The sequence below is a fragment of the Dongia deserti genome (genome assembly GCF_003574735.1).
Taxonomy (GTDB): Bacteria; Pseudomonadota; Alphaproteobacteria; order Dongiales; family Dongiaceae; genus Dongia_A; species Dongia_A deserti.
The window spans coordinates 55,624-139,988 of record NZ_QORW01000015.1; the positions used below are offsets into that span (position 1 = coordinate 55,624).

At 63.7% G+C, this 84,365-nt stretch carries 79 protein-coding genes and 1 pseudogene; 44 read left to right on the forward strand and 36 right to left on the reverse strand.

Translation table 11 applies throughout. The annotated features are described in order from the left end of the window. Positions 1-186: 186 nt before the first annotated feature. From DTX69_RS21615 to DTX69_RS31080, 3 genes are all read right to left on the reverse strand, one after another. On the reverse strand, positions 187-372 hold the full coding sequence (locus DTX69_RS21615) for a hypothetical protein (RefSeq protein WP_119303664.1): 186 nt from the start codon (positions 370-372) through the stop codon (positions 187-189). Between the two features lie 16 nt (positions 373-388). Next, positions 389-655 (reverse strand): hypothetical protein, encoded by a 267-nt coding sequence (locus DTX69_RS21620; RefSeq protein ID WP_284735974.1) that lies wholly within the window; start codon positions 653-655, stop codon positions 389-391. 343 nt (positions 656-998) lie between these two features. Beyond that, entirely contained in the window at positions 999-1,517 is a 519-nt protein-coding gene (locus DTX69_RS31080; protein ID WP_119303666.1) for a discoidin domain-containing protein, read from the reverse strand. Between the two features lie 391 nt (positions 1,518-1,908). Between DTX69_RS31080 and ppk2 the strand changes: the two genes are divergently transcribed. Continuing rightward, entirely contained in the window at positions 1,909-2,829 is a 921-nt protein-coding gene (ppk2, locus tag DTX69_RS21630) for a polyphosphate kinase 2 (protein ID WP_119303667.1), read from the forward strand. A 323-nt stretch (positions 2,830-3,152) separates the two neighbouring features. On the opposite strand, the gene DTX69_RS21635 is transcribed toward ppk2, so the two are convergent. The 6 genes from DTX69_RS21635 to DTX69_RS21655 form a co-directional block, all read right to left on the reverse strand. Beyond that, positions 3,153-3,473: a hypothetical protein gene (locus tag DTX69_RS21635; RefSeq protein WP_119303668.1), complete on the reverse strand. Its 321-nt coding sequence runs from the start codon at positions 3,471-3,473 to the stop codon at positions 3,153-3,155. Positions 3,474-3,920: 447 nt separating this feature from the next. Further along, entirely contained in the window at positions 3,921-4,529 is a 609-nt protein-coding gene (locus tag DTX69_RS21645; RefSeq protein WP_284735975.1) for a class I SAM-dependent methyltransferase, read from the reverse strand. Positions 4,530-4,590: 61 nt separating this feature from the next. Continuing rightward, entirely contained in the window at positions 4,591-4,722 is a 132-nt protein-coding gene (locus DTX69_RS30805) for an SHOCT domain-containing protein (RefSeq protein ID WP_284735976.1), read from the reverse strand. A gap of 64 nt (positions 4,723-4,786) precedes the next feature. Further along, positions 4,787-4,930: a hypothetical protein gene (locus DTX69_RS30310; RefSeq protein WP_162917435.1), complete on the reverse strand. Its 144-nt coding sequence runs from the start codon at positions 4,928-4,930 to the stop codon at positions 4,787-4,789. Positions 4,931-5,053: 123 nt separating this feature from the next. Continuing rightward, positions 5,054-5,695 (reverse strand): NrsF family protein, encoded by a 642-nt coding sequence (locus DTX69_RS21650; RefSeq protein ID WP_162917436.1) that lies wholly within the window; start codon positions 5,693-5,695, stop codon positions 5,054-5,056. Next, positions 5,692-6,255, reverse strand: a complete 564-nt coding sequence (locus tag DTX69_RS21655) for a sigma-70 family RNA polymerase sigma factor (RefSeq protein ID WP_119303670.1) — start codon at positions 6,253-6,255, stop codon at positions 5,692-5,694. The genes DTX69_RS21650 and DTX69_RS21655 overlap by 4 nt, the downstream gene beginning before the upstream one ends. Positions 6,256-6,987: 732 nt before the next feature. Between DTX69_RS21655 and DTX69_RS21665 the strand changes: the two genes are divergently transcribed. From DTX69_RS21665 to DTX69_RS21675, 3 genes are all read left to right on the forward strand, one after another. Next, complete coding sequence (locus DTX69_RS21665; protein WP_119303672.1) at positions 6,988-8,472, forward strand: multicopper oxidase family protein; 1,485 nt, start codon at positions 6,988-6,990, stop codon at positions 8,470-8,472. A gap of 162 nt (positions 8,473-8,634) precedes the next feature. Then, positions 8,635-9,354 (forward strand): SCO family protein, encoded by a 720-nt coding sequence (locus tag DTX69_RS21670; protein ID WP_284735977.1) that lies wholly within the window; start codon positions 8,635-8,637, stop codon positions 9,352-9,354. A gap of 51 nt (positions 9,355-9,405) precedes the next feature. Beyond that, on the forward strand, positions 9,406-9,951 hold the full coding sequence (locus DTX69_RS21675) for an SRPBCC family protein (RefSeq protein ID WP_119303673.1): 546 nt from the start codon (positions 9,406-9,408) through the stop codon (positions 9,949-9,951). A 121-nt stretch (positions 9,952-10,072) separates the two neighbouring features. On the opposite strand, the gene DTX69_RS31085 is transcribed toward DTX69_RS21675, so the two are convergent. The 3 genes from DTX69_RS31085 to DTX69_RS30315 all read right to left on the reverse strand — a co-directional run bounded on the left by DTX69_RS31085 (position 10,073) and on the right by DTX69_RS30315 (position 12,702). Next, positions 10,073-10,390, reverse strand: a complete 318-nt coding sequence (locus DTX69_RS31085; protein ID WP_119303674.1) for a PilZ domain-containing protein — start codon at positions 10,388-10,390, stop codon at positions 10,073-10,075. A 309-nt stretch (positions 10,391-10,699) separates the two neighbouring features. Beyond that, on the reverse strand, positions 10,700-11,962 hold the full coding sequence (locus DTX69_RS21685; protein ID WP_119303675.1) for a cation:proton antiporter: 1,263 nt from the start codon (positions 11,960-11,962) through the stop codon (positions 10,700-10,702). A 581-nt stretch (positions 11,963-12,543) separates the two neighbouring features. Then, complete coding sequence (locus tag DTX69_RS30315) at positions 12,544-12,702, reverse strand: hypothetical protein (RefSeq protein ID WP_162917438.1); 159 nt, start codon at positions 12,700-12,702, stop codon at positions 12,544-12,546. Between the two features lie 138 nt (positions 12,703-12,840). Between DTX69_RS30315 and DTX69_RS30320 the strand changes: the two genes are divergently transcribed. The 4 genes from DTX69_RS30320 to DTX69_RS21705 all read left to right on the forward strand — a co-directional run bounded on the left by DTX69_RS30320 (position 12,841) and on the right by DTX69_RS21705 (position 16,622). After that, entirely contained in the window at positions 12,841-13,272 is a 432-nt protein-coding gene (locus tag DTX69_RS30320; protein ID WP_162917439.1) for a hypothetical protein, read from the forward strand. Between the two features lie 151 nt (positions 13,273-13,423). Continuing rightward, positions 13,424-14,452 carry a glycosyltransferase family 2 protein gene (locus DTX69_RS21695; RefSeq protein ID WP_119303677.1) on the forward strand — a complete coding sequence of 343 codons (1,029 nt, stop codon included), beginning with the start codon at positions 13,424-13,426 and terminating at the stop codon, positions 14,450-14,452. Positions 14,453-14,592: 140 nt separating this feature from the next. Beyond that, a complete protein-coding gene (locus DTX69_RS21700) occupies positions 14,593-15,447 on the forward strand; it encodes a hypothetical protein (protein WP_162917440.1) in 855 nt (284 codons plus the stop codon). A gap of 209 nt (positions 15,448-15,656) precedes the next feature. After that, positions 15,657-16,622, forward strand: coding sequence for a methionyl-tRNA formyltransferase (locus tag DTX69_RS21705; RefSeq protein ID WP_119303679.1), 966 nt, complete (start codon positions 15,657-15,659; stop codon positions 16,620-16,622). Positions 16,623-16,671: 49 nt separating this feature from the next. Here DTX69_RS21705 and DTX69_RS21710 read toward each other — a convergent pair whose 3' ends face one another. Beyond that, positions 16,672-17,142 (reverse strand): VOC family protein, encoded by a 471-nt coding sequence (locus DTX69_RS21710; protein ID WP_119303680.1) that lies wholly within the window; start codon positions 17,140-17,142, stop codon positions 16,672-16,674. 336 nt (positions 17,143-17,478) lie between these two features. Between DTX69_RS21710 and DTX69_RS21715 the strand changes: the two are divergent. The 6 genes and pseudogenes from DTX69_RS21715 to DTX69_RS21745 all read left to right on the forward strand — a co-directional run. Further along, positions 17,479-17,793, forward strand: a pseudogene (locus DTX69_RS21715) (YciI family protein); the annotation flags it as partial. Between the two features lie 212 nt (positions 17,794-18,005). After that, positions 18,006-18,716: a hypothetical protein gene (locus tag DTX69_RS21720; RefSeq protein ID WP_162917441.1), complete on the forward strand. Its 711-nt coding sequence runs from the start codon at positions 18,006-18,008 to the stop codon at positions 18,714-18,716. Between the two features lie 16 nt (positions 18,717-18,732). Next, positions 18,733-19,812 carry a polysaccharide pyruvyl transferase family protein gene (locus DTX69_RS21725; RefSeq protein WP_284735979.1) on the forward strand — a complete coding sequence of 360 codons (1,080 nt, stop codon included), beginning with the start codon at positions 18,733-18,735 and terminating at the stop codon, positions 19,810-19,812. 695 nt (positions 19,813-20,507) lie between these two features. Next, positions 20,508-21,746, forward strand: a complete 1,239-nt coding sequence (locus DTX69_RS21735) for a PqqD family protein (protein WP_119303683.1) — start codon at positions 20,508-20,510, stop codon at positions 21,744-21,746. Positions 21,747-21,877: 131 nt separating this feature from the next. Continuing rightward, positions 21,878-22,600 carry a DUF1194 domain-containing protein gene (locus DTX69_RS21740; RefSeq protein ID WP_162917443.1) on the forward strand — a complete coding sequence of 241 codons (723 nt, stop codon included), beginning with the start codon at positions 21,878-21,880 and terminating at the stop codon, positions 22,598-22,600. A gap of 54 nt (positions 22,601-22,654) precedes the next feature. After that, positions 22,655-22,876 (forward strand): hypothetical protein, encoded by a 222-nt coding sequence (locus DTX69_RS21745; protein ID WP_119303685.1) that lies wholly within the window; start codon positions 22,655-22,657, stop codon positions 22,874-22,876. A 125-nt stretch (positions 22,877-23,001) separates the two neighbouring features. On the opposite strand, the gene DTX69_RS21750 is transcribed toward DTX69_RS21745, so the two are convergent. Further along, complete coding sequence (locus tag DTX69_RS21750) at positions 23,002-24,051, reverse strand: ketopantoate reductase family protein (RefSeq protein ID WP_119303686.1); 1,050 nt, start codon at positions 24,049-24,051, stop codon at positions 23,002-23,004. A 211-nt stretch (positions 24,052-24,262) separates the two neighbouring features. Continuing rightward, complete coding sequence (locus tag DTX69_RS21755) at positions 24,263-24,829, reverse strand: GNAT family N-acetyltransferase (RefSeq protein ID WP_119303687.1); 567 nt, start codon at positions 24,827-24,829, stop codon at positions 24,263-24,265. Positions 24,830-25,720: 891 nt separating this feature from the next. Between DTX69_RS21755 and DTX69_RS21760 the strand changes: the two genes are divergently transcribed. The 5 genes from DTX69_RS21760 (at position 25,721) to DTX69_RS21780 (ending at position 32,559) form a co-directional block, all read left to right on the forward strand. Further along, positions 25,721-29,188, forward strand: coding sequence for a chemotaxis protein CheB (locus DTX69_RS21760; protein WP_162917444.1), 3,468 nt, complete (start codon positions 25,721-25,723; stop codon positions 29,186-29,188). A gap of 11 nt (positions 29,189-29,199) precedes the next feature. After that, positions 29,200-29,568: a response regulator gene (locus DTX69_RS21765; protein WP_119303689.1), complete on the forward strand. Its 369-nt coding sequence runs from the start codon at positions 29,200-29,202 to the stop codon at positions 29,566-29,568. Between the two features lie 385 nt (positions 29,569-29,953). Then, positions 29,954-30,883 (forward strand): Kelch repeat-containing protein, encoded by a 930-nt coding sequence (locus tag DTX69_RS21770; protein WP_119303690.1) that lies wholly within the window; start codon positions 29,954-29,956, stop codon positions 30,881-30,883. A gap of 99 nt (positions 30,884-30,982) precedes the next feature. Beyond that, positions 30,983-31,735 carry an SDR family NAD(P)-dependent oxidoreductase gene (locus DTX69_RS21775; protein ID WP_119303691.1) on the forward strand — a complete coding sequence of 251 codons (753 nt, stop codon included), beginning with the start codon at positions 30,983-30,985 and terminating at the stop codon, positions 31,733-31,735. A gap of 89 nt (positions 31,736-31,824) precedes the next feature. After that, complete coding sequence (locus DTX69_RS21780; protein ID WP_119303692.1) at positions 31,825-32,559, forward strand: DUF899 family protein; 735 nt, start codon at positions 31,825-31,827, stop codon at positions 32,557-32,559. 57 nt (positions 32,560-32,616) lie between these two features. On the opposite strand, the gene DTX69_RS21785 is transcribed toward DTX69_RS21780, so the two are convergent. Genes DTX69_RS21785 through DTX69_RS21795 form a run of 3 tightly spaced genes read right to left on the reverse strand, consistent with a single transcriptional unit; the run spans position 32,617 to position 37,357 of the window. Beyond that, positions 32,617-35,718, reverse strand: a complete 3,102-nt coding sequence (locus DTX69_RS21785) for an efflux RND transporter permease subunit (protein WP_119303693.1) — start codon at positions 35,716-35,718, stop codon at positions 32,617-32,619. Then, positions 35,715-36,872 (reverse strand): efflux RND transporter periplasmic adaptor subunit, encoded by a 1,158-nt coding sequence (locus DTX69_RS21790; RefSeq protein WP_322090908.1) that lies wholly within the window; start codon positions 36,870-36,872, stop codon positions 35,715-35,717. The genes DTX69_RS21785 and DTX69_RS21790 overlap by 4 nt, the downstream gene beginning before the upstream one ends. Before the next feature lie 47 nt (positions 36,873-36,919). Further along, positions 36,920-37,357, reverse strand: a complete 438-nt coding sequence (locus tag DTX69_RS21795; protein ID WP_119303695.1) for a MarR family winged helix-turn-helix transcriptional regulator — start codon at positions 37,355-37,357, stop codon at positions 36,920-36,922. A gap of 132 nt (positions 37,358-37,489) precedes the next feature. Between DTX69_RS21795 and DTX69_RS21800 the strand changes: the two genes are divergently transcribed. After that, on the forward strand, positions 37,490-37,684 hold the full coding sequence (locus DTX69_RS21800) for a hypothetical protein (protein ID WP_284735980.1): 195 nt from the start codon (positions 37,490-37,492) through the stop codon (positions 37,682-37,684). Between the two features lie 219 nt (positions 37,685-37,903). Here the strand turns inward: DTX69_RS21800 and DTX69_RS21805 are convergent, their stop codons facing one another. Together DTX69_RS21805 and DTX69_RS21810 are read right to left on the reverse strand one after the other, a co-directional pair. Continuing rightward, the gene (locus DTX69_RS21805) at positions 37,904-39,616 is read right to left on the reverse strand and encodes a bifunctional sulfate adenylyltransferase/adenylylsulfate kinase (RefSeq protein ID WP_119303696.1); all 1,713 of its coding nucleotides are present in this window, start codon (positions 39,614-39,616) and stop codon (positions 37,904-37,906) included. A 242-nt stretch (positions 39,617-39,858) separates the two neighbouring features. Next, on the reverse strand, positions 39,859-40,749 hold the full coding sequence (locus tag DTX69_RS21810) for a DUF3108 domain-containing protein (RefSeq protein WP_119303697.1): 891 nt from the start codon (positions 40,747-40,749) through the stop codon (positions 39,859-39,861). Positions 40,750-41,093: 344 nt separating this feature from the next. On the opposite strand from DTX69_RS21810, the gene DTX69_RS21815 reads away from it, so the two are divergent. Continuing rightward, a complete protein-coding gene (locus DTX69_RS21815; protein WP_284735981.1) occupies positions 41,094-42,047 on the forward strand; it encodes a serine hydrolase domain-containing protein in 954 nt (317 codons plus the stop codon). 72 nt (positions 42,048-42,119) lie between these two features. Here DTX69_RS21815 and DTX69_RS21820 read toward each other — a convergent pair whose 3' ends face one another. Next, positions 42,120-42,923, reverse strand: a complete 804-nt coding sequence (locus tag DTX69_RS21820) for an aldo/keto reductase family protein (protein ID WP_119303699.1) — start codon at positions 42,921-42,923, stop codon at positions 42,120-42,122. 512 nt (positions 42,924-43,435) lie between these two features. Here DTX69_RS21820 and DTX69_RS21825 point away from each other — a divergent pair. Both DTX69_RS21825 and DTX69_RS21830 read left to right on the forward strand, forming a co-directional pair. After that, a complete protein-coding gene (locus DTX69_RS21825; RefSeq protein ID WP_284735986.1) occupies positions 43,436-44,113 on the forward strand; it encodes an alpha/beta fold hydrolase in 678 nt (225 codons plus the stop codon). 85 nt (positions 44,114-44,198) lie between these two features. After that, complete coding sequence (locus tag DTX69_RS21830; protein WP_119303700.1) at positions 44,199-44,996, forward strand: DUF1194 domain-containing protein; 798 nt, start codon at positions 44,199-44,201, stop codon at positions 44,994-44,996. A gap of 21 nt (positions 44,997-45,017) precedes the next feature. Here the strand turns inward: DTX69_RS21830 and DTX69_RS21835 are convergent, their stop codons facing one another. The 5 genes from DTX69_RS21835 to xseA all read right to left on the reverse strand — a co-directional run bounded on the left by DTX69_RS21835 (position 45,018) and on the right by xseA (position 50,364). Beyond that, positions 45,018-45,416 (reverse strand): hypothetical protein, encoded by a 399-nt coding sequence (locus DTX69_RS21835; RefSeq protein WP_162917445.1) that lies wholly within the window; start codon positions 45,414-45,416, stop codon positions 45,018-45,020. A gap of 237 nt (positions 45,417-45,653) precedes the next feature. Beyond that, entirely contained in the window at positions 45,654-46,574 is a 921-nt protein-coding gene (locus DTX69_RS21840) for a cyclase family protein (protein WP_119303702.1), read from the reverse strand. Further along, positions 46,571-47,659, reverse strand: a complete 1,089-nt coding sequence (locus DTX69_RS21845; protein ID WP_119303703.1) for a LysE family transporter — start codon at positions 47,657-47,659, stop codon at positions 46,571-46,573. The genes DTX69_RS21840 and DTX69_RS21845 overlap by 4 nt, the downstream gene beginning before the upstream one ends. A 171-nt stretch (positions 47,660-47,830) precedes the next feature. Next, positions 47,831-48,643 carry a M23 family metallopeptidase gene (locus tag DTX69_RS21850; protein WP_284735982.1) on the reverse strand — a complete coding sequence of 271 codons (813 nt, stop codon included), beginning with the start codon at positions 48,641-48,643 and terminating at the stop codon, positions 47,831-47,833. A 233-nt stretch (positions 48,644-48,876) separates the two neighbouring features. Next, on the reverse strand, positions 48,877-50,364 hold the full coding sequence (gene xseA, locus DTX69_RS21855; protein ID WP_119303705.1) for an exodeoxyribonuclease VII large subunit: 1,488 nt from the start codon (positions 50,362-50,364) through the stop codon (positions 48,877-48,879). Positions 50,365-50,424: 60 nt separating this feature from the next. On the opposite strand from xseA, the gene purD reads away from it, so the two are divergent. Together purD and DTX69_RS21865 are read left to right on the forward strand one after the other, a co-directional pair. Then, positions 50,425-51,702: a phosphoribosylamine--glycine ligase gene (gene purD, locus DTX69_RS21860; RefSeq protein WP_119303706.1), complete on the forward strand. Its 1,278-nt coding sequence runs from the start codon at positions 50,425-50,427 to the stop codon at positions 51,700-51,702. A gap of 187 nt (positions 51,703-51,889) precedes the next feature. Then, a complete protein-coding gene (locus tag DTX69_RS21865; protein WP_119303707.1) occupies positions 51,890-53,191 on the forward strand; it encodes an NAD(P)/FAD-dependent oxidoreductase in 1,302 nt (433 codons plus the stop codon). A 159-nt stretch (positions 53,192-53,350) separates the two neighbouring features. Here DTX69_RS21865 and DTX69_RS21870 read toward each other — a convergent pair whose 3' ends face one another. Further along, positions 53,351-53,824 carry a nucleoside deaminase gene (locus tag DTX69_RS21870; RefSeq protein WP_284735983.1) on the reverse strand — a complete coding sequence of 158 codons (474 nt, stop codon included), beginning with the start codon at positions 53,822-53,824 and terminating at the stop codon, positions 53,351-53,353. Positions 53,825-53,925: 101 nt separating this feature from the next. Between DTX69_RS21870 and DTX69_RS21875 the strand changes: the two genes are divergently transcribed. The 4 genes from DTX69_RS21875 (at position 53,926) to DTX69_RS21890 (ending at position 56,844) form a co-directional block, all read left to right on the forward strand. Beyond that, positions 53,926-54,633: a gamma-glutamyl-gamma-aminobutyrate hydrolase family protein gene (locus tag DTX69_RS21875; RefSeq protein WP_119303708.1), complete on the forward strand. Its 708-nt coding sequence runs from the start codon at positions 53,926-53,928 to the stop codon at positions 54,631-54,633. Beyond that, complete coding sequence (locus DTX69_RS21880; protein ID WP_119303709.1) at positions 54,630-55,481, forward strand: pseudouridine synthase; 852 nt, start codon at positions 54,630-54,632, stop codon at positions 55,479-55,481. Before DTX69_RS21875 ends, DTX69_RS21880 begins: the two co-directional genes overlap by 4 nt. A gap of 75 nt (positions 55,482-55,556) precedes the next feature. Then, positions 55,557-56,126 carry a 16S rRNA (guanine(966)-N(2))-methyltransferase RsmD gene (gene rsmD / locus DTX69_RS21885; protein WP_119303710.1) on the forward strand — a complete coding sequence of 190 codons (570 nt, stop codon included), beginning with the start codon at positions 55,557-55,559 and terminating at the stop codon, positions 56,124-56,126. A gap of 34 nt (positions 56,127-56,160) precedes the next feature. Continuing rightward, on the forward strand, positions 56,161-56,844 hold the full coding sequence (locus DTX69_RS21890) for an isochorismatase family protein (protein ID WP_119303711.1): 684 nt from the start codon (positions 56,161-56,163) through the stop codon (positions 56,842-56,844). On the opposite strand, the gene DTX69_RS21895 is transcribed toward DTX69_RS21890, so the two are convergent. From DTX69_RS21895 to DTX69_RS21905, 3 genes are all read right to left on the reverse strand, one after another. Next, on the reverse strand, positions 56,829-57,761 hold the full coding sequence (locus tag DTX69_RS21895; RefSeq protein ID WP_119303712.1) for a glycine/sarcosine/betaine reductase selenoprotein B family protein: 933 nt from the start codon (positions 57,759-57,761) through the stop codon (positions 56,829-56,831). The two genes, DTX69_RS21890 and DTX69_RS21895, sit on opposite strands and share 16 nt — an antisense overlap. Positions 57,762-58,195: 434 nt before the next feature. Then, positions 58,196-58,933 carry a DUF1194 domain-containing protein gene (locus tag DTX69_RS21900; RefSeq protein ID WP_119303713.1) on the reverse strand — a complete coding sequence of 246 codons (738 nt, stop codon included), beginning with the start codon at positions 58,931-58,933 and terminating at the stop codon, positions 58,196-58,198. 353 nt (positions 58,934-59,286) lie between these two features. After that, on the reverse strand, positions 59,287-60,717 hold the full coding sequence (locus DTX69_RS21905) for an amidase (protein ID WP_119303714.1): 1,431 nt from the start codon (positions 60,715-60,717) through the stop codon (positions 59,287-59,289). Between the two features lie 347 nt (positions 60,718-61,064). Here DTX69_RS21905 and DTX69_RS21910 point away from each other — a divergent pair, with 347 nt between their 5' ends. The 3 genes from DTX69_RS21910 (at position 61,065) to DTX69_RS21920 (ending at position 63,297) form a co-directional block, all read left to right on the forward strand. After that, positions 61,065-62,264 carry an MFS transporter gene (locus tag DTX69_RS21910; protein ID WP_119303715.1) on the forward strand — a complete coding sequence of 400 codons (1,200 nt, stop codon included), beginning with the start codon at positions 61,065-61,067 and terminating at the stop codon, positions 62,262-62,264. Between the two features lie 53 nt (positions 62,265-62,317). Continuing rightward, complete coding sequence (locus DTX69_RS21915; RefSeq protein WP_119303716.1) at positions 62,318-62,785, forward strand: Hpt domain-containing protein; 468 nt, start codon at positions 62,318-62,320, stop codon at positions 62,783-62,785. An 83-nt stretch (positions 62,786-62,868) separates the two neighbouring features. Beyond that, positions 62,869-63,297 carry a hypothetical protein gene (locus DTX69_RS21920; protein WP_119303717.1) on the forward strand — a complete coding sequence of 143 codons (429 nt, stop codon included), beginning with the start codon at positions 62,869-62,871 and terminating at the stop codon, positions 63,295-63,297. A gap of 58 nt (positions 63,298-63,355) precedes the next feature. Here DTX69_RS21920 and DTX69_RS21925 read toward each other — a convergent pair whose 3' ends face one another. Further along, positions 63,356-64,321, reverse strand: coding sequence for a glutathione S-transferase family protein (locus DTX69_RS21925; protein WP_119303718.1), 966 nt, complete (start codon positions 64,319-64,321; stop codon positions 63,356-63,358). Between the two features lie 749 nt (positions 64,322-65,070). Here DTX69_RS21925 and DTX69_RS21930 point away from each other — a divergent pair. Together DTX69_RS21930 and DTX69_RS21935 are read left to right on the forward strand one after the other, a co-directional pair. Continuing rightward, positions 65,071-66,102, forward strand: coding sequence for a hypothetical protein (locus DTX69_RS21930; RefSeq protein WP_162917446.1), 1,032 nt, complete (start codon positions 65,071-65,073; stop codon positions 66,100-66,102). Between the two features lie 452 nt (positions 66,103-66,554). Further along, positions 66,555-67,931, forward strand: coding sequence for a hypothetical protein (locus DTX69_RS21935; RefSeq protein ID WP_119303720.1), 1,377 nt, complete (start codon positions 66,555-66,557; stop codon positions 67,929-67,931). A gap of 33 nt (positions 67,932-67,964) precedes the next feature. Here the strand turns inward: DTX69_RS21935 and DTX69_RS21940 are convergent, their stop codons facing one another. From DTX69_RS21940 to DTX69_RS21950, 3 genes are all read right to left on the reverse strand, one after another. Continuing rightward, positions 67,965-68,849: an SMP-30/gluconolactonase/LRE family protein gene (locus DTX69_RS21940; RefSeq protein WP_119303721.1), complete on the reverse strand. Its 885-nt coding sequence runs from the start codon at positions 68,847-68,849 to the stop codon at positions 67,965-67,967. 292 nt (positions 68,850-69,141) lie between these two features. Then, positions 69,142-70,752 carry a PAS domain-containing sensor histidine kinase gene (locus tag DTX69_RS21945; RefSeq protein ID WP_119303722.1) on the reverse strand — a complete coding sequence of 537 codons (1,611 nt, stop codon included), beginning with the start codon at positions 70,750-70,752 and terminating at the stop codon, positions 69,142-69,144. Positions 70,753-70,890: 138 nt separating this feature from the next. Next, positions 70,891-71,808: a LysR family transcriptional regulator gene (locus tag DTX69_RS21950; protein WP_119303723.1), complete on the reverse strand. Its 918-nt coding sequence runs from the start codon at positions 71,806-71,808 to the stop codon at positions 70,891-70,893. A 158-nt stretch (positions 71,809-71,966) separates the two neighbouring features. Between DTX69_RS21950 and DTX69_RS21955 the strand changes: the two genes are divergently transcribed. Next, positions 71,967-72,797, forward strand: coding sequence for a 3-hydroxybutyrate dehydrogenase (locus DTX69_RS21955; RefSeq protein ID WP_119303724.1), 831 nt, complete (start codon positions 71,967-71,969; stop codon positions 72,795-72,797). An 11-nt stretch (positions 72,798-72,808) separates the two neighbouring features. Beyond that, positions 72,809-73,885, forward strand: coding sequence for a patatin-like phospholipase family protein (locus DTX69_RS21960; protein WP_119303725.1), 1,077 nt, complete (start codon positions 72,809-72,811; stop codon positions 73,883-73,885). 104 nt (positions 73,886-73,989) lie between these two features. On the opposite strand, the gene DTX69_RS21965 is transcribed toward DTX69_RS21960, so the two are convergent. Continuing rightward, complete coding sequence (locus DTX69_RS21965; protein WP_162917447.1) at positions 73,990-74,901, reverse strand: LysR family transcriptional regulator; 912 nt, start codon at positions 74,899-74,901, stop codon at positions 73,990-73,992. Positions 74,902-75,115: 214 nt separating this feature from the next. Between DTX69_RS21965 and DTX69_RS21970 the strand changes: the two genes are divergently transcribed. From DTX69_RS21970 to DTX69_RS22005, 8 genes are all read left to right on the forward strand, one after another. Continuing rightward, positions 75,116-76,564, forward strand: a complete 1,449-nt coding sequence (locus DTX69_RS21970) for a calcium-binding protein (RefSeq protein WP_162917448.1) — start codon at positions 75,116-75,118, stop codon at positions 76,562-76,564. Between the two features lie 299 nt (positions 76,565-76,863). Continuing rightward, positions 76,864-77,853: an SPOR domain-containing protein gene (locus DTX69_RS21975; protein WP_119303728.1), complete on the forward strand. Its 990-nt coding sequence runs from the start codon at positions 76,864-76,866 to the stop codon at positions 77,851-77,853. Between the two features lie 123 nt (positions 77,854-77,976). After that, entirely contained in the window at positions 77,977-78,231 is a 255-nt protein-coding gene (locus DTX69_RS21980; RefSeq protein ID WP_119303741.1) for a BufA1 family periplasmic bufferin-type metallophore, read from the forward strand. A gap of 458 nt (positions 78,232-78,689) precedes the next feature. Next, positions 78,690-78,941 (forward strand): BufA1 family periplasmic bufferin-type metallophore, encoded by a 252-nt coding sequence (locus DTX69_RS21985; RefSeq protein WP_119303729.1) that lies wholly within the window; start codon positions 78,690-78,692, stop codon positions 78,939-78,941. A 77-nt stretch (positions 78,942-79,018) separates the two neighbouring features. After that, a complete protein-coding gene (locus DTX69_RS21990) occupies positions 79,019-79,804 on the forward strand; it encodes a hypothetical protein (RefSeq protein ID WP_162917449.1) in 786 nt (261 codons plus the stop codon). Further along, the gene (locus DTX69_RS21995) at positions 79,801-80,268 is read left to right on the forward strand and encodes a DoxX family protein (protein WP_119303731.1); all 468 of its coding nucleotides are present in this window, start codon (positions 79,801-79,803) and stop codon (positions 80,266-80,268) included. Before DTX69_RS21990 ends, DTX69_RS21995 begins: the two co-directional genes overlap by 4 nt. An 83-nt stretch (positions 80,269-80,351) precedes the next feature. Beyond that, the gene (locus DTX69_RS22000; RefSeq protein ID WP_119303742.1) at positions 80,352-81,626 is read left to right on the forward strand and encodes an NAD(P)/FAD-dependent oxidoreductase; all 1,275 of its coding nucleotides are present in this window, start codon (positions 80,352-80,354) and stop codon (positions 81,624-81,626) included. A 170-nt stretch (positions 81,627-81,796) separates the two neighbouring features. Beyond that, on the forward strand, positions 81,797-82,768 hold the full coding sequence (locus DTX69_RS22005; protein ID WP_119303732.1) for an OmpA family protein: 972 nt from the start codon (positions 81,797-81,799) through the stop codon (positions 82,766-82,768). Between the two features lie 160 nt (positions 82,769-82,928). Here DTX69_RS22005 and DTX69_RS22010 read toward each other — a convergent pair. Then, on the reverse strand, positions 82,929-84,365 hold a 1,437-nt coding region (locus DTX69_RS22010), incomplete at its 5' end, for a calcium-binding protein (protein ID WP_119303733.1).

Consider the following 84,365-nt stretch of genomic DNA (forward strand, 5'->3'; position numbering starts at 1 on the left):
GGAGAATAACCGGGCACTCGGGGCTTGCCTAACGCGGGGTCGCGCACATCCTGCATGCTGCGCGTCCGCATGGGATGGCGACGCCAGCTGGTGTGGGTGATCCTAGGACTGATGTGCAGGTTCAATGCCTCCGCGGCGCGCCCGCTCGCGGCGGCAAAGCCCAATCGGGGACGTGATGGCCCCATCTTACGCGAACGAGCGGACGACGTGGATGATCGCCGCCATGATGAGTGCCAACAGGGGCACCACGACCGGTCGGACAAACCAAACCGTCATGTTCTGCTCGTCGGGAAAAGACCATCCATTGCATGCGCCATGCTCACCGGTCAGCGCTACGGCGTTGAGGCGCGCGGCACCTTCCGCGTCCGCCATGCAGCGCACTCATTTCTTATACCTCGCTGTGAGCGGCATCCATGGCTAGAGCCGCCTCAAGCTGCTGCGGATCAATGACTGCGACCTGCAACGCGCCACAATTATCCCAGGCGCCGGCCTTCATCTGCATCATCGTTGCCATCCGGCGATAGGCCGGAAAGGAGCCTTCCGGCAGCTCTTCATCGGTTTCGACAGAATAGGTCCCGGCCGGCTGCTCACCATCAAATCCGCTGAGGCTGAAGGGCCGCTTGAATGTGACCGTTCTCTTGGTGCGTGTCGTCACGGCGCCTCCGGAAAAGAGGGAAAACCTTCCCCATGTACTGTCGCTCATAATTGCTTGGTTGGCTCACTTCGGGCGCAAGGTTGCCGGACCGAGCCGCCGGCTCGGCGGGCGCACCCATATTGGCAATATTGGCGGATGTTCATCAGATAATCCTCAAACGCTTTACTTACAACATTTACATTGAAAAGCGTCTGAATAAATAATTCTGCGATATAAATGGCGCAGTTCTCATACTCGCTTGCGCAGCCTTGCGGTCGAAGGTGGGAGTCACCCGGCATTCACCGGTCGCGCGGATGCGCTCTCAAGCGGGCGGGCCGCCATTCGGTCCCATCCACCGGGCCGCTTAAGCGAAGAGACGGAGCGAAGTGAGCGTTGCGGTGCCGGAACCGTTCTTGTTTGGAACAATCGTAAGACGGAGGTGGCTAACCTGGTGAAGGTTCAGCCGCTGTTGTTCGCGCTGGTAGGTGGCTCCCCGAGGGCTGAAGGTGTACTCCTGAACCAGGAGCTGGCGGTATGTTCGGCCTCCATCCTCGGAGACTTCTACGCGCACCTCTTGGGTGCGTTCGCGTATTGCCTCTTCGACCTCGTACACGAGCCGCGAGATAGTCTGAGGTTGATCAAACTCCACCAAGATTTGCTCCGTGACGTCAGGCCGTGCACTCGTCCAACGCGTCGCTCCAGGCCCTGATTGTCCGTCCAGCAAGTGTTCGATCGGATGCGCCCGATCCTCTGAGGAATAGGCGATCGTCGCGCAGCTGGGGATATCGACCTCGTCTGCGGCACGATCGCGCATTGGCCCATCGGATCCTAGCTGTCGCTTACGAAAGTTGGATGGGTTCGGGTCGCTCATTGTCGCCTGCATTGGATCCGTTTCGCACTCACAGTACGTGGGTGCTCCTCAACGATATTCCAGCCCCCAACGCGCGACATGTCCTAAACCAGACCACAAGTCGTTCTTGATAGGCGCCAGTGGAACAGAGGAGGCGAAAGCTCATGAGGATGTCGAGACGCCGGCGATCCAACCTGCGGCCGGTCCGTCCTCGTAGGCGTCGCCAACCCGCCGGGCCCCGCGCGGAACTATAGCACGATCAGCCTAGCCAAGCCGGTGGCCGCCTGGGTCATAGGAATGCTTGTACTTCCGCCATGTTAAACATGTGCGCCGCCACGACAAGACTGGCAGTGGTTGATGGATAAACCACGAGGGCGCTCATGTTTTCTTGCTTACCAGAGAGACTTGCGCTCGGGAGAAAGCCATGAAGCAGAGCAAAAGACCGAGTGATCTCGCCCGTTTAATAGACGCCGAGATTGCCGACAGCTTTGACGAAGAACTGGAGATGGAGGTTGACGATCAGCGGCTGGGGATGCTGCTGGAAGGCTTGGCCGAGAAGGCCGAGCCCGAGGGTCTCGACCGGCATTTCTATTTTAAGGAATTGTTCCGGCTGCAGCGGGAACTGGTGAAACTGCAAGACTGGGTGGTGGACCAGAAGCTCAAGATCGTTGTCGTTTTCGAAGGGCGTGATGCTGCCGGCAAGGGCGGGGTCATCAAGCGGATCACGCAGCGGCTCAATCCACGCGTCTGTCGCGTGGTGGCACTACCCGCGCCCACTGAGCGCGAGCGCACACAATGGTACTTCCAGCGCTATGTGCCCCACCTCCCCGCTGCCGGCGAGATCGTTCTCTTCGATCGGAGCTGGTACAACCGCGCTGGTGTCGAGCGCGTGATGGGATTTTGTACGGCGGAAGAGGTCGAGGAGTTCTTTAGCACTGCGCCCGATTGGGAGCGGATGCTCGTTCGCTCTGGAATCGTGCTGATCAAATACTGGCTCTCGATCACAGACGAGGTGCAACACTTGCGGTTCCAGATGCGCATCCACGATCCCATCAAGCAGTGGAAACTGAGCCCCATGGATCTTGAGTCGAGGAGCCGATGGGAGGAATACACCAAGGCAAAAGAAGCGATGCTCGAGCGAACTCACATTCCCGAAGCGCCATGGTGGATCGTCGATGCCGACGACAAGAAAAAGGCTCGGCTAAACTGCATCCATCACCTCCTGAGTCAAATCCCTTATAAGGAGGTTAAGCGTTCACCGGTCGTGTTGCCTCGCCGCATCCGGCACGCCGACTATATACGCGGCCCCGTTCCGCCAGAGATGTACGTTCCGGATGTCTATTGACGCATTAGGAGCCCAAATAACTTGCGCATCCGGCGATCGATTTGCACCTGCCGCGGGCCGACACGTTCGGGTGACCGGTGCGCCATTGACGGCGGCGTCGCAAAAGTTCGCCGCACGAGGGCGCCGGCAGGAGAGGTCAGCTATATCGCGGGACTGCGGGTAAGTTCCGACGAACCACGACGGTGGTTGCCTGGATCGCCAGCAACGCATGTCCACCTCTGGCAGTGATTGAGACAAACCAAATTGCTGATGTAGGCCACCGACATGGCAGCTACTTCGAGACAGAGAACTCCCTGCGACTCTCACGCGAGATCTGTATGAATTCATTTTTGTTTTCCGGCGTACCATCGGGTTCCGCCCGCAGATTCCGCGGAGCTCGGGGGCAGCTTCAACTGCAGCGCGGTCGCGACTCTCGTCACCACCTGGTCTTGAAGCTCAAAAACGTCGGCCCACTTGCCGTCAAACCGCTCGACCCAGACATGGCCGCTTGTCGTGCTGTCGATGAGCTGGGCATTGATGCGGATGTCATCGCCAACGCGCCGGATGTTTCCCTCGAGGATGTGACGGACGTTGAGTTCCTTGGCGACCTCCGCGGGCTTCACCGCCTTGCCCTTGTAGGTGAAGGCGGCATTGCGCGAGATCACCAGCCCGCTGATTTTTGCCTTAGGGACAATGAGAATGCCCGCAAGCGCCGCGCTGGACGCAATCGGCGCCTAGTCGACGCGTGCGAGCAGCGCTTTGCCTGTGCTCGCCTCGATGATAAAGGTTCGAGTGGTGACCTTGCGGGAGCTTCATCCAGGCGGGCCTGGTCATGGCCGGAGGCATTTCTGCCGCGATTGTGGCGCCGGCCTCTTCTACACCAATGACGACGTATTGCCTGGGATCATTGACATCCAAGGCGCAACCTATGATGACCCCGATGCAGTTCCGGCTGGATTTCATGTTCAGGTCGCCGAGCGTGTTGGATGGATGGAACATGCGCACGAATTGCCGACGTTTGAGCGCTATCCGCCAGAATAATTGGCTGACCGTTTCGTCCCACATGGCATGCGAGCGCCGGCGTCGTGGAGCCGGCACCTCCGTCGGGGCCTTCAACCCGGCCCAGCGCTGCCTTGATAGAGAAATGCCATCGGCTTTGGCCCTGGCATGTAGCCCGTTTCGAGCCGCGTCAGCCTGAAGCCGTTCTGCTCGATCAGGGATCGAATTGGCCGGTTCAAATGGCAGCCGCCGCCGATCCGCTTCCATGCCGGGGTCAACCAATCCTGCCATTTCCGAACGCCGGCATCCGGCGCCAGGCCGTGCTCGACGAACAGGAGCTGCCCGCCTGGCTTGAGGACGCGACGCATCTCGGCGAGCGCCTGGGCCACCGCCGGTATCGTGCAGAGCGTCCAGGTCGTGACAACAGTGTCGATGCTGCCGCTTTCGATCGGAATCGCCTCCGCCGAGCCTTCGACGAGCGCGACCGGCACGCGGCGCGATTGCTTCCCGGCCATCGAGAGCAATCGCGACGCAGGCTCCAGCCCGATGACCTCACTCACGCCGCCGGAATAGAACGGCAGGTTCAATCCAGAGCCGATGCCGATCTCAAGAACCCTGCCGTCAGCGGCCGAGATGGTGCGTTCCCGATATGGCAGGAGGCGCTTGTTGCGCATTGCCAGATGCACAAGGTGGGGAACGATGCAAGTGCCGTAGAAGCTCACGCTTTCCTCGCTCCGGTATGATGGTAACAGCGCACAACACAAGGTGCGCGCTTGATCAGCGTCATTTCGGGCCTGACCGCAGGTACTTGATCAGCGCGGCGGCGGCGAGAACGAGCACGATGATCACCAGCAACCAGATCAGCCACATCCCGCCGGCCATCATCCAGCCCATATCGCCCATCATCTGATTCATGCTTCTGCTCTTTCGGTTTGCGGCGGCGAGCGCTGTGAAAGCGCTCGCCGCGACTTCACGCTCTTCAAGCGGCTGCCGAGGGGCGGTCGCCGAGGAAGAGGTACTTGACCAGGGCGGCGCCCGACAGCGCCAACAGCGCCAGTAACGCGATACCGCCCGCAATCATCGGCCAGCCGTTCGCAGCGCATTCAAAAGCGGTGTTCGTCATCAACCACTCCATTCCATCAAAGTTTCACCATCTACGCAGAGGCGCTCAGCGACCTCTATGGGATGAATTCGCAGGAGGGAGGCTGCCGGTTACACTCAAAACCAGGCTTACCACGGGGCAAGGCTACCATCGCAGAAGGTGCGGACCGAGGACTGCGCCCAGCAGAGTCCAGAGCAGGATGGGGAGTCCGTACCAGATCGCGATGAACGGAATGGAATCGCCAGGGCAATGAAGCGCATAAGCAGTCGCGCCCAGCGCCCCTGCGACCAGGCCGGCGATCGCGCCAGTACGCCTCAGGTCCGTCGGTGCCGCCATGCGCAGCGCCCAGATCAGCGCTGCAAACGGAGCGATCGCAAAGAGCGGTATGCACATGAGACAAGTCAACCACTCCGGACCGAAGATCATGTCCTGGCGCGTCATCGGCGTGGCGAGCAGGATGGCGCCCAAGCCGAGGGAAGCGATTGCCAGGAAGGGCAGAAGGAGAAAAGCCAATCGCCTCCGCACGTTTCGACCGGGGTAACTCGCCGCAATCAGGAACAACGTGCCGAGAGCCACCAAGCTTAGCGTAAAGAGCAGCTTGACGAGCAGGAGCATCGAACCTGCGCCTTGGAACACGTCCGGCCGAAGGCCAACCGTGATCAGCATCAGGATGACAGCAGCCACGCCGCCGATCACCAGCGCCACGGCGAGCGCTTTGCCGACGATCCCACGCCTAACGGGCTGGACATCCGAACTCAGAAGGTCGATGAACTGGCTGGTCTTCACGACGGCCGCCCTTTGCTGATCAGGAGGGCCAATGCCTTCATGCCGCGATGCACGGACACCTTGATGGCGGATTCGGACATGCCCGATCGCGCAGCAGCCTCGCTCACGCTCAATCCGTCCAGCTTCACGTACTGAATGGCTTGCCGCATCTTTGGCGCGATGCGGGCCAGGAGCATCTGCAAGTCGTACGCGCTCTCGGCGTCCGACAGGTCGTCATGAGCAAGCAGATCGTCCGCCTCTTCAATCGGCAGGTCCTTGATCGAGACCCTCGTGCGCCGCAGATGATCCAAGAGCTTGTAGCGCGCGATGGCATAGGCCCAGGGCGTGAACGGCTGGGAGGGATCATAGGTATGACGGCGCGTGTGAATTCCGATCAACGCTTCCTGCACCAGATCCTCTGCTTCCACGGCACCTCGACCTAGTCGGGCGAGCCGACCCTTGAAGTAGGCCCGCAAGTGCCCGGTCAGCTTGGACAGCAACGCCTTGTAAGCGGCCGCGTCCCCCCGCAGGCCCTCGGTCATGAGGGCCTGGAGTTCGCGCTCGGCAGACTTCACGTTCATTAGTTCGCAGGACCCGCGGCATCGGTTACAGGCGGGAGGGTAAAGTAGCCCCTGGAATGCCCATGACAAAGGTGGTCTGGGTGGCATGAGGCCTCGATTGTCCGGTGGCACAGATGATTGACACATTGGAAGCTTGGTAAAGGGGGAAGGCTGCTGACCATTCCGGTGCGGCCAACCATCACATCCGCGAGATGCATGCTTGTTCAAGGCCGGCTTTGAAGCCAGACTGTCGGCAATGAGACGCGAACGGTTCAGACTGGTCTATGTTCTGGTGCTCGGCCTTCTGGCGGTCCTGGGCTTGGGCGTCTCTTCTGTGCAAGCGAGCAAGATGGCCGCGGGCATGTCCATGTCAGGGCAACACATGTCCGCGAGTGGCGGCAGCGATTGCGGCTTGTGCAAGGAGACTCCGAGCGGCGCCGAGATCATGGTTTGTGACGCCACATGCACGGCGCCCGTGAGCGCCGCGGTGCCGCAGCTCTTTGTTCTGCTCATCCAGCGCCCGGTTGATCGCCCACTGTCCGAGTCCCCGATTCCGTCCGGCTGGATAACATCGCCCAATCCTCACCCTCCGAAACGCATCGTCCTAATCTGACGCCCTGTCGGTCTGCGGGCTGACAGGAGGCGCCTGGGCGCGCTCGCGCGAGTACGGGCAGGGGCGTTGTACGGCGCAATCGACGCGATTTCATCAATACGCGACGCCGCCCATCATGAGTAACGGGTTCGAGGTTTAGGATGATGACAGAGTACACTTCATCGATGTCGCGCCGCAGCGTCCTGTTGGCCGGTGCCGGCGTCGCGCTCGCTGCGGCGACGCCTTGGAGAGCGCCGGCAGATGGCGTGCGAGAGATCAGGCTTGCGGCGGCGCCGGGTCGAGCCTTGCTGGTCGGCAGCGATCCCCAGACTGACGTGCTGGGGTATGATGGAAAGGTACCTGGCCCGACGCTGCGGCTCAAGCAGGGTCAGCCCGTGCGCATCATCGTCGAGAACAAGCTTGACCAGGACACCACGGTCCATTGGCATGGCATTCGACTGCCCAATGCCATGGACGGCGTGCCGGGCCTGACGCAGCCGCCGATCAGGCCTGGCGAAAGCTTCACCTACGAATTCACGCCGCCGGATGCGGGCACCTTCTGGTACCACCCCCATGCCAACAGCCTCCAGCAGCTTGGTCGGGGCCTCGCTGGCGCGCTGATCGTGGAAGCGCAGGAGGCGTACCCGGCTGATCGCGAAATCCTTTGGGTGATCAGTGATTGGCGGCTGAGGCCAGATGCGCAGATTGCAAGCGGGTTCGGCAATCCCATGGAAGCAGGGATGTCCGGCCGCGTCGGCAACGCGGTAACGATCAATGGCGCGTTGCCGACGGTCGAGTCAGTCCAGGCCGGAGAGCGTATCCGCCTGCGCCTCGTCAATAGCGCGCTGGCGCGCATCATGGCGCTGCGCTTCGAAGATCACCGACCGGTGATCGTTGCGATCGACGGGCAGCCTTGCGATCCGCACGAACCTGAAGGTGATCATCTTCTTCTCGGTCCTGCCATGCGCATCGATGTCGTGCTCGACATGGTTGGCGAGCCGGGTCGGCGATACCGCGTCGTTGACGATTTCTACGATGATCTTGCCTATACGCTCGTCCAGCTCGCCTACGATGAGAAGCCATTGGAGCGCAGAACTCCGCTTGGCGCCGTCGCCCGTTTATCCGAGAATCCTATTCCCGAGCCGGACCTCGCCTCCTCCGAACGCCACGAGCTTGCTCTCCAGGGCGGAATGATGAGTGGCATGGGCCGCATGATGGGCGACGGAATGATGGATAGGATGATGGATGGCATGATGGGCGGCGGAATGATGGACGGAATGATGGACGGAATGATGGGCGGCATGGGCGGCGCGGCCTGGTCCATCAACGGCACTTCGATGAGCGGCGACGGACACGCGGGCATGAAGCCGCTCCTCACGCTGAAGCGGGACCGCACGCACATTCTCGCGCTCCGCAACGAGACCGCTTGGTGGCATCCCATGCATTTGCACGGCCACAGCTTCCTTGTCCTGAGCCGGAACGGCACGCGCAATCCCAGACGCGAGTGGAGCGATACGGTGCTTATCCCGCCGAGGAAGTTTGTGGACGTCGCGTTCGTGGCCGACAATCCCGGCGACTGGATGCTGCATTGCCACGTCACGGATCACCAGATGTCCGGCCTCATGACCGTTCTGCGGGTTGCTTAAGGCTCGTCTCACGGAGGAGGTTCACATGAAGCGTACGATCAAGATCGCCGCCCTGCTGACCGTGGTCGCCTTGCCATGGCGCGCCCTGGCCGATACCGATCCAGGCCACGCTTTACAAGAATCCGCAGTGCGGCTGCTGCGATGATGAGGACGCCTTACCTCATGAACACGACCAAGCGTGGCCCGGTTAACACGATGCGCCTGATTGCACGATGTCTGCTGGCGCTGGCGATGATGATGACACCCTGGTCAACCGCCTTTGCCCATTCCATCGATGAGACCGCGGCGATGCTCGGCGGAAAGGAGAAGTATTTCCAGCCGATCGACAAGGTAGCGCCGAACTTCACGCTGCGAGACGCAGACGACCGCATCTTTCGGCTGGCCGACTTCCGCAACAAGGTCATCGTCTTGCATTTCGTCTACACCCACTGTCCGGATGTCTGCCCGCTGCATGCCGAGCGCATCGCCCAAATCCAGACCATGATCAAGCAAGGGCACATGCAGGATCGGGTGCAGTTCATCACGATCACCACCGATCCCAGCCGGGATACGCAGCAGGTGTTGCGCGACTACGGCAAGGTGCATGGGCTTAAGTCTGCGAACTGGCTGTTCCTGACAACCACGGCCGATCAGCCGGAAGACGAGACGCGTCGCCTGGCCGAGTCCTTTGGGCACAAGTTCACGAAGGAGAAGGACGGGTACCAGATGCACGGAATCGTCACCCACGTGGTTGATCGTGAAGGGCGGTGGCGGGCGAACTTCCATGGCCTGGAATTTGACCCGACGAACATGGTTGTCTTCGTCAACGCGCTGATCAATGACGTGCACCCCGAGCCCGCGGAGCAAGGCGGCTTTTGGGGCTGGTTGAAATCGCTGTTCTGACGAGCGAAGACCCTGCACAATCGAACCTCCGCCCCCGAAGGAGATGACCAAATGGCCGAATTCGCGACCCCGGATCCCTATGGAGTGCTGACCGAGGCTGACACCTTAGAGATCCGGCGCCTGCTGCCCGGCCCCATCGAGCGCGTCTGGACGTATCTTACGGAGAGCGAACTGCGCCGCCAGTGGCTCGCAGCGGGCCACATGGAACTCAAGGTCGGCGCGCCCGTCGCGTTCGTTTGGCGAAACGACGAGCTGACCGATCCGCCCGGCCAGCGGCCCGCCGGCTTCGGCGACGAGCACCGGATGCAGAGCCGGATCACCGAGCTCGATCCGCCTCGCAAGCTCGCCATCGTCTGGGAAGGCAGCGGCGACGTTTCCTTCGAGCTGGAACCAAAGGGTGATAAGGTGCTGCTCACCGTGATCCACCGCCGTCTGCCCAACCGCGTGAGCCTGTTGAATCACGGCGCCGGCTGGCACATGCATCTCGACCTGCTGGTGGCGCGCGTGTCAGGCGTGGAGCCGGCGCCATTCTGGGACGGCTTCAGCCGCCTGCTGCAGGAATACGACCGGCGACTGCCGGCCGATGGTCGTGCATGATGCCGCACTGATCCTGGCCGCGGTTGCCGAGGACAGCTGGATCCGGAGCTAGAGACAAATAGGCGTCCCTGCCCGGGCTTTGTCCGCCAAACGTTTCTTGATGTCGCCGAGCCGTCGGGTTTTATGCGCCGCGGAACTTCACGCCGACAGCTCCATTCCGCGCCCACCGCAACTCGCAGGGAATGAGGCGCCCATCCAGCATCTGAAGCTGAAAATCATGGGGCAATATGATTGGATCGCGAAGGAGCAGCTTTGCGCCGCCCTCGGAGAGATCGCGGACCGAGCAGTCGATGACGCTTTGGCCATTGTTGAAGACGACCTTGCCGCCCTTGATCACCCGGCGCCGACGTTGGATTCGGCGCTCGGGCGCCGCGTCTACCGCGCAGGCGATGCTCGTCGTTGATGCTAGCGAGTCCAAGCAGCGACATCCTTCAGTCATTTTGCCGAAAGCTCAGCGGTAAGCCATGCCGCTCGCGTCGCACGCCGTTGCTTGCCCTACGGTCGGTCCAGCGCGCTACGCTGGGACGCGAGCTGCACGACCCAATGCTTTAGCTTGCGGGCCGCTCCAAGGGTATGGCTGCAAAAGGCTGTATGTCATCTGGAGTAGGATTGCGGGTCCTGAAGGGCGTTCGACGCCAATGGCGGACTCGCCAGGATGCGGGGACCTTGCCTGATATGAATGGCCAGCCGCCTATGGCCGATCCAGATGGTTCGATTGAGTCTGACCCAAGGCGGGTCCTGGCGCGGCTCAGGCCTCGGCTTCCACCCTGCGGGTGACGCGTCGCGCCACTGACCCGACCGTGCCGCCCTGCACGATCACCGAGAACACGACGATGATGTAGGTCGCGGTCAGGATGACGTCGCGCATCGGGCTCGCCGGCAGTGACAGGGCCAGCGCGATCGAGATGCCACCGCGCAAGCCGCCCCACAGCAGGATGGGAAAGCTGCCGCGCAGCCGCGCCGAGAAGATGTTGATGACGGCCAGCGGCGGCCAGACCGAGCCGGCGCGGGCGAGCAGCACCAGCGGAATGGCCATGAGACCGATCGCGATCGCGGACCAGTGGGTGCTGATCGCCACGACCTCGAGCCCGATCAGCAGGAACAGCGCCGAGTTCAGGATCTCGTCGAGCAGGGACCAGAATTTCTGCATGTGATCGCGGGTCCGCTCGCTGACCGCGTGCTTCATGCCGTGATTGCCGATGAGAAGGCCGGCGACGGCCATGGCGATCGGGCCGCTGACATGGATGTGATGCGCAATCGCATAGCCGCCCATCACCATGGCGAGGCTGATCAGGACTTCGAGGTTGTGTTCGTCGATCGAGCGCATCGCGATGAAGCCGAGATAGCCGACGCAAAGGCCGAGCAGCGCGCCGCCGAACGCCTCGACGATGAAGAGTTCCGCGCCGTGCGCAAAAGAGATCGGCTGGTCGGTGACGGCGGCGCCGACCAGGATCAGGAAAACGACCAGGCCGACGCCGTCATTGAAGAGGGATTCACCGGCGACCGTGGATTCCAGCGATTTGGAGACCTTGGCGTTCTTGAGAATGCCCATGACGGCGACGGGATCGGTCGGGCTGATGAGCGCGCCGAAGACGAGGCACCAGGCAAACGGGAGATCGACGCCGAAGAGTGCGGCCAGCAGCCTGAAGCCGGCGCCGACGATCAAGGTCGAGAGCAGGACGCCGATGGTGCTGAGCGTCGCCACCGCCCACTTGTTGCGCCTCAGCTCCGAGAGATCGACGTGCAGCGCGCCGGCGAACAGCAGGAACGACAGCATGCCGTCGATCAAGGCTTCGTGGAAGTCGATCTGGGCGAGATAGGCCGTCAGCGTCGCGACGAGATGAAAATAGGGGACGACGAAATCGATCAGGATGACCAGCAGCGAGGCTGCGGCACCCATGACGGTGAGGCCGATCGCCTGAGGCAGGCCAAGAAGCCGGTGATTGAGATAGCCAAGAAAGGCCGCGAGCACGATGAGGGCCGCGGCGGCATCGAGTGGGGTCAGCGTCATGGTTTTTCTGAAAAGACTCGCATCGATGGATGTGCACTATATCCGGAAGTGTGGACGGTACTGAGCCCAGCGTGCCGACCGGCGGCAGCGCCTGCGCACCGCCGAACCGATCGATCACATTGATCGCAACCCCTCGGCCCATCGGTGGATAACTCAGGCACGTGGGATAGCGTGCGAGCATCTGCTTCGGGGTCACGCTGAGAGGTCTGCCGCCGAGCCCAAGCGGCCGCTTTGATTTTGTCGTTTCGGTCGGGAACAAAGTCACTCCCCGGCGCATTCGGCCTAGGCCTTTGTTCGCACGATTATAACCCTGCAGATTGCATTTTTGTGGCGTACGTCGCCGTCTAGCGCGGGATAGGCATTCCGGTTGCCGTGGTCGCGGCTCGATATTTTAAGATTTTGAGAGGGGCAATTTCTTGAATACTGTCACTTTTTTCATCACGACTGCGCGGTCTGGCACCCAGTGGATTTCTGGCACGCTGCGGCGGCTATATCCCGACTTGCTCTCGGTCGAGCATGAACCGATCAGATATTCCTACGCACCTAGGCGTTGCATCCGCAATCACGACGAGCTTACAGTCCTACGCACGCTCCCCGCAATAGAGCGCCATCTCGATGGCATCCGCGAGACGCTGAACGGCAAGTCCTACGTCGAAGTGGGTTTCCCGGCATTTGCGGCGGCGCCCCTCTTGCTGCAGGAGTTTGGCGAGCGTCTTCGTCTCGTTCAGCTCGTGCGGCATCCGGCCCGCGTCGCAGCGTCAATCGTCACGCATCGATGGTACGAGGCAGGCGCTCGGCCCGACATTGCGGCAGACGTCGCTCTCACGCCAAGCGATCCAGGCGTACGCTTGCGGCACTACTCCGACCAGTGGTCAGGCATGAGCCAGTTCGAGAAGGCGCTTTTTTTCTGGGCAGAGGTGCACCTCTACGGCTTGGAGGTGCAGGCGGCGCTTCCGACCGTTCCCTTCCTCCGAATCTCCTTTGAGGATATCCTTGCGAGCCATGATGCTCGTGTCTCGTTCGCGCAATTTCTCGATCTCCCCTATAGGTCGGCGTTCGACGGCGCTCCGAACCAGAACGTCGATCAGTACCGAAAACAGACTGTCGCGACTATCGAACCGAGCAGAATCAACAAATATGCGGAGATCGCGAGTCTCGCCGCGCAATTCGGTTATCACACGGGTTTCGAAGAGAGCCGCGCGTTCCATTCGCGCTATCGCACGCCCTGGTCCACAAGGGCCAAGCGTCGCTTGAGAGCGACCCTGCACGCATGTCAGGCAAACCTGCAAATTCGGGAGAAGCAGTCTTGAGTCGTGGAGACGCGGAGTGGCAGCTATCAGACGCGATCTAACCGATAGTAACGAGCTGGCGCCGTCGATCGGCGCGGGACGGTCGACGGCACAATGGGTTCGTCGGCGAACGGCCCTTCGCGAGTAGCGACGCCGGGGGCATCATCTCAGCATGGCCAAGATCTTTGCAGTCATTGTGACGTTCAACCGGGCGGAGTTGCTGCGGCGCTGCCTCAGCTGTGTCTTTGCACAGTCCCGCCACTGCGATCGGGTCATTGTGATCGACAATTGCAGTTCCGACGGAACGTCGGAGATGCTTCGCCGGGAATGGGCCGATCGCGTTGAAGTCCACACGTTGCCTGACAATCTTGGAGCCGCGGGCGGGTTCAACGCCGGAATCCGGATCGCCTATCAGCGAGGCGCGGACTTCGTCTGGGTGATGGATGACGATGTCTTGCCGAGTCAAGACGCGCTGGCGAAGCTGATCGAGGCCGATCAATTCCTTGCCAACAGTGGAATCGCCCCCGCTTTCGTTCTGTCAGCCGCTTGGGCGGAGGACGGCAGCCCGATCAACGTACCGAAGATCAATACCCGCCCAGGGGCAAGCGGGTACGAGAGCTGGCCGCGCTTTCTCGACCGCAAGATCGTGCCTGTGACCCGCGCCACGTTTGTATCAATCCTTCTTCCTCGTGCAGTGATTCAAGAGTACGGCCTGCCGCTGGCGCAGATGTTCATCTGGGGCGAGGATTCCGAGTATACGCTTCGCATCACGGATCAACGGCCTGGATTCCTGGTAGCGGAAAGCAGGGTCCTTCACCTGAGGCAGTTAAGCGGTGCCGTCAACATCATGACGGAATCGAACGGCACGCGGCTCAAATACCACCGCCACCTGATCCGGAACCACATGTACGTCGCTCGGAGATACACGCCCAGACTGGAATATTATCGGCATGCGATCCGGCAGGCTCAATTGGTGCTGCGGCTGATGAAGGCCCGTGAGTTCGGGAGGGCTGGCATTGTATTGACCGGCATATTCGAGAGCTTTTGGTTCAATCCGTCGATTGAAAGGGCAGACGCGCTGCCATCTCGAACGGACGCAACCATCCTGTCCAGCCGCCCCGTCATCGAAGATGCTGAAAATGGTGATCCGAAGCCGCAGCGCCTCGCGGGATCGCGCACGCCCGAGGGGCGCGCCACATGAGCACGGAAAGGCATATGGAAGGCGTTGCTCTCAGCAGCGACAGAGCGCGCCCGGCAAGTCCGGCAAGATACCTGTTCGCGGTCATCGGCGGGGCGATCCTGGCCCTCGCCATGTTGTCCACCCTATACGCTACTCTCTACGTGACGGCCTATCTGCCGCCGCCACCGCTCACCAACAACGTGTGCGCAGACGAGAAACTGGTCTTCCTGCGCCACAACCCGCCGGTTCATCCGAACTTTCTGGTCGCCGGCTCGTCCATCGCCTGGCGCAACATCGACAGCGCGGTGATCGCCGGCAGCCTACCTGGCGCGCGGCCCCTGAATGGGGGCTTTTGCGGGATGCAGATCAACCAGTCCGCCTTCATCACGGACTGGATGATCGATCGGTTGCCCTCCATCGGTCGGGTGCTGCTGGTCGTGTCGCCGATGGACCTCGTCAGCTGCAAGGGTTCTGGCCAGGTGTTCGATCCGGAGGATGCCAGGAAACTGGTGTTCGAGGGCCAGCCCATGTGGAGCTTCTACCTGCGATATTTCGATCCGATATCGCTCAGGCGGAACATAGACCGGCAAATACAGATCCGCGAGCAGGCCCGCATTCTGAAGGTCGATCGCAGCTTCACGAAGTACGGTGACGCCCCGCTGGATACGGACGAGAACCGGGGGCTGTTCTACGGCCCGATGCCCGAACCAGACCCGAGCTGCTTTTCTGCTCTCCGCGCACTGGCGAGCGAACTGGCCGAGCGGAACCGCAGCATGACCGTCGTGATAGCACCGATGCATCCCCGCTGGAAATCGCAATACGACCCAGATGGCACGTTTCGAGAGCGGTTCTCCCTGCAGTTGAAGCGAGCGCTGCAAGGAACCGGCGCGCAGTTCTGGAATGCGGACGGGGCAAAGATCCTGGATGCTTCGGCCTTCACTGATGCGATCCACATCCGTTGGTCCTCTGCGAGGACTCTGACGAAAGAGATCGTGGAGAGACTAGCCGTTGAGTAGGCACCGATGGGATCCGCTCCGCTCGACCGGAGTGGACAGCTGCCGGAGGTGAAGCCGACATATGGCAGGTCCGTCCAGGACGCTTCAGCCTGACCCCGCGTTGGTCGAAAACCAAGCACACTTCGACGCGGAAAGACCAGAACCTCGCGATACCGGCGCAAGACTGTCGCTGTCCACAGACAGGTGTTGCCGGGAATCGAGGAGCCATCATGCGCGTAGCAATCATCGGCCAGCAGGCATTCGGCAAGGACGTGCTGGAAGCATTCCTGGCGCGCGGCCACGAGGTCGCTGGCGTGTTCTGCGCGCCGGAAAAGCTAGGAGCGCGCCCGGATCCGCTGCGCGTTGCCGCTGAAGAGCAAGGGCTCAAGGTGTTCCAGCTGCCGAACCTGACCAGCCCAGCGGCGCAAGAGGCGCTGCGCGCGCTCGACGCCGACCTGGCCGTCATGGCCTATGTACTGCAGTTCGCCTCCCAGTCCTTCGTCAGCATCCCGAGGCACGGCACGATCCAGTACCACCCCTCTTTGCTGCCGAAATACCGGGGGCCGAGCTCGATCAACTGGCCGATCATCAAGGGCGATACCGAGACGGGGCTCACCATCTTCCGGCCGACGGACGGGCTCGACGAAGGGCCGGTCATCCTCCAGAAGAAAGTCGCGATCGGGCCCGACGATACGCTGGGCAGCGTCTATTTCGACCGCCTCTTCCCGCTCGGGGTCGCGGCCATGCTGGAAGCGGCGGACCTCGTCGTGTCGGGCCGTCATACGGAAACGGTCCAGGACGAGACACTCGCTTCCTACGAGGGCTGGTGCCGCGATGCGGAATCGCGGATCAACTGGAACAGCCACATCGACCTGATCCACAACCTGATCCGTGGCTGCGACCCGGCGCCTGGCGCGTGGACCCTGGTGCACGGCCATAAGGTACGGCTGTTCGAGGCCAGGAAGCATCCCGTGCGCCGCTTCGGGGACGTCATCGGCAAGCCTGGCGAGATCGTCTCCGTCGGCGAACAGAGCATCCAGATCGCTGTCCAGGGTGGCCTGATCGAGATCGCGAAGGTTCGCGCCAGTGCCGGCCAGAAGCTGTCGGCCGCAGCATTCGCGAAGTCGCACGGCCTGTCGGCCGGAGACCGGCTGGAGTCTGCGGCGCCGCTGAGCCCGGCGCTGGCAGCGGACTAGCTGCGCCGTGATCTCCTCCCCACGATAGCCCCGCCTTGAGCAGCCGCGGCTAGCCCCTGGCGGCGGCCTGCAGCGCAGCGATGTCGAGCTTCACCATTTTGAGCATGGCTTCGGTCACCCGCTTGGCCTTCGCGCGGTCCGGGTCCTTCATCAGCGCACCGAGCCCTTTGGGACAAATCTGCCAGGAGAGTCCCCAGCGATCACGCAGCCAGCCGCATTGCTCCGTGGCGCCGCCGTCCTTCAGGGCATCCCAAAGCCGATCGATCTCCGCCTGCGTGTCGCATTCGACCATGATGGAGAAGCTGTGATTGAAGGGGTCGAGGGGGCCGGCCTCGATCGCCATGTAGCGTTGGTCGCCGAGGGTGAAGGACGCGATCTTGACGCTTCCCGCCGGGCCGCTGGGAGTCTCGGCGGGTATCGTTGTGGTCCATTCAATCGCCGAGCCGGGAATCAAGGACGTGTAGAAGCCGACCGCCGCCTCCATGTCCTTTTCGAACCACAGATGTTGACTGACTTTCATGGTCTTGCTCCTTTCAGACAGCGCGCACGCCCGCACGGGCCGCCTCGGATCCCTCCGAACAGCCGATGCCCGCCTGATGCACGCCTCCATAGGACGTTTAAAAGGACCGGCGCCCGACAGGACGGTGGCGATTTTTTTGCGTCGGGGTGGGCTATGGCTGCAGAGAGGCAGCTTGACCCTGACCGGATGAAAATGCCTCCTTCTACATGATCTGCGCGGTATGAAGCCGATCAGCGGAATCGGCGGATGCACAAGGAGGAACAGTTCGTGCTCTATGCAATCTTGGCTTATCACGCGGAGGGCGTGGTCGAATCGTGAACCAAGGAGGAGGATGCGGCGCTCATGGCCGACCTGCTCCAGGTCAATGATCGCCTGATCCGGGAGAAGTGCTTAGGCCCCGCCGCACGGCTTGGCCCGACACGGCGCGCCGTGACCTTGCGGGGAAAGGGCGACGGCATGATCACGGACGGCCCGTTCGCCGAGACCAAGGAGCAGTTGCTCGGCTTCTACGTCGTGGATTGTCCGGCGCTCGAGGCGGCCATTGCGGCGGCGCGCGACCTGCGGCGCGCCAATCCGACCGCGGTCTATGAAATACGACCGATCGCGCTCTATCGCCCTGGTGCGCCGCTGGAAGGCCGAGACGAGAGCTGAAGCTATCGCAACTGGAACCAGCTGCGGCTGCAGCTGACGCGGGGCGGATGCAACGTATCTAGCCTCAGCGCGTCGAGCTCAGCGCAGCGGTGACTCTTGGTCCTCATCCAAGTTTAATCCGCCTCCCCGCCTCTCCTCATCGTCACGCGCCTATCATGAAAGGGCAATGAGTCAGCCCGCGACGGCTGCGCACAGCGATGGGTTGGGCAATCATGGATAGCACCGTTCACGCTGGCGCGATCTCGGGCTGGCTCTTTGACCGGTGGAGCAAGTACCCGCTCACGACGATCCTATGTGTGGCCACCGGCGACGTCGCGCTGATCGCACTCTACGCTGTCGGGCTTCGCGCGCCGGTTTTCGGCGAGGATCGCGCTGTCGAAGTTGCGACAGCACTCTTGTTTCTTGCGGCGTTCGTGGTCGGGGCCTTCTTGCGGCGACCGGGACCGCGCGATTACCGCATCCTCCTGCCCGTTGCCGCCGGCCTGGGCATCCTTGGCTTCCTCGACGAGATCAGCTTCGGCGCACGACTCTTCGGCTGGTCCATGCCGGAGATGACGGGGGGTGGCGAGTTCGATGGCGCGCATGACCTTTTCATCCTGACATACCGCCTCTCATCGCACGTCGATCCCATGCTGATGGTGACGATCGTCGGCGGTGCAAGTGTCATTGGCCTTGTCTTCATGATCCTCTGGTGTCGTGAGCTGTTCGGCCTGGCCCGCCGCATCGTCGCTGATCGGACGTACTCAGCGATGGCGCTTTTCATTGCAGCAATAGCTTTCTCCGCCCTCCTCGATCTCGATATTGGGGTACTGGATCGCCTCGGCCCCCTGGAAGAAATCGCTGAGCTCAACGCCGCGCTAGCCTTACTCGTAGTGAGCATGGGCGCGAACCGCCGACGGGTGCACGATGCGACCGCCGACTGAGAGTGCGCGATCGGCAATGGCTCGGCCGCCTGCGTCTGCGTTCCAGGGTGCGAGCGGATCTCAACGAAGGGGAGCTGGCGAACAGGGAATCCCAACACAGCGATCGATCGAAGCTGAAGCCCTCATCGAGCTGCTTCAGGGAGCCATCCATGACGTCCTGCGGCAGGTCCTTCCGCCGGGACCGCTGTGCCTGGTCGATTACCCGAGTCACCCCAACGTCGGAGATTCCGCGATCTGGGTGGGTGAGGTCGAGTATCTTTCCCGAGTGCGGGGCGTGCGGCCAGCCTACTGCTGCGCCGCAACCGACTATTCTGCGGCGGAGCTGAGGGAAAGCGCTCCTGAAGGCGCGATCCTGATCCACGGCGGCGGCAACTTCGGGACGCTATGGCCTGAGCATCAGGACTTCCGCCGCGAGTTGATGGAGCGGTTCCCTGGCCGCCCGATCATTCAGCTGCCGCAATCGATCCACTTTTCCGATGAGTCGTCGATCGCCGACACCGCGCGGGCGATCCGCAACCATGGCGCATTCACCCTGCTCGTCCGTGATCGCGCGTCGTTCGCGTTCGCGCGTTCCCATTTCGATTGCCCAGTTCACCTTTGTCCCGACATGGCCTTCTACATGCGCCGGGAGCACCGCCGCCCTTCGCGTGCGGATCTGTTGTGCCTGCTGCGCACCGACAAGGAACGAAAGGCTACGTTGGATGATTCGCTTGTGCCCGAAGGCGCGATTGTCACCGACTGGCTGACGGAGACTCGCGGTGAGCGGCGCGGCGCCAGGTTTCGGGCCACCATCCGCGCCGCCCTGACCGGCGCCGCTGCTCGCAGGCAGGCTCGCTACGACGCATTCGCCTGGAGCCGGTGCCGCCGCGGCGTGCGAATCCTTTCGCAGGGAAAAGTGGTGATCAGCGACCGGCTGCACGCACATATCATATCCACCATGTTGGGCATTCCGCACGTCGTGCTCGACAACTCATACGGGAAGCTGAGCAGCTTTCTGGCGGTTTGGACCAGCGAGCTCGAGTCCATGAGGCGTGCCGAGACGATGGAAGAAGCACTTGCGCAGGCACGCGATCTTCTTGCCTGCCAGAAATATTAGAAACTTTTAATGTTATGCTTTCTCGAACTTAATCTGAAGCACGCGCGATTTCTCACCTGTCCCTGGCATCTTGGGCAACTGCGAGGACGCACTTTGTCGAGCGTTCCGCCCGCTTCGCAAGCAGATACGGCCGAACCGTGTCACCACGCAAGCGATCGGAGATCCCATCAGAGACATGGAGAGAGACTCATGCTTACGCGCATCAACCGAAGCGCCTCCGCTGACAATGCACCGAACCCGGATCGGCGGAAGATGCTGAAGCGGCTCGGGCTTGGCATCGCCATCGCCTACGCAACACCCACGATGCTTCAACTCAGTCAGGCCCAGGCCGCGAGCAAGGGCAGCGGCGGCAGCGGCGGCCGTGGGAGTGGTGGCCGTGGGAGTGGTGGCCGCGGCAGCGGCGGCCGTGGGAGTGGTGGTCGCGGCAGTGGCGGTCGCGGCAGTGGCGGTCGGAGCAGTGGCGGTCGGAGCAGCGGCAGTCGCGGGCGCAAGAGCGGACCCAGCGGGTCTCTTCGGTACCGGGGCAACTCCCGTCCATCGTAATCGGCGCGTTCGAGCCCTGACAGCCTCAAGGTCGCCAGGGCGCTCGGACTCCAGCAGCGGATCACGATCCCAACAGCCAACTCACTCCGGTTTCCGACCCAAGCACGGCGCTTGGGTCGGGAAACGAGCCGAAGGGAAGGAAGCACTCTGCCATGTTGATGGCGTTCGAAGGGATTGCACGACCAATCGAGCTCGACGGGTGCGAGGAACTGCGCGGTCGCTTTGGAACCGTGTTCCGCGGTTGGCGAATGAGGAAACTGGCCTCGTCGGCGGATGACCCAGTCATCGCCTTGCGCAAGAAGAACAACAGCTATCGCCTGGAGACGCCATCACTCGGTCCGGCGATCCATCAGCCCACCGACATCAGCGCCGTTTGTGCCTTCATCGCCGATCTCGTCGAGATCTACGTGGCCGACGAACCATCACTGCTCTGCCTGCACAGTGGCGCCGCGGCCTTTCCCGACGGGCTCGTGATGTTTCCCAACCAGTTCCGCGCTGGAAAGAGCACGCTGCTCGCGCGCCTTGCCGCTTCCAGCGTTCCGGTTTTTGCGGACGACGTGCTGCCGATATGCAGATCGTCGCGTCAGGGCGTCGCTCTGGGAATTGCTCCGAGGCTGCGCCTTCCCCTTCCGAAGAACGCCGGTGTCGATTTTCGCCGCTTCGTCCGGGCTCACAGCGGACCAAGTGACAATCGTTACCTCTACCTTGACCTGCCGCCGGAGGTCTTGATCCGCCACGGGCGCAGAATGCCGGTGGCGGCCTGCGTCCTCCTCGATCGCCGGCCACGGGGCAAGGCGCAGCTCGTGCCGACGTCGAAGAGCCTCGGGCTCCAACGGGCAATCCGGCAGAACTTCGCGCGATCGGTCTCCGCAGCCGACATTGCCGATTGCCTCCACGACCTGTTGCGCGGGATGCCCTGCTACACGCTGCGCTATTCCAGCCTGGACGATGCGGCAAGCCTGCTGCTGGATGTATTCCAGGGCCGAACAGCGCCGAATCAGGAAGTAAAAGCCGCACCGGCGCCTCAGAGCATGGCATCCAATGCCATGCTCTCGGACGCCCGCCATCCGAAGGCGCGGTGCGACGGCTTGCGCAACACCGGCCGATACCGGCGCAATCCGGCGATCATCCTTCGCGCCGTTGAGAATGATGCGTTCCTGGTCGACCCGCGGGGTCAGTCGATCTACCACCTGAACCCGGTCGCAGCGGGACTGTGGCGCCTTCTGCACAAGCCAACGAGCGTCTCCGATGCCGCAGCAGCAATTTCCAACGCCTTTCCCGCAGTCGATGCTGCGACAATCAAAGGCGATGTGCAGGCGCTGATCGCAGACCTGCACGCCAATAAGCTGATCGAGCGGTGCCATTCGCGCATGCGCCGAGCGAGGCACTGATGATCCATGAGGCATCAGGCCGTTGCTCGGCGTTGCATGGCGCACGATTGGCGCGTTGCATACCGTCTCTCGCTTTCCTGCTGGCCGCCACGCTCCTCGTCTGCGCTCGCGCTCAGGCGTCGGACGTGTCCTTGCAGGACACGCGCACGGACGCCAACGTCATCACTGCAATCGACGTGTCGGACTCCATCGGCCGGCATGAGGAATGGCTTCAGCAGGCAGGGCTCGCGCGGGCGCTGCTCGATCCGAGCTTCCTTGATGCCGCGACGGCCGGTCCCCATCGACGGATCGGGTTCGCAGTATTCACCTGGTCGAGCGATGGTCGGTTCGACGTGCTGGTGCCGTGGACAATCATCGGCTCCGCCGAACAGGCGGCGCACGTGTCCGCGGTCGTTGGTTCGGTCGAACTCGTCGACCGTTCCGATTATGGAGGCGGGGATGTCGAGGACGCGCGCGATCGGGGCAGCGTTGTCAGCCCTGAACGGCGAACTGATATCTCAGCGGCGATCGATCACGCGTCGCTGCTTCTGGCATCGGCTCCCTTTGAAACCAGTCGATCGGTGATGAACATCTGCGCAAATGGTGTCGACAACGCGGCGACGGATGGCGATGACGGCGTAAGCGAGGCGAGAGGCCGGGCTGTCTCAAAGGGCTTGATTGTCAATGGAGTGGCGATGGGTGATCGCCAAGGTCTCGTGCAGTATTTCCGATCCCATGTGATCGGGGGGCACGGCTCCTTCGTCATGAAGCTATCCAGCCCGAATGACGCTGGCCAAATCATGGCTGAGAAATTCAGGCGCGACCTGCTGGCAGAGGCGGCGCTCGCTGAGCCTCCGAACCCGCGACAGGATTGATGATGGTATCTGCGCGCGTTCGCACCACTGGATGACATTTGAGGGTCGAGAGACATGGCAGACAAGACACAGGCATTTGAGCACATCCGGCTTATGCAGCAGCGCATAACGGAGCAGATCGAGAAGATCGAGCAATTGGAACGGTCGGGGAAAGACGCAATGGAAGGCAGGCACCGTCTCCAATTGCTTGAGCGCGCGCTGGAGGAAATGCGCATCCAGATCGGGCATCTTTCGCCAACACGCATGGACGAAAAGCGGGACAGGATGAAGGGATGATACTCCCGCCGATGGAAAATCTGGCCTGATCTCAAGTGCGCGGGTCTACTGCATCGGCAGCTGGTCTGCTCTGGCAGTTCACTGATGAGACGCCCCGCGAACGGCCAAAATGGCAGCGCGCCGGGTCAGCCCGGTACGATCCGATCGTTCAGTTTGTGATCTACGATGTCGACCGTGCGGTCGATTTCGGCATTGGGCACGCCGAGCTGATGCGAGATCAACTTCACCAGCAGGTCGACCCGCTCGATGAACGGCGCTCCAGCGGCGACAGCCCGGGCCGCCGAGGAAGGTTTGAGAAGGCTTTCCGCCGCCTTGGCGTACTTCTCGAACGGCACCTGATCCTTGGGGTCGGCCCCCAGACGCCGCGCGACGGCATCGACATGGTCATAGATCGACTTCGAGAGCTTCAGGTCCTCGTGCACCGCATCGCGGATCGACCGCGGCTCATGCAGCGTGATGCAGCGGTAGTTGCCGGTCAACAGCATCGACCATTTGGCGAGAGGGACGAAGAGCGAGTCGAACACCTTGAGCTTCACCGGAACGTCGTGACCATCCAGCCTCACCGCGCCGATGTCTGCTTCCAGCTCCCGAAGCAGACGGTTATGCGCCTCATCCGCAAATGTCGCTGCCTTGAAGTTTGTCGCCAGGCCGACATGCAGGACATTCGCCGCCTCCTCCGGCGGGCGGAATGCCTGCGGATCGGGCGAGCAGAGTGACACCAGCCCCGGCTCGAAGCGTTCCCACACCTGGGCATTGGTATAGGCTTCCTCCAACTCCATATCCGCCAGCGCCGGGATCCGTTTGAGATAGGGCAAGGGCGGCATGTTCATGATCGAGAGACAAGGCAGCCTCGCCTCCGCGATCTTGATCATCAGCACCCGGATCGTGTGGTTGGTGTATTGCGGCTCCTGCATGGCAAGACCAACGAGGTCATAGCGGGAGAGGTCGACGTCTTCGGGCGAGGCCGCGTCCAGAGTCCCAGGCAGATCGCGCGAGAAGATCGCCCGATGTATCGGCTCGTCACGCAGCTTGATGCGAACTTCGGTACCGTCGCGATTGATGAGTTCGGCAGTCTTTTGCCGACAGACCAGGGTCACGTTGTGACCGGCCATCAACAGCTTTGTCGCCAGCAACGAGCCATACGAGGCCCCAAGGATCAGAATGTCGCGCGCCATGCTTCCGCTCCCAGAGATGATGCCGGACTCATTTCCAGCCCCCAAAGCCAAGCTGGGCTGCCGATTTCCGTCAGATCAGTGATCGGCCCGGGCGAAGGAACGGTCAAGCCAGACCTTAGACCATATTTGGAACGGCCCTTCGTGCATAGAGCGGCCGCGTCCGTGTGAATCGATAGCTACCGCCATTGCCGCGCTCCGTTGGCAAGTGGCGTCAACGGTCGCTGTGGCGTGCACCCCTGAGATCGGGCCAGCCGTAGCAGATTTCGTCGAGCGTGCAGCCCCACAGGCGCTCTCGACGCTCGGCGACCGCTTTGCCGCCGACGCGCTCGTAGAAGTAGCGTGAAGGATTGTCGCGCAGGACCCACAGGAAGCTGCAGTCATAGCCCTTGACGAGCATCGCGGCAAAGGCGGCCGACAATAGCCGCCGGCCGATGCCGCGCTCCTGGAATTCCGGCAGGACATAGAGCGTGTGGATCTCGCCGACGTTTGTGTTGCCGTCGCCGGCGAAGCGCCCACCGGCCGGGCGATTGCCGGGCCGCGACAGCCCGAAGCTCGTAAATCCGATCACATCACGATCTGCGTCAGCGGCCACGATGACCGGCTGTGCGTCGGCGCGGTTGCGGATGATCCAGGACCATTCGCGCGCCTGGCGCTCGTAGGACATGCGGAGCAGCATGCGGTGCGGCAGGACTGCGGCGTAGGTCGACCGCCAGGTATCGACGTAAACTTTGGCGATTCCCGCAGCAGCCCGCTCGGTTGCCAGCCCGATCGTCGTCATAGAACCAGCCTAGCACGATTCCGTAACGCCGCCAGCCCTCCCTTAGCCAGCTCATGCCGCGCCAGCTCGTCTCTGGCACCGCGCTAGCTCGTTAAAGTGAGGTGCTAATGATCAGCTGACGCGGGCAATCGTCATCTCCGGTCCGGGCCGATCCGCTGACATGCTTGGCAGCTCTTCGACTACCGATCTTGACCCTTGGCGGAGCGGACTTCTGCTGCCAGAATAGTATGCAAGTGCTCGCATCTTTTCCGACTATGGACCTGTCGGAGGTGATGTGCTTCGAGACTCTCGCGGGTATAAAAGCGAACGTCGATTGACCGCTCGTTAGCGCGCCATAGGCGGCTATGGCTGTTGCTGGTGAGGTCGAAGAGCGCGTCAGAACAACCGAACTGCTGTAATCATTGTGGTGTAGGGCGCTCTTTGACCCGAAAGCGCAGCTGTCTCAAGATCCCGCAAATGCCATCAAGGCACGGTCCTTTTGAGGTTCATTTCGACGGAACTTTCCGCTTCAAACAGGGTTTCGTTCCGAACTGCGCGAAATACGTCAGGATCGGCGGGGAGGTGAATCCCCGAGCTGTTTAGCGCCAGATGATTGTGTCATCGCCACATTAAGTTCTTCGATGCGTTCCCGACGCGTGTGCTCTGTCGCGCCCAATTGGGTGTGCCCAGGACTACGGAGCCGACCAAGTTCTCAGCCCACGTTAATGTCCGCCAAGCGTCACTGCTGACTGAGCAGTTGACGTAGTCGTTCCGCAAGCAGGTTGCAGCGAAGTTTGGCCCCCAAGTTCGTGGCGCGGGAACTCACCTGCGGTTGCGACGTTTCATCTGCAAGGCCGCATTCCGCGGCATCAATCCTATCGGAAAATGTCACACGACCCTTCAGAAGAGTCTGTGGCCGTTGATGGCCTGCATTCGCCGGACCGCCCCGAGCTTGGCGCGCATCCTGCCCCCTGTCCGGTGGTCGGCTTGGGCGCTTCAGCCGGCGGACTGGAGGCGTTTCAAAACTTCCTGATGGCGGCGCCTCCAGACGCCGGCCTCGCTTATGTGCTGGTTCAGCATCTCGATCCCAACCACGAAAGTATGCTGGCCGAACTGCTTTCCCGCCGAACCACGATGCCGGTGCGCCAGATCGCTGATGGCATGCCGATCGAGCCGAATCACCTTTATCTTATCCCGCCAAATGCCAGCCTCGTGATCGACAAGGGGCGATTGAGGCTTTCCGGGTTTTCCGAGCCACGCGGCTTTCGCCGGCCCATCGATGTCTTTTTCCGCAGCTTGGCGCAGGATCAAGGAGCCAACGCCGCCTGTGTAGTCCTCTCCGGCACAGGAGCGGACGGCAGCGAGGGGCTTCGTGCGATAAAGGAGGCCGGCGGCCTCACCCTGGTTCAGGACCCGAAAACAGCGAAGTATGATGGCATGCCGAAGAGCGCCGTTGCCACCGGCCTAGTCGACAAAGTGATGCCGGTCGGCGACATGCCAGCGGCCATTCGAGACTATTTCGATCGCGGTCACGCGAGCATCTTCAGCCTGCCGGATGTTACCGATTTCCTGCTCGCTGTGTGTGAAGAGCTGCGCCACCGGCTCGGCCACGATTTCAGCCAATACAAGCGCAGCACGATGATGCGGCGTATCCAGCGGCGCATGCAGGTGCTCGGCATTGCCAGCCCGCCCGACTACCTTGAGCGCGTCCGGGAGAAGGCGGACGAAGCGAGGCTGCTCTTTCGTGACCTGCTCATCAACGTCACCTGCTTCTTCCGCGACGCAGAGGCATTCGACTTCCTCCGCCGCGAAGTGGTGCCGGTACTCTTGCGCGACAAGGGCGCGAGCGACACGATCCGACTTTGGACACCAGGCTGTTCAAGTGGCGAGGAAGCCTACAGCATTGCCATCCTGATCGCGGAAGCCCTCGCGCGAGCACCGGCGCGACCAACCGTCCAGATCTTCGCCACCGACATCGACGAAGCGATGCTGCAGAAAGCGCGCGCGGCAAGCTACCCGCAATCGGCGGTCAAGGACGTGCCGATCGAGCTGCTCGACCGCTACTTCTATGCGCAAGAAGACGATTATGTGCTGAATCAAAGCATCCGCGACATGGTGCGGGTCTCCAACCACAACATCATCAAGGACCCGCCGTTCTCGCGCGTCGACATGATCGTCTGCCGCAACCTTCTCATCTATCTGAACACAGCTCTGCAGCAACGCCTGATCCCGGTGTTCCACTACTCACTGAAGCCGCAGGGCTGGCTGTTTCTGGGCTCTGCCGAGAACATTGCCGGGCGCAGCGATCTCTTCGAGACCGTCGAACAGACGCACCGCATATACAGACGGCGCGGCGCCTATCGCCAGTCCGTGGCGATGCCGTTGTTCGTCGAGCCGCTTGCACTTGCGGCAGCGGCGAGCAAACCGGCCGAGGGGCAACGCATAGGCGGCGATCGCGCAGATGCCGTCGTGCGGCGGGTCATGGAGCGCTATGCTCCCGCGCACGTTGTGGTCAATTCCGATAATGATGTTGTCCGCTCATCGACCAGAACCGGAAGGTACCTCGAACTTGCGGAGGGAACACCGTCCAACAAGATCACCGATCTTGCCAAGCGCGGTCTTCGCTCCGCGGTGCGCGCAGTGCTCGACGGAGCGCGGGCGAGCAGGAAGCGCACGATCAAGCGTGAGGTGCGTGTCGAGGGAGAAGGAGATGCAATCTTCCTGGTCGATCTGAATGCCGACCCGATCAGCGAAGAGGAGACGCTCCTCGTATTCCAGGACGCACGGACGGGCAATCGGGACTTCGACGACGAGAGCGAGGTCGATGTCGAGAGCTATTCCCACGAAGAGCGGATCAGCGAGCTTGAGGATGAACTCAACGAGACGCGGTCCAGGCTGCGCACGACGGTCGAGGAGCTGGAGACATCGAACGAGGAGTTGAAGAGTTCGAACGAAGAAATGATGTCCATGAACGAGGAGCTGCAGTCGGCGAACGAAGAGCTCGCCACCGTCAACGAAGAGCTCAAGAACAAGGTCGACCAGCTCGCGCGCGCCAATAGCGATCTGCAGAACTTCATCGAAAGCACGCAAGTGCCGACGATCTTCCTGGATCGCAAGCTGCGGATCAGGAACTTCACCCCGGCAACGAAGGCGCTGTTCCGCTTCCAGGATCAGGATCGGGGCAGGTCTTTCTCGGATGTGGTATCGCGTACGGATCAACGCCAGCTCGAAGAACTCAGCCGCAAGGTGCTGGAGATCGGCGAGCCGATCGAGCAAGAGCTCACGATCGATAACGGCAACGAGAGCTATGTGCTGCGCGTTCTTCCGTATCGCGACGTCAACGACATAAGCGATGGCGTCATTCTTGTGTTCTCCGATGTCACGAAGATCAGGCAGACCCAGGCAGACTTAGCGCGCAACGAGGACCTTGCACGTCAACGCAGCCACGAAATCGAGACGCTGTACAAGACTGCGCCCGTTGGCATGGCCATGATCGACCGCAATCGCCGATTCCTGAAGGTCAATCGGCACCTCGCCGACTTGACTGGCCACAGCGTGGAAGAGCTCGTCGGCCGCGCGCTTAAAGACGTGGTTCCGGTGCTGGCGGAACGCATGGAAGGGCCTGCCGCGGATGTTTTCGAGCAGGGTCGGGAGATGAGCAATCTTGACGCAACCATCCGCATAAACGGGGATGGCGCAAGAGACTTCCTCATCGACGTCTATCCGTACGAGGAGGACGAGCGCGTGACTGCAGTCGGTGTGGTTCTCAAGGACGTGACCGACGTGCGGCGACTCGAGAAGGAGCTGCGGCGGCTGATGGACGAACTGCAGCACCGCGTCAAGAATACGTTGGCGACGGTCACGTCGATCGTCAATCAGACAGCTGCAACCAAGTCGGATCGCGCGGATTTCGTGGAGACGCTCAAGCAACGTGTCGGTGCGCTGGCGGCGACGCACAACCTCCTCACCTTGCACGACTGGCGCGATGCATCCCTGCGCGACATTCTCGATGCGGAGCTGCGGCCATATACTCAGAAGGGGCAGGTCACGATCAATGGTCCAGAGGTCCGCCTGCCGCCCAAGCACGCGCTTACGTTGACGCTGACACTCCATGAACTGGTCACGAACGCCGCAAAATATGGGGCGCTCGCGCACGATGGGGCCACTCTGTCCATCGCGTGGATGGTCAGCGTTGATGCCGCTGGCAGGCGACTCTCGATCGACTGGACCGAAAGCAGCGTGCCGGGAGTACCAACGAAGGCGAGGTCGGGCTTCGGCATGAAGCTGATCAAGAGTGCCGTCGGGCACGACCTGCAAGGCAAGTGCGACTACCGACTGGCCGCGGGGGGCGCCCACTGCACGATTACCGTGCCGTTCTAAGAGGTTTGAAAATGGGCGATCTGGCCGGCGCAAGGGTGCTGCTGCTCGAGGACGAGTTTCTCATCGCTATGGATGCTGAGCAGGTTCTGCTGGGGTTAGGTGCGGAGACGGTGAAGATCGCGAGCACGCTCGCCGAGGCGGAACAACTGGCGTCGAATTGCCATTTCGACGCGGCGATGCTCGATGTCAACATCAACGGTCAAGTCAGCTTTCCGCTGGCGGAGAGTCTATGGCGCCGCGGCGTAGCGGTCGTGTTCGCGACAGGTTACGAGATGAAGAATCAGCCTTTTCCCGAGTTCGCGCTCTGCGTCACCAAGCCGTATACGAGTGCAGATCTGCGAGATACTTTTTCCATGGCGCTTCGGCGCCGCGCCGACTAGGGGCCAATGCATGCCAGATCGGGCTCGTCGTCATGCGGTGCCCGCGATGACTGAACCTGCCACGATGCAGCGCGCTCACCAGCGGGGCCCTAATCCAAGTCCACTACTTTTTTGTGCCGTGACTGCACAGGTCTCCTCTGCGGGATAGTTCAGGCATCGACGTGCTCCCGGGCAAGGCAATGGCGGCACGGGCGGAGAGATAAAGATTCCGGATCGGGTGGCGGCTGGCCGATCGGGTGGGTGCCGCGGCACCGTGTCATTGCCGTGTCAAGCTCGGCAATGACATGACACTTTGAATTTAGGATTCATATGTTGAGACTAATACCACCAGCGAGCTGCGCCTCGCTGCCGTGGACCGGCAACACAAGCAAGCCCGGGAGGTAAGATGGCAAAGATCCAGATCTTCTTTCCTGCACTGCTCCTCGGCCTGTTCCTGGGTAGCGTTGCCTCGGCCCAGGGGACCGGCGAATGGACGACCGGCGCAGCGATGCCGTCGGAGCGTTCCGAGGTGGCGGTCGCCGCGCTGGACGGCAAAATCTACGTCGTTGGCGGATTCGGCGGCCAGCAAGAGCTCGAGATCTACGATCCCGCAGGCGATCGCTGGAGCCGCGGCGCCGCCATTCCGCGCGCGCTGCATCACGCAGGGGCGATCGGGCTCAACAGCAAGCTCTATGTCATCGGGGGGTACGCCAATGGCTGGGACCCGACCAACTCGGTCTATGAGTACGACCCGGCTGGCGACCGCTGGCGCTCCCTTGCTGCCATGCCGACGCCACGGGGTGCGCTGGCCGTCGCCGTCATCGACGACAAGATCCATGCGGTCGGAGGGTCGGGCAATGACCGGCGCAACACGCCGGCTCACGAGGTCTATGATCCCTCGACCGATCGATGGAGGGCGCTGGCGCCACTTCCGACGCCGCGCGACCATCTCGCGGCGGCCACGGTGAACGGGCGTCTCTATGCCATCGGTGGGCGCGTGGACGGCAGCTATTCGCGGAACCTGGCCGCAAACGAGTCGTATGATCCGGCGGCCGATCGCTGGGAGGCGCGGAAGCCGCTGCCGACGCCCCGCAGCGGCATCGCGGCGGCGGTACTCGGCGGTCGGATTTTCGTTGTCGGCGGCGAGGCGCCAGCGGGGACGTTCGACGAGGTCGAGGCCTATGACCCCAGGAGCGATAGCTGGACCAGCCATGCCCCGATGCCGACGGCACGCCACGGCCTGGGGGCCGCGGTCGTCGGGAAGATGCATGTCATCGCCGGCGGCCCCTCGCCCGGCGGCTCCGCCTCATCCGCCAACGAGATCTTCACGCCGTGACGCGGGGAAATTGCGGGCGGAGTTGGTTCGCAGCAAGATTCGGCAGTACTCGGGTGCGGCTGCAGGTGATTGCAGGCCTCATTTATCGGAGGTGATGGCATGCAGGATTTCAGGAACAAGGTTGCCATCGTAACAGGCGCCACCGATGGGATCGGAGAAACCGTGGCAGAGACGCTCCATGCTCGCGGCGCGTGCGTCGTTGTTGCATCCCGCGATGCGGACAAGACCAGCAAGAAGGCACAGGCGTTCGACCCATCGGGCACCCGCAGCCTTGGCTTCGCCTGCGATGTCTCAGATCCAGAGCAGGTCTCGGAGCTCGTCAGGGCGACGGTTGGACGCTTTGGCGGGCTGCATCTGGCGGTGAACAATGCAGCGGTCGTCGGTCCGGGAGGCACCACAATACCCGACACAGGCATCGAGGACTGGAACGCCGTCATCGCGGTTTCGCTCAGCGGGGTGTTCCATTGCCTGAAGTATGAAATACCCGAAATGCTGAAGAGCGGTGGCGGGGCGATCGTCAACCTGTCGGCCGCGAACGGCATCATCGGCTTCCCTGGGGTCGGTGCCTACACGGCCGCGAAACATGGCGTGCTTGGCTTGACGCGCGTCGCCGCATTGGAGTTCGCAACGCAAAACATTCGGGTCAACGCGGTCGGTCCGGGTTTCGTCGATACACCGAAGATGCGCCAGACCCCCGATGAGGTTCTGGAAGGTTTCCGAGCGGCGCACCCGATGCAGCGGATGGCAACGCGGCAAGAGGTCACGAACCTGATCGCGTTCCTTCTCTCGGACCAGAGCAGCTTTTCGACGGGCGGGTTCTATCCGGTCGACGGTGGATATACCGCACAATAGGACATTTCGACGGAAGTCCGTTCCCACGAGCGGACCGGTTCAAGTCCGGTCGTGTTATGTTTCACTCATTCGCTTCGATGGAGGTAGCCATGGGCGTGACCTTTCCAAATGAGGGCCCGGAGTATCGCGCCGCTCGGAACAAGCTGTTGGAGCGCGAGGTCGCGCTCCGGCGTGAAATGGAAGCCGTGGCCGCGGCAGTTCGAGCCCTGCCGCCGGGCGGAGCCGTTCCCGAGGATTACGAGTTCGACCACATCGACGCCCGGGGGGTGCCAGCCAAGGTACGGTTGTCCGAACTGTTTCGGCCTGGTACCGACACGGTGATCCTCTACCACTTCATGTTCCCGCGGCACCGCAGCGACAAGCGGCGCGCGCCGAGCAGTGGGCCGATGACAGCGCTTCCCCTCGAGGAGGGGCCGTGTCCCTCTTGCACGGCCTTGCTCGACAACTGGGAGGGAGCGGTGCCGCACGTCGAGGGGCTGGGGGCAAACATCGCCGCCGTGGCCAAGGCACCGATCGAGCGGGTTGCAGCCTTTGCAGCGCATCGCGGCTGGCGCAATCTGAAGCTGCTTTCAGCCGCCAACACCCGCTTCAAACGCGACTATCATGGGGAGGACGAGGAGGGACAGCAGGTGCCGATCCTCACGGTGTTCCACAAGGGCGCCGATGGGGTGGTCAGGCTGAGTTGGGCCTCCGAGCTGTTGTTCGCGCCAGCCGAGCCGGGGCAAGATCCACGGCATATCGGCACGGTCGAGCCGATGTGGACTCTCTTGGACCTCACGCCCGGAGGGCGGCCGCACGCGTACGAGCAATTCGAATACGAATGATATCGGCCGAAGGCGCCAGCGGGGACTCAGCAGGCGTAAGCAGTGCACCGGCTCTCGCTACTGGGCGGCTGCTCGAATTTCATCCTCGATGTGGACGCTCTCCACTGGGGTCACTGGGCGAACACGGAACCAGATTGCGTAGAGCGCCGGCAGAAAAATCAGAATCAGTGCCGTGCCGACCGCGGTTCCGCCGATCAGTGTGTAGGCCATGGAGCCCCAGAACACGGATTGCGTCAGCGGCACGAAAGCCAGAATTGCGGCGAGTGCCGTCAAAATGACGGGCCGCGCACGTTGGACGGTGGCCTCTACGACGGCACGATAGGGGTCCAGCCCTTCTTCGCGATTGGTCTGGATCTGCCCGATCAGGATGAGCGTGTTGCGCATCAGGATGCCCGACAGCCCGATGAGGCCGAGGATGGCATTGAAACCGAACGGCTGCTGGAACAGCAGCAGGATCGGAACCGTCCCGATCAAGCCCAGTGGCGCCGTCAGGAAGACCATAACCATCGCGGAGAGGGACCGGACCTGAATGACCAGGACCAGCAGCGTCAGGACGAGCATAATGGGAAAGACAGGCGCGAGGGCGCTATTGGCTTTGGCTGAATCTTCGATGTTGCCGCCTGTTTCAATGCGGTATCCGGCCGGAAGGCGCCCGATGATCGGTTGCAACGCCGACTCGATTTCCTTGGAGACTTCCGGCGGCTGGAGCCGCTCGTCAATATCCGACTGAACGGTGATGGTCGGCGTGCGATCTCGTCGCCTCAGAATGGGATCCTCCGGCCGGACCTCTATGCGGCCGATCTGGCTGAGCGGAACGACGCGGCCATCCTGGCTCGTCAAGGTCAGGTCGCCGAGCTGAGCGGGATCGAGCCGTTCGGGACCAGCGCTCCGCGCCACGACCTCGACGGTTCGGATGTCTTCACGCACCTGGGTTACCGGCGCGCCGGTCAGCAGAAACTGCAGCTGCTCGGCCACGTCCTGAGACGTCAACCCAATCAGTCGAAGCCGGTCCTGGTCGAGTACGAAGCGCGCCGTTGGCGCCCGCTCGCCCCAATCCTGATTCACTTGGCGGGTGTTCGGATTGGCGCGCATCACCGCCTGCACATCATTCGCGATCTCGCGAAGCTTGGCGGGATCAGGCCCCATCACGCGGAACGTGACGGGGAAATGGGAGTAAGGGCCGAATACCAGCTGTGTGACCCTGATCCGCCCTTCCGGCACCATTCCTTCGGCCACTTGTGCACGAAGCCTGACCTTCAGCTGCTCGCGCGCCTCGGCGTCAGGCGTCAACACAATCAGCTTCGCAAACGAGGGATCCGGCAGCTCCGGATTATAGGAAAAGAAGAAGCGCGGCGCACCCCGACCGATGTAGGTTGTGACGATCTTCGCTTCCGGCTGCTGTCTCAGCCAGTCCTCCACCTTCGTTGCGGCCCTGGCCGTCGCCTCGATGCTGGTTCCCTCGGGCATCTGCACTTCAACCAGCACCTCCGGCCGGTCCGAAGCCGGGAAGAACTGCTGCTTGACCAGCCCCATTCCCGCGCCAGCCAGCAGGAAAGCCCCGATCACCGCGCCGGCGACGAAGAACTTGTGGTTCACGGCCCATGTCACCAGCCGCCGGAACTTCTCATACCGGGGCGTCGCATAGATGGCCTCATGACCGCCCTTGATGGGCTTGATATCTGGAAGCAGCTTCACGCCCAAGTAAGGGGTAAAGACGACCGCGACGACCCAGGAGGCGATCAGGGCAAAGCCGACGATCCAGAAGATGTTGCCGGCATATTCCCCGGCAGTCGATCGCGCAAAACCGACAGGCGTGAAGCCGATGACGGTGACCAGCGTTCCCGACAGCATGGGAGCGGCGGTATGGCTCCAGGCATAGGCGGCCGCCTTGATCCTGTCCCAGCCTTCTTCCATCTTCACCACCATGATCTCGATGGCGATGATGGCGTCATCGACCAGGAGCCCCAGCGCAATGATGAGTGCGCCGAGGGTGATGCGGTCGAACACCCGGTCGGTGACCAGCATGATCACGAACACTGCAGCCAGTGTCAGCGGCACGGCGGCGGCCACCACGATGCCGACGCGCCACCCGAGGCTGATCAGGCTCACGACCATGATCACGCCCAAGGCGACGAAGAACTTGATCATGAACTCGCCAACTGCTTCCTCGACGTTCACCGCCTGATCGCTGATCTTCGTGAAGGAAAGGCCGGCCGGCAGTTCCGCCGCAATCTTGCGTTCCTCCGCATCGAGCGCCTTGCCCAGATCGAGGGCATTCCATCCTTCTTTCATGACGACACCGAGAACCATCGCCGGTTCGCCGTCATGCCGGATCAGGAAGGTCGCGGGGTCGTCATAGCCACGTCGCACCTGGGCGATGTCCGAGAGCTTCAACGTCCGTCCTGCAGCGACGATGGGCGTGTCGGCAATCTTCTGCAGGTCGTCATAGGCTCCGTCGACGCGGATGAAGACCTGTGGACCGTGGGTATCGATCGAGCCCGCCGGCGTCACGACGTTCTGGCGCCGGAGGCCCTCGAAGATCTCGCGGGCGCTGATGCCGAGGTTCGCCAGCCTGCCATACGAGAACTCCACGAAGATCCGTTCCGGTCGCTCTCCGAAGATATCGACCTTCTTCACGCCCGGAACATGGAGGAGGCGCTGGCGCAAGGTTTCTGCTTCCCGCGTCAGCTGCCGCGGCGGCATGCCCCGCGCCTTGATCGCATAGAGCGCGAACTGCACATCGGAATACTCGTCGTTGATGAACGGCCCGAGCACGCCGGCAGGAAGGCTGGGTGCCTCATCGCCGAGCTTCTTGCGCGCCTGGTAGAACTCATCTTCGACCGCAGAGGGCGGGGTCTTGTCGAGCAGAGACAAGGTCAGAAACGCCAGCCCCGGCCGCGTGAAGGTCTCCACCCGATCATACCAGCGCAGTTCCTGGAGGCGTTTTTCGAGCGGCTCGGCGACGAGGTTCTGCATCTCCTCGGCGGTCGCGCCCGGCCAGGCTGCCGTCACCGTGAGGACCTTGATCGTGAATGCGGGGTCTTCGGCGCGGCCGAGCTGCAGGAAGGCAAACGCGCCGGCTGCGCTGATCGCGATCAACAGAAACAGCGTGATCGCGCGCTCCCGAACGGCAAGGGCGGAGAGATTGAACCGGCTCATGGCAGGCTGGCCTGAGCGTCACTTGTCCGGACCCGCTGCCCGTCGTGCAGGAGATGGGCGCCGAGCGCGACGATCCGCTCTCCGACGGAGACGCCGCTACTCAGAATGGCGGTCTCGGCTCCGACCTGATCGATCCGCACCGGCCGAAAGGTCACGGTGGAGGTCTTCTCGTCAAAGACCCAGACGCCGGCTTGCTTGCCTTCGTCGCGCAGAGCGCCAAGCGGCACGGCCGTTCTCTCAGCGGCGAAGTCACTCGGCAACAGAATGGTCACGGTCGCGCCCAATGGCGCCGTCGCAGCATCGCCGTCGAGGACATAACGCGCCTCGTAGGTCCTGGTCAGCGGATCGGCGGCATCGGAAAGCTGCCTCAGGCGGGCAGGCCAGCGGGTATCGCGGCCATAGAGCGAAGCCTGCGCGGCCGATCCAATCGCCGGCCGTACCGTTTCGGGCAGGCTGACGGACGCCTCACGCGGGCCGACGTGCGCGATGCGCGCTACGATCTGCCCAGCGCTCACGACCTGGCCTGGCTCGGCCAGCGTCTCCACCACGGTGCCATCTGCATCTGCCACGAGGGTGGAATACTGGCTCTCGTCCTGGGCGACCTTCAGCTGCGCCTGCGCTGCGTCCAACAAGGCGCGGGCGCTGTCCGCCGCAGCCTTTGCCGCATCATATTCCGAGGCCGAAACGGCGCCCGATGGTAACAAGCGGCGATAGCGTTTTTCATCTGCTGCGGCCTGAATCAACCGTGCTTTCGCGGCGCCGACATTGCCCAGCTGGGCGGTAATCGCGTGCTCGTAGTCCGTAGCATCGATTCGGTACAGCGGTGTCCCGGCTTGAATCACCTGACCGGTATCCACCAAGCGCTCGACGATCTTTCCGCTAATCCTGAAACCCAGATCGCTTTGGACCCGGGCCGCAACGGTTCCGGTGAAGGCCCTTTCCTCAGGTGATGCCGGCTCCACCGACACAAGTCGTACCAGCGTATCGGCCGTTCGGGGATCAGCTTCGGGCTGGTCACAGCCGCCAAGAGAAAGGAGCAAAACAGCAATGAACGCGGCTAGAGCTCGCGCCCTTACGGTCCCGCCGAACCGCCCATATCCTGGCGCGGATCGGCAATGACCGGCCAAGTTCATCTCTGACTCTGTTCCAGCCATCGCAGCACCGCCATTGCATGGGCCTCTCGGCAACTCTTGTTTCCTGCTCACAACTCAGAAGCTACGACCTCGCGCAGCAGAGCACGAAGTTCCGACGATCGCTTGCGGCCGAATGCCTCTTCAAACCTGGATTGAGCCTGGTTCCATCCAGCGGACGCGGCGCGCAGTCGCTCCACGCCGGCCTCCGTCAGACGCAGGTCCTTCGTTCGTCGATCGGAACTGCCGGGAACAATCTCAATCAGGCCTTCGCGCTCCAGAGGCAGCATGTTCCGCCCCAGGGTCGTGCGGTCCATCACGAGCTCCTTCGCTAGAGCGTTGATTGAAAGGGGTCCGAATCCTCTCAACTTGGCGAGAATCGAGAACTGAGTCGTGCGCAACCCTGATGATGCGAGAAACTGATCGTAGAATTGAGTCAGGTAGCGAGCCGCCTGGCGAACCGCCAGGCAATTGCACTGCTGAAACTTCGCTGCGGCTTCTGGCGCCATGCGGGTCACTCCTCAAATTAGCGTATATGCGCTTATATAGGTGCATATACGCTCATGTCAAGGTGTTCTGCCTAAAATCGCCTTGCTTGGTCAGGTGGCGTTTTCCGGCCTGTGGACGAGGAGGGACAGCAGGTGCCGATCCTCACGGTGTTCCACAAGGGCGCCGATGGGGTGATCAGGCTGAGTTGGGCCTCCGAGCTGTTGTTCGCGCCAGCCGAGCCGGGGCAAGATCCACGGCATATCGGCACGGTCGAGCCGATGTGGACTCTCTTGGATCTCACGCCCGGAGGGCGGCCGCACGCGTACGAGCAATTCGAATACAAATGATGAGGCGCCAGCGAGCACTTAGCAGGCATGCGGATTACGCCCGGCCTGCACGCGTCTTGCCCCCGATGTGAAGCGAAGTATTCCAACGCCATCTGCAAGTCCGAACCGGACTCCACTTCAGGGACCCGAAGCACTCAACTAGGCGGCAGATGGTCCCTCGACGGCACGCTCGGCAGGAAACATCACGGTGATGGTCGGGCCGACGCCTACGCAGCCGCGTTACCGGATGTATCCGAGCGCCTCGATCTTCAGCAAAATCTGCTGAGCGGACTGATCGGGCGTGTATTCCCCAGTATCGATGCGCAGGTCGGGTGCGATCGGAGCCTCGTAGGGGTCGTTGACGCCGGTGAAGTTGGAAAGCAGCCCGGCACGAGCCTTGGCATAAAGGCCCTTCCGATCGCGCTTCTCGCATACGTCAACTGGTGTCGCCACATGCACCTCGATGAAACCACCGGCCGCCTCCACGATTTCGCGGACCTGCCGCCGGATATTCTCGTAGGGCGCGATCGGTGCGCAAATGGCAATCCCGCCGGACTTCGCAATGAGGCCCGCCACATACCCGATGCGCAGCACATTGAGATTCCGGTGCTCCCGCGAGAAGCCTAGTTCGCTTGAGAGGTGCCGCCGCACAACGTCGCCGTCGAGCACCGTCACCGGCCGAGTCCCGTCCTCGTTCAGCTTGGCAAGCAGCGCGTTGGCAATCGTCGACTTGCCAGAACTCGGCAAGCCCGTGAAAAAGATCACGAAGCCCTGCCGGTGACGCGGCGGGAAGCTGCGCCGCAATTCGTCAAGCACCTCGGGGAAGGACAGCCATTCCGGTATCTCGATGCCGTCGCGCAGGCGCCGGCGCAATTCGGTGCCGGAGATGGTCATTGGCGTCTCGCCATCGCGTATTTCGTTGTGCGGCACAAACTGGCCGCGTTCCGGCACGTACATCATCTCCTCGAATGGGATCATCTCGATTTCCAGCTGGTCTTGATAGTTGCGGACCAGCTGTTGTGCCGCATAGGGATCATAGAAACTCACGCCATTGCCGCCATTGCCCGGACCCGCATGATCACGGCCGACGATGAACCCCGAGCAGCCGAAGTTGCGGCGAATGATGGCGTGCCAGACTGCCTCACGCGGTCCCGCCAATCGCATCGCGAGCGGCAGCAGGCTCATGATCGTGGTTTGTTCGGGATACCGCCGCAGGACGTGCTCGTAGCACCGTACGCGCGTGTAATGGTCGACGTCTCCCGGCTTGGTCATGCCCACGACAGGGTGCAACAGCAGGTTGGCTTCGGAGGCTTTTGCCGCCCGGCACGTCAGCTCGAAATGAGCCCGGTGCATCGGATTGCGGGTCTGGAACGCCACCACCTGCGACCACCCCCGCTTGCGGAACTTCTGGCGCAGCGCCGCCGGATCATCCCGGAGGTGCTTGAAATCATAGTAGGCTGGCGGTTCGATGCCCGTGATGGGCCCGCCGACATAGATCGGATTCGCCTTGTGCAGCAGATGAAACACACCGGGATGGGCAGAATCCGTCGTGCCGTAGACCAGCCGTGCTTCCAGTTCGAGGTCCGGTGTCCACTTCGATTCCACGGTCATCGTGGCGACGAGCACACCTTCGCGGTCGCGCAAGGCAAGGCGTTGGCCATGGACCAGCTTCTCGCCGAATTCACGATCGACATCGAGAACAATGGGGATTGGCCATACCAAGCCATTTCCGAGCCGGCTGTCGCGCACGACGCGGTCATACTCGTCGCAAGACATGAATCCCGTCAGTGGGGAAAATGCCCCGTTCATCAACAGCTCGAGATCACAGATTTGTCTGTCTGTCAGATGCCAGGAAGGATATTCAATGGCTCGTCGGCGTTCCGCCTCGAGGGCGCCGTTGGGCAAGTACAGGACCTGCAATTTCCCGCCGTACGGCTCGATGAGCGTTTTCATGTGGTTATCTCCCCTGCAGAGACCTGCTGCTGGCGAAGCTATCGCGCGCCAGGGTCCGCTTCCGCGCCGGCGCAGGAGAGACAATCATTCCTAGCTACTCTGGTTCCCTATCAAGGTCGGCAAGGCCTTGCTTTTGTTCGCCACCAGGGCAGTGCGGCAACTACTATGGGTACCGACGACAAGATTGGCTTTGCTGCCCCTGCGAAGTCGCCGCACTGACAAATTCGTGAGCAGCGCGATGGCTACCGTGCTCGCTGCTGCGAGGCTCGCTCATCGGGCATAGCGTTGGCGGGCTCGGTGCGCACTTGCGCATTGGTGAGGTGGACCACGATGCGGCCGAGCCTGATCGCACCATCGTAGCGCACCGGCACTGGCGGCAGGTCCTGCTGGATCGATGCCACCCAGATCGTCGGCGGCGCCGACGAATCGTCATCCCATTGGCGGCCCGACCGCCAGCTCTTCCGGAAGCCGGAGATGCGTTTCATGCTGAAGCTGCACCGCACAGCCGGGCCTTGATAGATCGAATACTCGCTAGGCGGCAGCATCGCCTCATCGACGTGTTGCATGACCAAGTCGAAGCGGCGTCGACCGTCGAACACCGGCACGGTTTGGCTGCAGTGGCCGTTCTCCTTCAACGTCCGGCTGGCGGCGACGGCAAGGCTCAGCGGATCGACGATTCCGTCCGGAAGCGTTTCCGGCAACCCGCCTTCGATGTCGGGATCGGGTTCCGGCGGTGGAGTCTGCTGGAGGTCGTAGCGACCGCCCTCCGCAAAGCCGAGATGGACCGTGCGCTGATTGCTCTGCCAGTCGGTTTCGGCGACGTAGCGCCGCGGCTCGATGCGGCCGTTCTGATCGAGGCCCTCGGCGGCAAGCTTCATGTCCCACTTGTACAGCCAGCCGACCGTGCCCCGCGTTCCCCCTTCAGCAGTCACGCGGTATTGGTCCGGCTGCAGCGTCATGTCCACATCGAACGTGAAGATGTGGAGGCCGCCGAGATAGACGTCATAGGTCAGGTCGATGACCCGTGCCGGCGAGGCCGTGGCCGCGCGCGCCGGCACGGACGAAAGGCTCGCGGCGGTCGCCAGGGCGAGGCCGACACATAGGAAGGTGAGGCGTGCGGTCGGGCGAAGCATGCGTGCGATCCGCGCTGTACGAAGAATGATGGCATAATATACAATCTGTTTCGGGAAGAAACACGTTCCCGAGATCAGCGGGCGCTCCTAAACAATGCGGCTTTCGCCCTCGGTCCCATCCCGGTATTCTGGCGGCCACCGCCATTGCAGCACAGCTCATCTCGGTGCTGGCGATCGACAGCAGCATCAAGTCGTGGTGCTGCGGACGATGAGATTCCGTAGCACTCTATACCAAGTAACGCAGTGCCCAGAGCAGAACCATGTTGCTCCGACCGCTTTTCTTCGTTTTGGCATTCCTTGCAACGCCCGCGCTCGCGAGCCCTGATGAGCCCGCTTCGGCGCTTATGGCCATTCTCGATCGTGCCGAGGCGCTGCAACCGCTGGAGACATTGGTTGTCGCTCACGGTGGCGCGATTGTGGCCGAGCGTGGGTACCGCGGTCACGCGACATCCGCCCCGACAAGCATCATGTCTGCATCCAAGTCTGTCATTTCCGCTCTGGTCGGCATTGCCGTGGACAAGGGCATCCTCGAAGGTCCCGGCCAGCCGATTGCGCCGCTGCTGGCGGATGCCATGCCGCCGAACCCGGATCCGCGCCTGAGCAAGATCACGATCGGACATCTGCTTTCGATGCAGGCGGGACTTGGGTCGACATCCGGCGCGCGCTACGGCGCCTGGGTGAGCAGTGGCAACTGGGTGCGGTCGGCACTCGCGCAGCCTTTCGAGGATGAGCCGGGCGGGCGGATGATCTATTCCACGGGTTCGACGCACCTGCTTTCAGCGATTCTGACGCGGCAAACGGGGCGTTCCACACTGGCGCTGGCGCGCGACTGGCTCGGTCCACTTGACGGATTCGCCATTGCCTCGTGGGAGCGCGATCCACAAGGCATCTATGTCGGTGGAAACCTGATGGCGATGAGCCCAAGGTCGCTGCTTGCCTTTGGTGAGCTCTATCGCATGAACGGCGTGACCCCTGACGGTCGGCGGCTGATTTCCGCGGACTGGATCGAGGCATCGTGGGAGCCGTGGACAACCTCGCGCTACACCGGCGATGGCCATGGCTATGGCTGGTTTACGCGCCCGATCGCCGGAGAGGAGGTCAGGTATAGCTGGGGCTATGGCGGACAGATGCTCTATGTCGTGCCGCGTCTCGAGCTCACCGCCGTGATGACCTCCAGCGTGAACGCGCCGTCCAGCCGGACGGGGCACCGGGACGATCTCCACGCCCTTATGGGAGAGATCATCGCCGCGATTGCCGACCTTGCGAGTCACGGCATCGAGGCGGAGACCACGAACTAACGGCCGGCACTGCCAGGGAAGCGTCGGGGCTCGATAACACTCGACAGAACGTCCTCAGATCGCGGCGGTAGCCTAGGCATAGGGCAGGCTACCGAGCGCGGAATAGCGCTCGTTCAGATCGGTCAGCAATGCTACGTCTTTGCTGCTCATATCGAAATCGAATACATCAATATCTTCTTCCAAGTGGCTCCGTTGATTGGCCTTGGGCAGTGGAACTGCGCCGCGCTCCAGGTTCCACCGGATCAATACTTGCGCCGGGGTCTTTTCATATGTAGAGGCGACGCCCGCGAGAACGTCATCTGCCAGCCGTGTGGTGCGTGTGAGCGGGCTGTAGGCCTGAATGACGATGCCGCGCTCTTTGCAATACTTCAGCATAGCTTCGCTATGGCCGAAGGGGCTCCACTCAATCTGGTTGACTGCAGGCACCTCACCACTTGCATCGATCAAGGTTTCGATCTGCTCGGCAGAATAATTGCTGACACCAATATCGCGCGCGAGCCCGTCCTGTTTCGCTCGCATCAGGCCGCGCCATAGCTGCTCTCCCGCGCTCTTTGGCGGTGGTCGATGGATGAGCATAAGATCGGCGTATTCCGATTGCAGCTCGTCCAGGTATTCGCGCGTAGCTTCGTAGGGATCGTCCGTTTCCTCGATCTTCGCGACCAGGTAAACACTGCTTCGATCCATACCGCTCCGCTTGATGGCTTCGGCGATACCGGGCTGGGTGCCATAGTCTGCGGAGGTATCAATCATGCGATAGCCAAGACCAAAGGCCGCTTGGACGGTCTCCGCCGTGTTCTTGGTCAACTCCCACGTGCCGAGACCCATGACAGGCATTGGATTCCCCGTGTGCAGGGTCACGCTGGATTGCGGATTCATGTGCTCACTCGCTGTATCCGGAGCGCCGTTAGGCGCGGAATTGCGTCGGCTTCAAGACTCAAAACAGGATCACATCAATTGCTGTTCCTCCCGACTCAGAAAGTCGTGTGCACCAGGTGGCCCGGATTCGGCGCGCTCGGGATCCAGCCGAGCGGAATCGAGACGGTTCTTGCGGCCAAGCGAGAACGTGAATCGCGCTTCCCCTGGATCGTCTCCAGCAACTGGTTGCCTGGCATCGGTGTTGCTATTCTGTGCCGACCAACCGTCCCCGCAAAGGACCAAGACGTCAGCCGGCAAACAGCCGCGGGCATGCTGCCATTGTCTGCGGCCTCGCTCTCGCCGGAGCAGCGGCCCTAGGTGCTTGGTGGCAACGCCTGCGGCGCTCACCGCCGCAGACGGAAGACACCCGCCGCTGGGATCTGCGTGGCAGCTATACGCAGAGCGGCCCGCTTGCCACCTTCGTGCGATATCCTGCCAACTCGCCGCAGTCGGCGGCGGCGCTGCCGCCCGTCGTGCTTGTGCATGGAATGGTTGTTTCGAGCCGGATGGTGGAGCCGCTTGCTGGCGTGCTCGGTCGCTATTTCAGAGTGGTCGCGCCCGACCTGCCCGGCTTCGGTGAGAGTTCGAAACCGGCGCGGTCCCTCACCGTACCGGAGTTGGCCGATGCACTTGCCCTTTGGCTGCGGACACAGAACATGTCGCGTGTGATTCCGATCGGGACGTCTCTGGGTTGCCACGTCGTCGTGGAACTGGCGGTTCGCCACCCAGAGTTGGTGGATCGGCTGGTGCTGCAAGGTCCAGGCCTCGAACCTGCGGGCCGCCGATTATGGCGGGCCCTCTGGCGCCAGGCAGTCAACAGCTGGCGCGAGCCGCGGTCGCTGGGGCGAATCTCGCGGACCGACTACGCCAAGGCGGGTATCCGACGTGCCGTAGCAAGCGTCCGCACCGCGCTCGTGGAGCGAATCGAGGACCAGCTGCCGCGGGTGCAAGCACCGACCCTGGTGGTGCGCGGAAGCCGGGATGTGATCGCCCCTCAGCATTGGGCGGAGCACGTAACGGACCTCCTGCCTCGGGGCAGACTGACCGTGATCGATGGCGGCACGCACGTACTCTCCTATGGCGCACCGGAGGCTTTCGCGGCCGCCATCCTGCCATTCCTACTGGAGGCAAGACCGCAGCCGATGGAATGAGGACGGGCGACAAAAGCCAAGTGATTGGCGAGCGGGGCGAAGCGCATTAGTCTTGCCTCTGGAGCGGACGGCAGGGAGGCATTCCATGCGGCGTAGCGCGTTCACTCTTGTCCTTGCGGCCGTTCTGTGGGCGGCAGTGCTCCCCCCGGTCCGGGCGGCCGACATGCCGGTCGATCTCGAGCTCATCCTCGCGGTTGATGTGTCGCTCTCGATGGATGTCGACGAGCAGCAGCTCCAGCGCGACGGCTACGTCGCGGCGCTCACCCATCCCGATGTCGTCTCTGCCATCACCCAGGGGCGCCATGGCAAGATCGCGCTCTCCTACGTTGAATGGGCGGGGCCGACCTCGCAATACACGGTGATGGACTGGCGCCTGATTGATGGCCCAGCATCGGCCAGGGCGTTTGCCGCCGAGCTCGCGCGGGCGCCGATCCAGCGCTATCGCTTCACCTCGATCTCGGGCGGCCTCGCATTCGCCGCGCCGCAATTCGACAACAATGGCTATGAGTCCAAGCGCCGCGTGATCGATGTGTCGGGCGACGGGCCCAACAACATGGGCATCCCCATCGAGATGGCGCGCGCGCCGGTCATCAGCGCCGGAATCACCATCAACGGCCTCCCGATCATGATCAAGCGGCCGGGAGGCCCCTTCTCGATCCCCGATCTCGATGTCTACTACGAGGATTGCGTCATCGGCGGGGCCGGCGCCTTCCTGGTCGTAGTGCGGTCCACCGACCAGTTCGCCGAAGCGATCCGCCGCAAGCTCGTGCTCGAGATCGCCGGCCGCACGCCCCAGGTGATCCCCGCCGCCGCGCCAGCGGGCGGGAAGCGCATCGACTGCCTCATCGGCGAGAAGCTGCGCGAGCAATGGATGCGCGACTAGCGCGTACTCCGACCACCGCCGTCAGGCGTGCGCTGCGACCGCGCGAACCCGTTCCGCCGCCTCGCTGGCCCGCATGGCTTCGCCATAGTGACAGAAGCAGAGAATGTCGTGCAGTTCCCTCTCGGTGATGCCGAAGAAAGCCATGGCATCTCCGACCGCGTCGCCAGTGAGCCCTTCCGCACGCAGAAACGGATTCTTATATGCGATGCTCAATGGCGAATCATCGGCACGCAGGGCCATCCGCCTTGCCCGGAGAACGTACTCGACCCTGAACAACGTCTTCAGCAGCCGACCTCTCTCGCGGTCCAGCGCGTCGGCCCAACGCTCAAGGCGCTCGCGTTTCGGCATCGGGCGAGGATTGAGCGCGCTTGGCAGGATATTTGCGATGCTGCGGATCTCGTCTCGAGACTTGTGCCTCATGATCGCCTCCAACTTGCTTAAGTTGATTAGGTGCCACCTATGCAACGAGGCCGCCTCAGGCAAGTGAGCAAGCCACGCATTTCATGCAAGACTTGGGTGGAGAGAACGCACAATCACGCATAGCTGCAGCAGACGATCAGGATGGCAGGGACCGTGCATTGCATGGCCGATCAGCTTGCCTTGCTGGAGGTGGGTGCCCGATGAGGCCGGTATCTCGTCGGGTCGCGCTCATGCCCCTCAGCGGACGCGGGTGCCGGCGGAACTGTCCCAATGGAGCGGCTTGTCGAACCGGGGCAGCGGCGCATCGCTCGCACCGATCGTCACGCCGATCCGCGTCTCGGGCGGGCAGATCGCGACGTACCGCGCATAGCTGCCAGTACCGCCCTTGAACTTCGGATAGCCGATCGTCACCAGGCAGCCAGTCGCCGGCACGCCGGTGAGATTCGCGACGCCTTCCGCTTGTGCGTAGCCGTTGTGCATGAGCCAGTATTCGCCCTCCAGCGTCGGAGTCGTGTCGGTGTCGAGCGGCTCGTGGCCGTGGAAGAGGATACGCCGCTGCTGGTGCAGGAACTTCAGCGCGTCGAGCGACACGCCAGGAAATGGCCTGCGCGTGGAGAGTTCGGGGTTCGGCCAGTCCTTGGACCAATCGGATCGGACGAACACGACCGAGCCTTCCGGAATCCGGCCATGCTGCGTCTCGAAAGCCTCTATGTCCGCGATCTGCAGGTGGTATCCCGGGTCCGTGGCGACCTTCTCCACGATGGAGATCACCACAAGCGGGCGCACGGCATAGGTCGGCGGCAGTTCGTCGATCGCTGGGTATTCCGGCGCCCAGTGGGCCGGTGGGTCCAGCTGCGTGCCGAGTTGGTCGGTTGCGAGATCGTAACCGGTCGCTTCAACGCCATGCTTCGCGTAGGTGTAGGCCTCGCCCTTCTTGGCAAATCCTTCAATATCGGCCGCGGCCTTGGCCGGCTCGAATCTCGACGGGCCGAAGCCAGACCAGACCGGAATGTCCGGCGCGATGATATGGGTCAGGTCGATGTACTTGGCGCCCTTTAGTGACTGCTCGTAGACGCCCCACAGCCCATCCTGCGCGAGCGCTCCCGATGCCGATGACAGGCCGAGAATCACAGCGATACTTGCGATGCACTTCATCATGCCTTCACGCCTCCAGTCGATGCGCCCTCTCCTGCAGCGAACTCCCCGATGGCGACGAAGCGGCGCCCGCCGTGGCGCACGTCTGATGGCGTCAATCCAAAACGGCGGCGAAACTCCCGATTGAAGGTCGATAGATCGCCGAAGCCGGCGGCGAGCGCGATGTCCGCGATTGTGCGATCCGCGTAAGCGGAGTCGGCCAGCATGCAGTACACGCGAGTCAAGCGAAGGCGGAGCACAAATTTCGACAGCGATGTATTCTCGCCCTCGAACAACTTGCGGACGTAGCGCGGGGTTATGCGATGTCGCAACGAGAGAGCGGCGGCGGTGACGTCTCCTTCCAGGTTCTGCGCGATATCGGCCTTGATAGCACGCAGCCGCGCGGCGCGCGAACCACGTCCGGCCGTGATCTCGGCCACATCGCGCATCGCCCCGAGAGCCAGGCCAACGACATCATGAACGGGATCGCCCGCCCGCCAGAGCAGGCGCAGGCCGAGAAGACCGAGCAATGCGCCGGTCGCGCGATCGATCCAACGCTTGGCGGCGAGGTAGACCCGGCGTACTGGCGATGATCCGAAGAACATCGACACCAGGCTGTACCATGCGACCTCGTTCAGGGTGACGATGACCAGCAAAGCCACGGCCATCCAGCCGGGCGCCGCACCCGGCAGCATCGCGACGAAGATCGAGCCGAAGAAGACGACGGCTTTCGGGTTGGAGAGCTGTGTCAGGAACCCGCGCAGCAGGGGATTGCGCGCGCGCTCCAGTCTCACGTTTTCGTTCATCTCGACGGGATCCGCGGCATGGCGGAAGATCTGGAACGCGATCCACAGCAGGAACAGCGCGCCCGCCACTTTAACGCCGACGAACAGCCAGTGGAACTCGCGGAACAGCAGGTCGAGGCCGAGGAGAGCGGCCGCCGACCATACGACCGATCCTGCGGCGAGGCCCACGGCGACCTTGACCCCGTCGGCGCGCGAACGTGCAACCGCGGTCCGCGCCGTGACGAGAAAGCTCGGGCCCGGGCTAATGACCGCGATCAAGTGAACAAGGCCGATCGTCACGAGCGTCAGGAGATTCGCCGTCATGAGTGATCTCCACAGGCAATGCGAACCGCCGCGTCCGCCATGCCGAAACAAGGCGCCGATGCGAGCGCGTGGACCGCTAAGCGACCCATAGCAAGAGACGCTGTCGAAATCTTGGGCAGAAGGGAACAAGACGCGGGAACAGATGCGGAACTTATGCGCTGTGCCCGACTGCTAGTTCTGCGCTGCCAAGTTGCCGTCGGCGGGCACCCAGAACGCCGGGTCGAGGCGCACGTCCAGCCAGGTCATGCCCCAATGCAGGTGCGGACCGGTCGCCCGGCCGGTCTGTCCGACGTGGCCGATCACCTCGCCCTGCCGGACGTAAGTGCCGATCTTGGCCTGTAGCGCCTTCATGTGGATGAAAGCCGACTGCACGCCGAAGCCGTGGTCGATGATGATGGTGCCGCCAGTCAGGAAGAAGTCACTGGCGACCAGACGCACCCAACCCGGCGCGGGCGCAACCACGGGGCTGCCTTCCGGTGCTGCGATGTCGAGCCCATAATGCGGGGCGCGCGGCTCGCCATTCAGGATGCGCTGGCTGCCATAGACGCCGCTGATCGGACCCTGCGCCGGCCAGATGAAGGGGACAAGGAAATCCTGGCTTTCGGTCGGCGCGCCCCCGCGCACCTCGTTGATCTTCTCCTGATCGGCCTTGATGCGTGCGAGGTCAGCGGGGTTCGGCGTGACCTTCGCCTGCTCCATGTTGTTGATGCGCTGGATGTCGAACTCGCGCTGCGCGATATCGAGCATCTGCTGCTCGCTCTCACCGTTGGAATGGATGATGGTGAGCTGCGCCGTCGGCGCCTGGTCACGCCCGAAGCCGAACACGAACAGCCCGTCCTTGCCGACCATCAGCGCGCGGTCACCGAGCAGCACTGTGGCGCCGGGCGTGGTGCGGCCGGTGACGAAGCCGCCTTGGGTGAGCTGGCCGGTGAGTTCGATGGCATGGGCGGGGGTGGTGAGGAGTAAGGAAAGCGCCGCGAGCAAAAGACTGAGCCCCAGTGCTCTTCCTCTTCCCCCCTTGTGGGCGAAGGTTGGGATGGAGGGTGATGCAGCGCTGAACAATCGACGAATGGCGCCCTGACGAGCGCTCGCGGCTCTCGCCGCGCTACCCCCCATCCACCCTCGGGCTCTTGCGACCCGGGGGTCGCTGTCGCTCGCCAAGGCTCCGCGTCCTTCGCCCACAAGGGGGGAAGGGAAGTTTTCTATGGGGTCGAGACTCACAGCAGCGTCCCCTGCTTTTCCTGCTTCGACGTCTTGCGCTTGGGAGACGCGCTGCCGCCGTCGACGAGCGCGCGGGTGCGGCCGTCGTGGAATTGCAGGGTGACGGGCATGCCGGAGGACAGCGCCGCGGCGCTGGTCAAAGGCTGGTCGTCCTGGTCGCGCACCAGGGCGAAGCCGCGCTTCAGCACGTGCTCATACGAGTAGGAGTCGAGCAAGGCGCCGCAGCTCGCCAGCGCATCCGCGCGGCGCTGGATCAGATCATGCAGCAGCTTGGGCCGCAGGTGCGTGGCGCCGTTGTCCAGGCGCCGGCCGGACCGCTCAAGCGCGGCATTCACGCAGGTGACGAGATGCGAAACGGCGTAGCTGAGCGCATTCTGCATCGCCGCGATCTGGTCGCGCGGCGTACGCAGGCGGCCGGCCAAGGCATGCAAGGCATCGCGCTTGCGATCGAAGAAGCTGCGCTGGGCATTGTCGCGTCGCTCGATCCAGTGATCGAGCTGCTGGACCTTCTCCTGGATCAGGCGCACGGGATCGGGCAGGCCGCGCGCCAGCCCCTCGATCATCAGGCGATGCTCACCGATCTGGCGCGCGGCGGCGCGCGCCAGGCGATGGCCGCACAACGTGACTTCCGCGATCAGATCGGCGCGCACCGGGACCGCCATTTCTGCGGCGGCGGTTGGCGTGGGCGCACGGCGGTCGGACGCGAAATCGATCAGGGTGGTGTCGGTCTCGTGACCCACGGCGGAGATCAGTGGAATGGTGCTGGCGGCGGCGGCGCGCACCACGATCTCCTCGTTGAAGGCCATCAGGTCTTCGAGGGACCCGCCGCCGCGCGCGACGATCAGCACATCGGGGCGCGGCACCCTGCCGCCAACCGGGAGCGCGTTGAAACCGCGGATGGCGTGCGCGACCTGCTGCGCCGCGCCTTCGCCCTGCACCAGCACCGGCCACAACAGCACGTGGCGCGGGAAGCGATCCTCCAGGCGATGCAGGATGTCGCGGATGACGGCGCCGCTGGGCGAGGTGACGACGCCGATGACGTTCGGCAACAGCGGGATCGGCCGCTTGCGCGCGGCGTCGAACAGGCCTTCGGCGGCCAGCTTCTTCTTGCGATCCTCCAGCAGCTTGAGCAGCGCACCGAGGCCGGCGAGTTCCAGCCGGTCGATCACCAGCTGGTATTCGGAGCGCTCGGCATAAGAGGTGATGCGACCGGTCGCCACCACCTCCATGCCGTCTTCGGGCGCCAGGCCGATGCGGGCGGCGGCGCTGCGCCAGCAAACGGCCTTGATGCAGGCGGCATCGTCCTTGAGCTGCATATAGAGGTGGCCGGAGCCGGCACGCTTGAAGCCGGAGATCTCGCCGCGCACGCGCACGCGGTCGAAGCCGCTTTCAAGCGTGCGCTTGATAGCGGCGGAAAGCTCGCTGACCGTCAGCTCCACAAGGTTGTGGGTGACCGGCATGGATTGGGTGCGAATCTCTGTCATGGGTCGGTATTCTATGTTATCGGGTGAGCTGAGGTCACGGTCATTTGGGGCGGCATTCCCATGCGGATTCTGGTGGTTGGATCGGGCGGGCGCGAGCACGCTTTGTGCTGGAAAATCGCCGCATCCCCCCTCGTCGACACGCTCTATTGCGCGCCCGGCAATGCGGGGATCGCGGCGGTGGCGGAGTGCGTCGCGATCGGCGCGGAGGACCTGGACAAGCTGACGCAGTTTGCCATCGATCAGACGATCGACCTGGTGGTGGTCGGGCCGGAGGCGCCGCTGGTGAAGGGACTGGTGGACAAGCTGGAGGCGGCCGGCATCCGCGCCTTCGGGCCGAGGAAAAACGCGGCGGAGATCGAAGGCTCCAAGGGCTTCATGAAGGATCTCGCCGCGCGGCACAACATCCCGACCGCGCGCTATCGACGCTTTCTCGATGCGGACAACGCGAAGATCTTCGCCCGCACGCTGCCGCTGCCGGTGGTCGTCAAGGCCGACGGGCTTGCCGCCGGCAAGGGCGTCATCATCTGCGCGAGCCACGGCGAAGCTGAGGCCGCGATCGAGTCCATGATGGTCGGCCACCAGTTCGGCCAGGCCGGCGATAGCGTGGTGGTGGAGGAGTTCCTGGAGGGTGAGGAGCTGTCGTTCTTCGCATTGAGCGACGGAACGCACGTGCTTCCCATGGTCAGCGCGCAGGATCACAAGCGCGTCGGCGACGGCGATACCGGACCGAACACCGGCGGCATGGGCGCCTATTCGCCGGCGCCGGTCGCGACGCCGGAGATCGAAGCGCGCATCATGACGGAGATCATTCGTCCGGCGATCACGGGTTTGAAATCCGAAGGGCGCGCATTCAAGGGCGTGCTGTTCGCCGGCATCATGGTCACAAAGGACGGGCCGAAGCTGATCGAGTTCAATGCGCGCTTCGGCGATCCGGAATGCGAGGTGATGTGCCTGCGCTTGATGTCGGACATCGTGCCGGCGCTGCAGGCCTGCGTCGACGGGACGCTGGAGGATTTCGCGCTCCGCTGGTATCCGGACAGTGCGGTCACCGTGGTGATGGCGACGCAGGGTTATCCAGGCTCGACCAAGTCGGGCAGCGTCATCCGGAACATTCCAGAGGAGCGTGACGACGCAACCGTGTTCCATTGCGGCACCAAGAGGAACGCGGCTGGTGTGATCGAGGCCCATGGCGGACGCGTGCTGGCAGTGACCGCGCTCGGCAAGAGCGTGCGCGAGGCGCAGGCGAAGGCGTATGAGTTGGTGGATCAGATCGACTGGCCCGAAGGCTTCTGCCGCCGCGACATCGCCTGGCGCGCCATCGCGCGGGAGGGGAAGTAGTGCGAGCGGCCCCTCCTCTTCCGTCATGGCCCGCCGACGAATGTCGGCCTTCGCCGACGACCGAAGACCCGGCCATCCAAGTCAGCTTCAGCGGCGCTTCCGAAAATTTGGATCACCGGGTCTCGCAGCTTCTCTGCGGCCCGGTGATGACGGATAAAGGGAAGCCGGTAGCACAGAAGGCTGCGCGATGAACCCCGACGATCTCTTCACCGCCGGGTTCAAGTCTGAGCCGTACTGGTGGAAGGATGCGCCGCGGCCGCATATTGCGGAGACGCCGCTGCCGGGCGAGATCGACGTGTTGGTGATCGGCGCGGGCTATACCGGGCTGATGGCGGCGCGCGAGACGGCGAAGGGCGGTCGCTCGACTCTCGTGATCGATGCGGAAAGCGCGGGCTGGGGCTGCTCCAGCCGCAATGGCGGGCAGGTCTCCACCAGCATCAAGCCGAGCTTCACCGCGCTGTCGGGCAAGCACAATCAGGAGATGGCATTCGCGATCCGCATGGAAGGGATCAATGCGCTCGACTACATCGACGATCTGATCCGCGGCGAGAAGCTGGACTGCGACTGGCGGCGGGTCGGACGCTTCCACGCGGCCCACAACCGGCGGCAGTACGACGCGCTCGCGACGTTCGCCGGCAACCAGCCCAAGGGGTTGGAAGTGCCAATGGAGATGGTGCCGAAGGCGGAGCAGCATCGCGAGATCGCGTCGGACCGCTACCACGGCGGCGCGATCTATCCGCGCCATGCAGCGCTGCATCCCGGCAAGTATCATCTGGAGCTGCTGCGCATCGCGCGGGCGGCGGGGGTGCAAGTCATAGACCAGTGCGCGGCCAAGGCGATGGAGCGCGACGGGGCGAAGTTCCGCGTGCGTACCGCGAGGGGCACTGTGCTGGCGCGCGACGTGGTGCTGGCGACCAATGGCTATAGCGGGCCGCTCTCGCCGTGGCACCGGCGGCGCGTCATTCCGATCGGCAGCTACATCATCGCGACTGAGCCGCGCGCGCCGGAGGAGATGCTGAAGCTCATCCCCAACGACCGCATGGTCAGCGACACGCGGCGCGTCGTGTTCTATTACCGACTGTCGCCGGATCATCGCTCCGTGCTGTTCGGCGGACGCGTCGCCTACATGGAGAGCAATCCGCTGGTGAGCGCGCCACGGCTGCATGCGTGCCTGACGGAGATCTTCCCGAGCCTGAAAGACGCGCACATCACGCATTCCTGGATGGGGTTCGTCGCCTATACCTTCGACACGCTGCCGCATGTCGGCAAGCAAGACGGCATCCATTACGCCATGGGCTATTGCGGATCTGGCGTGTCGCTCGCGACCTATTTCGGCATGCGCATCGGACAGCAGGTGCTGGGTCGCGCGGAGGGGAAAACCGCGTTGGACAACGTGCCGTTCCAGACGCGGCCAATATATACCGGCAACCCGTGGTTCCTGGCGCCGTCGGTGTGGTGGTATAGGGTGCTGGATAGGTTGCCGATTTAGGTGCGCTTTTTCACCCACCTCACCTGTCGTCCCGCCCGAGCGTAGCGAGAGCCGGGACCCATTCGGACCGTCCGCAGCGCTGCTGGATCGGGTCCCGGGCCGCGCAGCTTCGCTGCCCGCCCGGGATGACAGATTGAGAGGTGGCGAGAACGTGTGTCGCTACCGCTTGCTCTGGAAGAACGTCTTCAGCAGCGTCGCGCTGCGTGTTTCGTCGAGGCCGCCGAACAGTTCAGGACGGTGGTGGCAGGTAGGTTGCTGGAAGATGCGGGGGCCGTGCTCGATGCCGCCGCCCTTGGGGTCGCGGGCGGCGTAGATGAGGCGCCTGATCCGCGCGAAGGAGATGGCCGTCGCGCACATGGGACACGGCTCGAGCGTCACGTAGAGATCGCAGAGCGGCAGGCGCTTTTCCTTGCGGCCGGTGGCCACGGCGCGGATCACCAGCATTTCGGCGTGAGCCGTCGGGTCGTGCAGCTCCTCCACGCGGTTGTGGTCGGCGGCCAGCACCTGGCCGGTCGCGGAATCGACCAGCAGCGCGCCGATCGGCACCTCGTCGCGCGCGCCCGCCGCCTCCGCCTGGCGGAAGGCGAGACCCATGAAATCGTGCTCCAGGTGCGGCCGCGGCTGATCGGGCATGCGGCACTTGAACCCGGCGGTTGCGCCGGCGTCAAGGCTGCGGGGCTTGAGCCCTCGCCTGCCCTGCTCTAGGGTCCGGCCCAACCAAAGGAGCCAATCCCATGCCGCCCATTGTGGGCCTGACCCTGGATACCGCCGGACCGACCGGGATCGGCAAGGTCGGGCGCTATCTCATCCGCGAGAATTATTGCTCGGCGATCGCCAAGGCGGGTGGCATTCCCTTCTGCCTGCCGCACGAGGCGAATCTTGCCGAGGCCTATGTGGAGCGGATCGATGCGCTGGTGGTGACGGGCGGCGGGTTCGACGTCGATCCCAGGCTGTTCGGAGCGGCCACAACGCATGCGACGGTGACGCTGAAGGAAGAGCGCACACTGTTCGAATGGTCCGTCACCAAGGCGATGCTGGATCGCGACAAGCCGGTGCTCGGCATCTGCGGCGGGGAGCAGCTGATCAACGTGGTACTGGGCGGCACGCTCATCCAGCACATCGAGGACGAGATCGCCGGCCACGTGCTGCACGAGCAGCCGAACCCGCGCGACGAGCCCGGGCACGTGGTGCGGGTGACGCCGGGCACCTTGCTCCATCGGCTGACCGGCGCGAGCGAGCTGGCGGTCAACAGCGCCCATCACCAGGCGGTGAAGGACGTGGGGCCGGAGGTCGCCGTGAATGCCGTCGCGCCGGATGGCGTCATCGAAGGCATCGAATCCAAGACCCATCGTTTCTGCCTCGGCGTGCAGTGGCATCCGGAGTTCCTGATGCATGGCGGCGACAGCCAAATCTTCGCCGGCCTGATCGCGGCGGCCAAATGAGCGAGACCAAGAGCAGCTTCGAAGGCGAACGCATCGCCAAGGCGATCGCACGCGCTGGCGTGTGCTCCAGGCGCGATGCGGAGGCGATGATCCTGGCGGGCCGCGTGTCTGTGAACGGTAAGAAGCTCACCTCCCCCGCCCTCAACGTCACCGAGAACGATGACATCCGCATCGACGGCAAGCCCTTGCCGGCGGCGGAGCGCACGCGGCTCTTCCGCTACTACAAGCCGCGCGGGCTGGTCACCACGGCCAAGGATCCGCAAGGACGGCCGACTGTCTTCGACTCCCTGCCGGAGGGCATGCCGCGGGTGATCTCGGTCGGGCGGCTCGATCTCAATTCCGAAGGGCTGCTGCTGCTCACCAACGACGGCGCGCTGGCGCGGCGGCTGGAACTGCCGTCGACCGGCTGGGTGCGGCGTTACCGTGTGCGCGTGCATGGGCAGGTCGAGCAAGCGCAGCTCAACCAGCTGGCCAAGGGCATCGAGGTCGAGGGCGTGCGCTATGGCGCGGTCCAAGCGACGCTCGATCGCCGCCAAGGTGACAACGTCTGGCTGACCATGAGTTTGACCGAAGGCAAGAACCGCGAGATCCGCAAGATCTGCGGCCATTTCGGCTGGCCCGTCAGCCGCCTCATCCGCGTCGCCTACGGTCCGTTCCAGCTCGGCAGCTACCTGCAGCCGGGCGACATCGAGGAAGTGCCGGCCAAGGTGCTGCGCGAGCAGCTGGGCGAGAAGAAGGTGCACCAGGTGAGTGGGCAGCTGAAGCTGAAGCAGGCACCGCAGACAGAGCCCAAATCCGCCGAACGCAGCCCCAAGCATCGACCGCGGCAGGCCCTTCGCAAACGATGAGTACAACCAAAGAGGCCGCGGCGCAGCATCGCCCCCCGTCCATACCTTCCCCCACAAGGGGGGAAGGAGCACATCGTGCGCATTGAGGCGGGGTCGCACAAGGGCACGAAGCTGGTGGCGCCCGAGGGGCTGGACGTCCGCCCGACTTCCGACCGCGCGCGCCAGGCGATCTTCAACGTGCTGATCCACCGCTTCGATGCGGTCGAGGGCGCGCGCGTGCTGGATGCCTTCGCCGGCTCCGGCGCCTTGGGGCTCGAAGCTCTGTCGCGCGGCGCGGCGAACCTGATCGCCATGGAGCTGGCGCGGCCGGTGCTCGATGCGCTGAAGCGCAACATCGCCGTGTGCCACGAGAATGCGCGGACCCTGGTCTTCGCCTGCAACGCGCTGGACCCGCCCCAGGCGCAGCCGCGCCATGCGCCCTGCTCGCTGATATTTCTCGACCCGCCCTATGGTCAGGGGATGATCGCGCCGGCCCTGGTCGCGCTCAACAAGGCCGGCTGGATCGCGCCCGGCGCGCTCATCGTGGCGGAGATGGGCGGGAAGGACGAACTGCCGGCGCTGGAAGACTTCGTGGTCGAGGATGAGCGGCGCTACGGCAAGGCCCGCATCGTTTTTCTCCGCCACCGCATCGATAAATTGCATTAGACGACGCGCGCGGTCTTGGGCGTTATTGCGGACCATGCGGCAAGAGCTCTCCATCGATCCCAAGCGCGCGGCGCTCATCCTCATCGATCTGCAGGAGGAGCAGCGGCACGATCCCTATTATGTCGTGCCGGACCTGAATGGGGTGCTTGCCAACGCGCGCCGGCTGCTGGACGCAGCGCGGGCGAATGGCGTGCGGGTGGTACATGTCGCCTACAAGCGGGATTTCACGGCGGTACCGCGGCGGCCGTTCGAGCCCGTGACGGCGGAGGGGCGGCCGACCTTCAGCGATGTTTCTTCGCCGCTCACCGCGATCTGCAGCGAAGTCGGCCCGAGCGTGGGCGAGACGGTGATCGAGAAGAACGACGCCAGCGCCTTCTGCACGGGCGAACTGGAGCCTCTGCTGCGGGATTCGGGCGTGGACTGGGTGATCGTCGCAGGCGTGTGGACGGAAGCCTGCGTGGCGGCGACGGTGCGCGATGCGATCCCGCGCGGGTTCCGCGTGCTGCTGGTGAAAGACGCGTGCGGCAGCGGCACGACCGCGATGCATCAGGCGGGCATCCTCAATCTCGCCAACCGGCTGAACGGCGGCGCGATCACCACCGCGGAGACCGCCTGCCGCCTGATCGCGGGCGAGGTCGGCGACGTGTGGGTGGCGGAGAAGCAGGTGCCGATCCTGTTCACGTTCGCGGACGCGGAGCGGCACTACGACGCGCTGTGATCCCCGGCACGCGCGGCGCGCGCGATTGCGCGGTGCTGCTCATGCTCGGCGCGCAGGCGGGCGAGGTCTTCCGCCGACAGGCGCTCCGCATTGGAGAAGTCGCGCTTCCAGGCGGGGTCATCCGACCAGCGCTGCGGCGATTGCACGGTGGTGCGGGCGGCGGGGGCGCGCGCCAGCAGCTGCAACGCGAGATCGAGCGTGGCGGCCTGCGACGCCAAGTCGTGCGGCTTGCCGGCGGCATTGCCGAGCGGGAAATCGCTGAACAGGAACCGCGGCACGCCCGCATACTCCACGATGTCCTTGGCGCAGCCCATGATGATGGTGGAGATACCGGCCTGCTCGAGGTGGCGCGCGACCAGGCTGATGGTCTGGTGGCACACGGGGCAGTTCGGCACCAGTATAGCAGCGTCGACCGCATCCGCGCGCATCGCGGCGAGAATATCAGGCGCATCTTGCTCGGTGGTCGTGCGCTGGCTGCGCGTGGTCGGCGCGCCATAGAAGCGCCGCGCGACAGAACCGATCACGCCTCCGCCGGCGTGGCGCTTCAACTGCGCGAGCGGAAACCAGCTGCCCTGATCCTCCGCACTGGTGTGCGTGCGGTCGTAGGTCACATGGGCAATGCGCACGTCGGGCGCGCCTTCTGTCGAGTGGACGTAGGCGCGGTGGAACTTGGCGGCGGCATTGTAGGGCGCGCCGGGCCCCTGATCGCCGCGCGCGGGATCATGAAGCGCCGCCGTCGTCACCAGGCCGATGCGGCATTCGCTCAGCGGCTTGGCGAGCGGCGTGAAAGGAACGTCCCCGAAGTGCGCCCAGCGATAGGGCTCATTGTAGCCGAGCGCGCGGTAGTACGCGCGGGTGCGCGCCATGTAGGGGATCGGCACGTCTTCCGGATCGGTCGTGGCGACAGCCTGGCTCATCAGTCGCAAGACTACTCGATGTTGCCGCGGGGGCAATCGGCTATCGCGAAACGCACGGCAAAAAAGAAGCCCCCTCTCCCCTTGCGGGAGAAGGATGCGTAGCCTTCGAGGCGCGGCCGAGCTTAGGCGAAGCTGGATGAGGGGTAGCGCACCGTTAGGCGCGCGCGCTCGGAAGAGCCCCAACAACCGCGCCGTATGTCGGGAATAGCGCACACGCGGCTCACGCGCCTTCGGCGCGGCCCCTCACCTAACTCCCGCAAGAGGCGAGGGGTACTTCTTTTTTGGGAGAGGGAGAAGCGCGGCCGCGCGGAGCGTGGCCGTGACCAGCGCGGACGGGCGCACAGCATTATCGATCATGTTGTGTGCAAGTAAGTCGCCTCTAGCCGAGCGCCCTTGCGGACCGGGGACGACGGACCACTGCTTCGCCGCCGTTCTTACATGCGGTCGGGCAGCTCCTGGTGCCGGATGTTGAGCGCTATTTCCGACATGAACTTGAATGCGAAGACCTGGACCAGCGTCTCAGGCTTGTCGGCTGACAGGACGAAGCCCCTCGGCCCGCCGGCCACCGCGTGGCGATAGTATTCGAGCACGTTCTTGTCTCCGCCCACCACGACTCCATTGATGGTGACGCCGCGCGCGACGAGCTCATCGCGAATGCGCCTCGGGTCTTCGCCGACGTTGTCCTCACCATCGCCGACAATGTTGATGATGGCGCGTTTCGAGGCATAGGGAGAGCTCTGCAGCAGTTGAGCTGCGTGTTCGAGAGCCGCCGAGGTGTTCGTCAGACTCCCGACGGATCGGGTTGGCGCATCAATTATTGACCTGACCCGAGAGGAGATTTCACCGGACGCCTCCTCGGCGTCCTGGGGCGAGCCAATGACGCGCCATGATACCAGCTCGGGAAAGTCGCCATCCGCCCAGATGAACACTGCGAATCCGATGCGACCATGCCTTCCATTCTGGATGGCCGCGACAATCTCCGGGGCGCGGATGGCCTGTGCCATGCCATCGACCTGCAGCATCGTCTCCTGCGCGTCGATCGAGCTCGATACGTCGAGCGCGGTGATGATGTTTGCATCTGTCGAGAAGTTGTCGTCATCGGCAGCCGCGGCCTGAGACAAGCTGAGAGCGCCGCACGCGACGGACAATGCGAGTAGTGCGCATCGAACCATGTCAAACCTCCAGTCGCCTGACTGGGGGCGACCTGCTCAATGTGGAGACTCGTGACGCCTAAACACCAATGACATGCATTTTGCTCCAAGTATGCTTAAGGAGCAGTTAAGGCTCTGTCACTTCTCCTTAGGGACAATGCACGTGACGATCGGGCAACACCACTCACGGCCATCATGCATGGCTGGCGTCGTTGCTTTGTCACTGCAATCCACCGCTTTATTGCCGTGGCTGGAAACTCGGCTTCACGAAGACCTCGCGCCGTTCCTCGACACGCCGAAACTTGTGCTCGCACTTGCAGCCGGCCGGGTCACCGGGCCGCGTCTGCAGTGAGCGATCTCGGGCACGCGCGGGCTTATGCCAATTCGCGCGCCGGCTTCGGGTCGATCGGCACCGCGTCGGCAAAGCCGAGGATCTCCTCGATCGCGGCGCTGGCTGAAAGCAATGCTGCATCGCCGCGCGGCCGACCCACCAGCTGGATGCCGATTGGGCGGCCGTCCTCGGTGAAGCCGGCGGGGATGCTGATCGCGGGACACGTCGTCAGCGTGATGCAGGCGGGCAGCGTCAGCCAGCCGAGATAATTTTCGAACTTGTGGCCGTCGACCTCGCGCACCCACCGCTCCTCGATCGGATTGGGGGCACAGCAGGCGGCGGGCGTCAGCAGGAAGTCGAACCGCTTGAGGAAGTCGACCATCTCGCCATAGAGGCGCGCACGGTACAGCAAGGCCTTGGCGATGCGCTCGGCGGTCATGGTCATGCCCTGCTCGACGTTCCAGATCACATCGGACTTCAGCTTGTCGCGATGTTGCGCCATTAGAGCGCTCATGTTGGCGACATAGCGAAGGCCGCGCAGAACGTGGAACGCCTCTTTTGCGCCGCTGAAGTCAGGGCTGGCTTCCACGATCTCGATGCCGGCGTTTGCCAGCGTGTCGGCGGCCTGGCGCACGATCGCGCGGGTCGGCTTGTCGACGGGCGTCGCGCCGCCGAGATCCATGGCAAGCGCGATGCGCTTGGGCTTCTGCTTCCGCTGCGCCGCCGTGAGGAATGGCTCGGGCGGGCTGGGGAGCGAGATTGGATCGTCGATGCACCAGCCGCTCATCGCATCCAGCAGCAGCGCGACGTCGAGCACATTGCGCGCCATCGGCCCTTCCACCGACAAATCGTCGAAGCGCTGCTCGCCGCGGGCGCTGGCGACGCGCCCGGGGCTGGGGCGGAAGCCCACCACCGAACAGAAGCTGGCCGGCGTTCTGAGGGAACCGCCGAGATCGGACCCGCTGGCCAGCGCCACGATGCTGGTGGCCAGCGCCGCGGCGGACCCGCCGGAGGAACCGGCGGCGTTGAGCGCGGGGTTCCACGGGTTGAGCGTCTCGCCAAAGACCGCGTTGAAGGTGTTCGCGCCGGCGCCGAACTCCGGCGTGTTGGTCTTGCCCACCACGATGCCGCCGTTGGCTTCGATCGCCTCTACCAGCGGCTCCGATTCCGCCGGCACATTCTCGGCGAAGATCGGCGAGCCGTAGGTGGTGCGCACGCCGGCGACGTCGTTGAGATCCTTGATGCCCACGGGGAGCCCGGCCAGCAATCCGCGCTCCGACGGCGGGAGCGCCATCAGGCGCCGCGCATGATCACGCGCGCGATCGTAGCACGGCGTGACCAGCGCATTGACCACGCCGTTGACCTGGGCGGCCCGGCGCTCGACGGCGTCGATCAGGTCGAGCGGCGTGATCTCGCCTGAACGCAGGCGGCGCACGGCTTCGCGCGCGGTGAGGCGATAGAGGTCGTTGGGCATGTGGACTCCCCCCCTTTTGGAGGGACGTTAGGGCATCGCAGAACGGCGCGCAATTGCGCCACGTCGCGTCTCTTCTACCTGTCACCCCCGGGACAGCCGAGCCGAGCGAAGCGACGGCACGGCGTGATCCGGGGTCCATGGGGCAGTCGCACGTGCGGTGGACGAATGGATCCCGGCTCTCGCTGCGCTTGGCCGGGATGACAGCAAGAGGAGCGGCAAGATCAAGCGATGTCATGACAGGGTGTGAGGAACGCTATGAGTTTAGTGCGCATGGAGCGTGCGTTGCGCACATTGGCAAGGGCACATGAGGCACATTAGGATGCGGCATTCCTTCCGCGAGCCCCTGCATGTCCTCCCGCCTCGTTGCGTCCAAGTCGGCCCTGATGGTTCCGGGGGCGGGGGCGTTTGCGGCGGTTTATGCGCTGGATTCGGCGGCGCGGGCGCTGACCGCCACGGTCATTCCGCTGCATGCCTATACGCTCTACAAGGCGATCGCAGCGGAGGATGCGGATTCGTACGTCGGCACCACCTACTCCGTGGTGGCGATGATCACCTTCATCGGCACGTTCCTGACACCCTTCATCATCCATCGACTGGGCCGCAATGCGACCTTCATCGCCGGCATCCTGGCCTGCATGATCGGAATGGTGGGCCTTGCCACCTCCACCATTCCGGGGCTCGGCCTCGGCATGCTGGGGCGTGCGCTGAGCGGCGTCCTCGGCAGCGTCTGCCTGATCCTGTTCATCGTCGATTTCATACCGCGGCAGAACCTGGTGCGCTCCGAAACGCTGCGCCTGTTCACGAGCTGCCTGGCCTGGGGGTTCGGGCCGGTGGTCGGCGTCGCGCTCCATCAGCGCTACGGCATCGTCGCGCCGGCGGCCGTCTCGATCACAGTCCATCTCGGCCTCATCCTCTATTTCCGGCGCCTGCGGCCGGGGGAGCCGAGGATCGAGGCGATTCCGCCGCCGGCCAACCCGTTGACCATGATCCGGCGCTTCGCCGCGCAGAAGAGGCTCCGCCTCAGCTGGCTGATCGTGTTCGGGCGATCGGCCTGGTGGTCGATGTTCTTCACCTATCCGGCACTCTATCTGCAGGATCAGGGGATCGACGAACGCTGGGCCGGCTGGCTGGTGGGCGTGGGCAACCTGCTGCTGGCGCTGTCGCCGCTGGTCAGGATGGTGGCGCAGAGGCTCGGCATCCGGCTGCCGATCGTCGGCGCCTTCTGGTGCGGCGGCGCGCTCACCATCGGCGTCATCCTGCTGTACGACCAGCCGCTTGGCTTCTGCCTGGTGCTGCTGCTGGCGGCGACCTTCGTCGTGGCGCTCGACTCGCTCGGCAACATTCCGTTCATGCGCTTCGCCCGGCCGCGCGAGCTGCCGCAGCTGGCGACCGTCTTCCGCACCTATGTCGATACTGCGGAGTTCATTCCGTCGGCGATCTATGCCATGCTGCTGACAATCTTTGATTTCCGCGCTGTGTTCGTGTTCGCGGGCGTGCTCGCCGTAACGGTTGGCATCGCGGCGACTTGGTTGCCGAAACGACTTTAATCTCAGCCGCGATTCAGGTTTGATTAACCACCTTCGAACAGTCTGGCGGAATCATGATGCTGCCGACGCCTGCCAACGCGAACGACCCGGATCACGAGGACGGCGAAGGCCGCATGTCCGCCACCCTGGCGCGGGCCGAGGCGGCGGTTGCAGACCTTGCCAAGGACTATCCGCGCTGGGCGCTGGCCGATGTCGCCAAGGCGCGCGCGGCGCTCGCCGCAGCGATCGAGGGTCCTAAGGCACGCGCGAGCCATGTCGAGGCCTTGTTCCGCGTGGGGCACGACCTCAAGGGCCAGGGCACCTCGTTCGGCTATCCGCTCATCACCAGGATTGGGCACTCGCTCTGTACCCTGACGCGCGACCGCGCACTGGAGTACGAGGACAAGCACCTGGAACTCGCCAAGGCGCATCTTGACGCCATCGATCTGGTGCTGACCAAGGGCATCAAAGGCGAAGGCGGCAAGATCGGCGCCGACCTGATCGCCAAGTTCGAGCAGCGCGTGGCGGAACTGATCGGCTGACCTGGGCCAGGTTGGCGCCGATTGACGCAGCGCCGGTAACGCGGTCAACTCCCGCCAGTACGACCAGCAATCGGACGAATGCGATGGCAACTCTCTACGTGGCGAGCAGCAAGGGGCTAGCTCATTGGGGCAGCGATCACGGCCTCACCAAATATCTCTATAAAGTGGGCGTGACCGACGGCAAGGCTGAGGACGCGATCGCGGAGCTGAACGCGGCGGCGCATGCCGGCCACAGCGACTGGAAGCTCTCCAAGAAAGTGGAGAATGTCGCGGATGACGAAGCCGCGATCATAGCCCGCCTCGCCACCAAGGAAAAGCTGGTCGACCCCAACTACTATCCAGGAATCAAGAAGGCATCCGGCATCGTGAAGGTGAAGCTCGCCAACGTTGAGAGCCAGCTGCTGGTGCAGCAGACTCTGAGAGGCGAGGACCCGCACGTGGTCAAGGTGAAGACCGCGGACATCTACGCCTATCTCGCCAACCTCGCGACGCAAGGCGTGGGGCAGTGGTAGGAGCGTAAGTAAAGGACGCGCGCAGCTGGCCCCTCCCCCGACACGGGGGAGGGGGAACTCAACCCACCGCCGCCTCGAAATCCACGATGGGCCCCTTGGGCACGATGCCGGTGGGGTTGATCCAGCGATGGCTTTGGAAGTAGTGGCCCTTGATGTGGTCGAAGTTCACCGTGGGGCGCACGACGGGGTGCTGATAGAGGCGGCGCGCGTAGCGCCACAGCGCCTGATAGTCGACCAGGCGCCTGAGGTTGCACTTGAAGTGGATGTGATAGACCGGGTCGAAGCGCAGCAACGTGGTGAAGAGACGCCAGTCCGCTTCGGTCAGGCGGTTGCCGCAGAGATATTGTGATTTCGACAGCGTCTGCTCCAGCCAGTCGAGCGTCTCGAATAGCGAGACCACGGCTTCATCGTAGGCCTCCTGCGAGCCGGCGAAACCGGCCTTGTAGACGCCGTTGTTGAGCGTGTCGTAGACGCGCGCGTTCACCTCGTCGATCTCAGCGCGCAGCGCTTCGGGATAGTAGTCGCCGGGCGTGGCGCCAACGCCGTCGAAGGCGCTGTTGAACATGCGGATGATGTCGGCGGATTCGTTGTTCACGATGCGCTTGGTCTCCTTGTCCCACAGCACAGGGACGGAGACACGGCCGCTGTATTTGGGTTCGCTCTTCACGTAGATTTCGTATAGGTAGCGCGCATCGTTGACGTTGTCGGGGACGACGCCCGGCGCGGAATCGAAGGTCCAGCCATTCTCCAGCATCAGCCAGTGCGTCACGGAGAGACCGATCATCTCCTGCAGGCCCTTGAGCTCGCGGAAGATCGTCGTGCGGTGCGCCCACGGGCAGGCGCGCGCGATGTAAAGGTGGTAGCGGCCCGGCTCCGCCTTGAAGCCGCCGCGCCCCGTCGGACCGGGACTGCCGTCCGGTGTCACCCAGTTGCGCAAGGTGGACTCCGGCCGCTGCATTCGACCGCGCGAATCGGCCCAGCGACCGGCCTCCGGTTGCCATACGCCGTCGACGAGCAAGCCCATGTGATCCTCCTTAATCCGACATACCTTGGCATTTGGGTAAGCGGCGGTGCGCCCGCCAGCATCAGAATCGGAAACACTCCTGTGCGCAAAATCGATCACAAAGGCGTGCGCGCGGGCCAATGTGCCAGGAATGTAATTTGCTCTGAACAGATGAACGCCAATATAGTCAGGAAAACTGACGGCGGGGCGCCGCCCCCCGCATGTGACGGCCCTGCTCTGCACGCGAGGGGGGCATCGAATGGACGCTTGCCGCGTTTGTTGTTCCAGCCTCTCGCGAAACGGTTGTCATGGTGGGACTACTTGCGCATCAGAAGCAGTATGTTCTTGGCCCCAAGCCAGTCCTCCCACTTCCTGATTGGGTCTCCGTCCATCTGAGCAACGAGCTCGTTCTCTCCCACTGTCCGAAGCTGCGCGCCATGCCGCTGCAGTCGACGGATGGTAAGCGATATCACCTGCTCGGGCTGGCGGTGCCGGCCGATGAGACCGTGGCTTCGATGCCGGAGGCTTTCCGCGCGAAACAAGCCAGCGAGATCGAACAGTGGACGGGTTCGTGGGCCGGCAAGTGGCTGCTCGTCTCGCACGATCGCTGCTGGCAGGACGCGTCCGGTGGCCTTGGCGTGACTTATCGGCAGGTCCGTGGCGATCTTTGGCTTTCCAGCAGCGCCGTACTGCTTAGCGACCATCTGCCGGACGTTCCGCCAGCTGCGCGTATTCCCTGGCAGGTGATGCACAACAGGGGGATCGACTGGGTGCCGCTGCCCTTCACCACTCGGGACGGAATCTACAAGCTGCTGCCGCAACGATCGATCGATCCGCGGACCGGATCCATAAGAACCGTGCGCTTCACGCCACCCGATCGGAGCGGGGCGGCCCACGATCTGGTGTCGGCGCTAACGACCATTCTGTCCAATTGGGCGCAATGCGGCTTTTCCAAGCGGCTCGTTGGCCTAACCGCAGGCGGAGACAGCAGAACGGTTCTGGCCGCAGCATGCGCGGCCCGAATCGACTTCGAGGCATTCACCACGAATATACGGGACATGGACAAGCGCGATCGCATCCTGCCGCCGCAGGTGGCCGCGCGCGCCGGGATCGTTCACCGCTTCAGGCACCTGCCGCCGGTCGAGCCCTCTATAGTCGAAGCGCGGACGAAGACCATCTCGCAGCATGTGGATGGCATCGCGTCTCATCCCGTGTTCGCGCGCTTCGCTCAGTTCGACCACAGCGCAGACGATGATCCGCAGCGGACATCCGCCAGCGGCAGTTGCTTTGAGATCGGGCGTTGCTACTACTCGCACAAGCTGTCTCGCGTGCAACCTGCCGGTGCCCAATCGACCGCAGACCAGATACTGGAGGCGTTCAGCTTGCGGTCGGATTGGCGCCCCGAACCGCTCGAAGCCTGGCGTAGCGCGCTCCGGCTTTGGGTCGAATCGCTGTCCGATGATGCGCCCCTGCCAATGGATTGGCGGGACCGCTTCTATCTCGAACAGTGCCTGGCATCCTGGAACAGCAATGTCCAGCGGGCCAACGACTTCGTCGAGAGCACCGGTTTCAGTCCCGCGAACTGCCTTTGGATATTCCATCTGCTGCTGCGGCCGGATCCCGAAGAAAGACGGCAGCGGAAGTTGCAGCGGGAGGCGATCAGCCTGATGGCGCCTCGTCTCCTCGAGCTGCCGATCAATCCGGAATCCCTCTGGCAGCGACTCAGCCGTGCCGCTCGGGCCCTGGGCCGTGATCGAGCGCGTCGTCGCCGTCGGGTGCTTTCGGAGAAGGAAACTTTTTGAGAAGCTATCTCGCTTCTTCTCTTGAGTTACTTGGTCCAGGCTTGTATTTGCCGCGAGGCATCATTCCTCATCAAAGTGGTGCGTTTCAGGATGCCCCGAATCGCACCAAACGCGAACGGTCCTGGACCAACCAACGCACAATGCGGCTGGCGGCACTACCTGGGTAAGAGAAGTATCGGTTCGTATGGAGCGTTGGAACCAATGCTCCGCCGTGGCAGAAATGTAATTTGCCGGTAAGGAATCGGTGTCGATATAATCTGCTGCATCAGTCGAATTGTATTTGTTGCATCGCTCGAGCTGGCGCGAGGCGATCGCAGTGACGAAGTTAGTCGCACATCAGAAACAATATATCCTTGGCCCGGCCCCAGTCAGGCTCCGGCCTGACTGGATCATAATCCAGATAGCTGGCGGACTGGGTTCTCTCCCACTGCCCGAAGCTCCGGGTCCAGCATGTGCGCTCCCGCGATGGTGTCGATTTCTGGCTACTTGGCTTGGCGGTGCCGGCTGACGAGCTCGCGGACAGGTTGTCAGAGGCTTTCCAAGCCAAGGAATCGGCTGAGATCGAGAATTGGACCGCCTTCTGGGCCGGCAAATGGCTGCTGGTGTCAAAGGATTGCTGCTGGCAGGACGCGTCCGGCTGCCTTGGCGTGAATTATCGCCACATCGACCGGAACGTCTGGCTGTCCAGCAGCGCGGAACTCCTCAGCGAGCATCTGCCGGACGCACCACGGTTGCCATGGATCCGGTGGCAAATCGCGCACAGCAAAGGAGTGGATTGGATTCCCGCGCCGGCGACGACACGGGACGGGGTGTACAAACTGCTCCCCCAACGGGTGCTCGATCCGCGGAGCGGGTCGATACGAGCGGTGCGCTTCGTCTGTCCGGACCGCGACTCGAGGGACGATTCCGGGGCCCTCGCCACCGCCCTCAAAATCGTTATGGCCAACTGGGGGCGCTGCGATTTTTCGGAGAGCTGCGTCGCCCTGACAGCGGGACTGGATACGCGAACCGTGCTGGCCGCCGCGCATGCTGCAGGCATCGCGTTCCGCGCAACGACCACCAGCTTTCCGTCGATGGACCGGTGCGATCGCACCTTGCCTCCCAAGCTGGCCGCGTCCATCGATGTCCCACATGTGTTTCGAAGGCTTCGTCCATTCGATGAAGCGGAGGTCAAGGCCAGGGCGGCCGCCATATCGGAACATGTCGGCGGCGCTACCGCGCATCCAATCTTCGACCATTTCGCACGCTTCGACCACGCGATTGCAGACCATCCCGGCCGGACGTCCGCGACCGGCAGCTGCTTCGAAATCGGACGATGCTTCTTCTGGAACAAGTTCTCGCGGGCGGGGCTTGGTGAAGCACGACCAACGGCCGACCAGATCCTGCAAGCCTTCAGCAGCCGCTCGACGTGGCGACCCCAACCGATCGAGGCGTGGCGGCAAGCGCTCGAAAGCTGGGTCGAATCCCTAGCGGACCCAGTGCCGCTGGTGTCCGACTGGCGCGATCGCTTCCATCTCGATCAACGACTGGGCTCCTGGAACTGCAACGTGCAGCGAACCAACGATTTCAGCGAAACGACAGGTTTCAATCCGGCAAACTGCCTATGGATCTATTACCTGCTGCTCCAGCCTGATCCAATCAGGAGAGAACAAGGGACCGCGCAACTCGAGGCGATTGAGCTCCTGGAACCGCGCTTGCTGAGGTTCCCAATCAATCCGGCGCCGATCTCGGATCGACTCAAGGACAACGCCAAGGCGTTGCTCGGCCCGCAGATCATCCGCGGCGTGCGGTCGTTCAAGTCTTTCATCAAAGCCGGTCGGGCACACTAGCGGCCGGGCGCACTAGCCAGGCAGCGCCCGCTTCTATTGGCTGAGAACGTAGTCGCGGTCCGGCAGGCCCGTGATGTCGAGATCGCAGGCCATCAGGCAGCCGGACCAGGGTGCCTCTGCGAGCTGTTGCGGCGTCATGTCGAGGGAGGCGCTGGTGATGAAGAGGCGCTTCATGTCCGCCCCGCCGAAGGCGATGGCGGTCGGCTTCGGCACCGGCACCTTGAGCACGCGGTCGATGCGTCCGTCGGGATCGTAGCGCGTGATGCGCCAGCCGTCCCAATGGGCGTTCCACAGGAAGCCTTCGGCGTCGACGGTCATGCCGTCGGGATAGCCATCCTCTTGTGAGATCTTGGCGAAGTTCCGGCGCGGGCCGACCTCACCGGTCGCGGGATCGACGTCGTAGCACCAGATCTCGAACGCGTAGGAATCGGTAAAGTAGGCGCGCCGGCCGTCCGGGCTGAAGGCCGGGCCGTTGGAGCAGATGAAGCCGGTATCGACCTTACGCGCGTGGGCATGCGCGTCGAACACGAACAGGCTGCCGCTGGTGTCGGTGTCCTTTGTGTCGGCGCTACCCGACCACAGGCGGCCGCGGTGATCACACTTGGCATCGTTGAAGCAATTGAGCGGCTGGCCTGCATCGGGATGCGCGAGGAACTGCCGCTCACCCGTCGCCTTGTCCACGAGGTGCAGGCCGGCGCGATCGGCCACCACCATGCGGCCGTCGGGGGTGAACACCATCGCGCCCAGGTGGTCGCCGAGCTGGATGGGCAAGATGTCGTTGCGGCCGCCGGCGCAATCGTAGCGAAAGATCGCGGGCGCGCGCAGATCGATCCAATAGATGGCGTTCTCGCGCGGCCGCCAAGTCGGGCCTTCGCCCAGGATGGCGCGATGCGCATGCAGGCGGATGATCTCGGTCACGGAGTGTGCCCCCTTTAGGCGAAGACGAGTACATTACTCCATCTCCCCTTGCGGGAGAAGGATACGGAGCCTTGGCGAGCGTGAGCGAGCCTAGGCGCAGTTCGATGAGGGGATGCGCAGCGACAGCTGCGCACGCTCGCAAGAGCGTATTGTTGCTGCGCCAACAGCGCTCGGCGCGCTGCCCGCCTGTCGGCGCGGCCCCCTCACCCAGCTCCGCCTAAGCTCACTGACGTTCGCTGTCTTCGCAGCCCTCTCCCGCGAGGGGAGAGGGGATTCCTATTGTGGATGACGATCAGGAAGCGGTGGTCGGTGTTTCGATTCGGCTCGCGGGCAGGGTGATGCAGGCGGTCGTGCCGTGGCCGAGTTCGCTTTTCAGGGTGAGAGTGCCGCCGTGGAGCTCGCAGATCGCATTGGTGATGGCGAGGCCGAGGCCGGCGCCGTCGTGCTGGCGCGCCAGCCAGTTCTCCGCCTGCACGAAAGGCTTCAGCACGCGCTCGAGGTCCTCGGCGGCGATGCCGATGCCGGTGTCGCGGACGGTCACCCTCAGTCCCGCGTGCGACCAACTGGTGTCAATTTCCACGGAACCGCCGGCGGGCGTGAACTTGATGGCGTTGGTGAGCAGGTTCAAAACGGCCTGCTTGAGCCGGCGCGCGTCGCCTCGCAGCAGAGGCACAGTAGGCTCAACCGCCTGCACGAGATGGACGCCCTTGACGGCGGCCTTCGAGCGCAGCAGCGAGACGCAGCTGGCCGCGACCTTGCCCATCTCCACCAGCGATTCGTCCAGCTTCATCTCTCCGGCATCGATCAGGCTGAGGTCCAGCAGCTCGTTGATGATCGAGAGCAGGAAGGTGCCGCTGCCGTGGATGTCGGCGGCGTACCCCTTGTATTCCGGCGCGCCGAGCGGCCCCATCATCTCCGTCTGCATAACTTCGGAGAAGCCGATGATGGCGTTGAGCGGCGTGCGCAGCTCGTGACTCATGGTGGCGAGGAACTGGGTCTTGGCGCGGCTCGCCAGGTCGGCGCGCAGGCCGGCCGCGCGCAGTTCCATCTCCCTCTGCCGATGCTCGGTGATGTCCTGGATGATTCCGAAGGCGAGGGTGCGCTCGCCCGCCTGATCATACTCATTGTGGACATGCTCCATCACCCAGCGCTCGCGGCCGTCCGGGCGGACGATGCGGTAGGTGATGCAGATCTGGGTCTGCTTGTTCGCCAGGCCATCCAGCATGGCGGTGCGCACATTGTCTTGGTCGTCCGGATGGATCAGGCGCGCGATGAAGTCCGTGTTGGACAGCCGTCGCTCACATTCCGAGAAGCCGAAGATCTCGCGCGCCGAATCCGAGAAGGTCACGACATTCTTGTCCCACTCCCCGTTCGGACTGAACACGACGCTCCAATGGACGAGCCGCGCAATGTGCTCCGCCTGCCGGTAGCGCGCTTCGCTCTCCCGCAGCGCGCGCTCCAGCACTTTCTCCTCCTCGATATTGATCATGAGCCCGCGGACGAGTTCGCGCCCGTCAAGACCGGTCACGAAGGTGATGATGTCGCGGATCCAGACGCGCCCGCCGGATTTCGTGATGAGGCGGTACTCGAGATTGTGGTCGAGGCGCTGCCGGAGGTGCTCCAGATATCGAGCTTCGATCGCTTCACGGTCTTCCGGATGCACGGCGCGGGTCCACTGGCCCTGCACGAGCCATTCCTCCACGCTGTAGCCGCTCAGGCACGCGATCTGCGGGCCGACATAGGTGATCTGATCGGTCGTGGGTTCGGCCTCCCACGGGACGGCGCGCAGCGTCTCGGCGATCGCCCGAAAGCGTTCATCATTGAGATGCGATTCAAGATCGCCAGGGCGCAGTTCGCGCCACCGCCGCGCGCGAAGCCTGCGCAAGGGAAGCCGGTGCCTCATGATGCCCCATTGTGGGCTGTGCGGCCCGCGCCGCAACAGCGCATTCGGACAGCGTACGCGTGTACGATGTATGAAAGGTCAATGCGCTCCGCCGGACGGCCTAGTCCGAACGATATATGACTCGCACGTCGTGCTTGTTCAGCTCGCGGCCTTGAGCTTGCCCCTGGGCACACTGGAGAGGGCGGGCCATTTGAACTTGTCGACCGCCTTCACGAAGGTTGCGACTGCGGGGGAGAAGCGGCGGCCAGCGACGGTCACGATGTGGATCGTGCGCGTCACCTCCGGATCGACGATCGGACGCGTCACGATGCCGGGGATGACCGGCGTGTATTCGGGGATGAAGCAGATGCCCATGCCCGCCAGCACCATGGACTGGATCCAGTCCTCGCGCTCCGAGCGGTAGACGTCCTGCACCTTGATCATGCGCTGCTCGAGGATGCCGTCGAGATAGCCGATATACTCGCAGTTGGCGCGCGTAAGATACGCCTCGCCCGCGATGTCGGCCATCGGCACCGCCTCCATCTGCTCGAACCGGTGGCCGGGCGCGCATGCGATCATGAAGCGCTCCTCATAGAGCGGATGGAGATCCAAGCGCTCGTGGCTCTCCGCCGGCTGGGTCATCATTGCCACGTCGAGCTCGCCCGACATCAGCGACTCCGCGAGGCGCTGCGGCACCGATTCCATCAGCGAGACCTCGATGCCGGGATGGTCGCGCCCGAAGGCGGCGAGGAAGCCGATGAAGCGCATCGGGCCGATGGTGCACATGACGCCGAGCTTCAGAGGTGCGTCCTTCAATTGCAGGAAGCTCTTGGCCGTGGTCTTGGCCTGCTCGCTCTGCGCCAGGATCGCCTCGAGCTGCGGGCGCACCAGATGACCCAGATCCGTCATGTGGGTGTATTTGCGCTCGCGCCGGAACAGCAGACCGCCCAGCTCCTCCTCCAGCTTCTGCACCGCGCGGGTGAGCGCGGGCTGCGTCACGTTGCACGTCTCCGCCGCACGCGTGAAGTTGAGGCAGTCGCACACGGCGAGGAAGTAGCGGATCTGGTGCATTTCCATGGGTTCGGCTCCTCGGCTCCCGGGAGAACCATAACCCAAGAGCATGGTCAGGGGCGATGCCAAGGCAGCATGGAAACCATAGGAGGGTGGCATTTTCCCGGCTGACGCGGCGGGGGCAGAGTGGCCAGCACGGAATTTCCCGAAGAAAGAGGCAAGAGATGCTGGGAAGCGAAACCATGGCGCCCGCCGCCCTCCACATGCAGCGGCCGTTGGCCGGCCAGGTGGCCATCGTCACCGGTTCGACCAGCGGCATCGGGCTCGGCATCCTGGAGCAGATGGCCGCGGCCGGCGCCACTGTCGTGATGAACGGCCTGGGCGACATTAGCCAGATCGAGGACGCGCTGACGCGTATTCGCACTGCGCATGATATTGAGGCGATCTACGTGCCGGCGGACCTGATGGAGCCGAAGGCCTGCGTCGAAATGATCACAGCGACCGAGCAGCGTTTCGGCAAGATCGACATCCTGGTGAACAATGCCGGCATCCAGCACGTATCGCCGATCGAGAGCTTTCCGCCGGAGAAGTGGGACGCCATCCTCGCGCTCAACCTCTCTTCTGCGTTCCATGCGATCTGTGCCAGCTTCGCCGGCATGAAGGCGCGTGGGCACGGGCGGATCATCAATGTCGCGTCCGCGCATGGGCTTGTCGCCTCGCCGTTCAAGTCGGCCTATGTGGCAGCCAAGCACGGCATCATCGGCCTCACTAAAACTGTGGCATTGGAAGGCGCAGAGTTCGGCGTCACCGCCAATGCGATCTGCCCGGGCTATGTGTGGACGCCGCTGGTGGAGAAGCAGATAGACGACCAGGCGAAGTCGCACGGCATCTCGCGCGATGAGGTGATCAAGAACATACTGCTGGCGCAGCAGCCCAACAAGCGCTTCGCGGAGACATCGGAGATCGGCGCGCTGGCGGTGTTCCTGGCAAGCGACGCCGCGCAATCCATCACCGGCACCGCGCTGCCCGTCGACGGCGGCTGGACCGCACATTGAGGAGAGCCGCCATGGACAGCGCAAGCATCGCGACCGAACGGCCTCGCGGCCGCGCCCATCGCGCCACTGCGGTCGAGGTGAAGAAGATCAACGTCGCCCTGCAAGGCGGCGGTGCGCATGGCGCGTTTGCCTGGGGCGTCCTGGACCGTTTGCTCGAGGATGAGCGGGTGGAGATCGAAGGCATCTCCGCCACATCGGCGGGAGCGATGAACGCGACGGTCCTGACCTACGGCTACACCACCGGCGGCCGGCAGGGTGCGCGCAAGGCGCTGGACGGGTTCTGGCGGCGGGTGGCGCACATCGCCTCGCTGTCGCCGTTCCAGGCGACCTGGCTCGACCGGCTGATGGGCAACAAGTCGCTGGAGAACTCGCCGGCCTTCCTGTGGCTGGAGATGATGACGCGACTGGTCTCGCCGTACCAGCTCAATCCTGCGAATTACAACCCGCTGCGCGAGGCGCTCGAGCAAAGCGTCGACTTCGAGGTCATGCACAAAGCGCCGCTGCCGATCAAGCTCTACATCTCCGCGACCAACGTGCGCTCGGGCAAGGTCAAGATCTTCTGCGGCAACGACGTGACGGCAGATGCGGTGATGGCGTCGGGCTGCCTGCCCTTCCTGTTCCAGGCAGTGGAGATCGACGGCCAGCATTACTGGGACGGCGGCTACATGGGTAATCCGGCGATCTACCCGCTCATCTACAATTGCGGCAGCAGCGATGTGCTCGTTGTGCACATCAACCCGCTGCATCGCGACCAGGTGCCGATGACCGCGGGCGAGATCATGAACCGCATCAACGAGATCAGCTTCAACTCCTCGCTCATGCGCGAGATGCGCGCGATCAGCTTCGTCACCACGCTGATCGACGAGGGCAAGGTGCAGTCGAACGGCATGAAGCGCATGCTGATCCACGCCATTTCCGCCGAGGAGTTGATGTCAAAGCTCGGCGTCATGTCCAAGCTCAATGCCGACTGGGAGTTCCTGGCGGAGCTGAAGGAATTCGGCCGCGCACACGCGGAGGCGTGGCTCGGGCGGCACTACGACGACCTCGGCCAGCAATCGACGGTCGACATCGCGAAGACGTACCTCTGAGTCACTCGGCCGGCGGCCCCGCATTCATCGCAGCCTGCGGGGCTGTCTGCCGGCCGGCGCGTCCGCCGTTTGACGGGCGCGCCGGCTTCTCGCTCAATCGTCGATCAATCACCGGCAAGCTCGCCGCGCATGACCGGCGCGTACGTGCGCAGGATATCGGTAACGAAGCGCATGACGGTCTGGACGGGCTTCGAGAGCATCACCTCCCGGCGGTAGACGATCGAAAGGGTCTGCCGACCCAGGATTTCACCCGTCAGGCGCTGAAGCTTCGGCTCCCGGTCACCCGCGAGGCAGGGCAGCACCGCCAGGCCCAATCCCGCCACGGCCGCAGCAATCAGGTCCTCGATCCCGCGATGGAGAAGCGCGATGTTCGCGCCGGCGCCATGCTCGGCGATCCATTTCGCACCCGGCAGGCCGGAGAACTCCGGGTTGAAGCCGAGCACCTCATGGCCCGAGAGATCGCGCGGGTCGGTAGGCGCCGGGCGGCGCGCCAGATAGTCCGGTGACGCGTAGAGGGACCACCCGACCTCCTCGATCTTTCGCGCCACCAGCGTTTCGTCCGTCACCGGACCGACCCGGACCGCGAGTTCAGCCTCCCCCTTGGAAAGATCGACCGGACGGATGGCGCTCAGGAATTCGAGCGAGGTCTGCGGGTGCTTGCGGCGCATTTCCGCGAGCAGTTCCGCAAGGTGGGGCGTGAAGAGATCCAGGAACCCTGTCGGTACGGCGACACGGATGCAGCCTCCCTGCGACACGGCGCGGGCTTGCAGATCACGGACAGAGCGTTCTACCTCCTCCGCGCGCGAAACGAGGCTTTCGCCGAGCGGCGTCAACTGAATGCCGTTCTCACGGATGACCAGGGCCGCCCCGATGGCGCGTTCCAGTGCCGTCAGCCTGCGACCGACGGTGGAATGCTTCACCTTGAGCAAGCGGGCGGCCCCGGCAAGCGTGCCGGCCCGCGCCACCGCCAGGAAGTAGCGCAGGTCGTTCCAGTCCAGCCTGTCGAGCTTGGTCATGGCCCCCGTCCCCGGCCGATTCGGCACAGGTCTGCCCATTTCCGCACGGGCCCGTGCCGTCTTTGGCAATCCCCTTCGGCCGCGCTTTCTGGCAATTCAGCCCTCGCCGCGCTGCTGGGGAGAATGGCGGCACCAATACCCCTCTGGCAAGGGCCGCTCGGGACGACGGCTGATCCCCCGAGGTCAATTTCCACATATCCACATGGAGGGCCCAATGGCCAAGACACCGGACGAAGTTGAATACGAATCAGTCTATGGCACGTCAAGAAACGACGTGATCTTCGAAGAAGCAGCCTCACTTCTAACCGCTTACTTCTATGGAAAGGGCGGCAACGATGTCTTCATCGCCGGGAACAACGATCCGTATGTGGCCGGCACTGGATACCTGGACGACTTTTTCTACGGCGGCAGCGGCTCGGATACGATCAGCTATCAGCAATCCAACGTGAAGATCGAGGCCAGCCTGGAGTCTGGAATCGTCCATCGTAGCATTAGCGGCTCTCCAGCCGACGACTACCTGGACAGCGTAGAAAATCTGGTCGGCTCGAACTTCGGCGATGATATCCACGGATCGAGCGGCGCCAACTACCTCTGGGGCTTCGGCGGCAACGACATCATCTTCGGCTACGGCGGCAACGACAACATCTCGGGCGACAGCGGCAACGACCACCTGGAAGGCGGCGATGGCAACGACGCGATCAGCGGTGGAACCGGCCACGACTTTGCGGCCGGCGGAAACGGCCACGACACCCTGAACGGCGGCGACGGCAACGACAAGCTCGAAGGGGGCTCCGGCAAGGATCAGCTGAGCGGCGGCGCGCATCACGATACCCTGCTCGGCGGTGCCGGAAATGACCGGTTGGAGGGCGGCTCCGGCAACGACGCGATCGACGGCGGCGACGGCACCGACACGGTGGTCTACACCGGATCGGGCGCCGTCTCGGTCAACCTGTGGCTGGGGACCGCGTCCGGCGCCTGGGGCAACGACACGCTGGCCAACATCGAGCGTGTCGAGACCGGCAGCGGCAACGACATCGTCTTCGGCAGCTTCGGCAGCAACCGCCTCTCCACCGGCGGCGGCAACGATACGGTCTATGCCCTCGATGGCCACGACATCGTGTATTCCGAGTCAGGCCACGACACGGTCTATGGCTACGAGGGCAACGACCTGATCTATGCCAGCACCGGCAACGACAAGCTCTACGGCGGTGACGACGGCGACACGATCTATGGCGAGGACGGCCATGATCTGATCAGCGGCGATGAGGGCGACGATGTCCTGTACGGCGGCGCGGGCAGCGACAAGCTGCGCGGCGGCGACGGCCTCGACACGATCAACGGCGGGTCCGGCCCGGACATCTTCGCCTGGGGAGAAGGCGACAGCGGCCTGGACACGATCGCGGGCTTCAACGTCAACGAGGACAAGCTCTGGTTCGAGACGGGCTTCTTCGATACCGACGCCGTCGGCCCGCTCAACCTCGAGGACGTCTTGATGGTGTTCGATGACGGGCCGCATGCGTGGCTCGCCGCCAACACCACCGAGGAGGGCTGGACATTCATCGCGAAGCTGACGAACGTCGATGCGTACGCCGTGGGCCAGCGGATCAGCGACGGCAGCATCCTGGCACCGCCGGCGGTCGACCTCGGCGACCTCGTGGGCTGAGCCCGCTGGGACCCAGCACCCGACTCCTACCACCTTGACCCTCGACATCCCGTCGGGGGTCAAGGCGCGTACGGAGCCACGAAAACGGCATCCTCCACCCCCTTCCCCGCAATTCATGGTTAGCCATTCATTAAAGGTTTTGGGATTTGATCCAATGCAATAGGCGTCGGGGTCCCGCAACCCAGGGGTTTGCCGCGCCGCCCGAGGCCTTGTCAGCCGATGCTTTTCGCCCCCTGGCTGCGACTCGGACGAATCGATTACGATTCAAAGCGATCCGGGGGTGCTCGAGGAGAGCAGACATGAGTCGAATCCTGTGCGTGGCGGTTGTGATGGCGGCCCTTTCGGGGCCGGCGATGGCCGGCATGAGCGAGGGCGTGGCGGCGGTGACCGTCGGCGACTACGAGAAGGCGATCGCGGAATTCCAGCCGCTGGCGAGCGCAGGCGATGCGGCGGCGCAATACCAGCTGGCCAAGATCTATCTCGAAGGCCGCGGCCCGGCGAACGGCGTGCCGCAGGGCGTCGAGCTCATGACCAAGGCGGCCAACGGCAACTACCCCGAAGCGCAGGCGCAGCTGGGCCTCATGTATGCGATGGGGCTGGGCGTCGAGGTCGACAACGTGAAGGCCTATGACTGGCTCAGCAAGGCGGTGACCGCGCTGCCGGCCGGCACGCGTCGCACTGTCGCCGAAGCCAACCGCGACGCCGTGCTGAAGCGCATGAATGCGAGCCAGCAGACCCAGGTCGCGGCGGCGAGCAAGGCCAAGCCTGCCGAGATGCCGGCTGCGACCACGGTGGCGAAACCAGCCGCGACGCAGGAAGCGGCGAAGAAGTCCGCCACCGAGACCACGACCGCCAAGGCGACCACACCGGCGCCGGCCACCACCAAGACCGTGACCGAGGCGGCCGCGACCAACAAGACGACGGCCACTGCCAAGCCCGCGACGACAGACACGAAGACGCCTGAGAAATCCACGCAGGTGGCGAGCGCGAAGGCACCGGACGCCGCACCCAACGCCGCGGCGCAGCAGACGGTGCCGTCGGGCGTGCGCATCCAGCTCGTCTCGATGCCGAGCGAAGAGGCGGCGTGGACCGCCTGGAAGCAGCTGTCCGGCAAATATTCCAGCCAGCTCTCCGGCCTCACCGCCACGGTGGAGCCGGCCGACCTCGGCACCAAGGGCATGTTCTACCGCGTGCAGACGGGCCCCTTCGCGACGGTCGCGGCGGCCCAGGAACGCTGCACCGCGATGAAGGAAGCCGGGCTCGATTGCCTGGTGGTCGGCAAGCCCTAAGGCTCCGCGCACTCACGCGCTTGTGAGTGCCGAGGCAGGGCGGACTGCGTCAGACTTGCCTGCACGAACGTAGTCCATGCGACGCGCTGCGGCGTCCATCGATCCCTGACCTCAATGGAGTTCATGATGAAGAACGCGCTGCTTCTGGCCTCTGCCGTCGCCTTTGCTGTTTCCGGACCGGTCATGACCGCAGCCCAGGCCGCCGAAAACGAGAAATGTTACGGCATCGCGGCCGCGGGCCAGAATGATTGCCAAGCCGCCGGCAATTCCTGCGCCGGCCAAGTGGCCGAGGCCGGCCGCGGCGATGCCTGGATCTACGTGCCGACCGGCACCTGCCAGAAAATCAACGGCGGCAGCCTCGAGCCGAAGCAGGGCTAGATCCGATAGCTCTTCAAGAGAGTCCCTTCTCCCCTTGAGGGAGAAGGTTGCGAAGCCTTGGTGAGCGCCAGCGAACCTAGGCGGAGCTGGATGAGAGGTAGCGCGCCCGGTAGGCGCGCGCTAGAGCGCAAGAAGCAGCGATGCAGTTCGCACTCGTAGCGCTCGCGCGCTGCGCGCCTTTTGGCGCGGCCCCCCTCACCCAGCTCCGCCTAAGCTCATTTCGTTCGCTAAGGCTGCGCAGCCCTCTCCCTCGAGGGGAGAGGGGCGCGCCCTTATGGGAGGTGTGGAGTCTCGCGCCCTTGTGATCGCGCTCTCGTCCCGATGCCGTGTCATTATGAAGTGGATGCGAACACGGCATTTTAGCGGACTGCGCGGGGTCGCTAGCTTGAGATGACGGCAGGTGCCGAAAGCATCGCCTGCCGATCGAATCACTCTCAAACGCAAGGAGACCCCGATCCATGAAGACCTCCCTGATTCTCGCCGGCGCCGTTGCCGCCGCCCTCACCGCTCCGGTCGTCGGCACTGCCGCCGCGGCGGACAACGAGAAGTGCTACGGCATCGCAGCCGCCGGCCAGAACGACTGCCAGACGGCCAGCAGTTCCTGCGCCGGCACTGCGGCCCAGGCGGGCCGTGGTGACGCCTGGATCTACGTGCCCGCCGGCACCTGCACGAAGATCAACGGCGGCAGCCTCCAGCCGAAGCAGAGCTAAGCCTGTTATTGAGCGGCGCGGCAGCGGCCACTGAGTCGCCACCGCGCTGGCTCTCCACCTCTGCGCAGGTGTCGACCGTGCCGACCAAGATCGATTTTCGCGACTGCGTGCATCACGGGATCGCCGGGCCGACGCCGGATCACATCCTGGCCTCGATCCGCGCGGAATATTGCCTGCCGCCGAGCGCGCCGGTCCGACAGGCGCCACATGCTCAGCCGCGCGAGATCGCGATCCGGGCGGAGGATTTCTCAGGCCTCGAGCGGGCGCTGGGCAGCGCGGCCTTCCGCCAGCTGCTGAGCGATTTCCGGCGCGGCGCGCGCCATCTGCGCGACCTGCCCGATTTCCTGGCGCAGCATCGCTATGGCCGCGCCACCGCGGCGCTGGTCGACCTGGCGCGGCTGGAGCTTGCGCTCAGCGTCAGCGAGCGCGCGCCGGCAGCGCGCAGCATCGGCCCGTGCTGCCTGCCGCCGGCGTTGCTGCGCAGCCATCCCGATCTGACGCTGGTGTTTCATCCGGCCTGGCAGTGGCTCGCAGTGAATTCCGCCGCGGATCACTGGCGCAGCGCGCTGCTCCACGACGCGGCGATCGTGCCGCCGCCCTTGCCGCGTCCAACCCGGCTCCGCCTGTCGCCCGAGCACGGGCGCATCGTTGCGGAGAGGCTGAGCCCTGCCTTGTTCGCCTTCGAGCAGGCGTTGCAGAGCGGCGCGACATTGCGGCAGGCGAGCGACGCGGCGCGCCATGACGTCGCCTTCGATCCGATCCAGTCCCTGCTTCCGTTGCTGATGGCGGGCGCCGTCATCGATGTGGAGCTGCATCCTGCGCATGAAGCGACCACACACGACAATGACGAGGTGATGCCATGACCGCCCTCATCTACCAGGCCCGCCGCTTCCGCGACCTCGCGGAGCGGATTCCCTACAGCGCGGTCGCGCTGCTGGCGCGCGTGGCGATCGCCACCATCTTCTGGCGCGCGGCCCGCACCAAGCTCGCCAATTTCGACCTGACCATCGCGCTGTTCCAGGACGAGTATCTCAAGACCCTGCCGTTCCTGCCCGCCGCGCCCATGGCCTATCTGGCGACGGCGCTCGAGCTTGCCATGCCGGCGCTGATCCTCGCCGGACTGCTGACACGGCTGGCGACACTGCCGCTGATCGGCATGGCCTTCTTCATCCAGATCTTCGTCTATCCGACCAGCTGGCCGGACCATCTCATCTGGATCACGCTCCTGGGCCTGCTGCTGGCGCGCGGGCCGGGCGTGATCTCGCTCGACGCGCTGCTGGTACGGCGGTTCGGCCGCAACGATGCAGGGATGCACGTGCACGCCTAGACACGCGTTCGCCTTAAGGTCCATTGCCATTCCCCCACGGCGCGGTCACCATGGATAGCGGGGTCCTGAAGCGGAAGGGGAGCATGGCAGTCAACGGCGACAAGGTGCGGCCGCGGGTGCTCATTCTCGGCGCGGGGTTCGGCGGGCTTTCGGCGGCCAAGGCGCTGCGCAACGCGCCGTGCGACGTGGTGGTGATCGACCGGCGCAACTATCATCTGTTCCAGCCCCTGCTCTATCAGGTTGCGACCGCCGCGCTCTCGCCGGCAGAGATCGCGAGCCCGATCCGCTCGATCCTCAGCCGGCAGAAGAATGCGCGCGTGCTGATGGCGCGCGTCACCGGCATCGATGCGGCTGCCAAGCGCGTGCTGCTGCAGGACGGGCGCACGGAGGCGTTCGATTACCTGATCGTCGCGACCGGGGCGCGCCATGCCTATTTCGGCCACGATGATTGGGAGGGCTGCGCCCCAGGCCTCAAAAAGATCGAGGACGCGACGGACATCCGTCGGCGCATCTTGCTGGCGTTCGAGCGCGCCGAGGCGATCGATGATCCAGAGGCGCGCAAGGCGCTGCTGACGTTCGTGGTGATCGGCGGCGGCGCCACCGGAGTCGAGATGGCGGGCGCGATCGGCGAGGTGGCGCACTGGGCGCTGGCGGACGAGTTCCGCGTCATCGATCCCACACAGGCGCGCATCGTGCTGATCGAAGCCGGCCCGCGCCTGCTGCCGGCGTTTCCGGAAGACCTCGCCGAGCATGCGCGCAAGGCGCTGGTGAAGCTAGGCGTGGAGGTGCAGCTTGGCCGCGCGGTCGAGCAGTGCGACGAGGGCGGCATCGTGTACGGCGGCGAGCGGCTGCCGGCGCGCACCATCGTCTGGGCCGCTGGCGTGCAGGCCTCGCCTGCGGCCAAGTGGCTGGGCGCGGAGAAGGATCGCGCCGGGCGCGTCATCGTCGCCAAGGACCTCACCGTGCCGGGCCATCCCGACATTTTCGTCGTCGGCGACACGGCGCTCGTGCTGGATCCGAAAGGCCAGCCGGTGCCCGGCATTGCGCCCGCCGCGAAACAGATGGGCGCCCATGCGGGGCGCGTGATCGCGGCGCGGCTCGCAGGCCGGACGGAGGAGCGGCCGTTCCGCTATCGCCACGCCGGATCGCTCGCCACGATCGGCCGCAGCGCGGCGATCGCCGACTTCGGCTGGCTCAAGGTCAAAGGCTGGCTCGCCTGGTGGCTGTGGGGCATCGCCCATATCTATTTCCTGATCGACTTCCGCAGCCGCTTCATCGTCGCGCTGCAGTGGCTCTGGTCCTATTTCACCTTCCGCCGTGGCGCGCGCCTGATCACGGGCGGCGAAGGGGAGATGTAGGGGCAGATTCCTTCGCGAACGCGCGACGGCGCAACGGCGTAGCCGGATAGGCCCTGTTGCTCGTACGCCACTAATCCCCATTTGGCAGCATTTCTCCAGGTTCCAAGGCAACGCCAGCTTGCAAGCGCGTGTTCACGAGCCGGTGGGTTCCTGCACATCTGGAGGGTGAAATGTACGAACGAGCCATGAGTTTGCCGTTGCTCGCGCTCTCGCTCGCAGTGGTATGCAGCCCGAGTGTGGGTCTTGCGCAAAGCGATGCCGTCCCCGGACCGTCGCAGCCAGCAGGCACACTGGTCGCGCAGAACCAGACTCGCGAGTTCGTGGTCTACTTTGCGCTCGATGACGCCACGCTGGACGATCAGGCGCGCGCCACCGTCGCAAGCGCCGCACAGGAATATCAGCGCACGGGGTCAACCAGGATTTCCGTCCGCGGCCACACGGATACCTCGGGCGACGCGGAGTACAATCAGGCGCTCTCCGAGCGGCGGGAGCAGGCGGTCACGGATGAGCTGGTCCGGCTGGGTGTGCCGGCTGGCGCGATCACCGGGGAGGCGCTCGGCGAGACGGATCCTGCGGTTCAGACCGGTGACGAGGTCCCCGAAGCGGAGAACCGACGGGTGGAGATCGCAGTTGAAGCGCCGCCACCGCCGGAGCCGGCCCCTCCGCCCGAACCGGCGCCGCCGGTTGCTGCTGCCCCCGAACCGACGCCCCCGCCGCCTGAAGAAGAGCGCGGCCTGTTCAGCGTGGGGCCGTTCTACGGCTACAACATCGAGGACCAGAATGGCGGGTCGAGCCACCTGGCCGGTCTGAACTTCAGCCTGGACTACGCTTTCGGTCCGTGGGTGAGCGCGGGCCTCGAACAGGCGGGCTTCTATCACTTCAGCACCGAGAATGACGGTTTCGGCGGTCGCAGCGCGGCGAGCGTCAACCTCCTCCTCGGCCGCGACGACGTGGTCCCGTACCTCGGCGGCAATGTCGGTTATCTCTACGGGTCTGGCATCGACGACGACTTCTTTGCCGGACCGGAGATCGGCATCACCGCCGGCGCCTTCAACGCGAAGGTTGCCTACGACATGCTGTTCGATCGCGATGCCGGCGACGGGGTGGTCGCGGCCACGATCGGATACGGGTTTCGGTTCTGACGGTACGCGCTCGGCGGCTGCGCATGAGACGGCGCGGCCGCCGAGCGCTGCGCTGGTGGATCGCCAGCAGCAAGAATGCGAAGCCGTTCCGCTACGCCACGCGGGATCGCTGGTCGAATGAGAGATGTAGAGGGCGGCGCCTACCGGCACCGCCCGACATTCATACGGCTAAGGCGTGGTCCGCTGATTCAAACGTCAAACGAACTGGATCGGCACCGGCGGTACCGTAGTTCACCAGAGTGGCGACGGTCTGGAACCCATCGCCCCCACCGTCTGTGTCCACTTGCACCACGATGTCCGATCCAGATTGCTGCAGACGCACGAAACCGGTGAGGTCGTCGCCCGGATCGAAATTGGCATCGAGCAGATCGCTGAGATCGATCTTGTCGCCCTCGGCATAGCTGTAGTCGAGGATCAAGTCTGCGTTCGCAACCGTATTGTCGCCGGCCTTGAGGACATAGGTATCCCCGCCTCGACCACCGGCCAGCACATCGATTCCTGTGCCCCCAGTCAGTGTGTCGCTTCCGTCGCCGCCGAGCAGGAGGTCATTGCCCGAGCCACCGCCGAGCGAGTCGTCGCCCGCAAGTCCGACCAACACATCGTCGCCGTTCAAACCCAGTGAACCCGCACCGCCAGTCAGAAGGTCGCCACCCGCCGTGCCGATCACTAGATCGTCGTCAGTATCTGCATCGGGCGAGGTGTCGGCCGGAGGAAGCGGGTTGAAGAACGAGTCAATCGAATAGGTGCCAACCCCATATCCCGTTGCCAGTGAGATATGGGCCGCCTCGAAATTCTGCACGTCTGCATTCCAGGAGCTGCTGTCCAGATCGAGAACATCGCCTGTCGGATTGCCGTCGAAGTAAGCCCGCAGGTCGTTCTGGAACGTAGTGTTCGCTAGGATCTCGGCGAGCTGATCGGGGGTGAAGACCAAGGTGACGGTGTCAGTGCCATCTCCGCCATCGTATACCACGGTCGTGGTGGAGGGCTGATGACTCCACGACGTTGTGAGCACATCGTTGCTGTTCCCCGCATTCGGGTCGGTATCTATGTCGTTTAGGTTCACGCTCGAGAGGTCGACAGTACTCGCGCCACCAAAGCTGGGCTGGAACTCAGCGATGCTGATCGTTGTCGACACAGGATCGTTGACGTGGTCATCGATCGTAACGGTAAGCGTGCCGGTTTCCTGGTTGTTGCCTAAGGCTGGATTCCATTGAACTGCGCCAGAGAACAGGAAGGCATTTATCGCATCAATAGTCCCACTAAGAGTGATTGTGGCAGTCCCGCTCCCCACAACGGCTACTACGCCGGGGATGCCCGCCGCTGTCAGTAGGTCAGCCGGGTCATCCATCTGAAGGGTGACCTGGACAATCGTGCTGTCGACGTCCTGGAAGCTGACCCGGTTGATCGGCGTCATGTTCCCATCGTTGACGTCCGACCAATAGAGCAGGCCTGGCGCATTGATGATCGGCGCAGCATTCGCGTCGTTGGTGCCGCTGATGGCGAAGCTCACAATGGTGCTGGCCTCGCCGTCGGTCCCGTCCTTGACATAGATCGTGAAGTCGTCGCTGACCTCGGCGTCATGCGCCAGCGCGTTGGT

Excerpts from the sequence above, each read along its gene's own strand:
- DTX69_RS21615 (WP_119303664.1), bottom strand. The coding sequence starts at position 372 with ATGGCGGACGCGGAAGGTGCCGCGCGCCTCAACGCCGTAGCGCTGACC.
- DTX69_RS31080 (WP_119303666.1), bottom strand. The coding sequence starts at position 1,517 with ATGCAGGCGACAATGAGCGACCCGAACCCATCCAACTTTCGTAAGCGA.
- ppk2 (WP_119303667.1), top strand. The coding sequence starts at position 1,909 with ATGAAGCAGAGCAAAAGACCGAGTGATCTCGCCCGTTTAATAGACGCC.
- DTX69_RS30805 (WP_284735976.1), bottom strand. The coding sequence starts at position 4,722 with ATGAATCAGATGATGGGCGATATGGGCTGGATGATGGCCGGCGGGATG.
- DTX69_RS30310 (WP_162917435.1), bottom strand. The coding sequence starts at position 4,930 with ATGACGAACACCGCTTTTGAATGCGCTGCGAACGGCTGGCCGATGATT.
- DTX69_RS21655 (WP_119303670.1), bottom strand. The coding sequence starts at position 6,255 with ATGAACGTGAAGTCTGCCGAGCGCGAACTCCAGGCCCTCATGACCGAG.
- DTX69_RS21665 (WP_119303672.1), top strand. The coding sequence starts at position 6,988 with ATGATGACAGAGTACACTTCATCGATGTCGCGCCGCAGCGTCCTGTTG.
- DTX69_RS21670 (WP_284735977.1), top strand. The coding sequence starts at position 8,635 with ATGAACACGACCAAGCGTGGCCCGGTTAACACGATGCGCCTGATTGCA.
- DTX69_RS21675 (WP_119303673.1), top strand. The coding sequence starts at position 9,406 with ATGGCCGAATTCGCGACCCCGGATCCCTATGGAGTGCTGACCGAGGCT.
- DTX69_RS31085 (WP_119303674.1), bottom strand. The coding sequence starts at position 10,390 with ATGACTGAAGGATGTCGCTGCTTGGACTCGCTAGCATCAACGACGAGC.
- DTX69_RS21685 (WP_119303675.1), bottom strand. The coding sequence starts at position 11,962 with ATGACGCTGACCCCACTCGATGCCGCCGCGGCCCTCATCGTGCTCGCG.
- DTX69_RS30315 (WP_162917438.1), bottom strand. The coding sequence starts at position 12,702 with ATGCCGCACGAGCTGAACGAGACGAAGACGCTCGCCAAACTCCTGCAG.
- DTX69_RS30320 (WP_162917439.1), top strand. The coding sequence starts at position 12,841 with ATGAGCCAGTTCGAGAAGGCGCTTTTTTTCTGGGCAGAGGTGCACCTC.
- DTX69_RS21695 (WP_119303677.1), top strand. The coding sequence starts at position 13,424 with ATGGCCAAGATCTTTGCAGTCATTGTGACGTTCAACCGGGCGGAGTTG.
- DTX69_RS21705 (WP_119303679.1), top strand. The coding sequence starts at position 15,657 with ATGCGCGTAGCAATCATCGGCCAGCAGGCATTCGGCAAGGACGTGCTG.
- DTX69_RS21710 (WP_119303680.1), bottom strand. The coding sequence starts at position 17,142 with ATGAAAGTCAGTCAACATCTGTGGTTCGAAAAGGACATGGAGGCGGCG.
- DTX69_RS21720 (WP_162917441.1), top strand. The coding sequence starts at position 18,006 with ATGGATAGCACCGTTCACGCTGGCGCGATCTCGGGCTGGCTCTTTGAC.
- DTX69_RS21725 (WP_284735979.1), top strand. The coding sequence starts at position 18,733 with ATGGCTCGGCCGCCTGCGTCTGCGTTCCAGGGTGCGAGCGGATCTCAA.
- DTX69_RS21735 (WP_119303683.1), top strand. The coding sequence starts at position 20,508 with ATGTTGATGGCGTTCGAAGGGATTGCACGACCAATCGAGCTCGACGGG.
- DTX69_RS21745 (WP_119303685.1), top strand. The coding sequence starts at position 22,655 with ATGGCAGACAAGACACAGGCATTTGAGCACATCCGGCTTATGCAGCAG.
- DTX69_RS21750 (WP_119303686.1), bottom strand. The coding sequence starts at position 24,051 with ATGGCGCGCGACATTCTGATCCTTGGGGCCTCGTATGGCTCGTTGCTG.
- DTX69_RS21755 (WP_119303687.1), bottom strand. The coding sequence starts at position 24,829 with ATGACGACGATCGGGCTGGCAACCGAGCGGGCTGCTGCGGGAATCGCC.
- DTX69_RS21765 (WP_119303689.1), top strand. The coding sequence starts at position 29,200 with ATGGGCGATCTGGCCGGCGCAAGGGTGCTGCTGCTCGAGGACGAGTTT.
- DTX69_RS21770 (WP_119303690.1), top strand. The coding sequence starts at position 29,954 with ATGGCAAAGATCCAGATCTTCTTTCCTGCACTGCTCCTCGGCCTGTTC.
- DTX69_RS21775 (WP_119303691.1), top strand. The coding sequence starts at position 30,983 with ATGCAGGATTTCAGGAACAAGGTTGCCATCGTAACAGGCGCCACCGAT.
- DTX69_RS21780 (WP_119303692.1), top strand. The coding sequence starts at position 31,825 with ATGGGCGTGACCTTTCCAAATGAGGGCCCGGAGTATCGCGCCGCTCGG.
- DTX69_RS21785 (WP_119303693.1), bottom strand. The coding sequence starts at position 35,718 with ATGAGCCGGTTCAATCTCTCCGCCCTTGCCGTTCGGGAGCGCGCGATC.
- DTX69_RS21790 (WP_322090908.1), bottom strand. The coding sequence starts at position 36,872 with ATGGCTGGAACAGAGTCAGAGATGAACTTGGCCGGTCATTGCCGATCC.
- DTX69_RS21795 (WP_119303695.1), bottom strand. The coding sequence starts at position 37,357 with ATGGCGCCAGAAGCCGCAGCGAAGTTTCAGCAGTGCAATTGCCTGGCG.
- DTX69_RS21805 (WP_119303696.1), bottom strand. The coding sequence starts at position 39,616 with ATGAAAACGCTCATCGAGCCGTACGGCGGGAAATTGCAGGTCCTGTAC.
- DTX69_RS21810 (WP_119303697.1), bottom strand. The coding sequence starts at position 40,749 with ATGCTTCGCCCGACCGCACGCCTCACCTTCCTATGTGTCGGCCTCGCC.
- DTX69_RS21815 (WP_284735981.1), top strand. The coding sequence starts at position 41,094 with ATGGCCATTCTCGATCGTGCCGAGGCGCTGCAACCGCTGGAGACATTG.
- DTX69_RS21820 (WP_119303699.1), bottom strand. The coding sequence starts at position 42,923 with ATGAATCCGCAATCCAGCGTGACCCTGCACACGGGGAATCCAATGCCT.
- DTX69_RS21830 (WP_119303700.1), top strand. The coding sequence starts at position 44,199 with ATGCGGCGTAGCGCGTTCACTCTTGTCCTTGCGGCCGTTCTGTGGGCG.
- DTX69_RS21835 (WP_162917445.1), bottom strand. The coding sequence starts at position 45,416 with ATGAGGCACAAGTCTCGAGACGAGATCCGCAGCATCGCAAATATCCTG.
- DTX69_RS21840 (WP_119303702.1), bottom strand. The coding sequence starts at position 46,574 with ATGATGAAGTGCATCGCAAGTATCGCTGTGATTCTCGGCCTGTCATCG.
- DTX69_RS21845 (WP_119303703.1), bottom strand. The coding sequence starts at position 47,659 with ATGACGGCGAATCTCCTGACGCTCGTGACGATCGGCCTTGTTCACTTG.
- xseA (WP_119303705.1), bottom strand. The coding sequence starts at position 50,364 with ATGACAGAGATTCGCACCCAATCCATGCCGGTCACCCACAACCTTGTG.
- purD (WP_119303706.1), top strand. The coding sequence starts at position 50,425 with ATGCGGATTCTGGTGGTTGGATCGGGCGGGCGCGAGCACGCTTTGTGC.
- DTX69_RS21865 (WP_119303707.1), top strand. The coding sequence starts at position 51,890 with ATGAACCCCGACGATCTCTTCACCGCCGGGTTCAAGTCTGAGCCGTAC.
- DTX69_RS21870 (WP_284735983.1), bottom strand. The coding sequence starts at position 53,824 with ATGCCCGATCAGCCGCGGCCGCACCTGGAGCACGATTTCATGGGTCTC.
- DTX69_RS21875 (WP_119303708.1), top strand. The coding sequence starts at position 53,926 with ATGCCGCCCATTGTGGGCCTGACCCTGGATACCGCCGGACCGACCGGG.
- DTX69_RS21880 (WP_119303709.1), top strand. The coding sequence starts at position 54,630 with ATGAGCGAGACCAAGAGCAGCTTCGAAGGCGAACGCATCGCCAAGGCG.
- DTX69_RS21890 (WP_119303711.1), top strand. The coding sequence starts at position 56,161 with ATGCGGCAAGAGCTCTCCATCGATCCCAAGCGCGCGGCGCTCATCCTC.
- DTX69_RS21895 (WP_119303712.1), bottom strand. The coding sequence starts at position 57,761 with ATGAGCCAGGCTGTCGCCACGACCGATCCGGAAGACGTGCCGATCCCC.
- DTX69_RS21900 (WP_119303713.1), bottom strand. The coding sequence starts at position 58,933 with ATGGTTCGATGCGCACTACTCGCATTGTCCGTCGCGTGCGGCGCTCTC.
- DTX69_RS21905 (WP_119303714.1), bottom strand. The coding sequence starts at position 60,717 with ATGCCCAACGACCTCTATCGCCTCACCGCGCGCGAAGCCGTGCGCCGC.
- DTX69_RS21910 (WP_119303715.1), top strand. The coding sequence starts at position 61,065 with ATGTCCTCCCGCCTCGTTGCGTCCAAGTCGGCCCTGATGGTTCCGGGG.
- DTX69_RS21915 (WP_119303716.1), top strand. The coding sequence starts at position 62,318 with ATGATGCTGCCGACGCCTGCCAACGCGAACGACCCGGATCACGAGGAC.
- DTX69_RS21920 (WP_119303717.1), top strand. The coding sequence starts at position 62,869 with ATGGCAACTCTCTACGTGGCGAGCAGCAAGGGGCTAGCTCATTGGGGC.
- DTX69_RS21925 (WP_119303718.1), bottom strand. The coding sequence starts at position 64,321 with ATGGGCTTGCTCGTCGACGGCGTATGGCAACCGGAGGCCGGTCGCTGG.
- DTX69_RS21945 (WP_119303722.1), bottom strand. The coding sequence starts at position 70,752 with ATGAGGCACCGGCTTCCCTTGCGCAGGCTTCGCGCGCGGCGGTGGCGC.
- DTX69_RS21950 (WP_119303723.1), bottom strand. The coding sequence starts at position 71,808 with ATGGAAATGCACCAGATCCGCTACTTCCTCGCCGTGTGCGACTGCCTC.
- DTX69_RS21955 (WP_119303724.1), top strand. The coding sequence starts at position 71,967 with ATGCTGGGAAGCGAAACCATGGCGCCCGCCGCCCTCCACATGCAGCGG.
- DTX69_RS21960 (WP_119303725.1), top strand. The coding sequence starts at position 72,809 with ATGGACAGCGCAAGCATCGCGACCGAACGGCCTCGCGGCCGCGCCCAT.
- DTX69_RS21965 (WP_162917447.1), bottom strand. The coding sequence starts at position 74,901 with ATGACCAAGCTCGACAGGCTGGACTGGAACGACCTGCGCTACTTCCTG.
- DTX69_RS21970 (WP_162917448.1), top strand. The coding sequence starts at position 75,116 with ATGGCCAAGACACCGGACGAAGTTGAATACGAATCAGTCTATGGCACG.
- DTX69_RS21975 (WP_119303728.1), top strand. The coding sequence starts at position 76,864 with ATGAGTCGAATCCTGTGCGTGGCGGTTGTGATGGCGGCCCTTTCGGGG.
- DTX69_RS21980 (WP_119303741.1), top strand. The coding sequence starts at position 77,977 with ATGATGAAGAACGCGCTGCTTCTGGCCTCTGCCGTCGCCTTTGCTGTT.
- DTX69_RS21985 (WP_119303729.1), top strand. The coding sequence starts at position 78,690 with ATGAAGACCTCCCTGATTCTCGCCGGCGCCGTTGCCGCCGCCCTCACC.
- DTX69_RS21995 (WP_119303731.1), top strand. The coding sequence starts at position 79,801 with ATGACCGCCCTCATCTACCAGGCCCGCCGCTTCCGCGACCTCGCGGAG.
- DTX69_RS22000 (WP_119303742.1), top strand. The coding sequence starts at position 80,352 with ATGGCAGTCAACGGCGACAAGGTGCGGCCGCGGGTGCTCATTCTCGGC.
- DTX69_RS22005 (WP_119303732.1), top strand. The coding sequence starts at position 81,797 with ATGTACGAACGAGCCATGAGTTTGCCGTTGCTCGCGCTCTCGCTCGCA.